The 114,245-nt window shown below is 42.9% G+C and carries 121 protein-coding genes and 2 tRNA genes (2 of these 123 cut by a window edge); 70 read left to right on the top strand and 53 right to left on the bottom strand.

Features of this window, described 5'->3' with window-relative positions; translation table 11 throughout:
• Together CWI32_RS05520 and CWI32_RS05515 are read left to right on the top strand one after the other, a co-directional pair.
• Window positions 1–280 carry the 3' portion of a YqfO family protein gene (locus tag CWI32_RS05520; protein ID WP_005097590.1) on the top strand. 38 nt of this gene lie to the left of the window's left edge, so 280 of the gene's 318 nt are visible here — the last part of the coding sequence; its start codon lies off the left edge, out of view; the stop codon is at window positions 278–280.
• A gap of 140 nt (window positions 281–420) precedes the next feature.
• Window positions 421–1,890: a carotenoid oxygenase family protein gene (locus CWI32_RS05515; protein WP_100534831.1), complete on the top strand. Its 1,470-nt coding sequence runs from the start codon at window positions 421–423 to the stop codon at window positions 1,888–1,890.
• Between the two features lie 226 nt (window positions 1,891–2,116).
• Here the strand turns inward: CWI32_RS05515 and CWI32_RS05510 are convergent, their stop codons facing one another.
• Together CWI32_RS05510 and CWI32_RS05505 are read right to left on the bottom strand one after the other, a co-directional pair.
• Window positions 2,117–2,920: a nitroreductase family protein gene (locus tag CWI32_RS05510; RefSeq protein ID WP_100534830.1), complete on the bottom strand. Its 804-nt coding sequence runs from the start codon at window positions 2,918–2,920 to the stop codon at window positions 2,117–2,119.
• A gap of 73 nt (window positions 2,921–2,993) precedes the next feature.
• On the bottom strand, window positions 2,994–3,794 hold the full coding sequence (locus CWI32_RS05505; RefSeq protein ID WP_005097587.1) for an enoyl-CoA hydratase-related protein: 801 nt from the start codon (window positions 3,792–3,794) through the stop codon (window positions 2,994–2,996).
• A 101-nt stretch (window positions 3,795–3,895) separates the two neighbouring features.
• On the opposite strand from CWI32_RS05505, the gene CWI32_RS05500 reads away from it, so the two are divergent.
• On the top strand, window positions 3,896–4,465 hold the full coding sequence (locus CWI32_RS05500; RefSeq protein WP_005097586.1) for a nicotinate-nicotinamide nucleotide adenylyltransferase: 570 nt from the start codon (window positions 3,896–3,898) through the stop codon (window positions 4,463–4,465).
• A 5-nt stretch (window positions 4,466–4,470) separates the two neighbouring features.
• Here the strand turns inward: CWI32_RS05500 and CWI32_RS05495 are convergent, their stop codons facing one another.
• Window positions 4,471–5,376: a LysR family transcriptional regulator ArgP gene (locus tag CWI32_RS05495; RefSeq protein WP_074383346.1), complete on the bottom strand. Its 906-nt coding sequence runs from the start codon at window positions 5,374–5,376 to the stop codon at window positions 4,471–4,473.
• Window positions 5,377–5,479: 103 nt separating this feature from the next.
• Between CWI32_RS05495 and CWI32_RS05490 the strand changes: the two genes are divergently transcribed.
• Both CWI32_RS05490 and CWI32_RS05485 read left to right on the top strand, forming a co-directional pair.
• Complete coding sequence (locus tag CWI32_RS05490; protein WP_100534829.1) at window positions 5,480–6,085, top strand: LysE/ArgO family amino acid transporter; 606 nt, start codon at window positions 5,480–5,482, stop codon at window positions 6,083–6,085.
• A 454-nt stretch (window positions 6,086–6,539) separates the two neighbouring features.
• Window positions 6,540–7,103, top strand: coding sequence for a YceI family protein (locus tag CWI32_RS05485; protein WP_051064995.1), 564 nt, complete (start codon window positions 6,540–6,542; stop codon window positions 7,101–7,103).
• Window positions 7,104–7,291: 188 nt separating this feature from the next.
• Here the strand turns inward: CWI32_RS05485 and CWI32_RS05480 are convergent, their stop codons facing one another.
• The 5 genes from CWI32_RS05480 to dapD all read right to left on the bottom strand — a co-directional run bounded on the left by CWI32_RS05480 (window position 7,292) and on the right by dapD (window position 10,628).
• Window positions 7,292–7,750: a peroxiredoxin gene (locus CWI32_RS05480; RefSeq protein WP_005170083.1), complete on the bottom strand. Its 459-nt coding sequence runs from the start codon at window positions 7,748–7,750 to the stop codon at window positions 7,292–7,294.
• A gap of 80 nt (window positions 7,751–7,830) precedes the next feature.
• Window positions 7,831–8,244 carry a hypothetical protein gene (locus CWI32_RS05475; RefSeq protein ID WP_005170085.1) on the bottom strand — a complete coding sequence of 138 codons (414 nt, stop codon included), beginning with the start codon at window positions 8,242–8,244 and terminating at the stop codon, window positions 7,831–7,833.
• A gap of 16 nt (window positions 8,245–8,260) precedes the next feature.
• On the bottom strand, window positions 8,261–8,929 hold the full coding sequence (gene queC, locus CWI32_RS05470; protein WP_005170088.1) for a 7-cyano-7-deazaguanine synthase QueC: 669 nt from the start codon (window positions 8,927–8,929) through the stop codon (window positions 8,261–8,263).
• 35 nt (window positions 8,930–8,964) lie between these two features.
• Window positions 8,965–9,675, bottom strand: coding sequence for a 7-carboxy-7-deazaguanine synthase QueE (queE, locus tag CWI32_RS05465; protein WP_100355703.1), 711 nt, complete (start codon window positions 9,673–9,675; stop codon window positions 8,965–8,967).
• A 131-nt stretch (window positions 9,676–9,806) separates the two neighbouring features.
• Window positions 9,807–10,628 (bottom strand): 2,3,4,5-tetrahydropyridine-2,6-dicarboxylate N-succinyltransferase, encoded by an 822-nt coding sequence (gene dapD / locus CWI32_RS05460; protein WP_005097576.1) that lies wholly within the window; start codon window positions 10,626–10,628, stop codon window positions 9,807–9,809.
• 318 nt (window positions 10,629–10,946) lie between these two features.
• On the opposite strand from dapD, the gene carO reads away from it, so the two are divergent.
• A complete protein-coding gene (gene carO / locus CWI32_RS05455) occupies window positions 10,947–11,669 on the top strand; it encodes an ornithine uptake porin CarO (protein ID WP_005170093.1) in 723 nt (240 codons plus the stop codon).
• Window positions 11,670–11,731: 62 nt separating this feature from the next.
• Here carO and CWI32_RS05450 read toward each other — a convergent pair whose 3' ends face one another.
• From CWI32_RS05450 to CWI32_RS05415, 8 genes are all read right to left on the bottom strand, one after another.
• A complete protein-coding gene (locus CWI32_RS05450; RefSeq protein ID WP_005170094.1) occupies window positions 11,732–12,934 on the bottom strand; it encodes an outer membrane protein transport protein in 1,203 nt (400 codons plus the stop codon).
• A 114-nt stretch (window positions 12,935–13,048) separates the two neighbouring features.
• Window positions 13,049–13,972, bottom strand: a complete 924-nt coding sequence (locus CWI32_RS05445; protein WP_005097573.1) for a CysB family HTH-type transcriptional regulator — start codon at window positions 13,970–13,972, stop codon at window positions 13,049–13,051.
• Between the two features lie 54 nt (window positions 13,973–14,026).
• Window positions 14,027–15,088: a sulfate/molybdate ABC transporter ATP-binding protein gene (locus tag CWI32_RS05440; RefSeq protein WP_100329043.1), complete on the bottom strand. Its 1,062-nt coding sequence runs from the start codon at window positions 15,086–15,088 to the stop codon at window positions 14,027–14,029.
• An 11-nt stretch (window positions 15,089–15,099) separates the two neighbouring features.
• Window positions 15,100–15,993, bottom strand: a complete 894-nt coding sequence (gene cysW, locus CWI32_RS05435; protein WP_100329042.1) for a sulfate ABC transporter permease subunit CysW — start codon at window positions 15,991–15,993, stop codon at window positions 15,100–15,102.
• On the bottom strand, window positions 15,990–16,823 hold the full coding sequence (gene cysT / locus CWI32_RS05430; protein ID WP_005097570.1) for a sulfate ABC transporter permease subunit CysT: 834 nt from the start codon (window positions 16,821–16,823) through the stop codon (window positions 15,990–15,992). Before cysT ends, cysW begins: the two co-directional genes overlap by 4 nt.
• An 87-nt stretch (window positions 16,824–16,910) precedes the next feature.
• Window positions 16,911–17,516, bottom strand: a complete 606-nt coding sequence (locus CWI32_RS05425; protein ID WP_100534828.1) for an RBBP9/YdeN family alpha/beta hydrolase — start codon at window positions 17,514–17,516, stop codon at window positions 16,911–16,913.
• Between the two features lie 29 nt (window positions 17,517–17,545).
• On the bottom strand, window positions 17,546–18,559 hold the full coding sequence (locus tag CWI32_RS05420) for a sulfate ABC transporter substrate-binding protein (protein WP_005170099.1): 1,014 nt from the start codon (window positions 18,557–18,559) through the stop codon (window positions 17,546–17,548).
• A gap of 178 nt (window positions 18,560–18,737) precedes the next feature.
• Complete coding sequence (locus CWI32_RS05415; protein WP_005170101.1) at window positions 18,738–19,745, bottom strand: sulfate ABC transporter substrate-binding protein; 1,008 nt, start codon at window positions 19,743–19,745, stop codon at window positions 18,738–18,740.
• Window positions 19,746–19,904: 159 nt separating this feature from the next.
• Between CWI32_RS05415 and pabC the strand changes: the two genes are divergently transcribed.
• The 4 genes from pabC to CWI32_RS05395 all read left to right on the top strand — a co-directional run bounded on the left by pabC (window position 19,905) and on the right by CWI32_RS05395 (window position 22,892).
• Window positions 19,905–20,717: an aminodeoxychorismate lyase gene (gene pabC / locus CWI32_RS05410; protein WP_100534827.1), complete on the top strand. Its 813-nt coding sequence runs from the start codon at window positions 19,905–19,907 to the stop codon at window positions 20,715–20,717.
• Between the two features lies 1 nt (window position 20,718).
• Window positions 20,719–21,777, top strand: coding sequence for an endolytic transglycosylase MltG (gene mltG, locus CWI32_RS05405; protein ID WP_100534826.1), 1,059 nt, complete (start codon window positions 20,719–20,721; stop codon window positions 21,775–21,777).
• A 2-nt stretch (window positions 21,778–21,779) separates the two neighbouring features.
• Entirely contained in the window at window positions 21,780–22,391 is a 612-nt protein-coding gene (gene tmk, locus CWI32_RS05400) for a dTMP kinase (protein ID WP_074383333.1), read from the top strand.
• Window positions 22,392–22,475: 84 nt separating this feature from the next.
• Window positions 22,476–22,892, top strand: coding sequence for a PaaI family thioesterase (locus CWI32_RS05395; protein WP_005097561.1), 417 nt, complete (start codon window positions 22,476–22,478; stop codon window positions 22,890–22,892).
• Between the two features lie 108 nt (window positions 22,893–23,000).
• On the opposite strand, the gene nadB is transcribed toward CWI32_RS05395, so the two are convergent.
• Window positions 23,001–24,629: an L-aspartate oxidase gene (gene nadB, locus CWI32_RS05390; RefSeq protein ID WP_005097560.1), complete on the bottom strand. Its 1,629-nt coding sequence runs from the start codon at window positions 24,627–24,629 to the stop codon at window positions 23,001–23,003.
• A gap of 236 nt (window positions 24,630–24,865) precedes the next feature.
• Here nadB and CWI32_RS05385 point away from each other — a divergent pair, with 236 nt between their 5' ends.
• The 12 genes from CWI32_RS05385 to CWI32_RS05330 all read left to right on the top strand — a co-directional run bounded on the left by CWI32_RS05385 (window position 24,866) and on the right by CWI32_RS05330 (window position 35,170).
• Window positions 24,866–26,248 carry a Do family serine endopeptidase gene (locus tag CWI32_RS05385; protein WP_005097559.1) on the top strand — a complete coding sequence of 461 codons (1,383 nt, stop codon included), beginning with the start codon at window positions 24,866–24,868 and terminating at the stop codon, window positions 26,246–26,248.
• A gap of 127 nt (window positions 26,249–26,375) precedes the next feature.
• Window positions 26,376–26,831 (top strand): acyl-CoA thioesterase, encoded by a 456-nt coding sequence (locus CWI32_RS05380; RefSeq protein ID WP_100355707.1) that lies wholly within the window; start codon window positions 26,376–26,378, stop codon window positions 26,829–26,831.
• Between the two features lie 249 nt (window positions 26,832–27,080).
• A complete protein-coding gene (gene lepA, locus CWI32_RS05375) occupies window positions 27,081–28,898 on the top strand; it encodes a translation elongation factor 4 (RefSeq protein WP_005097556.1) in 1,818 nt (605 codons plus the stop codon).
• 20 nt (window positions 28,899–28,918) lie between these two features.
• Window positions 28,919–29,746, top strand: a complete 828-nt coding sequence (gene lepB, locus CWI32_RS05370) for a signal peptidase I (RefSeq protein ID WP_005097555.1) — start codon at window positions 28,919–28,921, stop codon at window positions 29,744–29,746.
• 24 nt (window positions 29,747–29,770) lie between these two features.
• The gene (locus CWI32_RS05365) at window positions 29,771–30,142 is read left to right on the top strand and encodes a DUF4845 domain-containing protein (protein ID WP_005170117.1); all 372 of its coding nucleotides are present in this window, start codon (window positions 29,771–29,773) and stop codon (window positions 30,140–30,142) included.
• Window positions 30,114–30,812, top strand: a complete 699-nt coding sequence (gene rnc / locus CWI32_RS05360; protein WP_005097550.1) for a ribonuclease III — start codon at window positions 30,114–30,116, stop codon at window positions 30,810–30,812. Before CWI32_RS05365 ends, rnc begins: the two co-directional genes overlap by 29 nt.
• Window positions 30,812–31,840, top strand: a complete 1,029-nt coding sequence (gene era, locus CWI32_RS05355; RefSeq protein ID WP_005097549.1) for a GTPase Era — start codon at window positions 30,812–30,814, stop codon at window positions 31,838–31,840. Before rnc ends, era begins: the two co-directional genes overlap by 1 nt.
• A 37-nt stretch (window positions 31,841–31,877) precedes the next feature.
• Window positions 31,878–32,072, top strand: a complete 195-nt coding sequence (locus tag CWI32_RS05350) for an NF038104 family lipoprotein (protein WP_005097547.1) — start codon at window positions 31,878–31,880, stop codon at window positions 32,070–32,072.
• Between the two features lie 11 nt (window positions 32,073–32,083).
• Window positions 32,084–32,794: a DNA repair protein RecO gene (gene recO, locus CWI32_RS05345; RefSeq protein WP_005097545.1), complete on the top strand. Its 711-nt coding sequence runs from the start codon at window positions 32,084–32,086 to the stop codon at window positions 32,792–32,794.
• A 13-nt stretch (window positions 32,795–32,807) separates the two neighbouring features.
• Window positions 32,808–33,533, top strand: a complete 726-nt coding sequence (gene pdxJ, locus CWI32_RS05340; protein WP_005170127.1) for a pyridoxine 5'-phosphate synthase — start codon at window positions 32,808–32,810, stop codon at window positions 33,531–33,533.
• A 13-nt stretch (window positions 33,534–33,546) separates the two neighbouring features.
• Window positions 33,547–34,200: a MiaE family protein gene (locus tag CWI32_RS05335; RefSeq protein ID WP_005097541.1), complete on the top strand. Its 654-nt coding sequence runs from the start codon at window positions 33,547–33,549 to the stop codon at window positions 34,198–34,200.
• A 136-nt stretch (window positions 34,201–34,336) separates the two neighbouring features.
• The gene (locus CWI32_RS05330) at window positions 34,337–35,170 is read left to right on the top strand and encodes a DUF4198 domain-containing protein (protein ID WP_100534825.1); all 834 of its coding nucleotides are present in this window, start codon (window positions 34,337–34,339) and stop codon (window positions 35,168–35,170) included.
• 90 nt (window positions 35,171–35,260) lie between these two features.
• Here CWI32_RS05330 and CWI32_RS05325 read toward each other — a convergent pair.
• A tRNA-Asn gene (locus CWI32_RS05325) sits at window positions 35,261–35,336 on the bottom strand.
• Between the two features lie 236 nt (window positions 35,337–35,572).
• On the opposite strand from CWI32_RS05325, the gene CWI32_RS05320 reads away from it, so the two are divergent.
• Window positions 35,573–36,028 (top strand): hypothetical protein, encoded by a 456-nt coding sequence (locus CWI32_RS05320; RefSeq protein WP_005170144.1) that lies wholly within the window; start codon window positions 35,573–35,575, stop codon window positions 36,026–36,028.
• A 35-nt stretch (window positions 36,029–36,063) separates the two neighbouring features.
• Here CWI32_RS05320 and CWI32_RS05315 read toward each other — a convergent pair whose 3' ends face one another.
• The 3 genes from CWI32_RS05315 to map all read right to left on the bottom strand — a co-directional run bounded on the left by CWI32_RS05315 (window position 36,064) and on the right by map (window position 39,179).
• Entirely contained in the window at window positions 36,064–36,501 is a 438-nt protein-coding gene (locus tag CWI32_RS05315) for a PaaI family thioesterase (protein WP_100534824.1), read from the bottom strand.
• Between the two features lie 362 nt (window positions 36,502–36,863).
• Window positions 36,864–38,099, bottom strand: a complete 1,236-nt coding sequence (locus CWI32_RS05310) for a pyridoxal phosphate-dependent aminotransferase (RefSeq protein ID WP_005097537.1) — start codon at window positions 38,097–38,099, stop codon at window positions 36,864–36,866.
• Between the two features lie 252 nt (window positions 38,100–38,351).
• Window positions 38,352–39,179, bottom strand: a complete 828-nt coding sequence (gene map / locus CWI32_RS05305) for a type I methionyl aminopeptidase (RefSeq protein WP_005097535.1) — start codon at window positions 39,177–39,179, stop codon at window positions 38,352–38,354.
• Window positions 39,180–39,650: 471 nt separating this feature from the next.
• Here map and rpsB point away from each other — a divergent pair, with 471 nt between their 5' ends.
• From rpsB to CWI32_RS15535, 4 genes are all read left to right on the top strand, one after another.
• Complete coding sequence (rpsB, locus tag CWI32_RS05300) at window positions 39,651–40,397, top strand: 30S ribosomal protein S2 (protein WP_005097534.1); 747 nt, start codon at window positions 39,651–39,653, stop codon at window positions 40,395–40,397.
• 142 nt (window positions 40,398–40,539) lie between these two features.
• Complete coding sequence (tsf, locus tag CWI32_RS05295; RefSeq protein ID WP_005097533.1) at window positions 40,540–41,415, top strand: translation elongation factor Ts; 876 nt, start codon at window positions 40,540–40,542, stop codon at window positions 41,413–41,415.
• 410 nt (window positions 41,416–41,825) lie between these two features.
• Window positions 41,826–41,966, top strand: a complete 141-nt coding sequence (locus CWI32_RS15540; protein WP_347929327.1) for a DUF3465 domain-containing protein — start codon at window positions 41,826–41,828, stop codon at window positions 41,964–41,966.
• Window positions 41,932–42,075, top strand: a complete 144-nt coding sequence (locus tag CWI32_RS15535) for a DUF3465 domain-containing protein (RefSeq protein ID WP_347929744.1) — start codon at window positions 41,932–41,934, stop codon at window positions 42,073–42,075. The genes CWI32_RS15540 and CWI32_RS15535 overlap by 35 nt, the downstream gene beginning before the upstream one ends.
• Before the next feature lie 18 nt (window positions 42,076–42,093).
• Here CWI32_RS15535 and CWI32_RS05285 read toward each other — a convergent pair whose 3' ends face one another.
• The 7 genes from CWI32_RS05285 to CWI32_RS05255 all read right to left on the bottom strand — a co-directional run bounded on the left by CWI32_RS05285 (window position 42,094) and on the right by CWI32_RS05255 (window position 48,188).
• Window positions 42,094–42,549: an Mpo1 family 2-hydroxy fatty acid dioxygenase gene (locus tag CWI32_RS05285; RefSeq protein WP_100534823.1), complete on the bottom strand. Its 456-nt coding sequence runs from the start codon at window positions 42,547–42,549 to the stop codon at window positions 42,094–42,096.
• A 245-nt stretch (window positions 42,550–42,794) separates the two neighbouring features.
• Complete coding sequence (locus CWI32_RS05280; RefSeq protein WP_005097531.1) at window positions 42,795–43,409, bottom strand: septal ring lytic transglycosylase RlpA family protein; 615 nt, start codon at window positions 43,407–43,409, stop codon at window positions 42,795–42,797.
• Window positions 43,410–43,699: 290 nt separating this feature from the next.
• A complete protein-coding gene (gene mltB / locus CWI32_RS05275) occupies window positions 43,700–44,701 on the bottom strand; it encodes a lytic murein transglycosylase B (protein ID WP_074383547.1) in 1,002 nt (333 codons plus the stop codon).
• Window positions 44,702–44,995: 294 nt separating this feature from the next.
• Window positions 44,996–45,649, bottom strand: coding sequence for a hypothetical protein (locus tag CWI32_RS05270; RefSeq protein WP_005097528.1), 654 nt, complete (start codon window positions 45,647–45,649; stop codon window positions 44,996–44,998).
• Between the two features lie 18 nt (window positions 45,650–45,667).
• Window positions 45,668–46,483, bottom strand: coding sequence for an NADPH-dependent 7-cyano-7-deazaguanine reductase QueF (gene queF / locus CWI32_RS05265; RefSeq protein ID WP_100534822.1), 816 nt, complete (start codon window positions 46,481–46,483; stop codon window positions 45,668–45,670).
• A complete protein-coding gene (locus CWI32_RS05260) occupies window positions 46,483–47,256 on the bottom strand; it encodes an ABC transporter permease (RefSeq protein ID WP_005097525.1) in 774 nt (257 codons plus the stop codon). Before CWI32_RS05260 ends, queF begins: the two co-directional genes overlap by 1 nt.
• Entirely contained in the window at window positions 47,253–48,188 is a 936-nt protein-coding gene (locus CWI32_RS05255) for an ABC transporter ATP-binding protein (RefSeq protein ID WP_005170164.1), read from the bottom strand. The genes CWI32_RS05260 and CWI32_RS05255 overlap by 4 nt, the downstream gene beginning before the upstream one ends.
• 178 nt (window positions 48,189–48,366) lie before the next feature.
• Between CWI32_RS05255 and CWI32_RS05250 the strand changes: the two genes are divergently transcribed.
• Together CWI32_RS05250 and CWI32_RS05245 are read left to right on the top strand one after the other, a co-directional pair.
• A tRNA-Arg gene (locus tag CWI32_RS05250) sits at window positions 48,367–48,442 on the top strand.
• A 486-nt stretch (window positions 48,443–48,928) separates the two neighbouring features.
• Window positions 48,929–49,846, top strand: a complete 918-nt coding sequence (locus CWI32_RS05245; RefSeq protein WP_005097509.1) for a LysR family transcriptional regulator — start codon at window positions 48,929–48,931, stop codon at window positions 49,844–49,846.
• Between the two features lie 37 nt (window positions 49,847–49,883).
• Here the strand turns inward: CWI32_RS05245 and CWI32_RS15160 are convergent, their stop codons facing one another.
• Entirely contained in the window at window positions 49,884–50,057 is a 174-nt protein-coding gene (locus CWI32_RS15160; protein ID WP_167381264.1) for a hypothetical protein, read from the bottom strand.
• A gap of 874 nt (window positions 50,058–50,931) precedes the next feature.
• Here CWI32_RS15160 and CWI32_RS05240 point away from each other — a divergent pair.
• Window positions 50,932–51,150 (top strand): hypothetical protein, encoded by a 219-nt coding sequence (locus CWI32_RS05240; protein WP_005097507.1) that lies wholly within the window; start codon window positions 50,932–50,934, stop codon window positions 51,148–51,150.
• 161 nt (window positions 51,151–51,311) lie between these two features.
• Here CWI32_RS05240 and CWI32_RS05235 read toward each other — a convergent pair whose 3' ends face one another.
• From CWI32_RS05235 to CWI32_RS05225, 3 genes are all read right to left on the bottom strand, one after another.
• Window positions 51,312–51,662 carry a hypothetical protein gene (locus CWI32_RS05235; protein WP_100355694.1) on the bottom strand — a complete coding sequence of 117 codons (351 nt, stop codon included), beginning with the start codon at window positions 51,660–51,662 and terminating at the stop codon, window positions 51,312–51,314.
• A 198-nt stretch (window positions 51,663–51,860) separates the two neighbouring features.
• Complete coding sequence (locus CWI32_RS05230; RefSeq protein WP_100534821.1) at window positions 51,861–52,526, bottom strand: hypothetical protein; 666 nt, start codon at window positions 52,524–52,526, stop codon at window positions 51,861–51,863.
• Window positions 52,527–52,626: 100 nt separating this feature from the next.
• Complete coding sequence (locus tag CWI32_RS05225; protein WP_005097503.1) at window positions 52,627–53,325, bottom strand: DNA polymerase III subunit epsilon; 699 nt, start codon at window positions 53,323–53,325, stop codon at window positions 52,627–52,629.
• Window positions 53,326–53,863: 538 nt separating this feature from the next.
• Here CWI32_RS05225 and glyA point away from each other — a divergent pair.
• The 6 genes from glyA to ahpF all read left to right on the top strand — a co-directional run bounded on the left by glyA (window position 53,864) and on the right by ahpF (window position 60,979).
• Window positions 53,864–55,114: a serine hydroxymethyltransferase gene (gene glyA / locus CWI32_RS05220; protein WP_005097502.1), complete on the top strand. Its 1,251-nt coding sequence runs from the start codon at window positions 53,864–53,866 to the stop codon at window positions 55,112–55,114.
• A 503-nt stretch (window positions 55,115–55,617) separates the two neighbouring features.
• A complete protein-coding gene (gene rnk / locus CWI32_RS05215) occupies window positions 55,618–56,022 on the top strand; it encodes a nucleoside diphosphate kinase regulator (protein WP_005097501.1) in 405 nt (134 codons plus the stop codon).
• 291 nt (window positions 56,023–56,313) lie between these two features.
• Window positions 56,314–57,105, top strand: coding sequence for a hypothetical protein (locus tag CWI32_RS05210; protein ID WP_005097500.1), 792 nt, complete (start codon window positions 56,314–56,316; stop codon window positions 57,103–57,105).
• A 16-nt stretch (window positions 57,106–57,121) separates the two neighbouring features.
• Window positions 57,122–58,255 (top strand): toxic anion resistance protein, encoded by a 1,134-nt coding sequence (locus CWI32_RS05205; protein ID WP_005097499.1) that lies wholly within the window; start codon window positions 57,122–57,124, stop codon window positions 58,253–58,255.
• 33 nt (window positions 58,256–58,288) lie between these two features.
• Window positions 58,289–59,206, top strand: a complete 918-nt coding sequence (locus tag CWI32_RS05200) for a hypothetical protein (protein ID WP_100534820.1) — start codon at window positions 58,289–58,291, stop codon at window positions 59,204–59,206.
• Between the two features lie 207 nt (window positions 59,207–59,413).
• Entirely contained in the window at window positions 59,414–60,979 is a 1,566-nt protein-coding gene (gene ahpF / locus CWI32_RS05195; protein WP_005097496.1) for an alkyl hydroperoxide reductase subunit F, read from the top strand.
• A 265-nt stretch (window positions 60,980–61,244) separates the two neighbouring features.
• Here ahpF and CWI32_RS05190 read toward each other — a convergent pair whose 3' ends face one another.
• The 3 genes from CWI32_RS05190 to CWI32_RS05180 form a co-directional block, all read right to left on the bottom strand.
• Window positions 61,245–61,499: a YfhL family 4Fe-4S dicluster ferredoxin gene (locus CWI32_RS05190; RefSeq protein ID WP_100534819.1), complete on the bottom strand. Its 255-nt coding sequence runs from the start codon at window positions 61,497–61,499 to the stop codon at window positions 61,245–61,247.
• Window positions 61,500–61,501: 2 nt separating this feature from the next.
• Entirely contained in the window at window positions 61,502–62,911 is a 1,410-nt protein-coding gene (gene trhP, locus CWI32_RS05185) for a prephenate-dependent tRNA uridine(34) hydroxylase TrhP (protein WP_100534818.1), read from the bottom strand.
• Window positions 62,912–63,042: 131 nt separating this feature from the next.
• Window positions 63,043–63,453: a Cd(II)/Pb(II)-responsive transcriptional regulator gene (locus tag CWI32_RS05180; RefSeq protein WP_100534817.1), complete on the bottom strand. Its 411-nt coding sequence runs from the start codon at window positions 63,451–63,453 to the stop codon at window positions 63,043–63,045.
• Window positions 63,454–63,538: 85 nt separating this feature from the next.
• Between CWI32_RS05180 and CWI32_RS05175 the strand changes: the two genes are divergently transcribed.
• From CWI32_RS05175 to CWI32_RS15155, 3 genes are all read left to right on the top strand, one after another.
• On the top strand, window positions 63,539–64,162 hold the full coding sequence (locus tag CWI32_RS05175) for a cation efflux transmembrane domain-containing protein (RefSeq protein ID WP_100534816.1): 624 nt from the start codon (window positions 63,539–63,541) through the stop codon (window positions 64,160–64,162).
• 187 nt (window positions 64,163–64,349) lie between these two features.
• Complete coding sequence (locus CWI32_RS05170; protein ID WP_100534815.1) at window positions 64,350–64,601, top strand: hypothetical protein; 252 nt, start codon at window positions 64,350–64,352, stop codon at window positions 64,599–64,601.
• An 18-nt stretch (window positions 64,602–64,619) separates the two neighbouring features.
• Window positions 64,620–64,796: a hypothetical protein gene (locus tag CWI32_RS15155; RefSeq protein WP_005097486.1), complete on the top strand. Its 177-nt coding sequence runs from the start codon at window positions 64,620–64,622 to the stop codon at window positions 64,794–64,796.
• 78 nt (window positions 64,797–64,874) lie between these two features.
• Here CWI32_RS15155 and CWI32_RS05165 read toward each other — a convergent pair whose 3' ends face one another.
• Window positions 64,875–65,654, bottom strand: coding sequence for a ferredoxin--NADP reductase (locus tag CWI32_RS05165; RefSeq protein WP_100534814.1), 780 nt, complete (start codon window positions 65,652–65,654; stop codon window positions 64,875–64,877).
• 105 nt (window positions 65,655–65,759) lie between these two features.
• On the opposite strand from CWI32_RS05165, the gene tsaA reads away from it, so the two are divergent.
• Window positions 65,760–66,470 carry a tRNA (N6-threonylcarbamoyladenosine(37)-N6)-methyltransferase TrmO gene (gene tsaA, locus CWI32_RS05160; RefSeq protein WP_100534932.1) on the top strand — a complete coding sequence of 237 codons (711 nt, stop codon included), beginning with the start codon at window positions 65,760–65,762 and terminating at the stop codon, window positions 66,468–66,470.
• Between the two features lie 17 nt (window positions 66,471–66,487).
• Here tsaA and CWI32_RS15080 read toward each other — a convergent pair whose 3' ends face one another.
• Window positions 66,488–67,432: a hypothetical protein gene (locus CWI32_RS15080; RefSeq protein ID WP_157799536.1), complete on the bottom strand. Its 945-nt coding sequence runs from the start codon at window positions 67,430–67,432 to the stop codon at window positions 66,488–66,490.
• Window positions 67,433–67,561: 129 nt separating this feature from the next.
• Window positions 67,562–68,821, bottom strand: a complete 1,260-nt coding sequence (locus CWI32_RS05145; protein ID WP_100534811.1) for an MgtC/SapB family protein — start codon at window positions 68,819–68,821, stop codon at window positions 67,562–67,564.
• Window positions 68,822–69,036: 215 nt separating this feature from the next.
• On the opposite strand from CWI32_RS05145, the gene tfpB reads away from it, so the two are divergent.
• From tfpB to CWI32_RS05125, 4 genes are all read left to right on the top strand, one after another.
• Complete coding sequence (gene tfpB, locus CWI32_RS05140; protein ID WP_100534810.1) at window positions 69,037–70,794, top strand: type IV pilus assembly ATPase TfpB; 1,758 nt, start codon at window positions 69,037–69,039, stop codon at window positions 70,792–70,794.
• Window positions 70,795–70,890: 96 nt separating this feature from the next.
• Window positions 70,891–71,268 (top strand): NirD/YgiW/YdeI family stress tolerance protein, encoded by a 378-nt coding sequence (locus tag CWI32_RS05135; RefSeq protein WP_005170210.1) that lies wholly within the window; start codon window positions 70,891–70,893, stop codon window positions 71,266–71,268.
• A gap of 153 nt (window positions 71,269–71,421) precedes the next feature.
• Entirely contained in the window at window positions 71,422–72,087 is a 666-nt protein-coding gene (locus CWI32_RS05130; protein WP_100534809.1) for a response regulator transcription factor, read from the top strand.
• A gap of 2 nt (window positions 72,088–72,089) precedes the next feature.
• Complete coding sequence (locus CWI32_RS05125) at window positions 72,090–73,415, top strand: sensor histidine kinase (RefSeq protein ID WP_100534808.1); 1,326 nt, start codon at window positions 72,090–72,092, stop codon at window positions 73,413–73,415.
• A gap of 82 nt (window positions 73,416–73,497) precedes the next feature.
• On the opposite strand, the gene hemP is transcribed toward CWI32_RS05125, so the two are convergent.
• On the bottom strand, window positions 73,498–73,668 hold the full coding sequence (hemP, locus tag CWI32_RS05120; protein WP_004645578.1) for a hemin uptake protein HemP: 171 nt from the start codon (window positions 73,666–73,668) through the stop codon (window positions 73,498–73,500).
• 138 nt (window positions 73,669–73,806) lie between these two features.
• Here hemP and CWI32_RS05115 point away from each other — a divergent pair, with 138 nt between their 5' ends.
• Window positions 73,807–74,706, top strand: coding sequence for an NUDIX domain-containing protein (locus CWI32_RS05115; RefSeq protein ID WP_100534807.1), 900 nt, complete (start codon window positions 73,807–73,809; stop codon window positions 74,704–74,706).
• 58 nt (window positions 74,707–74,764) lie between these two features.
• Here CWI32_RS05115 and CWI32_RS05110 read toward each other — a convergent pair whose 3' ends face one another.
• Window positions 74,765–75,310, bottom strand: coding sequence for a hypothetical protein (locus tag CWI32_RS05110; RefSeq protein WP_100534806.1), 546 nt, complete (start codon window positions 75,308–75,310; stop codon window positions 74,765–74,767).
• A 14-nt stretch (window positions 75,311–75,324) separates the two neighbouring features.
• Entirely contained in the window at window positions 75,325–77,715 is a 2,391-nt protein-coding gene (gene mrcB / locus CWI32_RS05105) for a penicillin-binding protein 1B (RefSeq protein WP_100534805.1), read from the bottom strand.
• A gap of 192 nt (window positions 77,716–77,907) precedes the next feature.
• On the opposite strand from mrcB, the gene CWI32_RS05100 reads away from it, so the two are divergent.
• Together CWI32_RS05100 and CWI32_RS05095 are read left to right on the top strand one after the other, a co-directional pair.
• Window positions 77,908–78,846 (top strand): NAD(+) kinase, encoded by a 939-nt coding sequence (locus CWI32_RS05100; protein WP_005097467.1) that lies wholly within the window; start codon window positions 77,908–77,910, stop codon window positions 78,844–78,846.
• Between the two features lie 3 nt (window positions 78,847–78,849).
• Entirely contained in the window at window positions 78,850–79,122 is a 273-nt protein-coding gene (locus tag CWI32_RS05095; protein ID WP_100534804.1) for a YeaC family protein, read from the top strand.
• 82 nt (window positions 79,123–79,204) lie between these two features.
• On the opposite strand, the gene CWI32_RS05090 is transcribed toward CWI32_RS05095, so the two are convergent.
• Window positions 79,205–80,206, bottom strand: coding sequence for a glycosyl transferase family protein (locus CWI32_RS05090; RefSeq protein WP_100534803.1), 1,002 nt, complete (start codon window positions 80,204–80,206; stop codon window positions 79,205–79,207).
• Window positions 80,207–80,613: 407 nt separating this feature from the next.
• On the opposite strand from CWI32_RS05090, the gene CWI32_RS05085 reads away from it, so the two are divergent.
• Entirely contained in the window at window positions 80,614–81,957 is a 1,344-nt protein-coding gene (locus CWI32_RS05085) for a dicarboxylate/amino acid:cation symporter (protein ID WP_005097464.1), read from the top strand.
• A 152-nt stretch (window positions 81,958–82,109) separates the two neighbouring features.
• Window positions 82,110–83,252, top strand: coding sequence for an acyl-CoA dehydrogenase family protein (locus CWI32_RS05080; RefSeq protein ID WP_100534802.1), 1,143 nt, complete (start codon window positions 82,110–82,112; stop codon window positions 83,250–83,252).
• Between the two features lie 84 nt (window positions 83,253–83,336).
• On the opposite strand, the gene CWI32_RS05075 is transcribed toward CWI32_RS05080, so the two are convergent.
• Window positions 83,337–83,855: a DJ-1/PfpI family protein gene (locus CWI32_RS05075; protein WP_005097462.1), complete on the bottom strand. Its 519-nt coding sequence runs from the start codon at window positions 83,853–83,855 to the stop codon at window positions 83,337–83,339.
• Window positions 83,856–84,343: 488 nt separating this feature from the next.
• Here CWI32_RS05075 and pheA point away from each other — a divergent pair, with 488 nt between their 5' ends.
• From pheA to CWI32_RS15500, 6 genes are all read left to right on the top strand, one after another.
• Window positions 84,344–85,453 (top strand): prephenate dehydratase, encoded by a 1,110-nt coding sequence (gene pheA, locus CWI32_RS05070; RefSeq protein WP_100534801.1) that lies wholly within the window; start codon window positions 84,344–84,346, stop codon window positions 85,451–85,453.
• A gap of 66 nt (window positions 85,454–85,519) precedes the next feature.
• Window positions 85,520–86,611: a histidinol-phosphate transaminase gene (hisC, locus tag CWI32_RS05065; protein ID WP_100534800.1), complete on the top strand. Its 1,092-nt coding sequence runs from the start codon at window positions 85,520–85,522 to the stop codon at window positions 86,609–86,611.
• A gap of 3 nt (window positions 86,612–86,614) precedes the next feature.
• A complete protein-coding gene (locus CWI32_RS05060) occupies window positions 86,615–88,861 on the top strand; it encodes a bifunctional prephenate dehydrogenase/3-phosphoshikimate 1-carboxyvinyltransferase (protein ID WP_100534799.1) in 2,247 nt (748 codons plus the stop codon).
• Between the two features lie 99 nt (window positions 88,862–88,960).
• Window positions 88,961–89,323: a hypothetical protein gene (locus tag CWI32_RS05055; RefSeq protein WP_100534798.1), complete on the top strand. Its 363-nt coding sequence runs from the start codon at window positions 88,961–88,963 to the stop codon at window positions 89,321–89,323.
• Window positions 89,324–89,442: 119 nt separating this feature from the next.
• On the top strand, window positions 89,443–89,610 hold the full coding sequence (locus CWI32_RS15335; protein ID WP_252146095.1) for a hypothetical protein: 168 nt from the start codon (window positions 89,443–89,445) through the stop codon (window positions 89,608–89,610).
• A 6-nt stretch (window positions 89,611–89,616) separates the two neighbouring features.
• Window positions 89,617–89,742 (top strand): GNAT family protein, encoded by a 126-nt coding sequence (locus CWI32_RS15500; protein WP_345788758.1) that lies wholly within the window; start codon window positions 89,617–89,619, stop codon window positions 89,740–89,742.
• A gap of 143 nt (window positions 89,743–89,885) precedes the next feature.
• Here CWI32_RS15500 and CWI32_RS05045 read toward each other — a convergent pair whose 3' ends face one another.
• Window positions 89,886–90,518 carry an alpha/beta hydrolase gene (locus CWI32_RS05045; RefSeq protein ID WP_005097454.1) on the bottom strand — a complete coding sequence of 211 codons (633 nt, stop codon included), beginning with the start codon at window positions 90,516–90,518 and terminating at the stop codon, window positions 89,886–89,888.
• A gap of 123 nt (window positions 90,519–90,641) precedes the next feature.
• Here CWI32_RS05045 and yaaA point away from each other — a divergent pair, with 123 nt between their 5' ends.
• The 5 genes from yaaA (at window position 90,642) to CWI32_RS05025 (ending at window position 95,431) form a co-directional block, all read left to right on the top strand.
• Window positions 90,642–91,424, top strand: coding sequence for a peroxide stress protein YaaA (yaaA, locus tag CWI32_RS05040; protein WP_100534797.1), 783 nt, complete (start codon window positions 90,642–90,644; stop codon window positions 91,422–91,424).
• A gap of 611 nt (window positions 91,425–92,035) precedes the next feature.
• On the top strand, window positions 92,036–92,197 hold the full coding sequence (locus CWI32_RS15150; protein WP_005097451.1) for a hypothetical protein: 162 nt from the start codon (window positions 92,036–92,038) through the stop codon (window positions 92,195–92,197).
• 436 nt (window positions 92,198–92,633) lie between these two features.
• Complete coding sequence (locus CWI32_RS05035; RefSeq protein WP_005097450.1) at window positions 92,634–93,956, top strand: NCS2 family permease; 1,323 nt, start codon at window positions 92,634–92,636, stop codon at window positions 93,954–93,956.
• 76 nt (window positions 93,957–94,032) lie between these two features.
• Window positions 94,033–95,034 carry an adenosine deaminase gene (locus CWI32_RS05030; RefSeq protein WP_074383304.1) on the top strand — a complete coding sequence of 334 codons (1,002 nt, stop codon included), beginning with the start codon at window positions 94,033–94,035 and terminating at the stop codon, window positions 95,032–95,034.
• A gap of 52 nt (window positions 95,035–95,086) precedes the next feature.
• Window positions 95,087–95,431, top strand: a complete 345-nt coding sequence (locus tag CWI32_RS05025; protein WP_100534796.1) for a hypothetical protein — start codon at window positions 95,087–95,089, stop codon at window positions 95,429–95,431.
• A 57-nt stretch (window positions 95,432–95,488) separates the two neighbouring features.
• Here the strand turns inward: CWI32_RS05025 and CWI32_RS05020 are convergent, their stop codons facing one another.
• Entirely contained in the window at window positions 95,489–96,040 is a 552-nt protein-coding gene (locus CWI32_RS05020) for a cytochrome b (protein WP_005170241.1), read from the bottom strand.
• A 218-nt stretch (window positions 96,041–96,258) separates the two neighbouring features.
• Here CWI32_RS05020 and CWI32_RS05015 point away from each other — a divergent pair, with 218 nt between their 5' ends.
• Together CWI32_RS05015 and rnhB are read left to right on the top strand one after the other, a co-directional pair.
• The gene (locus tag CWI32_RS05015) at window positions 96,259–96,630 is read left to right on the top strand and encodes a hypothetical protein (protein WP_100329010.1); all 372 of its coding nucleotides are present in this window, start codon (window positions 96,259–96,261) and stop codon (window positions 96,628–96,630) included.
• 57 nt (window positions 96,631–96,687) lie between these two features.
• On the top strand, window positions 96,688–97,281 hold the full coding sequence (rnhB, locus tag CWI32_RS05010) for a ribonuclease HII (protein WP_005170243.1): 594 nt from the start codon (window positions 96,688–96,690) through the stop codon (window positions 97,279–97,281).
• Between the two features lie 101 nt (window positions 97,282–97,382).
• Here the strand turns inward: rnhB and csrA are convergent, their stop codons facing one another.
• The 3 genes from csrA to alaS all read right to left on the bottom strand — a co-directional run bounded on the left by csrA (window position 97,383) and on the right by alaS (window position 101,925).
• On the bottom strand, window positions 97,383–97,637 hold the full coding sequence (gene csrA / locus CWI32_RS05005; protein WP_005097444.1) for a carbon storage regulator CsrA: 255 nt from the start codon (window positions 97,635–97,637) through the stop codon (window positions 97,383–97,385).
• A gap of 249 nt (window positions 97,638–97,886) precedes the next feature.
• Window positions 97,887–99,167, bottom strand: coding sequence for an aspartate kinase (locus CWI32_RS05000; protein ID WP_005097443.1), 1,281 nt, complete (start codon window positions 99,165–99,167; stop codon window positions 97,887–97,889).
• A 64-nt stretch (window positions 99,168–99,231) separates the two neighbouring features.
• Complete coding sequence (gene alaS, locus CWI32_RS04995) at window positions 99,232–101,925, bottom strand: alanine--tRNA ligase (protein ID WP_171304331.1); 2,694 nt, start codon at window positions 101,923–101,925, stop codon at window positions 99,232–99,234.
• Between the two features lie 388 nt (window positions 101,926–102,313).
• Between alaS and gap the strand changes: the two genes are divergently transcribed.
• A complete protein-coding gene (gap, locus tag CWI32_RS04990; protein ID WP_005097441.1) occupies window positions 102,314–103,336 on the top strand; it encodes a type I glyceraldehyde-3-phosphate dehydrogenase in 1,023 nt (340 codons plus the stop codon).
• A gap of 191 nt (window positions 103,337–103,527) precedes the next feature.
• A complete protein-coding gene (locus tag CWI32_RS04985) occupies window positions 103,528–103,824 on the top strand; it encodes a hypothetical protein (RefSeq protein WP_005170248.1) in 297 nt (98 codons plus the stop codon).
• Window positions 103,825–103,867: 43 nt separating this feature from the next.
• Here the strand turns inward: CWI32_RS04985 and CWI32_RS04980 are convergent, their stop codons facing one another.
• Window positions 103,868–104,167, bottom strand: coding sequence for an AzlD family protein (locus CWI32_RS04980; protein WP_100534794.1), 300 nt, complete (start codon window positions 104,165–104,167; stop codon window positions 103,868–103,870).
• Window positions 104,164–104,913 (bottom strand): AzlC family ABC transporter permease, encoded by a 750-nt coding sequence (locus tag CWI32_RS04975; RefSeq protein ID WP_100534793.1) that lies wholly within the window; start codon window positions 104,911–104,913, stop codon window positions 104,164–104,166. Before CWI32_RS04975 ends, CWI32_RS04980 begins: the two co-directional genes overlap by 4 nt.
• Window positions 104,914–105,060: 147 nt before the next feature.
• Between CWI32_RS04975 and CWI32_RS04970 the strand changes: the two genes are divergently transcribed.
• The 5 genes from CWI32_RS04970 (at window position 105,061) to CWI32_RS04950 (ending at window position 109,635) form a co-directional block, all read left to right on the top strand.
• The gene (locus CWI32_RS04970) at window positions 105,061–105,516 is read left to right on the top strand and encodes an Lrp/AsnC family transcriptional regulator (protein WP_005097437.1); all 456 of its coding nucleotides are present in this window, start codon (window positions 105,061–105,063) and stop codon (window positions 105,514–105,516) included.
• Window positions 105,517–105,724: 208 nt separating this feature from the next.
• Entirely contained in the window at window positions 105,725–106,891 is a 1,167-nt protein-coding gene (locus CWI32_RS04965) for an ATP phosphoribosyltransferase regulatory subunit (RefSeq protein WP_100534792.1), read from the top strand.
• A gap of 70 nt (window positions 106,892–106,961) precedes the next feature.
• A complete protein-coding gene (locus CWI32_RS04960) occupies window positions 106,962–108,281 on the top strand; it encodes an adenylosuccinate synthase (RefSeq protein WP_100534791.1) in 1,320 nt (439 codons plus the stop codon).
• A gap of 159 nt (window positions 108,282–108,440) precedes the next feature.
• Window positions 108,441–108,749 carry a hypothetical protein gene (locus CWI32_RS04955; RefSeq protein WP_074383295.1) on the top strand — a complete coding sequence of 103 codons (309 nt, stop codon included), beginning with the start codon at window positions 108,441–108,443 and terminating at the stop codon, window positions 108,747–108,749.
• A gap of 112 nt (window positions 108,750–108,861) precedes the next feature.
• Window positions 108,862–109,635 (top strand): M48 family metallopeptidase, encoded by a 774-nt coding sequence (locus CWI32_RS04950; RefSeq protein ID WP_005097433.1) that lies wholly within the window; start codon window positions 108,862–108,864, stop codon window positions 109,633–109,635.
• 154 nt (window positions 109,636–109,789) lie between these two features.
• On the opposite strand, the gene slyD is transcribed toward CWI32_RS04950, so the two are convergent.
• The 3 genes from slyD to CWI32_RS04935 all read right to left on the bottom strand — a co-directional run bounded on the left by slyD (window position 109,790) and on the right by CWI32_RS04935 (window position 113,252).
• Window positions 109,790–110,272: a peptidylprolyl isomerase gene (gene slyD, locus CWI32_RS04945; protein WP_005097432.1), complete on the bottom strand. Its 483-nt coding sequence runs from the start codon at window positions 110,270–110,272 to the stop codon at window positions 109,790–109,792.
• A gap of 136 nt (window positions 110,273–110,408) precedes the next feature.
• The gene (locus CWI32_RS04940) at window positions 110,409–111,695 is read right to left on the bottom strand and encodes an NAD(P)/FAD-dependent oxidoreductase (protein ID WP_100534790.1); all 1,287 of its coding nucleotides are present in this window, start codon (window positions 111,693–111,695) and stop codon (window positions 110,409–110,411) included.
• A gap of 243 nt (window positions 111,696–111,938) precedes the next feature.
• Window positions 111,939–113,252 (bottom strand): D-alanyl-D-alanine carboxypeptidase PBP6B, encoded by a 1,314-nt coding sequence (locus CWI32_RS04935; RefSeq protein WP_005170266.1) that lies wholly within the window; start codon window positions 113,250–113,252, stop codon window positions 111,939–111,941.
• Between the two features lie 175 nt (window positions 113,253–113,427).
• Here CWI32_RS04935 and CWI32_RS04930 point away from each other — a divergent pair, with 175 nt between their 5' ends.
• Window positions 113,428–114,245: the 5' end (the start) of a M61 family metallopeptidase gene (locus CWI32_RS04930; protein ID WP_100357726.1), read on the top strand. 886 nt of this gene lie beyond the right edge of the window; the window shows 818 of its 1,704 coding nt (coding positions 1–818); the start codon lies at window positions 113,428–113,430; the stop codon falls past the right edge of the window.

Genomic DNA, 114,245 nt, shown 5'->3' with positions numbered 1-114,245 from the left:
TGAAGTGACTAAGGAAGCCTTATTTAAAGCGGGTGCAGGCGGCATCGGAGATTATACCCACTGTGCCTGGCAGGTACTGGGAACAGGACAGTTTAAAGCGCAGCAAGGTGCAGATCCTTATATTGGTGAAGTCGGGGAATTAGAGCAGGTTGAAGAGTGGCGAGTAGAAATGCTGGTTGCTGATGAAAAGGCGGTCGAGGTCGCCAAAGCTCTGAAAGCAAGCCATCCTTATGAAGAGCCTGCTTTTGAGTTTATTCAGCTCCTGGATATTAAAGTCTAAACGTGCAACCTTATTGCTGCTAGAAGTAATGGTGCGCATCGTGTTTTAGCGTACCATCAGCTTATCTGTTTAAAATGATTAACCTCCTTTTATGAGTATAAAATCAGTCATCATCATAAAAATAAAACAGGAAAATAATAATGCAGTGGTCAAAACAGCTCGGCAATATCCTCAAGAATACGCTCAGTAAAACTATCAAACATGGTGCGGGAATCCTGCATAGCCGCATTCCCTATTCTCATGACAATCCCTATCTGGATGGCATATTTGCGCCACAACGACAGGAGCATTTTGCTACTCAATTGATGGTAGATGGGCAAATTCCTGTAGAACTAGAAGGTGCGCTGATGCGGATTGGCCCGAATCCGATCACGGTAAAGAACCCACGAAATTATCACTGGTTCACCGGTGACGGCATGATTCACGCGCTGAAACTCAAAGCTGGTGAAGCACATTGCTATAAAAGTGCTTATGTCGGATCGGCCAGTGTGCAGAAAAAATTGCATAGACCCCAGATTTTAGGGAAAACGCGTGGAGTCGCGGATGCGGTCAATACCAATATCATCCACTTTGCCGGGAAAATCTGGGCACTGGTCGAAGCGGGGGCTTATCCGATCGAAGTAAATCGTGAACTGGAATCAAAACGGCATCAACTTTTTGAAAATGATCAGGATTTACCGTTTACGGCTCATCCGCATATCGACCCGGAAACAGGAGATATTCATGCGGTTTGTTATGATGCCTTGAATCATCATCAGGTTTTTTATTTACATATTGATGCTCAAGGCAAACTGCAACATCATGTCGAAATTCCAGTCAAACATGGCCCGATGGTGCATGACTGTGCCATTACTCAATCTCAGGTGCTGATTCTGGATTTGAATGTCAACTTTTCTATGCGTAGTGCCTTAAAAGGCTCACTATTACCCTATCAATGGAATCCTAAACATCAGGCTCGTATAGGTATGCTGCCTTTTGGTGGCAGTGCGGCAGACATCCGCTGGTATGAGATTGATCCCTGTTTTATTTTTCATACGGTCAATGCTTATGACCTGAACACAGGTGATGTAGTGATGGATGCAGTGGTACATTCCAAGGCACTGGTCAGTTCCATTCAAGGACCAATAGAAGATCAGGAGATTCGGCTGGAAAGATTTATCTTCGAGCAGCAAACAGGAAAAGTCACTCGAACTGTATTATCCAATATCAAGCAGGAATTTCCGCGGATCAATGAAGCCTATACAGGGCGGCCTTATCGCTATGCCTATAGTGTTTCCTTTGCCGGCTTTGATGATCCTTATCATGTTAGCAGTAATACACTCTTGTACCATGATCTGGAAACCGGCAGTACAGCAAGCTATTCCTTTGGAGCAAACTGGGTTACAGGTGAGGCAGTTTTTGTCGCCCGAGAAGGTGCTCAAACAGAAAATGATGGCTGGCTGATGTCTTATCTACACGCCTTGGATGGCAGTCCATCGAAAGTGGTGATTTTAGATGCGCAATATATTCAGAAGGGGCCTATTGCCACGATTCATTTACCGGTTCGTGTACCCGTCGGATTTCATTGTAACTGGATGGATGACCGGAAATTGAGAACTTATTATTCTTAGATTTTGATGATGCATAAGCACTTTGGGTGCTGGCACAGTCTCATATCGCGTGAAGATTTAAATCTTTATTTAATAGGTTGATGTTACTTTGAAGGATGAGAAGGGTAGGTCTAAATTAACCGAGATCCCAGGTTAGGCAGAAAATTCATTTCTGAATCTCTGCCTAAGAGTGGTATTCATATCGCCAAGAATATCAAATCAAAGATTTATTCTTCTATTGCTACTGTTAAACTTTCTGGATAAATAACTCACGATCAAAACGGTATTGCGGGAAGAACACGCCGTCTTTGGCGCGTTCACCTGCACCAATCACCATGACTGGATATTGCTGATCATTTAAGCCCAAGATATCGCGTACCATCGGTTCATCAAAACCTTCCATCATGCAGCTGTCAAAACCATAAGCACGTAAGGCCAAGACCAGATTTTCGCAAGCCAGTGCCGTTGTTTTGGTTGCCCAAAGTTTGGCATCATTTGGACTAAAGGCAGAAACAGGCATCTGTTTATCTAAAGTGCGGGCAACTTTGAAAGCCACTTTTTTAAAGTTGCCAAAGACATTTAAATAACCGGTTTTATAGTTATATGGAATGTATTTATAGTATTTTTTGATGGCAGCTGGCGCTTCCGGATATGGAAATTCATTGACATTCCGTTTGGCCATTTCATCAATACGGTCGGTACGTGCCACACAGATAATCAGCTCAGAAGCCGTTTTTGCTGCCAGTTGGCTCATGCAGGCTTTGACCAGTCGCTTTTTCTTCGCCGGGTTTTGTACCACATAAAATGTCCAGGGCTGCAAGTTTGACGAATTGGGAGCCAGCAACGCCAGATCCAGACAAGCATCAAGTACATCTTCTGGAATTGGTGTTTTGGTAAATTTACGCACTGAACGACGACTTTCGATCACTTTACGGAAATTATCGACATCAATATCCTGTGGAGCAGGTTCATAATAACGTTTTTTATCAGGATTGGCGCTATCAATGGTTTCAGGAGACTGGGCAATAATGGATGAATTTTCAGTAGACATATTCTTTATTCTTACAGGTAAAGGAATCAATGAGGCAGTCTAAACCAGCTCATTGAGATCCTAAGTTTGAAAATTAGTTGAATTGTGTGAAATCAGGTTTACGTTTTTGCATAAAAGCTTGTACGGCTTCCAGCATTTCCGGAGAGCCAACGCGCTGCATGAAAATTTCTGCTTCATGGTCGATGCAGGCCACAATTTCATCCAGATTATGTTTCATCAAGGCTTTGGTTTGCTTCAAAGACGCCAAAGGTAATGCTGCTAAAGTCTGCGCCTGTTTTTGTGCAGCCGCATAGGCATCTTCTTCAATACTATTCACCAGACCGGCACCGAGTGCTTTTTCGCTATTGAATTTTTGTGCAGTCAGCAATAATTCAGCCGCTTTATGATAGCCCGCCTGCTGAATCAGCAATTTGCTTGAAGCGCCTTCAGGCGATAGGCCCAGACTGACAAATGGAATCTGGAACAGGGCAGTATTGTCACTATAGACCAAGTCACAATGCAATAAGATGGTTACCCCAATCCCGATTGCAACGCCACGTACCGCTGCAATTAAAGGCTTGGAAAACTTGGCAGCCGCTTTGAGTAAAATAAAGGGCGGGCCTTCAGCCGCAGGGGCCTGACCTTTCTTGGCAGCAGATTTCATGAAATCCTGCATATCATTGCCCGCGCTAAAGTCCGTGTCCTGACCGCGTAACACCACCACACGCACCTGATTGTCCTGATCTGCTTCATCGAGCGCTTGAGCAATCCATAAATACAGCTCGCTGTATAAGGCATTTTTCGCTTCCGGGCGATTGATGGCTAAAGTGAGTACGCCATGTTCTAAATTCGCATGCAAATGCTCATGAGGTTGTTGAATACAGCTCAGTGTCATCGTACTATCCTTGCTTTAAAACTTAATTTGATTTTATGAGGTTGATTATGTCGCATATTTATTGGGGCGGCACAACTCATGAGTCATAAAAATGATCTGTTATGAACTATACATTTGATTATCTGGTTTTCATTGGCCGTTTTCAGCCTTTTCATCTGGCGCATATGCAAACCATTCAGATTGCTTTAGAACACAGTCAAAATGTGATTTTGGCCCTCGGTTCTGCGCAGAATGAACGCAATATCAAAAATCCATTTCTGGCTTCGGAACGTGAAGCCATGATCCTTGCAAATTTTAGTCCGGAAGATCAGGCGCGGATTCAATTTGTAGAAGTCATTGATGTTTATAATGATGAAAAATGGCAAAAACTGGTGAAATCGCTGATAAATCAGGCCATAGAACCGAATGCCAAAGTCGGACTGATTGGACATTTTAAAGATGATTCTTCATATTATTTAAAATTTTTCCCGGAATGGGAAATGGTCGAACTGGAAAGCCTGGAAGGTGCTTTATCCGCTACGCCGATGCGTGAAGCTTATTATCGCGGTGAAATTCAACGGGATAAATTTCCACAAGGCACGATTGAGTTTCTAGAGCAATTCCAGCATACCGAAACCTATCAGCAACTCAGTCAAAAATTTGTCCAGAAGGATAAAAGCAATCTGGCCTGACTCGATCAGATGGCTAGAGGCTGATTCATGGTGGTCTGAGCATGCTGTTTTAAACATTCACCCAGAATCGCCAGAGCAGGAGACTGCTGTTTCCAGTGATGCCAATACAAGGGGACTTCAATTCGCATTTCACCGGAAAGTTCAATCAATTGTCCTGATTCCAGCAAATGCCGGGTTTGATAATCCGGCAACCAGCCATAACCCAAGCCCATGACAATGGCATCAAAAAATGCATGCGTCGATGGAATAAAAAAGTGAGGATATTGTGCCGGACTCAGGCCAAATTCTTGCTGGATATACTGGGTATGCAACTGGTCTTTTTCATTAAACAGAATCGCCGGTGCGTGGCGTAAGGCATCACGATGTATTCCTTGTTGAAACCAGTTCCGGGCAAATTCAGGCGTGGCAACCAGACGGTAGTGCATTGGTCCAATCCGCTCGGCCAGACAGCCTTTCATGGCTTTGGCTTCAGTGCTTAAACAGGCATTGACCAGTCCGGCTTCCAGTAAATGATGGGTTTGTGATTGGTCATCCAGTTGAAAATGCAGCACAATTTTATGCTGGATCAGTTGGGCTTGTAAGGTCGGCAATAACCAGGTCGCAAGTGAATCGGCATTGGTGGCAACATTCAGGCAGTAAAAACCTTCCTGTTGTACCTGACCACCCAAATCCTGCATTAAATTTTGTTCTAGCAAACGTTGATGCTGTAAATAATGCAATAAAGTTTGTCCCGATTGAGTCACGCGACAAGGCCGGTCTCTCACCAGCAGCAAGTGTCCCAATTGTTTTTCCAGACTCTGAACACGAAGGGTCACTGCTGAGGCAGTAATATTGAGTTGTTCTGCGGCCAGATCAAAACTTCCGGTTTTTGCAACCGCGTAAAAAGCATCACATTGTTTCGCATTCAGCATCGCTACAATCTAAGAAAAATTTAGTTAAATTGATATTAACTTAGTTTTAATGAATAGCTTCCTTTTTGTTGAATAATTCATGTATTCAAAAAAGGGGAATGTGATGTTCAGTTATATGGTCAGTGGCTTTGCTGTAGGTATGAGCCTGATTGTCAGTATCGGGGCGCAAAATGCCTTTGTATTAAAACAGGGTTTAAAACAGCAGCATATCTTCTTGGTCTGTTTGACGTGTGCCTTGTCTGATACTATTTTGATATTATTAGGTGTTTTTGGTTTTGCTCACATCATTGAACATTATCCAAATGCGGTTATGTTTTCTAAATATATCGGCGCAGGATTCCTGTTTTATTATGGTCTGCAACATGCAATCAGTGCATTTAAATCAACAGAAGTTTTGGCTCCAAGTGATCAAGTTACAGCACATTTTTTACAAGTGTTGATGATCTGTCTGGCATTTACCTGGTTAAACTCGCATGTTTATTTAGAAACCGTCATCCTGATTGGTTCAATTTCAACGCAATATAGCCTAGGAAAATGGTGGTTTGCGCTTGGTGCTGTCTGTGCATCTTGGTTTTTCTTTTTTAGCTTGGGCTATGGGGCAAAGATATTGACACCCTGGTTTCAGCATCGCCATGCTTGGAAGGTTCTGGATGCTCTCATTGCTTGTACCATGTGGATCGTCGCAGGGTCATTAATTCTAAGCATTTAATTCAACTGGTAATATAAAAATCCTCAATTGAGGATTTTTATATTTTGAACAAGAGAATGCGAGTAAGGTCTGTAATTGATATTTGTCTAGACATTCTGTTTTAAACATTTTTCAAAGAGAATCACAATAGAAAATAGAGTTTGCAGTGCTCGCTGTGTAAACAAATTTTACTTCAGATTTTGTTGAAATATATGATCATATTTAGGAGATGAATTTTAAAATCAAAGTATTAACAGTCTCCATTCGATGAGCATACTTCGCTTAAGCCATTTCTTAAAAATAAATACTAACGATTATTTTTTCCATTAGTCACTAAGGGTTTTACAAAAACTTCAGTTAACTGGTATAAAAATAACGAAAACAAAAATTCTAAAACTGAAAAGAAAATTTAATTTCAGCTTGAAGCGTGTACCTAAATCCGATCAATAAGAAATTAAACAAGGTGGATTTAAAATTGAAAACAACAATAAAAACTGGACTGATTGGCCTGGCAATCTGTTTATTTTTCAGCAGTCAGACTTTTGCAAAATCATGGACGCTCACTCCTAAAAGTGATGTCGGCTTTGAGATCAAGTCAATGGGACTGACTGTGGTCAAAGCCAAGTTTAATCAGGTGCAATCCAGCATGCAGTTTGATGCCAAAGCACCGCAAAATGCTTCAACGCATCTGGTCATGGATGTGGAGAGTTTGAGTTTTAATAAACCGTTATTGAAACATATGATTTTGGGTGAAGACCTTTTTTATGTTGAAAAATACAAAACGGTAAGTTTTAAAAGTATCCAGTTTAAAGACCTGGGCAATGGTAAATACAATGTTTTAGGTAATTTGACTTTGCGTGGTGTGACCAAACCGGTGATTTTTGAAACAACCTTTAAGTCGAGTCTGTCTAATGACAACTTGCTCGAAGTCCAGGCATTTGCAGTGATTAACCGCAGTGATTTCGGCATGAGAAAGGGGATTGCAGGCGTAGGAGAGAAAGTGAATCTGCATCTTTCGGGTCATTGTGAAGTTAATTAAGGATGTCTTAAACAGTCTTTCAATAGATCTTTTATGTGGTCGCTTTTAGCTTAATAGACTGCTGCATGTCTGTTGCTTAGCTTTAAAAATTGAAGCATAGAAGACATATAAAATGCCTGATTGCGTAAAAGCGATCATAAAAAAAGCCCGATTTTTTTCGAGCTTTTATCCTTGCAGGAAATAGTCAATTAAGCACTTTGCAGAGCTTTTAAATCTTCCAGAACTTGTTCGGCATGACCTGCGGCTTTGACTTTACGATATTCTTTGACCAGTTCGCCGTTATGGAAAATAAAAGTCGAACGCTCGATCCCCATGACTTGTTTGCCATACATGTTCTTTTCTTTAATCACATCAAAGTGATTACACAGGATTTCTTCTTTATCACTGATCAGATTAATACTCAGATTCTGCTTTTCAGTAAAGTTTTGATGGGCTTTGACCGAATCACGAGATACGCCAATAATGGTGGTATTTAAAGCATCAAACTGGTCTTTTAAACAAGAAAATCCGACGGCTTGAGTGGTACAACCCGGAGTAGAATCTTTAGGATAAAAATAAATCACCAGCCATTCTGTATCCAGCTGGGTTAAATTGATTTCAGCTGTCGTTGCAGGGAAACTCTGGTCAAGCAAACTGATGGCAGTCATATTAACTCCTGTTTTATTTAAATTTTTCAAAAAAATAAGCCACATTATAGTGGCTTATTTCATCAAAGAATAATGAGATATTATTTCTTCGGCGCAGCTTGAGCTGATTTCATTGCTTCTTCAGTCAAAGTTTTCAGTTTGCCTGTTAACTGTGGACCAAAACATGCTTGCAGGTCTTTATTCTGCTTCTGTACAAAAGCTAAAGTTCCAGGACTTTTCTTCTGATTAATGGTGCTTTGGATTTCCCATTTTTGTGCATTGGTTAGTTTACCATCTGCTTCAACAGCGCAAGTACAATATTTACTGACTTCAGCAGCGGTCAGTTTTTTACCTTTGCCAGTTTCATCTTTACAAACATTGATCAATGCAGATTTTACATTGGTGCTTTTATAAGCTTGTTGTAATTTGTCATCAGCTGCCTGAGCCGTTGTTGCGAACATAGCAGCAGCTGAAACAATTGCTGAAAGCACGATGCTTGATTTTAAATTCTTCATAAACTCTACCTTGTTATTACGGTATATAACGTGTCGGGTCTTCAACACCTGCGTCCGCAAAACCCTGTTTACGTAAACGGCAACTGTCACATTTGCCACAGGCACGTCCTTGGTCATCTGCTTGATAGCATGACACCGTTTGACTGTAGTCTACGCCATGTTCAATACCTAAGCGAATAATATTTGCTTTGGATAAATGTAACAAAGGTGTTTCAAATTTGAGCGCCTGACCCTCTACGCCAACCTTGGTCGCAAGGCGTGCCATGTTGGCAAATGCGTCAATAAATTCCGGTCGGCAATCCGGATAGCCCGAGTAATCAACCGCATTAATTCCGATCACAATTGCTTCGGCTTTAAATACTTCCGCAGCGGCTAAAGCATAAGACAGGAAGATGGTATTACGTGCCGGAACATAGGTAATCGGGATACCGGCTTGTTCATGATCAGGCACCTCAATGCTATGATCGGTAAGGGCTGAGCCACCCAGATTGCCCAGATCAATATTAATCACACGATGTTCCACACCGGCAGCTTGAGTCAGTGCTTTGGCTGCATCCAGCTCTGTGGTTGAACGCTGACCATACTTAAAACTGATCGCGATACATTCGTAGCGTGCCTGTGCCCAAGCCAGACATGTAGTTGAGTCTAATCCGCCAGATAACAGAACAATGGCACGAGGGCGCATAAGCTGATTCTCCAAAAAAGTAACTTTACAAAAAATTAACGACCAGTTTCATCATTCCATAACAACTTGTGCAGCTGTAACTGGAAACGAACAGGGAGATGGTCTTCTAAAATCCACTGAGCCAAATCACGCGCCAGTTGCGGTAAACGAACCGCGCCTTTTTCAACCGCAAATGCAGGCGAGAACCAGACTGTACTGACTTTCTCTTGAAGCTGATACTGTTCAAGCTGCTGCTTTGACCATTCATAGTCTTCACGGTTGCAGATCACAAACTTGATTTGATCATGTGGCGTTAAATGATCCAGATTGGATAACAAATTTCGTGCAACTTCACCTGAAGTTGGGGTTTTTAAATCTAGAACTTTGGAAACGCGCGAGTCTACTTTAGCAACATCTAAAGCACCACTGGTCTCTAAAGAAACCTCACAACCTAAATCAGCAAGGCGCTGCATTAAAGGCAGGGCATTCGGTTGAGCCAGTGGTTCACCACCGGTCACACAGACATAGGGTGTTTTAAAATCGAGCGTGGTCTGAATAATTTCATCCAGAGACTGACGCTGACCACCTTCAAATGAATAGGTGGTGTCACAGTATGTACAGCGTAACGGGCAGCCGGTTAAGCGGATAAAAACCGTTGGCAAGCCCGCAGCATTGGCTTCACCTTGTAATGAATAGAAGATCTCCGTAATGCGTAAACCCGCAGACGGATCAGAAACTGGAATTGCGGAAGAACGAAGCGTATTCATAACAAAACTAACCACTGAGAAATAAATAACCGGGTATAAAAATAAAAATCCCTACGATCATGACTGATCGTAGAGACGGGGAGCGCTTGAAGCTCCGAGGAACACCAATGTGCCCTCTAAGTTAAGACATATTAGTCTTCGCGTAATAGATCGTTCAGGCTGGTTTTAGAACGAGTTTGCGCATCTACTTTTTTCACGATAATCGCAGCATAAAGGCTGTAAGTACCACATTTAGAAGGCAGACTACCTGCAACAACGACTGAACCTGCTGGTACGCGACCATAGTGAATTTCACCAGTGGCACGGTCATAAATCTTGGTCGATTGACCAATGAATACGCCCATTGAAATTACAGAACCTTCTTCAACGATCACGCCTTCAACGATTTCAGAACGTGCACCGATAAAGCAGTTATCTTCAATAATTGTCGGGTTGGCTTGAAGTGGTTCAAGTACACCACCAATACCAACACCACCAGACAAGTGAACATTTTTACCAATCTGTGCACATGAACCCACAGTTGCCCATGTGTCCACCATCGTACCTTCATCTACATAGGCACCGATGTTGACATAAGAAGGCATCAAGATCACGCCTTTAGCCTGGAATGAACCTTTACGCGCCACCGCAGGAGGAACTACACGTACGCCAGCCGCTTTGAATTGTTCTTCAGTCCAGTCTGAGAATTTAGTATCTACTTTGTCATAGAAACGAAGATCACAAGCTTGCATTGGTTTGTTGTCGTTTAATTTAAATGATAACAATACCGCTTTCTTAATCCATTGATGAACAATCCATTCACCATCGATTTTTTCAGCAACACGTAAAGTACCATTGTCTAGACCAGCAATTACGTCCTCAACTGCTTGACGGATTTCAGCAGGGCAATCTGCAGCTGTGAAATTCGCACGATCTTCAAACGCTTTTTCAATGATTGTTGAAAGCTGCGACATGATCTTCCTTCCAGAAAAAATTTTCTAGATTTTACACTATATTGCATTAAAAATAGTTGAGCAGACTGAAAATAGATGAAAAATAGCCAAAAGTGTGGGAAGTTTGAAATAATGAACGTGATAAGTGTTATTTTTCATTATTTTAAAATGTAGTAGAAGTGTTAGAAAAAGCCAGGTTATCAACAAGAAAAACTAATTTGTATCAAAAAATAACAAAAGATCAGCAAAACATGAATAAAAAATATTTTTTAAGTCCTTTATATTGAACCCATCACGAATAACTAATGATCAAAATAAGTTCTTTTGAGGAGAGAAATAATGAAGTCTTTACATAAAATTTTAGCAGTTTCCATTTTGGCTGCAGCAGCTGGCTCTGCTATGGCTGCTGATGAAACAATCGTAACAGATGAAGGTGTGGCATCTTTTTCTTTCTTTAAACCCGCAGCTGTTCGTGCTGAAGTCGGTACTACCGGTTATGGTGGTGCACTTTCATGGAACGTGAACCCATATGTCGGCGTGACTTTAGGTTATAATGGTGGTGACATTTCCTGGTCTGATGACTTGTCAATTAATGGCTCGAAATACGATCTAGATATGGACAATAACCTGACCTATTTAAATGCTGAAATTCGTCCTTGGGCGAACTGGTTCTATATGGCGGCCGGTGTAGGATATGTTGATAACGACTATGAAATTGAACGTAGAGTAAGCCCCGAGCGTGGTTTTACAGTAAATGGTCAAGATTTTACAGCTGGTGCGAATGGTGTTCGACTTAACGGTGATTTATCTTATAAAAACAATATTGCACCTTATGTAGGGATCGGTTTCTCACCAGCAATTACCAATCGTTGGGGAGTCTTTGGTGAAATTGGTGCCTACTATAATGGTAATCCGCGTGTTAATTTAGTAAGTGAAGGAACTGTAGAAGCGCGTCAAGCTGAATTTGAGCAGGCTGTAAGAGATGAGGCTAGTGAAATTCGTAACGACAATGAATACGAATGGCTACCAGTAGCGAAACTGGGTGTCAGCTTCCGCTTCTAAGCTATAGCTGCATAAAAAAAACGAGCTTCGGCTCGTTTTTTTTATGCGTTGTAATGAAAGTTTTAAAAGTGATAACCCAGTTTTAAGCCCATGATCCAGGCACTATTATCAGAAACAGCAGATAAACCCGCAATCTGAGGCGTAAATGACTCAGATGTTGAGACCTCAGGTTTTTGAAATTTTAGATAATAGAATCCTGTGGCAATATCCCAAGTATCTTGAATCTTGTAAAGATGAGCTAGTCCAATACCCCAATATCCATCACTCGGATTTAATGTCGAAGCCGGATTTCCTGTACCGGAATCCCATAAGAGTTCGATAGAATTTATGCCAAAGGAGGGCCATTGATGTGCCAGACCAATTTTGGCAGACCATTGATCCTCCCGATAATCAATCATCCTGAATGATTTTAATTCTGGAAATTCTAAGGCAGCATAGTCAATCACTGTACCGAATTTAGGCGGCTGAATGACAAAATTTTGCCAGTTTAACCAGCGTAATGTGCCATAAAAGGCATTTTGATAAGGCAATCCTGTTTGAAAATCCAGATGGATGGATTGAGGGGTTTGAATCTGGGTATAGGGGGAGGGATTGGTGCCTACGACAATCGATTCAGCAGTTTTATGATGGTGAGCAATGGCTGAACGGTAAGTCAGCGCAGTTCTAAAAAAATATTCGGGTAGTTGATAACTGAATCCTGCAAGCCAGCCCCAAGCGGGATCTTGTTCAAATGTAGCCCGATAACCATTAAATATATAAAAGGTTTGCCCGGATAAATATAAGCTTCCTTCCAGACTTTGATAACTTAGCCCTGTATAAAAATTCCAGTGATTATCCGGTTGGAAGCCGATTAATGATGTGAGATTGTGGCTATCAAACTTGATAGTCGCGGCCTCAACAGAAAGCGCTTCACCTGCAAAAACAGGATTATAACTATAAGCCACATCTACATGATAAGGCTGATCATAAATCAGTCCCCATGATAGTTGAGGGTGAAGCTGTAATTTTAAGGCAACATTAGAAATAAATTGCGTACTGGCAAGTTGGCCCGTAGAAAAGTCAGTAATACCCAGTTGTTGCAGCTGCTCGGTATGCTGTACCTGACCGCTAATATCAGGGCGAACCCAAGCCAATGAAATTTCAGCATAATGATTTTTTTCAAAAAAAGACTGAATACTTTGATTGGACTGTTCAAAAGCAGCGCTATAACCTGACCCAGAAAAAGCGCAGCCCATACAGAAAAGAGCAAATTTGCTGTCGATCATATTGGTATAATTCAATTTATTATTAATGTGATTATGCTTGATATTTATACAAATTATCCACTTGAAAATAATAAAGAGGCTCGCTGGCCTCTTTGACTGAAAACTTATATATTTTTATTCGTCTGGATAGGCGACTTTTTTAAGCGCTTTAATATCGGCATCCGGCGAGCACAGGGAAATAAACTCGTAGCCATAACCACGTAGTAAATGTCCTTTACGTACCGCAATCCAGGTGGTATTCATGCCAAAAATATCCGTTTTAATCTGCTTTAAACGGTAATCACGCTCCGGGTCATAAGCGACATCGTTGACAATGCCGACGCCCATATTCATTTCCACATAGGTTTTAATCACATCGGCATCGAGTGCGGACATGACGATATCGACATCAAAGCCGGCTTCTTCAAAGGCGGTATCAATCTTGGAGCGACCGGTAAAACCACCATGATAGGTAATAATCGGGTAATGGGCCAGATCTTCGATCCGGATCTGATCTTTAGTTGCAAGTGGATGATTTTGCGGCGTAATAATACTATGTTGCCAGTTATAATAAGGTACGCTGGCCAGATTGTCTTCAGTCGTCAGTGCTTCGGTTGCAATACCGATATCGGCTTGACCTTGCAGCAGCATTTCCGTGATTTCTACCGGGCTGGCCTGTTGCAGAATCAAATGTACTTTAGGAAATTCTTTTTTGAATTGGCTGACAATCGGCGGTAGCACATAGCGCGCCTGGGTATGCGTGGTGGCAATGGTCAAGGTACCTTCATCAACTTTATTAAAATCATCAGCCAGACGCTTAATATTATCGGCATCGACCAGCATGCGTTCTACAATTCCTAATAGTGCCTGACCCGGCTCGGTTAAACCCAGTAGACGCTTACCCTTACGGATAAACAGCTGCACGCCAAGCTCATCTTCCAGATCTTTAATATGCTTACTCACTCCAGACTGCGAAGTATAAAGTGCAGCTGAGGCTTCAGTTAAATTAAAGTTCTGTCTAACCGTTTCTCGTATAATTCTTAATTGTTGGAAATTCATAATTCTCTTTACCCTAGAAGAGGATGGGGCATTTCGAAGCCCCATCTTTTGGTCTTAAGCGACCTGATTTTCAAATAAATGCAAGTTCACTGCACTTAACCACACGGTTTGATTGGGGCGGAATTGGTGTGCTCTTGCTTCATCAGGTGTCAGTAAGATTTCAATCAAGTTACCCTGACGGTCATTCAGTTCTGCAACGACTTTACCCGCAATCCATAATTCACGTATGAAGGTGGCCTGAATGGCATTGTCTTGTGGCTGTGCATGAATGCGCAGTTCATCAGGACGTGCGAATAAAATCACTTCACCTTGAGCAGCATTTTTTGCGCCATCAAACTGAATACGATCTTGACCGAGCTGAATAATGCCGCCGTTGTTCTGGCCTTCAAAACGATTGGCTTGACCCAAGAAATCAAACACAAATGGGGTTGCCGGCGTTTCATAGACCTCACGTGGCGAACCGATCTGTTCGACATTACCTTTGTTCATCACCACAATCTGATCGGCCACTTCCAGCGCTTCTTCCTGATCGTGGGTCACAAAGATCGAGGTGATGTGCAACTCATCATGCAAGGTACGTAACCAGCGACGTAATTCCTTACGGACTTTGGCATCCAGTGCACCGAAAGGTTCATCTAGCAACAGCACACGCGGTTCAACGGCTAAGGCACGTGCCAATGCAATACGCTGACGCTGGCCACCTGAAAGCTGAGCAGGGTAACGGTCAGCCAGAAAACCCAGCTGAACCAAATCAAGTAAACGCGTAACACGTTTTTTAATTTCCGCTTCAGATGGACGGGTTTTACGTGGGCGAACACGCAGACCAAAAGCAATATTGTCAAATACCGTCATATGACGAAACAGGGCATAATGTTGAAACACGAAGCCGACTTCACGTTCACGTACATGAACATTGGTCGCATCCTGACCTTCCAGAATGACCTGACCGCCATCTGCAGATTCTAGACCTGCAATAATCCGTAGCAGCGTGGTTTTGCCGCAACCTGATGGGCCGAGCAGGGCCACCAGTTGACCATCTGGAAAATCCAGCGAGATATTTTTAAGTGCATGGAATGCACCAAAGTGTTTTTCAATATTTTGTACTTGAATACTCATGTTGGCATTCCTTAAGAAACTGTAGAATCTTGATTACGTTTGTCCTGTTTTTCCTGGCGCAGTTCCACCCATGTTTTTAAAATCAGGGTGACAATTGCGAGGAGAGCCAGAAGCGAAGACACGGCAAACGCAGCACTAAAGGTATATTCGTTATAAAGAATTTCGACGTGTAGCGGTAAAGTATTGGTTTCACCGCGGATATGACCGGATACAACCGATACCGCACCAAACTCACCCATGGCCCGCGCATTACACAGAATCACGCCGTAAATCAGACCCCATTTGATATTTGGCAGGGTCACTTTCCAGAAAGTTTGCCAGCCAGATGCACCGAGCACAATCGCAGCTTCTTCTTCTTCCGTGCCTTGTGCTTCCATTAATGGAATTAATTCACGAGCCACGAAAGGTACAGTAATAAAGATGGTCGCCAGGACAATGGCAGGCACTGCATAAAGGATCTTGATGTCATTGTCCATTAGCCAGGACCCCATCCAGCCTTGCGTACCGAAAATCAGTACCAGCATTAAACCGGCAATCACGGGAGAGACCGAAAATGGCATATCAATCAAGGTGGTCAAGAAGGATTTACCCCGAAAGTTAAACTTCGCCACTGACCATGCTGCAGCCACACCAAATACCACGTTCAGCGGTACGGCGATTGCAGCTGTGAGTAAGGTTAATTTCACTGCGGACAAGGTATCTGGATGCACCAGTGCCTGTGTATAGACACCAATTCCCTGTTTAAAGGCTTCCACAAAAACCAGAATCAAAGGCAGGATCAGGCAGCTCAAGAAAAAAATCAGTGCAATAGTGATCAGGATATAACGTACCCAGGTTGGCTCACGGGTTGCATCACGGGATTGCAGTTTTTCAGCCAGTGCATTGCTGTTGGTATTCAAACTCATCGTGCAGTTCTCCCGGTACGGCGGCTGGCCCAAGCTTGCAGTAAGTTAATCAGGAACAGCAGGACAAATGAAATCAGCAACATCACCACCGCAATTGTGGTTGCACCGGCATAATCATATTCTTCTAAACGGGAAATAATCATCAGTGGGGCAATTTCTGTTTCAAAGGGCTGATTCCCGGCAATGAAGATCACCGAACCATATTCACCAACACCGCGAGCGAAAGCTAACGCAAAGCCAGTGATAAGCGCAGGAAGTAAAATCGGGAAAATTACCTTGGTCACAATTTGCAAGCGATTTGCCCCGAGTGCAGATGCAGCTTCTTCCAGTTCAGTTTCCAGATCACTGAGTACCGGCTGTACGGTACGAACCACAAAAGGCAGGCCAATAAAGATTAGAGCCAGCGTAATACCAATCGGGGTATAAGCAACCTGAATACCAATCGGTTCAAGATACTGACCAATCCAGCCAGTCGGCGCATATAAAGAGGTCAAGGCAATACCGGCCACCGCTGTTGGCAGCGCAAAAGGCAAATCGACCAAGGCATCGACAATACGTTTGCCCGGGAAGCTATAACGTACCAGACACCAGGCCAATAACAGGCCAAACACCACATTCACCAGCGCAGCAATAATGGCTGCACTGAAACTGAGTTGTAGGGATTTTTGAATACGTTCAGAGCTCAGGATTTCCCACAAGCCTTCCCAGCCAATGCCCAGTGATTTAATAAAAACAGCAGACAGCGGGATTAAAACGATTAATGATAAATACGCTAGGGTAAAGCCTAGAGAAAGACCAAATCCTGGCAGCACTCGGGATCGCTGCGACATGATGACTCCTCAAAAGAGAGAAAGCTGGTTAAAACTAACCAGCGAAAATTAAAAAAAGAAATTGGACACAAGCATAATTTGCAACGACTAAAATGCAAATTTGAAATAATACTTGCTGTCATCAGTATTGCTGATATGTTGCATAGTCTTTTCTGAAATCAAATACTGGGCAAGTTCAGGAAAAGGGCCAAATCCTGAGGCGACATTGACATGCCCCACCTGTCCGAGATTAATCGGCTTGAGTTTCCACGCTTTGGCCAGAAACTGGGCGTCTGCATAGCTTAACCAGGGATCATTTTCACTGATTAATAACGTGGCCGGAACCTGAATCTGCACTTGCTGAAAATAATGGCTGTAATCGGTCTGGCTGTTAGGTGCAAAACCATTTTCCCCAAAACGTGCCGGATTGGCCGGTGCGACCAGAATCAGCTTTTTAACTTTAGCAGTCAATTCTGGATGTTGTGCCAGTGCCGCGACCGAGGTTAAACAGCCAAAGCTATGCGCTACAACCTGTACATCATCTTGAATATCTTGCAGGGCTTTGACAAATTCAGTGATCCATTCCTGCAAAACGGGATGATTCCAATCTTTTTGTTGCACACGAGAGCATCGACTGAGCTGATGTTGTAAGCATGTTTGCCAGTGATTGTATTCGCTACCACCTACACCTGGAACAATAAGCGTATGTATCATATCGATGCTCCTGTCAGATCAGCTGCGAATTACTTCGCGCTGTTTGCCTTCACAATCTGGTCGAAAATACCGCCATTCTCAAAATGCGCTTTTTGCACTTTTGCCCAGCCGCCAAATTCCTGATCAATCGTTACCAGTTTGAGTGGTTTGAATACATGATTATATTTCTTTAAAGCTACTTCACTGCGTGGACGATAATAATGTTTGCCTGCCAGGTCTTGACCCAGTGGCGAGTACAGGAAGTTTAAATAACCTTGAGCCAGATGCTTATTGCCTTTTCTCGCTGCATTTTTTTCTACAATCGCCACTGGCGGTTCAGCCAGAATAGACAGACTTGGCGTGATAATTTCAAACTTACCTGGTTGCTCACGAATCGCTAAGTACGCTTCATTTTCCCAGGCCAGCAAGACATCACCGATCCCGCGCTCGGCAAAGGTGGTAGTTGCACCACGCGCACCTGAATCCAGGACTTTGGTGTTTTTATAAATTTGGCGAACAAATTCTTGTGCAGTTGTGTCATTGCCACCGGCCTGATGTTTGGCCCATGCCCATGCCGCCAGATAGTTCCAGCGCGCGCCACCTGATGTTTTCGGATTCGGGGTAATAATACCGACACCCGGTTTCACCAGATCGCCCCAGTCTTTAATCCCTTTGGGGTTGCCTTTATGCACCAAAAATACGATTGTTGAGGTATACGGTGTCGAGTTTTGTGGCAGTTTCTTTTGCCAGTCTGCTGGCAACAATTTGGCTTTTTCTGCAAGCACATCAATATCGGCTGCGAGGGCCAAAGTCACCACATCTGCATTCAAGCCATCAATAACAGAGCGGGCCTGTTTACCAGAACCACCATGGGATTGCTTGAAGTTAATTTTTTGACCCGTACGGCTTTCCCAGTATTTGCCAAAACTCTTGTTGACATCTTCATACAATTCACGTGTCGGATCGTAGGAAACATTCAGAAAATCACGTGCTGAAGCACCTAATGAGGTTGCCGAAATCACAGCAGCCAGAACCCCAAGTTTTATTGTTTTTGAAATACTCATTAGAAACCTCAATTTCTTACACGTTTTGTAACATAGCTGCAGAATAAACCTATTCTTTATGCGTAAAAAATAAATAAAAACGAATTTTATATGAAAAAAAAAGATAAGACGGAGCTGAAGTTATTGAAATGAAAATGGCCTTATCAATAAAGGCCATTGTTTCTGCTGGACTGCCTCATTATTTCGTATGATTTGCCTTTACAATTTGATCAAAGATCCCGCCATTATCGAAATGTGCTTTTTGTACCTTGGTCCAGCCACCAAATTCTTTGTCGATGGTGACTAACTTTAAAGGTTTAAATACGCTGCTATATTTCTTTAATACTTCGCTATTACGTGGACGATAGAAGTTCTTCGCAGCCACAGTTTGCCCCGCAGGAGAATACAGATAATTCAAATAAGCTTTGGCCAGGTTTTCATTGCCATCTTTCCTGGCATTTTTCTCTACAATTGCCACCGGTGGCTCGGCCAAAATTGACAGACTTGGCGTGATGATTTCAAATTTACCCGGCTGTTCACGAGTAGCGAGATGGGCTTCATTTTCCCAAGCCAGTAATACATCACCGATCCCGCGCTCAGCAAAAGTGGTGGTGGCTCCACGTGCGCCTGAGTCCAGAACTTTGGTCTGTTTATAGATTTGACGCACAAAATCTTGTGCTTTGCTGTCATTGCCACCAGGTTGATGTTTGGCCCATGCCCATGCCGCCAGATAGTTCCAGCGTGCACCGCCAGAAGTTTTCGGGTTTGGCGTAATGATCTCTACTCCAGGCTTCACCAGATCGTCCCAATCTTTAATCCCTTTTGGATTGCCTTTTTTGACTAGAAAGACGATGGTGGAGGTATAGGGGGTCGAGTTTTGCGGGAATTGTTTCTGCCAGTCTTTAGGCAGCAGACCTCTCGCTGCAATTTCATCAATGTCGGCCGCCAGCGCGAGGGTCACGACGTCTGCATCCAGACCATCAATCACAGCACGGGCCTGTTTACCTGAACCGCCATGCGACTGTTTATAGTTCACGTCCTGACCCGTGGTTTTTTTCCAGTATGCGCTGAATTCCTTATTAAAATTGTCATATAATTCGCGGGTTGGGTCATAAGACACGTTCAGGAAATCTTTTGCAGACACACTGAAAGCAGTGGCCGAAACCAGTGCAGCCAATACCCCAATTTTTAATTTACCAATATTCATTTTTGCCTCAATTTTTTTAGCTTTTGTTGGACAAGGCAAGAATAGCTGGAGATATTTTGCATAAAAAATAATTAAAAATGCATTTGATGTGAGTAAAAGAGATAAATCGATGGAGCTTATCTCTCAGTACTCAATTGTTGATTTGAGAGGCAATAAAATATGCTCTGTTTGAAAAATGCGAACCATGTCAGTGAGATAGAAGTACTCGATCGGGCCTTTCATTATGGTGATGGCTGTTTTAGCACGGCCCGGATTCGACAGGACCGGGTGGAATTATATGATCGTCATCTGGCACGTTTGCAGCTCAGTAATCAAAAATTAAGTTTGCATGCTGATTTAGCTCTGATTGCAGAAAGTTTAGAACTTTTACGTGAATCAGAAAGTCAGCTGAATGGAACATTAAAGATCGTGCTGAGTCGTGGAGTCGGCGAGCGGGGCTATAGTTTGCCAGAGCATCCGGCGGATCTGTGGCTATTTTATTATCCTCAAGCCCTACATGATTTAAAGTATGAACAGATCCAAAGTGGGGTATTACAGCAGGCACTGGGATTGACCATGCCGGGTCTGGTCGGACTAAAAACCTTGAATCGCCTGGAGCAGGTTTTGCTCAAGCAGGAGGCGGATCAGCGCGGTTGGTCTGAGGCACTGGTGACAGATGTACAGGGCGGGGTTGTCGAAGGGGTGAGCAGTAATTGTTTCATTTGTATAAACAATACATGGATTACGCCGGAACTTCGTTATAATGGCGTCTTTGGGGTGATGCGTGCAGAAATTCTACAACGGATGCAAGATCAGGGAATTGCCTGTCAGCAACGTTACATCGATATGGAGGAAATAGCCCATATTCAGAGTCTGTTTTTTTGTAATGCGCTAAACCCGATGAAAATTGTCACTCAATTTGAGCAGCGATCTCTGGATGGCGATGCTTGTATTGAACTTTTTAACCGTCTTCGATTAAATCAGATGTCTTAATATGTCAGCTTCCAAGTCTAAAGCCAAAAAGAACAATACAGCCAAATTTTCGTCACTTTTCAAAGGAATTGCCTTCGTCCTGATTGGACTTGCCTTGATTTTGGCACTGGTCTTAAAAAGCAGTTTGTGGAAAGACTATCCTGTAGACGGACAAAAACAGCTGCTGGCGATTGGGTCAGGGGAAACCTATTCTGGTTTTATTGACCGTCTGGCCAAAGAAAAACAGGTCAGTTTCCCGATTATTCTCAAGCTTTATCAGCGCATCCTGATTCATGACACCATGAAAGCTGGCGTATATGAAGTGCGCCAGGGCATGAGTATTCGTCAGGTTCTGGATATGATCTCCAATGCTGAAAATGCCCAGATGAACCGGATTCTGGTGATTGAAGGAACCACATTCAAACAGCTGATTGATGCTTTGAAGAAAGATGATCTGGTGACCAAAGAAGTGTCACATTTGCCAACGGCACAACTCCTTAAAGAGCTCAATATTCCATTTTCACATCCTGAAGGTCTGTTTGCACCGGATACATACTTCTTTGCTAAAGGTGAAACTGACCGCAAGATTCTAACCAATCTGTATCAGCGTCAGATGAAGGCACTGGATCAGGCCTGGGAAAAGCGTGCGACTGATCTGCCCTATCAGAATAAATATGAAGCGCTGATCATGGCGTCGATCATTGAAAAAGAAACCAGTGTGGATAGTGAGCTAGAACAGGTTTCTGGAGTGTTCGTGCGCCGTTTAAAAATTGGCATGCGTTTACAGACCGATCCCACCGTGATTTACGGAATGGGCGATAGCTATAATGGCAATATTACCCGCAAGGATTTACGTACGCCGACGCCGTATAACACCTATACCATGTCTGGTTTGCCGCCAACGCCAATTGCACTGCCAAGTAAGAAAGCCATTGAAGCAGCCATGCATCCGGATAATTCTGACAACCTGTATTTTGTCGCCACGGGCAATGGCGGACATACGTTTACGACCAATCTGAATGATCACAATAAAGCAGTGCAGGAGTATCTGACCATTTTACGCTCGAAGAATAAGGAATGAGTATGTTTATTAGCTTTGAAGGCACAGAAGGTGTAGGTAAAACCACACTCATTCGTTCGATCTATGACGATTTTATGGCCCAAGGCAAAGATGTGATGCTTACGCGCGAGCCGGGTGGTACGCCGATGGCCGAGCAGATCCGTGCACTACTTCTGGCTGTGAATCATGAAGAAGCGATGGCGCATGATACCGAATTACTATTGATGTATGCGGCGCGTGCCCAGCATTTGGCACAAGTCATTCTGCCAGCCTTAGCAGCCGGAAAAATTGTACTCTGTGACCGTTTTACTGATGCCAGCTTTGCCTATCAATGTGCAGGTCGTGGACTCAGTGAAACAAAGCTGCAGTTATTAAATGATCACTTTGTGGCACGTATGCCGGACATCACCTTCTGGTTAGAAGCACCGATTGAACTGGGAATGAACCGGGCACGCGCGCGTGGCGCACTGGATCGCTTTGAACAAGAGAAAGTCACTTTCTTTGAGAAAGTAAGAGCCGGCTATGAAACGTTGTGGCAGCGTCATCCGGAACGGATCAAACGTCTGGATGCAACCCGTACACCGGAGCAGGTATTCGAGCAGGCTTTAAGTTATTTGAAGTCTGGTTTAAATTGAAATCCTGTTTATTTTAATTTTCACTAGGTAAATGTGTGAAAAATCTTCTATATTGAAGGCAATATAGAAGATTTTTTTAATAAGATGAAAACGACCAAAACCGAAATCCAACAATTTTTACAACAAGAATTTCCACAAAGCCTAGAAAAATGTAGGATCGAAGCCGTTGTTCCACGCGGCGCAACTTTGCTGTATCAGGTTAGCGCACAAGAGTTGCGTCCGGGTGGTACTGTTTCTGGCCCAACCATGATGACCTTGGCCGATCTTGCCTTATATGTCGCTATTCTGGGCGAAATTGGCCTGGTGGGTTTGGCTGTCACCACCAATCTGAATATCAATTTTCTCCGTAAACCTTCAGGTGGCACGGATTTGCGAGGAGAGTGCAAGCTTATTAAAGTCGGTAAAGTTCTGATTGTCGGGGAAGTCTGGATTTATTCAGTAGACCTTGATGAGCCAGTGGCGCATGTTACTGCGACTTATGCCATTCCACCTCAACACTAAACACCTGAAGAATAGAAGTTCAGTGATATAAATAGCCTAAGCTTAATTAAGTAGGTGAGCGCTAAAAGACAGGGAGATATGATTTAAAAATCATATCTCCCCAATAATCTAAATATTGACCAAGGGTGTTTCTACTTCAAAATTCACCGGATTTAGAATGGTCTTGCGTAATTCAGGCAATAATTCCGGATAGTCCAGCGTGAAATGCAGGCCACGAGATTCTTTACGCTGCATGGCACAGCGCACAATCATTTCTGAGACCAGCACCAGATTGCGAAGCTCGATCAGGTTTTTGCTGACCTGATAATCTTGGTAATACTCGGTGATTTCTTTTTTCAGCATTTCAATACGATGCAAGGCACGTTCCAGACGTTTGGTGCTGCGCACAATACCGACATAGTTCCACATGGTCTGACGTAGCTCATCCCAGTTTTGCAGAATCACCACATCTTCATCCGGATTGGTTACCTGTGAGTCATCCCAGATGGGTACGGGCGGAAAGGCATAGTCAGCATTGAAATGAGATTCGATATGCTTGGCTGCACTCATGCCATACACAAAGCATTCTAAAAGTGAGTTACTGGCCATTCGGTTAGCACCGTGCAGACCAGTATAAGAGGTTTCCCCAATTGCATATAGACCTGCGATATCAGTCTGGCTATGTTCATCGACCACAACGCCACCACAGGTGTAATGGGCTGCAGGTACCACTGGAATCATATCTTTGGTGATATCAATACCCAGTTCCAGCAGGCGGGCATAAAGCGTAGGAAAATGTTCTCTAACAAAGCTTTCATCCTTATGGGTAATATCCAGCCAGACATGCCGAATACCCAAGCGCTTAATTTCATAGTCGATTGCGCGTGCGACAATATCGCGTGGTGCAAGTTCGGCGCGCTCGTCAAAACGCAGCATAAAGCGTTCGCCATCGGGCAGACGCAGATAAGCCCCTTCGCCGCGCATTGCTTCAGTGATCAGGAAGGAGCGCGCTTGTGGATGATAGAGACAGGTCGGATGGAACTGGTTAAATTCCATGTTAGCCACCCGGCAGCCGGCACGATAGGCCATGGCAATGCCGTCACCCGTGGCAATATCCGGATTTGACGTATAAAGATAGGCTTTCATTGCACCGCCACAGGCAAGGGCGGTAAAGGGCGCTAAAAAAGTATGTACTTTTTCATTTTTTTCATCCAGCACATATAAACCTAGCGCGCGGTTTTCACCGTCTAGGCCAAGTTTATGTGAACAGATCAGATCAATCGCAATATAATTTTCAAAAATAGTGATATTTGATTTTTCTTGGGCGCGTTGTACCAAAGTAGTCGAAATTGCACGACCTGTGGCATCGGCAGCATGAATAATCCGGCGCTGTGAATGGCCGCCTTCACGGGTGAGATGCAACTGTTCCTGTTCATCCAGGGTAAATTGCACACCGTGTTTTAGCAGAAAGTCAACTGATGGTTTGCCCCCTTCTACCGTCTGTTTGACTGCGTCCATTTCACATAGCTGTGCACCTGCAATCATGGTGTCATCAATATGCTGTTCAATCGAATCCATTTCATCGAGTACTGCAGCAACACCGCCTTGCGCATAAAAGGTGCTGGCATCTGTCAGGGTGGATTTCGCTAAAACTGCAATATTAAAATGGTCCGGGAGCGATAAGGCTAAACTTAAACCGGCACCGCCACTGCCCACAATAATGACGTCAAATTGATGGGTAAGGGATGAATTAGACATGTCCATCAGCTAATTTTAAAAAAAGTTTGGTAATAACAGCGCTTTTTTGTGCAAAAGGCAAGCGTTGAAACGCTCATTTATTAATGAAAAAAATTAATCAAAGCCTTAACTTAGTGTTTTAATAATGAGATATTGTCCAGATTGAAGCATTGAAACATATTATTACTTAAACTTTACAATGTTTGTGATAAAACCTATTTACATAAATTTATCAACAATTTGAGTGAATAATTTATATGAAAATTCTAGACTTAAAAAAAGGATTATTTGCAGCGACCCTGACCATGAGTGCTGCACAGTTGCAGGCTGTCACACCGGTTGATTTTTCAAATCTGGTCGAGCAGGTCAGTCCTGCCGTGGTCAGTGTCAATGTCGTGAAAAAAATGAGCGAAGAAGAACTCTTACAACAACAAGTTCCGGAAATTCTGCGTCGCTTCTTTGGCAATCAGGTGATTATCCCGCAGCAGCGCATGCCACAGGAAAAAACCGGCTATGGCAGTGCATTTTTTATCAGTAAAGATGGCTATCTGCTGACCAACCATCATGTGGTTGAGGATGCATCTAAAGTCACCATTACCCTGAATGATCGCCGTGAAATTGATGCTACTGTGGTGGGAAGTGATGCACGTACCGACGTAGCTTTACTTAAGGTCACAGGTTCGAATTTTCCAGAATTGCGTACCGGGGATGTAGGCCGCTTACGTGTCGGTGAGCCTGTGCTTGCGATTGGTTCGCCATTTGGTTTTGATTATTCGGCCTCTGCCGGAATCGTCAGTGCCAAAATGCGCAACATGATGGGTGAAACAGCAGTGCCTTTTATCCAGACAGACGTGGCCCTTAACCCGGGTAACTCTGGTGGGCCTTTATTTAACCAGCATGGTGAAGTAGTCGGGGTGAACTCGCGGATCTTCAGTGGAACCGGCGGTTATATGGGGCTCTCCTTCTCGATTCCGATTGATGTGGCCATGGAAGTGGCAGAGCAGCTGAAAAAGAATGGTAAAGTGACCCGTTCCTATCTGGGGGTCAGCTTGCAGGATATCGACCGTAATCTGGCAGAGTCCTACAACCTTTCTAAGCCCGAAGGCTCCTTAATTACTCAGGTTGCACCAAATTCACCCGCTGCACGTGCCGGTCTACGTGTCAGCGACGTGATTTTAAAATATAACGGCACTGCGATTTCACGCACCAGTGAATTATTAAACTATCTCAACCGTACTGCACCTCAGCAACAGGTACAGCTGGAGGTTTTACGTGATGATAAGCGCCGTAATATTTCAGCAACCTTAAGTACCGCACCGGATGATACCCCTGCAAAAGCCGGAGCACAGGCGCAGCCGAGCAAAGGACCTGTAATTGGTGTGGCTATTCGTGATTTAAGTTCGCTAGAAAAGGATCGACTGGAGATCAAAGGCGGGGTCATGATTCAGGATGTTCGTTCAGGTGGCATTGCCGCACAGGCGCGTATCATGCCAAACGATGTGGTAACGCATATTAATAACAAGGCAGTATTGAACGCAGAGCAATTTGTACAAGAAGTTTCTGAGTTGAAGAAGGGCAATGTGGCACGCGTTACGCTCATGCGCCAAGGGCAGCGTGCGATTGTCGGAATGCGTATCTAATTCTATTCAGATTTTTAAATATAAAAAACCGCTTTTGATGGGCGGTTTTTTATTATTTGCAATTTACCCAGCCTATAAATTCGGTAGACTCTATTCAGTTGAAAATAATGGAAAGGATAAGAGAAAAGTGACAGCTATTTTTGATCTTGCGTTAAAGGTGCAAGCTGAACATATCGATGGCTTGGGCCATGTCAATAATGTGGTCTATGTACAGTGGATGCAGGAGGTCGCCACAGCCCATATTGAAAAATTGGGATTGGGGTTAAAGGAATATGTGGAACTGAAACATGCCATGGTGGCAGTTGAGCATCAGGTGCAATATCGCAAGGCTGCTTTCGAGGGCGATGAAATTATTTTGCGAACCTGGTTGAACGATATCAATGCACTGTATTCATTTCGCCAATATGCATTTTATCGACCACAGGATCAAAACCTGTTATTTACAGGTAGTACGCAGTGGGCCTGTATTGAAATGGCCACTGGGCGTCCTAAACGCATGTCGCCTACCTTTACCCAAGCCTATCAACCTCTTTCTGATCAGATCAATCCTTATGATTTTTCAATAGTGTATCTAGATCAATAAGCGCTCACTTCTTTGGCACAGAGTTAGATATTTCAATCAGGTTTAGCAAAAACATGGTGTGATTTTCAAATTTTCATTGCAGTGATTGAGCTTGAGATCGCTGGACAGGTATTTTGGCAGAGTGGACAAAGCTAAAAATATAATTCTTTTTCTAGATCACCATTCTGCTATAATCCTTCGCAATTTCTATTCGGCTTTTGTTATGTAATATTTTTAAATTACATAGCGCGTTTTTTCTCAAGGTAACCCATGGCGCAAGCTAAAAAATCTGTTGATATTAAAAACATTCGTAACTTCTCGATTATTGCGCATATTGACCACGGTAAATCGACCCTCGCAGATCGCTTTATTCAGACCTGTGGCGGTTTGCAAGATCGTGAAATGCAGGCTCAAGTCCTCGATTCTATGGAGCTTGAGCGCGAACGTGGGATTACCATTAAAGCCACTTCGGTGACGCTAAACTATACCCATCCAAATGGTGAAGTTTATCAGCTGAACTTTATTGATACGCCGGGACACGTTGACTTCTCGTATGAAGTGTCGCGCTCGCTCGCAGCCTGTGAAGGTGCTTTATTAGTCGTTGATGCGGCGCAAGGTGTGGAAGCACAGTCTGTCGCCAACTGCTATACCGCGATTGAGCAAGGTCTGGAAGTACTGCCCGTACTGAACAAGATCGATTTGCCGCAAGCTGAACCTGAGCGTGTGATTCACGAGATTGAAGAAATTATCGGCATTGAAGCGACAGAAGCACCGACATGTTCAGCCAAAACCGGTCTGGGCATTGAAAATGTTTTAGAAACCCTGGTGAATGTGATTCCGGCACCGGTCGGTGATCGCGAAGCGCCGTTGCAAGCCCTGATTGTAGATTCATGGTTTGACAACTACCTTGGGGTAGTTTCTCTGGTACGTGTAAAGCAGGGTCGTGTGCGTAAAGGCGACAAGATGTTGATGAAATCAACAGGTCAAACGCACATCATTACTTCTGTTGGGATCTTTAATCCGAAACATACTGAAACAGGCATGTTGGAAGCAGGCGAAGTCGGCTTCGTGATTGCCGGTATTAAAGATATTTTCGGTGCGCCGGTGGGTGATACCATTACCTTGGCAACCACACCTGAAGTTGCAACGCTACCGGGCTTTAAAAAAGTAAAACCGCAGGTTTATGCCGGTTTATTCCCGATTGATGCCAGTGACTTTGAACCGTTTCGTGAAGCTTTACATAAACTGCAAATTAATGACTCGGCCTTGTTCTTTGAACCGGAAAGTTCGGATGCACTCGGTTTTGGTTTCCGCTGTGGCTTCTTGGGCATGCTACACATGGAGATTGTACAAGAGCGTTTAGAGCGCGAGTATGATCTTGATCTGATTTCTTCTGCGCCCACCGTAATTTATGAAGCGGTGATGAAAAATGGCCAGACGATTTATATCGACAGCCCATCTAAAATGCCGGATGGTTCAACCGTAGAAGATTTACGTGAACCGATTGCCGAATGTCATATTTTAGTACCGCAAGAATATCTGGGTAATGTCATGACCTTGTGTATCGAGCGCCGTGGCATACAAAAAGACATGAAATTCCTCGGCAATCAGGTGTCGATTACTTTTGAAATTCCAATGGCAGAAGTGGTCATGGATTTCTTCGATAAATTGAAGTCTTGTTCACGTGGTTTTGCATCCCTCGACTATAACTTTGTCCGTTTTGAAAGTTCTTCATTGGTAAAAGTGGATGTGCTGATCAATGGGGAAAAAGTCGATGCTCTGGCGATGATCTGTCATCGTAATGACGCGCGTCATCGTGGCATTGCGCTGGTGGAAAAAATGAAAGACCTGATTCCACGTCAAATGTTTGATGTCGCAATTCAGGCGGCAATTGGTGCGCAAATCATTGCACGTTCTACTGTAAAAGCCATGCGTAAAAACGTATTGGCCAAATGTTATGGTGGTGACGTGTCACGTAAGAAAAAACTTCTGTCTAAACAGAAAGAAGGTAAGAAACGCATGAAGCAGGTGGGTAGTGTCGAAATCCCGCAAGAAGCGTTCCTCGCTGTGTTAAAAGTCGAACGCTAGAAGAATAAGGATATAAGCCCATGGATTTTGATTTTAATTTGATTCTTGTTCCTGCGACGCTGTTTTTTGTCGCACTGTGGTTGCTTGACAAGTTTGTCCTGAAACAAAGACAAACTCGCGGCAAGGGCAATGAAAATTTTATCATTACCTGGGCTTATGACTTTTGGCCAGTACTGACGATTGTACTGGTGCTGCGTTCGTTCTTGTTTGAACCGTTTAATATTCCATCGGATTCAATGGTGCCAACCCTGGAAACTGGGGACTTTATTCTGGTGAATAAATTTGACTATGGGGTGAAACTGCCTATGGTCAACACTAAAATTATTGATACTGGCAGTCCAGAGCGTGGCGATGTGGCAGTATTCCGTTATCCACCACAACCGACCATCAGCTATATCAAGCGTATTATTGGTTTACCCGGTGATCATATTGTCTATGATCATGGTCAGTTGAGCATCAATGGTGAACAAGTAGCGAAAGTTCCAGTGGAATTTAGCCGTGAAAAAGATCGTCTGGATACACCCAATGCCATTTATCATAAAGAAACTTTAGGTCAGCATAGCTTTACCATGCGTGAGCTGGAAGGGGTCAATGTCGCGCGTCAGGCGCCTTATATTAACTTTGTGGAAAATGGTAAATATTCAAGTGAAAATGGTTTATATTGGGAAGTAAAGGTGCCAGAAGGTCATTACTTTGCGATGGGGGATAATCGCGATCAGAGTGCTGACAGCCGTTTCTGGGGGCTTGTTCCGGAAGAAAACTTAACAGGTCGTGCATTCTATATCTGGATGCATAAAGAACCTGGCTTTAAATTGCCATCGTTTGGTCGCAACGGGACAATCGATTAATTGTTTCAATCAGGAAAATAAAAAATGAGACATCAACAAGGTGCTTCGTATATTGGGATTTTATTTGCAATCGTGGGGTTTGCATTTCTAGCCAAAGTAGCGATTGCAGTGTGGGGACCCTACTTTGATGATCGTATGGTCGATGGTGAGATTGAGGCGCTGTTAAAAAGTGCGCCAGCCAATATAACACCAGAAAAATTCCGTCAGCAGATGGATCAGCGTTTATCAATGAATAATATTCGCGATCTGAAGTTTGATGAAATTGCCAAAGTTATCCATACCGATGGTTTGCAGATACACAAGAATTATGAAATTCGTAAAAATTTCATAATGAATATCGATTTAGTGATGAAGTTTGAGAAAAATTTTGATCAAAGCGCAGTCAAAACTCAATGATGAACGTCTTGCCAGACGGATCGGTTATCAGTTTAAACAAGCTGAACTGCTCAAGCTGGCACTGACCCATCGTTCAGTCAGTCATAAACAAAACTATGAACGCCTAGAATTTCTAGGCGATTCTCTTTTAGGGATGATCATTGCGAATTATCTCTTCACTGCCTACCCAAGCGAAAACGAAGGCCGGCTGACGCGTATGCGTGCCACCTTGGTTCGACAGGAAGCATTGGGGAAAATCGCCAATGATTTAAAACTCAGTCAGAGTTTAATTCTCAGTACCGGTGAGTTGAAATCTGGCGGTCATCATCGCGAGTCTATACTGGCAGATACTGTAGAAGCCATTATTGGCGCAATCTATGTGGATTGCGCTGATCTCACTGTGTTAGAGCCGATTGTGTTAAAATGGTATGAACCGTATTTGGATCATATTGAGCCGACCGATCAGCTTAAAGACCCTAAATCACGTTTACAAGAGTATCTACAAGCACGTAAGAAACCTCTCCCAGTTTACGAGGTTGTAGATATTCAAGGTGATGCCCCTAATCAGCATTTTAAAGTGGAATGTGAGATTGAGGGATTACCGACCATGCAAGGTGAAGGCGCCAGCCGACGTTTTGCTGAACAAGCCGTTGCGGCAGATATTTTAAAACTTTTGGAGCATAAGTCTTAATGACTACTCATTCCGATCACATTGATGCTGATCACGAGTCGCAAAGCGACAGTCACGACCTGGTAAATCAATTTTTTAGCGCACAAGGCACCGAAATTCCGTCGGATTATCGCAGTGGTTTTGTCGCTATTGTAGGTCGCCCGAATGTGGGTAAATCTACCTTAATGAACCATATTTTGGGTCAGAAACTCTCAATTACCTCACGTAAACCGCAAACTACACGGCATAAAATTGTCGGGATTGATTCGCGTGAAAAGTCTCAGGCGGTATTCGTGGATACGCCGGGGATGCATAAAAAGGAAGTACGTGCCATCAATAAAATGATGAACCGTGCTGCCCATTCGGCTTTACGTGATGTGAATCTGGTTTTGTTTGTGGTGGATGCACAGAAGTGGACGCCGAATGATGATCTGGTACTGGAAAAGCTGAAAAATGCTGAAATGCCGGTGATTCTGGTGATCAACAAATTAGATACTTTTGAGAACAAGAACGAAGCTTTACCACTGATTCGTGAGCGCGAAAAGCTGATGAACTTTGCGGAAATCGTACCTGTTTCTGCACTTCGTGGTGCCAATCTTGAGCATTTACGTGACACGATTGCCAAGTATCTGCCGTTCCAGCCGCCATTGTACTCCCTGGATCAACTAACTGACCGTTCAGAGCGTTTCCTGGCTTCTGAAATTATTCGTGAAAAGATCATGCGTCAGCTGGGTGAAGAACTGCCATATGATTTAACCGTGCAGATTGAATCATTCAAAACTGAACAGCCAGTGATGAATGAAAAGACTGGTCGTATGAAGCCAGCCTGTACCTATATTGATGCTACGATTTTTGTCGATCGTCCAAGCCAAAAAGCCATTGTGATTGGTGAGAAAGGCGTTAAGCTGAAAAAAATCGGTATGGATGCACGTCTCGACATGGAAAAAATGTTCGAACAGAAAATCATGCTGACCCTTTGGGTGAAAGTCAAAGGCGGCTGGTCTGATGATGAACGTGCATTGAAAAGCTTAGGTTATAGCGATATCTAAGTTATAAAATTAATAAGCCCCTTTAAGGAATTTCGTGATGATGAAAGTGTTGGCAGTGCTTGCATGTGTTTTATTCTTGCAAGGCTGTATCCATAAAGTGGTCACGGTTCCTGTCAAGGTGGCTTATAAAACCACAAAAGTCGCAGTCAAAGGCACTGCGGCTGTTGTGGGCGCAGTCATCCCGGATGGAGATGACGACGATGATAAAAAATCAAAAAAAGATAAGGATTAAAGTGTCCGCTTATGCGTAACGAAGTACTGCATGGTTATCTGATTCATCATCGTAAGTACCGTGAGCGCAGCCATATTGTGCATTTATTTACTCAGGAATACGGTCGTATGGATGGCATTCTCCGGCAAACACCGCCGCCGCAATATCAGCCCATCAGTTTGCAAGCCACCGGAAAATCAGAACTCAAAAACTTTACCAAGCTGGAAATTGTCAATCAGCCGATTTTCTTTTTTGGCGATGCCTTTTTTTCAGGCTTTTACCTGAATGAAGTTCTGTTACGTTTGTGCCCTCTAGAAGTGGAAATGCCGCAAACCTTTGCCAAATATGCAGAGACATTAACTGCATTGCAGCAATTATCAGAACAATCTAATCCTAATTTATACTTAAAACAGATTTTGCGGCAATTTGAACATATCTTGCTGGAAGAACTCGGTTATGGTCTGGATTTTTCCCTAGATGCTCATCAGGTAAAAATCGATCCGTTACAACACTATTATTTTCAGCTCAATGCCGGTTTTATGCCATCGGCCAAAGCATTACGCTCTACCATGTCAGGTCAGCAGATTTTAAGTATGCTAGATCATGAAAATGGTGGGGATTTTAATCCGGAACAGTTACAATTGTTGACGAAACTGTATCGACAGGTGATCACGGCCTTATTGGGTGATCGACCATTAAAAAGTCGGCAACTCTGGATTCAAAACTCTCAATCTCAAACGTAGTTAGGAAAAGATTATGGCTGCATTACTTGGTGTCAATATTGACCATGTCGCAACATTAAGACAAGCACGTGGTACAACGTACCCAGACCCAGTCAATGCTGCATTGATCTGTGAGCAGGCCGGGGCAGAGGGCATTACCTTGCACTTGCGTGAAGACCGTCGTCACATTCAGGATGAAGATGTGCGTCGTATGCGTCCTGCACTGAAAACCCGTATGAACCTCGAGCTGGCGGTGACAGATGAGATGGTTGCTTTTGCCAAGGAAATTAAACCGCATCATGTCTGTTTTGTCCCTGAAAAACGTCAGGAAGTCACCACTGAAGGTGGTCTGGATGTGGTGACTCATTTCGAATCAGTCAAAGCAGCTACGCAAGAACTGGCAGCGATTGGTTGTGATGTGTCTTTGTTTATTGATGCTGATTTTGCCCAAATTGATGCAGCAGTTGCTTGTGGTGCACCGACCATCGAGATTCATACCGGTGCTTATGCCGATGCAGAAACGCCTGAAGCCCAGCAGGCTGAGCTTGAGCGCATTATTAAAGGCGCTGAATATGCCGCATCGAAAGGTCTGGTAGTGAATGCAGGCCATGGTTTGAACCTGGATAATGTAACGCCAATTGCGGCGATTCCACAAATTCATGAACTTAATATTGGTCACTCATTAATTGCAGATGCTGTATTTGTAGGTCTGGCACAAGCCGTTCAGCAAATGAAAGCTGTGATTAAGTCAGCACGTTAAGATCAGAATCGTTATGTCGAATATTAATTATGATGAACTGATGCAGCCGGTGATTGCTTTCTTGGGGTGTGAAACGCCCAAGGCATGGCTGGATGTGGCGGTCGAAAATCTTGAAATCTTGATGCAAGATCATGCCAACTGTGAAAAAAAAGCAGCCAGCACGGCCATGAATCTGATGTTTCGCTATAGTTACTTTGTTGATTTACAGGTGAAGCTTGCGCAGTTAGTGCGTGAAGAAATGCTGCATTATGAACAAGTGCTTGAACTGATGAACAAACGTGGACAGGCCTGGCAGAACTTAAGTGCGGGACGTTATGCCGGTGGCTTGCGCAAAGAAATCCGAACTTTTGAACCTGAAGCCTTGATTGATGTCTTGGTGATTGGTGCTTTTGTGGAAGCACGCTCTTGTGAGCGTTTCTACGCGCTGGCTTCGCGTGTGGATGATGAGTTGGCACGTTATTACCGTTACTTGCTTAAGTCTGAATCTCGTCACTTTGAGGACTATCTGGCTTTGGCGATGGATGTGGCGACCACGGCAAAATTGAAAAATCCGCAAGAGGATATTCAAAGCCGGATTGATCATATTCGTAACGTTGAAAAGCAGCTGATTCTGACACCAGATGACACTTTCCGTTTCCATAGCGGTGTTCCGGCTCAAGCGGCTTAATTGCAGTGAACATTTAAAAATCCTCCGTTCATGGGGGATTTTTTATATCCAGAGTAAATATATAAATGAGAATTATTTACATCTACAGACTTAATCCATAAAATACAGCAGATTTCTTAATAACGATGATGAAATAATGAATAAGCTGGTAAAAGTCATGCCTTTTTTGATCTTTGGAGTGATCAGCAGTACAGCCTTTGCACACTATCCTTATGTTGCCCCACTAAGTTATCAAACTTTTAACAATCACACTGCGATTGTATCTGGCTTTTATGACAATCCATTTGCCTCGGAAGTGGCGATTAAAAACTTTAAGTTTCATTATCATACGCCTACAGGCCAAAAGATTTATCTTGCAGATGATGCATGGACCAAAACACAAACCCTAAGTAGTTATAGTCTGGAAAATAAACAAGAGGGTACCTATCGGATTCGTGGCGAGAAACAGGGGAATAGCCTAAAGTATGCACAGGTTGCTCAAAAATGGAAAATGGTTCTAAGTGCTGTTCCAAAAGCCAATCAAGCCGCCAATCAAAATGTGATTTATCAGCAAGCGCTGAAGAAAAACATGCCACAGAAAACTGTGCAGACTATCGATATTATTGAAACCTTTGTCTCACGGCGTGTGACGTCGAATCAGGTCATTCAGCATATCCATGCTGGCTTTGATGTTCAATTTATCACGCATCCAAATGCATTTAAAAAATCTCAAGCGATTCAATTGAAAGTACTGGATGATAAAAAAGGAGTTGCGAATTTAAACGTTGAGATTTTGGCACAAACGACAGATTTTAGTCGTGATAAAAAAATCTATAAAGCGCTCACAACAGATGCGCAAGGGTTACTCAACTTTAATATGCAGGAAAAAGGCCAGTACTTAATGAAAATTGATTATCAGCAGCCTTTCGAAATAAAAAAGAATGATTTAAAGCGTTATAAATATACCTTGGCTTTTAATGTAATGGATTAAGCTAAAACGAGCCTGAAATCATTCAGGCTTGTTTTATAAAATATTAAACGAAAAAAAGCCCACTTCGTTATGAGTGGGCTTTTTAGTATTTGGCTCTCCAACCTGGGCTCGAACCAGGGACCTGCGGATTAACAGTCCGTCGCTCTACCGACTGAGCTATTGGAGAATCTGAAAGCGATTATAGAGGGATTTTGACAGGGGTCAAGCAAAAACTGTCATATTTATAACAAATTCAGCCTGTCTGTTTTTAATTTAGACAATTGCATAAATTTTACGAAAAATACTTGTCAGAATAAATTTCACTTGCTAGATTAAAACCATAAAGTCGTTTGACCAAATGGTCAAACAGTGTGGATTTAAACCTACTTGCCAGCACAAAAATGGCTAAACCGGAGACAGCGAATGAATACGCTCAGCATCCCTCAAATTTTCTCTCAACTCACTTATTATCAAGAAAACTATCTGCAGATTATTGCAGATCCAGCACAGTATTATATTCCTGTTACAGATGCTCATATCAAGCTATGGCCCTTGGCGCAACAGTCCTTGTATCTAGGTGATTTGCTGCAATTGTGGTTTGCAGAAAAATGGTTGGTAGAAACTGAACGTCAATTTAGCTTTGAAGTGTTTTTGAATGCCGATTATCTGAAAGAGCAAAGCAAAGAATTATATATCTATGCCATTTCAGGTAATCTTTTGACCGGTACCAATCAATCCAAAGCTTGGCAGGCATCGACAGCGCAAATACAAGATGTAGAGCTGGCCAATGTGTCCAAGCATTATTTTGAGTTTCAGGGCTTAAGCCGACCACAGATCGCTTGTGTTCAAGCCGGACAGACGAAGGGCAATATTGCTTAGGTCATCGATTGAATGCTGGCCATAGGTTCTCCTGGTTATTCAGGGCGAATAATCATACAGGTCGCAGTGGCATGGGCATATAAACGGCCTTCTTCATCCAGAATCCGACCTTCAGCAATACCCAGATTTTTACTGAGGTTAATTGATTGTCCGGTCGCTTTAAGCTGCTGATCTCGAGGAATTGGTCGGCACATTTTAACATTCAGATCAATCGTGCCATAACCGACCCCTGCTTCGAGTAAAGTATGAATCGCACAGCCTGTCACCGTGTCTAAAACAGTTGCTGCAAAACCACCATGCACGCCACCAAGCGGATTTAAATGCCGGTGATCGGCTTTGACTTTAAATTCTACGTATCCGCTTTGGATAACGGCAGGTTGCATCGACAAGGTTTCGCTAATGCTTGGAGCGGGAATTTTCCCATCTCGCATCGCTTGTAATAAGGCCAAACCATTCATTTCTTTTGGATTCATTCTGCTTTTCCTGTGATTATTCTTTAGCTGTTTCGATTTTATTTAAAAGTGAAACATCAATAATAGCAAGTGACATATTTTTTAATGAGATGTTGCCGAAGGTAATTGTTATCTTGGAGGGTTAAAAGTTATTGTGGTTAAAATATTTATTTTTTTAATGCTATTGCAGATAGCAGGAGAGTGCTATTTCTACCGGAAATAGAGATACTTTAGATATTCAGGAATTTCGATCAATGCTATGTGTGGTATACACTTTGGCTGCGATCATTTGTTTGATCTGCTTAAAATACGTTATCAAAAGCATCTTGGAATGGCATAAAAAAACCCGCGATCAACGCGGGTTTTTAAATCAAGCGAATTGATTATTGTGCCGCTTTTTCAGCTTCGATAGAAGCAATCGCAGCGTCAACGCCTTCGATTGAATCAGCAGCTTTCTTGATGCGCGCAAGTGCATCAACCAACACTTCATCTGCAGTTGCATAAGAAATACGCATGAAACCGCCCAGACCGAATGCATCGCCAGGAACAACGGCAACGCCAGTTTCTTCCAGTAACCAAGCAGAGAATTCTGTGCAAGATTTCAAACCTTTGGCACGAATCAACGGCTTGATGTTTGCGTATGCATAGAATGCACCATCCGCAGGTAAGCAAGAAATACCATTGATGTCATTCAAGCCTTTCACAACCAGGTCATGACGACGTTTGAATGCTTCAATCATTGGCTCAAGAACATCTTGAGGACCATTCAATGCAGCTTCGGCAGCAACTTGTGAAATTGAAGTTGGGTTAGAAGTAGATTGTGACTGGATTTTTTTCATCGCACCGATCAGTTTAGCAGGGCCCGCTGCATAGCCAATACGCCAGCCAGTCATTGCATAGGCTTTAGACACACCGTTTAACACGATCGTACGGTCATACAGGTCTGGTGCAACAGTGGCGATGTTATAGAACTCATCTTCCCAACGAATCGGTTCATACATGTCATCAGACGCGATGAATACTTCAGGGTATTTACGCAGTACCTCGGCCAAAGCAAGAAGTTCTTCTTTGGTGTAGATCATGCCAGTCGGGTTAGAGGGACTGTTCAATACCACTAAACGCGTTTTGTCGGTGATGGCAGCTTCTAGTTGTTCAGGTGTGATTTTGAAACGCTGTTCTTCACCACATTTCACAATCACAGGTACGCCTTCAGCGATGATCACCATATCCGGGTAGCTGACCCAGAAAGGTGCAGGGATGATAACTTCATCACCTTTGTTCAACAGAGCCAAAGACAGGTTAAAGAATGATTGTTTACCACCACAAGAAACCAGGATTTGGTTTGCTGCATAGTCTAGGTGATTGTCACGTTTCAATTTAGCAATAATGGCTTTTTTAAGACCTGGCGTACCGTCAACAGCGGTGTATTTGGTGAAACCGTTGTTAATCGCTGCAATTGCTGCATCTTTGATGTGTTGCGGTGTATCAAAATCTGGCTCACCTGCGCCCAAACCAATAACATTATGACCTGCAGCTTTTAATTCAGCAGCTTTGTTGGTCACAGCAAGCGTTGGGGACGGTTTGATGGCATTTACACGATCAGAGAGACGTACGTCCACGGCAGTATTCCTTCTTATAGGGATTAAAAAATAAAAAGCACATTATCTTAGCTTAAAATGCGAGGCATGGGGCAAAAGAATTTGGAAAACTTTGAGGAAAAAATGGTGTACTTGCAGAGCTTTATCTTGAACTCCGATGCCAAGGGACAACAGTTAAAAGGCTTGAGTTATCAAGTAAACCCCCATAAGCCAGTCAATATAAACTAAAAATGGCCACTTTATAGTGACCATTTTGTGGTGTTGTCTTGGTACTTATTTATTAAAGCGTGACAGATCTTCATCCGGACGCGCGGTTAAGATTTCAACCCCTGTTTTAGTGACGAGCAGGGTATGTTCATACTGTGCTGACAATGAATGGTCTTTGGTGACCACCGTCCATTTATCACCCAGTAATTTGGTTTTCCAGTCGCCACCATTCACCATAGGCTCAATGGTAAAAGTCATGCCTTCTTCTAAAATCATCCCGGTATCTGGCTGGCCATAATGCAATACTTGTGGTTCGTCATGGAAAGTCGTGCCAATTCCATGACCACAATATTCACGTACCACACCAAAACGTTCAGATTCGACATATTTTTGAATCACGTGGCCAATATCACCAATGGTTGACCCTGGTTTTACAGTTTCAATACCCCGATACATGGCTTCTTGCGCTACTTTACATAGACGGTTAGCAAGAATAGACGTTTCACCACCGACGATGTACATCATGTTGGTATCACCATGATAGCCATCTTTAATCACAGTGACATCGATATTCAGAATGTCACCTTTTTTCAATTTTTTGCTATCCGATGGAATGCCGTGACACACCACATGATTCACAGAAGTGCAAATCACATGCTGGAAAGCAGGCCGACCTGGTGCTGCACCATAACCTAAGCAGGCTGGAATGGCTTGTTGTTGGTTAACAATATAGTCATGACAAATCGTATCAAGTTCTAGCGTAGTAACACCTGGAACAATATGCGGTTTGATCATATCCAATACTTCTGCCGCCAGTCGCCCTGCCACACGCATTTTTTCAATTTCGTCAGGGGTTTTGATAAGTCGACGTGGCGCTTGGTAAGTGTTGTTCATGATCTCTAAAAACTTTTGGAAATTTGTGTGTGACTATGGTATAAATAGCCGCCCATTTTATCAAATGCTTTTTCGTGAATAAATTTCACGGGCTTTGTGCGATGGGACAAAAAATCCGCACATATATCGACACATTACTCTGGGTGCTTCTAGGGATTGTTGTCACTTTATATGTGAGTTGCGTTGTCAGCTAAAATTTCGTCATGCGAGGCATGAAACGATGGTAATGGTATTCCCTTATCGAGTTTCATAACGAAGTATGAGGGGATTTTAGCTACAACCCTTCGGGACAGGGACGTTTTTTGACGCTACTGCGTTATGAATAGTTTATTTAGAATGTTAAATCTCACTATTCATGCCTTGTATCGCTAAAAAATGTCCTCTGTCGCAACCACTGATAAAATGACAGCAATCCCTTGGGTGGAGAATGCGGGTATATGGAGGCCTAACCCAAACTTTAAGGTAAAGAAAATGGCAGATTACAACGTAGGCATGCGCGACCTTCTACAAGCAGGCGCACACTTTGGTCACCAAACACGTTTTTGGAACCCAAAAATGCGCGATTACATCTTTGGTGCGCGTAACAAAATTCACATCATCAACCTTGAGCACACTGTTCCTGCGTTAAATGATGCTTTGAACTTTGCTAACAACTTGGCGAGCAAAAAGAACAAAGTTTTGTTTGTTGGTACTAAGCGCGCAGCTTCTGCAATCATCCGTGAACAAGCGCAACGTGCTGGTCAACCATATGTTGATCACCGCTGGTTAGGTGGTATGTTGACGAACTGGAAAACACTTCGCCAATCTATCAACCGTCTAAAAGACCTTCAAACTCAATCTCAAGACGGTACTTTCCTTAAGCTAACTAAACGTGAAGCTTTAGAACGTACTCGTGAGATGGAAAAACTTGAACGCGGTCTTGGCGGCGTGAAAAACATGGGTGGTTTACCTGACGCATTATTCGTAATCGACGTTGATCACGAAGCAATTGCAATCAAAGAAGCGAAGAACCTTGGTATTCCTGTAATCGGTATCGTTGATACAAACTCTAACCCAGACAACGTAGATTACGTTATTCCGGGTAACGATGATGCGATCCGTGCAGTAACACTGTATGCTTCTGCTATGGCTGATGCGATTCTTGCTGGTAAAGAATATGCTCAATCACAAGCGAATGCACAAGCTAAAGCAGAAGAAGCTCCAGCTTCTGAGGCTTAATGCGTTTGACGCAAGCTTGTCATTTTTGCGACATGTGATGGTGGCAAAGTAAGCGTTATGTATGCAGGCGGCCCATGAGAACTCCTCTGGGCCGTTTCTGTTCTAAAAAGAATTCATTTTCTACCGAATTTAGGAGATAAACATGACTGCAGTTACAGCAAGCATGGTTAAAGAATTGCGCGATCGTACTGGTCTTGCAATGATGGAATGTAAAAAAGCTTTGACAGAGGCGGGCGGCGACGTTGAATTAGCGATCGATAACCTACGTAAATCTGGTCAAGCGAAAGCTGCTAAAAAAGCGGGTAACATCGCTGCTGATGGCGCGATCACGATTGCTCAAGAAGGCAACAAAGCACTTCTTTTAGAAGTAAACTGCCAGACTGACTTCGTTGCGAAAGATGAAAACTTTGCTGGTTTCTCTGCGAAAGTTGCGGCTGCTGCACTTGCTGCAAACGTAACTGATCCTGCTCAAATCGCTGAATTGAAACTAGAAGATGGTGCAACTGTAGAAGAAGCGCGTATCGCTCTTGTTCAAAAAATCGGTGAAAACATCCAAGTACGTCGTGCGAAAATTGTTGAAGGTGCTAACCTTGCAGTTTACAAACACGGTCTTCGTATCGGTGTTGTTGTTTCTTATACTGGTGATGAAGCAACTGGTAAAGGCTTGGCAATGCACGTTGCTGCGTTCAACCCAGTCGCTGTAAATGCTGAAGGCGTTTCTGCTGAGCTTATCGCGAAAGAGAAAGAAATTGCTGAAGCGAAAGCACTTGAATCTGGCAAGCCAGCAAACATCGTTGAGAAGATGGTTGTGGGTTCTGTTGAGAAATACTTGAACGAAGTTGTTCTTGAGCGTCAAATGTACGTAATCGACAACGACAAGAAAGTTGCTGACGTTCTTAAAGCAACAGGTACTACTGTAGCTGAATTCGTTCGTTTCGAAGTTGGTGAAGGTATCGAGAAGAAAGCTGAAATGAGTTTCGCAGAAGAAGTTGCTGCTGCTCAGGCTGCTGCTCAATAATTCGGTAACGAATTATAAAGAAGCTCCACTTTGTGGGGCTTTTTTTATATCTGCATAAAAATACAATAAGTCGAAAGCGGTAGTTTTTCTTGGAAAATGCGAGTTTGCTTAGAAAGTACGCGTGATAAAATCAACGAAATTTAAAGAATTGAAAATCATTAATAGCGCATATAAAACCGACATGGGTATTGGGGCGATGATTGCTTATTGATTGCTGTATATCTGTGTTGATACCTAGCAAAACCAGTTTGAGTGGAGCTCCTTAACACAAAGTCAGCCAAGTCGCCACACCGACACTCATTTTGAAGCTATGTCTCAAGATGATCTCAATAAAATTTAGACTGCTTTTCAACATCATCAGGGTGCTATTGGGGTTTGATCTTATCGAGCAAGGATTGCAACATTAGGTGATGATTATAAAGGATCACGCTATTAAGAGTTCATGCTTGAATGATCAAATTGTATTGGTGACATATAATATCGATTCCGCACCCGGCATTGGTTCGATTCAAAAAGATGATATTGTCGAATTTTATAGTGAATATAAATAGCGAGAAGGGGGATGTGGCGCACTGGATGCATCATGATTGTGCCCGAAAACATGTGTATGGCCGGTTAAAACATCAAGGAAGAACCTATCAAGAAGGTTCTTCTCATTAGAAAAAATGAAGAATGCTGCTAAATGCTCTTCATGTCTCGTATCTGGCGACTTTTCCAGGAAGGTGCTACTTTAGCTAAATAAGCATCCATGCACCAAATCGGGCCAATAAGAAGGAATTGAAGGTCTTTAAAGAAAGATGGCTTTTTGCCTTCCACTTTGTGGCCATAAAACTGACCAATCCAGGCAAAAACAAATAGGCCAATATAAAAACCGGCACCGACTGGCAGAATCCAGATTAGCCAGGCCATGATCAATGTTAAAGCAGCCATTGCAAATGCCAAAACAATATCTAGTCGGGCATAGAAAATAAAAGCCAGAGCCAGCAGAAGGGCGGTCAGTAAAGCACTAAAGTGCGCAATAATGCCAATAATCGAAAAATAGATAGTCGGTACGCAGACCCAGTGAATCAGCTTATTGGTTTTGTTTTGATGACTGTCACTATATTCATCCAGCCATTCAGATATTGTTTTCATTATTCGCTCCATTCCATGAATACGTTGTGCTTGCCTGAAAATATAAAGCAGAATCTAGGTTTGGTCAAAAGTTAATCGTGCCAAAACGTGAATTTTACTTGGCGAATTTGCAACATTCAAGCTGTAATGGACAGGTAGCCGGAGATAAGAGGAACTATAGATTGATTGTCATTTTTCTATAACTTGAAGTTAATAAAAAAGCCACATTACTGTGGCTTTTGGTTAAATGTATTGCAAGCTAAATCTTAAGAATTTGGACCAGCGACACGCTCAATACTGACATTGCCAACACCGGCATTGGTAATGCCGAGTTTCTTAGCTGCGCCATAAGATAAATCGACGACACGGTTACCATGGAATGGGCCGCGGTCATTGACTTTAACCACTACGCTTTTACCATTATTTCTATTGGTCACACGAATATAACAGTTCAATGGTAGGCTACGATGAGCAGCAGTCATTGCATTCATGTCAAAGGTTTCACCGCTTGCAGTTTTACGGCCGTGGAACTGGCGACCATACCAAGAGGCTGTACCTGTCTGACTGAACTTGCGTACAGTATTAGAAGCCACGGTATTCAGTTTTTCAATCACTGAAGGCTCTTCTGCAGGAATTTCAATTTTCGCTGCAATGGTTTCACGGCGAACTTTATCGCCAGAACGCTCAGTGATTGAAAGGCTGTTCAAATTGGTGAAATTTGAATTGAAGCTTTGAGCTTCTTTATTTAATACACGCGTTGCAAGGCGCGAATTGTCATTTTCGTGATTAAACGAAGATGACGGAACCATATCTGCCTGCGATTGCGTCAGTGTGACTATCGTGGCAATAGCCATAAAATACTTCAAAATTGAAGAATGCATCGAATCAACTCCTAACAGCATATCGCATGGATTTGTTCATAAGTAACTGAAAAACCATGTAAACACGCCTGATATTCAACTTATGCAACTACATTTAACGAAATGGATAATATTCATGCCTGCAATATCCTGTCTAGTGTTTAATTAAAATAGTTTAAAAAAGAACTTAAAATAAACAATGAGTGATTAAAATATGATCAATATTGTAACACAATATTAAAATTGATCAATATTTGCTCATAATCACTCATAAAAATGTTGACTTTAATAATTTGTATTAAATTCTCATGTTAACGGCTAGTAATTTCTGTACCTAATAACCACAATGCAGTGGCATACATTCGGCTGCGATTATAAGTAGTAATCACTTGAAAATTTGGATAAGTAATATAGTAAATATGCCCATAATTTTCTTGTAATTGAATTACATTGACCAAGTCTAGATCGTCAATTTGAACAATAGGATTCATTGGGCTAATCCCTTGTGTTTTTAACACACCATATGGGCTAGGTTGAGTCAGATCTTTGGCAATTACCGCATCCGGGTTCGAGCCACTATAACGGGCCGGAAAAGCAATCGGTTGATTACGCTGCCAGCCATGCTGGGCTAAATAGTTGGCAATCGAGCCAATCGCATCTACTGCTGAATTACGCAGGTCAATATGTCCGTTACCATCGTAGTCCACGCCGAATTTTGGAATATTACTTGGCATGAATTGTGGATAACCGACCGCACCTGCATAAGAGCCGACGATAGAAGAAGCTGAAACGCCATCTTTATAAGACCAGGCAATTAATGCCGCCAGTTCATCTTGAAAATACTGGGCACGACGCTCATAACCAAAACCTAAGGTGGCCAGCGCATCACGGGTGACAAAAGAACCCTTATTGGTACCAAAGCCGGTTTCTACCCCTAAAATCCCGAGAATGATTGACTGTGGTACACCAAACTGCTGTTCAGCGCGATTCAGCGTTTCCGCATATTGCTGTTTAAAGCGCACACCGCGTTGAATGGTCGACTCAGCCAGAAAGTTGGTTTTATAAGAATACCAAGGCTTGCTTTCACCTGGACGATTCATAATATTGATGATATTGGGCAGGTTGCGCGCCCCGTTCATGGCTGAATCGACTTGCTGGGCACTCAGCCCATAATTTTGCATGGCAGTCTGTTTAAAACTGGCATAAGAGGGATGAGATTGGAAATCGTTGGCCAGACTGAAACTGCTGAGACCGAATGCGGTCAATGCGATTGAAAGCTGTTTAAATTTTTTATAAAAATTCGATTTCAACATCTTGGTACGATTTCCAATTTTTGATAAGTTGCGGGCAATGTTATTTGAATCATGCCATGAAAAAGATTGAGAAATTTTTTCAATCATGAGGCTGTAAAAACCAGATTAAAGATAACATTCGGATGATTAAGAGACCTAGATGCATATACAAAAATAGTGAAAGACTGGCTATTTTTACGTCAGTTTGCCTTGTGGAGCTGCTTATCTGTAACAAGCTATTTCATTGAACATAAAAAAGCCTGACCGAAGTCAGGCTAATTTTAAAAAATCACTCTTAGATGATTCTATGCAGACCTATTCCGTATAGAACAAGGTGTCATGATATTCAGCCATAGCGCGAAGCTCATCCTTGTTCAGATTGAGAATGATTTTATCTGCAGCCATATTGATGGCCTTAATTACTGCAGAAGCACCAATATCTGCTGCCTTGCGTTTGATCATGCCGAGATCCAAGGTTTTATTAAAATCGACCATAAAGTGACGTACCGTCGCTTCACCAAACTGCTTATACAGGTTGCTAAACATTTGTTTGTCGATACTCTGACCGGCTTTTAGTTCCGCATAATGATGTTTTAAATTGGTCACCAGATTGGCATCCAGCGACTCACCAATACGGATTTGTCCTTCAGGGTCTTTAAACAGACTACGTTCAGAGAAAGCAATAGATTGCTTCACCACATCATTCGGCGCTTTACTCAATAACTGTTTCAGCAATACCGCCACAGTTGACTTGATATAGCCCGCCAGTTTTTCCGCAGTATCGCGCTTATCACTTGCAGGAAAACGACGCACCAGTTCCGTGAGAATCGCATCAATAATTTCATCATTAATCATCAATGCGGTTTTATCACGGAGTGGGTAAAGCGGCTCATTTGAATTTTTATTTTGTTGTGCAGTCTGAATTGTATTTAAAAGCTCTGCAGAAGGAATAAAACCAAAAAATGGCATTGTTAAACCTCAATGTTTTTATTGTCGCGCTAATCGAATAGGGCGAGGCATCCATGTTAAATCCGATACACGGCAAGGGTTGATATCCAATCCACCACGGCGTGTATAGGTTGCGTAGACCATCAGCTTTTCCGGTTTCAGTTGTTGCCAGAGATCGGCAAACATCTGCTCCACGCATTGTTCGTGAAAACCGTTATGCTGACGATAAGAAATAATATAAGCCAAAATACTCTTATAACAAGGTTTTTTGCCCTGATAGCGTATAAATACTGTACCCCAATCCGGTTGTCCAGTGACTGGGCAGTTACTTCTTAATAAATGTGAATACAGCTGGATTTCAACTTCTTCGGTATGGTTCGCATCCAGAGCCAAAAGACTCGCATCAGGATGATTTTCCAGACGTTCCGGAATTAGTTCATCAATGCAGATGCCTTCAGGCTTGGTAACTTCCAAGTCATCAACCTGAAATAAATCTAACGTAATCTCTGCGCCAGCCGCAGCAGATAAATCTTTTTCCACCGTGGCGATAAAGTCAGCTTGAGATTCAAATTTGGCAAAATTCAAACTATTAAAGTAGAGCTTGAGTGATTTGGATTCAATCAGATTCGGCGAAGAAGCAGGCAGGCTGATCCGTCCAATTGCGACTTGCGGCACACCGGCTGAATTTAACCAGGAAATTTCAAAAACATGCCACCAGTCGGCACCTTGCTGAATCGCTTCAACATGTGCGTATTGTTCACGGGCAGGCGCGCGCGAAATTGGAAACAGAACATCAGGCTGATATTCTGTCGGGTAATTGGTGTCTTTACCAAGGAGAGATTGTTCTACACTCATTATTCACGCATTCCTGAACCACGGGAGAGTAAATGATAGGCCAATGCATAGAGCAGGCCGCAACATAAGGTGACCACTGCAAGTGAAACAGTTACATTGACATCGCTATGTCCTAAAATGCCATAGCGGAAGGCATTGACCATATACACCACAGGGTTGATCAAAGATAAATTTTGCCAGAATGGACTTAAGGCAGAAATTGCATAAAACACACCGCCTAAATAAGTCAGTGGCGTTAAAACAAAGGTCGGGATAATCGAAATATCATCAAAAGATTTGGCATAGACGGCATTGATAAAACCACCCAAAGAAAACAGCAGGGAGGTAATCAATACGGTATAAATCGTCACAAACCAGTTGGTAATGTATAGATCTGCAAAAAACAAACTCACGGCACTAACAATAATCGCCACCAGTACTCCACGAATCACACCGCCCAGCACATGTCCCCAAAGAATGGCATGCATCGGTACCGGACTCATGACCAGCTCTTCAATACTCTTTTGAAATTTTGAACTGAAAAAACTGGAAGAGACGTTGGCATAGCTGTTGGTAATCACGGCCATCATGATCAGACCGGGCACAATGAACTCCATATAGCTATAGCCGCCCATGTCTCCAATCCGCGAACCGATCAGATTGCCGAAAATCACGAAATACAAGCTCATGGTGATGGCAGGTGGTAACAAGGTTTGCGGCCAGATCCGCATAAAACGGCGGACTTCTTTATATACAATGGTATATAAAGCTACGCTGAGTTGATTAATGTTCATTGCGCAGCTCCATCCAGATTTTTTTCGACCATTTTGACAAAAAGCTCTTCCAGACGATTGGATTTGTTACGCATACTGCGTACCTGAATATTCTGTGACTCCAATAGCTGGAACAGATCATTCATGCTATGTGCCTTGTCCATGGTAATTTCTAAGGTCATCGGGTCGATTAAATTAAAACGTACCCCGATAATCTCCAGATGCAAAGGTTCAATCGGTGCTGCAAGATCAAAAATAAAGGATTCTTCATTCAGCTGACTTAGGAAGCTCTTCATGCTGGTGTCTTCTTTAATCACACCACGATCAATAATCGCAATGCGGCGACACAGCATTTCGGCTTCTTCTAAATAGTGGGTGGTGAGAATGATGGATGTCCCTTGCTCATTCATCTCGTTCAAAAACTCCCACATTGAACGACGTAATTCGATGTCGACACCCGCAGTTGGCTCATCCAGAATCAAAAGTTTCGGTTCATGCATCATGGCACGTGCAATCATCAAGCGACGTTTCATACCGCCCGACAGCATACGCGCCTGCGTTGCACGTTTTTCCCATAGGCCCAGCTTGGTCAGATAGAGTTCAGCCCGTTGCTGTGCAATTTTTTTAGGAATCCCGTAATAGCCGGCTTGCGTCACCAGAATGTCGAAAGTTTTTTCAAACTGGGCGAAGTTAAATTCCTGAGGAACCACACCTAAACACTGTTTGGCTTGGGAGGGGTGGGTATCCAGGTTGTGACCGAAAATTTCGACTGTGCCGGCGGTTTTTTTTGTTAATGAACTGATAATACCGATGGTGGTGGATTTTCCGGCGCCATTTGGCCCCAGAAGTGCATAAAACTCACCTTCTGGTACATTTAAGTTGATTCCTTTTAATGCCTGAAAGCCATTGCGATAGGTCTTTGACACATCTCTTAAGATCAGTGCATCAGTCATGAATATCTCAAATGGTGAAAAGTTGAGATATTGTGAGTGATCTTGGAAAATAAGCCAAGTGATTCACATGGAATTCTGTGTTGCTGTTTTGGAACATTGTATAAAGTCTAAGCATAAAATGACGAAGTTATAGATAGTTGCTTTACCTTATGATTTTTTTTGTTATGATGTGCATCGCGCGCTCATAGCTCAACTGGATAGAGTACAGGTCTCCGAAGCCTGTGGCGTGGGTTCGAGTCCCGCTGAGCGCACCATTTTCTTATTTCTTACAACATAAAAATCTCTTTAAATTAAATCTTTATACCAGATCGCTTTTCATAAAACTTTTTATTCAGTGCCACCATATAGATTGCATTGCTTAAATCGAATCTCAAACTCTGTCTTTTCACTTTATTTGATACTGCTCAAAAATAATCTTAAAAGTTTTCAGACAAACAAATGACATGCTCATTTTCTTTTACTTATTCTGATTCTATATTTTGAGTTGATACGCTAATTCACAACAGCTTTAGGTGTTTTAAATACGAGAACTGATTGCAATGCAGAGTACGATTCTTGAATATCTTGAGGATGAAATAACTCAAATGTTTTTAATAAACCGATTTTTGAACAGATTATTTGTTGAGTAAAATTCATTAAAATAATTTAAAAGTGAAAATATTGAAGTGAGCATCCTGAAATAGATTATGCTATTCACCAAGCTTGAGTAGCTGATTTCTGTATTTTTTTGGGTAAGCCATATGATAGAACTACGACATTTAAAAACACTGACAGCGCTAAGAGAACATGGATCACTGGTTGCAGCGGCAGGAGATCTCTGTTTAACACCTTCAGCTTTGTCTCACCAATTGCGCGAACTCGATCAATGGTTCGGGGTTGAAGTGGTCAATCGCCGTAGTCGCCCTGTGAGTTTTTCTAATGTAGGTTTACGTTTGTTGAAACTGGCTGATGATGTGCTACCACAAGTACAGATAGCGCAAAGTGATATCACACGTATTGTGCATGGACAGACAGGCCGTATTATATTCTCGTCAGAGTGTCATAGTTGTTTTGACTGGCTAATGCCACTTTTGAATCAGTATCGTATCCAATATCCAGATGTTGATTTGGATTTTGCTTCGGGCTTTGAAGCCAATCCGCATGAATTGTTACAAACGGGCGAGTTTGACTTACTGATTACTGCCGATCCGATTGCACTCAAAGGTGTGGAATATTTCCCGGTATTTGAATATGAATCACGTTTGGTGTTGTCTAATACACATCCTTTAGTACGTGCCCAAGAGATTACGGTGCAGGAACTGGCAGAAGAAACATTAGTAACTTATCCGGTAGATAAGCATCGTCTGGATATCATGTCACGCTTGTTTATTCCTGCGAATATTTTGCCAAAACAGATTCGGACGACCGATTTGACTCAAATGCTGATTCAGCTTGTTGCCAGTGGTCGTGGGATTGCGGCATTGCCAGATTGGGTGGTAAATGAATATGAACAGAAGGGCTGGGTGACTTCGCGCCGTCTGGATTGTGTAGCCCCTGAAGGCTTACGCCGTACTTTATATGCAGGTTATCGAACTGAAGAAAAACAGAAAGATTACTTTGAGGGATTCTTAAAGCAGCTTGACCGATTTTCTAAAAAGCGGGCACAGTATTACACTTGATCCTAATCTCAAAGGAGCAGACTCAATAATATGAATATTAAGGATTCTGTTCCTCTTCATCCTGATGTTGTTGACGGATTTGGTCTCTTTTTACCTGAGGGTCTTTATCTACGCCCAGCTGACCGCGCTGCATCTCTCGATCCTGTTTTTCTTGTGGATCCAATTCCTCTTCTGGAAATTCTTCATTAATTTTTTCATCTGAATGAGTCATCGCAATATACCTTTTTTTAAAATATAGATTTTTTTTTGATCGATTTAAGATCGGGTTTGAGTACATTTGTTTATTGTATATGAGCGACTTTATTACACTGTTGTTTTATAACTGATTTGATTTTATAAATTGTGATGCTTGTAAGTGTGTTTATACAGTACATTTTAAATAAAAATTAGTGCTTTATGTTCAAAATAACAATGGATTATATCTATAAGAAAATTACTTTTAATTCGGCTAATTACAGCGGTTCCTGTAGAGGTTTGCTAATTTTTGAGTAGCGCTTATTATTCTCAATAATTTAAAAAAATAAATTTTAAAAAACTGAATAAATTAATAAAGGATGATGTGAACACATATTGAGCTAAATTAACTTAAATTAAAATTTTATAGAAATCATATATTTATTCTAAAAATATTTCCTTCTAAAAAATAATAATATTGGAAATTAATAAGCCTGAAATATCATAATTTAGTTTTGAAAAATGACAATTTAAATCTTGTATGAGTCTTCTTTTAGAAGTGTAAAGAGGGCTTGTAGGTCTGAAAAATGTTGCTATATTGAATTCATGGTAGGTCGTAAAACCAATAAGACGCTACCGATAAGTTGGACGGATCAATGACAGTTAGTTGAGTTTGATGTTGATCACCAAACAATAAATCTAGCACTAGCCATCCAACACAGAGCTCGCAGCAATGCGAGCTTTTTTAATGTCTGTTATAAAGCTTTGTTTAATGATTCCAGATAATTTCTTTTCTAATTGATTCATATAAAAAAGTTTACATTGCCAAATTCGCTAACATCTTGACGTTAAATAAGCGATTTAAGTGTGATATAAAAAATGGAAACTTAGAAAATAGAAAGGAGAGGAAAATGTCAAAGATTATTGATATAAAGGTGAAAGACCAATTTAGCAAGGTCATTGAGGCGAAAGCTTTATTACGTTCATTTGCAGAGCAACATCAGCATGATGCAATTGATCTGGTAAAAAAAATTGAACATATCGTGGTAGATGGCGAAACTATTTTACCGAGTATTGAACTGTTATTTGAAAGTCAAAAGTCTTCAAATATTTATAAAGTCGTAGAATAACTGGATCAATACGTTATACAAAGGTGAAAAAATTGAGTCCATCTATCCGATATTACAGGTTTAGCCATTAAAAACTCACCTTCCTGGTGAGTTTTTAATGAATGCAGAAAAGCAAAATTTATCCCCTATTAATAAAAAAGCCCACCGAGGTGAGCCAGAAATTAGATGTACTTAAGTTGTACATTCACATCATATTTTTCAAATTCTTGCAGAATCTGTTTTAAGGTTTTCTGAGCGGTGATATGTTCGGGGCTTAAAGAAATTTCCTGACGAGTATTACTGTCAAAACATTCAATGGCTTGAATCAGCCAATGGTGTTCGATAGAGCTTTTTTGAATCACTACACGTCGCGGTTGTAAACTGTCACTGAGCTGGCGGGGCAGTACATAGGTAATTGCCAGTTGCACAAGTTCCAGTTCTTCAGCCGGACTTAAAAAGGTAATGACCCAATTGCCCACCTTGCTCAGTTGCATGGGGTTATCAAACGCATCGAATTCTAAATAATGTGACATATAGCAACCAAGCGGATTTTAATGATCACTATATGGCGAGATTTTCAGGTTTTTTCTATCCCGCTTAAGTCTGATATTTCAGGCTTTAAATTTAGAGATAATATAAATATAGTGTAAAATCAATTGCTTATATTTGAAATCTAAATCTGCTTGATTGCTAAAGTCACTCATTTAAGAGTTTAAAAGACTAAGACATGCTTATTCATGAGCTTGATTTTGCTGTAATTGTGCCAAAGAAAAATTGATCTGTTTTAGAATGTGATTCAATTCTTGCGGAGGAAGTCGGCTTTCCTGCAGTGAGGTGATCCACTGTATTTGGCACATTTTTAAACTGCGCACATCCTGTACCTGTAAAATATGCTGAATTTGCTGTTTGGCCATCAAGCCACAATATTTTTGTAAGCTTTCCATCATCAGATATTTGAGGTCTTCAAAAGATAAAGCTTGCGGTTCTGGTAGATGGGGTTGATTGTCTGGATTTGTTTCAATAGATGAATTTTCTTGCAGCTCTTCGATAGGAACTAGGAGGTTTTTGCGGTTCTCGGTTACACAAGGGACGGGCAGAGGTGAATTTAAGGGACGGTAAATCTCGGAATGCGCCAAATTGATTTTGGTATCGACTTCTATGCCGGTCTGATGTGGACTGTTTGATATTATGCTGGTGTGAGCCGGAACAATTAAATCCATTTCACAAAGTTGCTCTAAAAGCTCGGCGGGAGCTAGTTGCTGCTTTAATCTCTCATGTAACAGATCAAAATCTTTGCTGCCGATTAGCACCAATAAGCGGCGTTGGCGTGCGGTCAAGGGGATAGAGCGATTCTGTAGCACCTCGACCCCACGTGGAGTTTTATAAAAATGCATCATAGCTGAATGAGTTGTTCACTAAATTCAGCTAGAGCATAGTCTGGGATAATTACAATAATATGAAGAATATATTAAAAAACAGATACTTGTTTTAAGGATTTTAAAGCGTGCTAATCGCGGTATTTTCGAGAGCCTTGCGCAAATAAGGATCCAGTTCATCTTGCCGCAATAGCCATTGCACATAGTCGGCAGGAAGCTCTGCAATTGCGCTACCACGATGTTTACCAAAGTTAATCGTACGTGGAATTCGGGCATCTTCAGAAGCATCGAACAGTTCCTGCATACTGTTAATTTTCAGGTGATGTACGATATGCATCAGGATGTTGGCAGTTAAAATAATATCCATATCGGCACGATGCGCTTTACGGATCATTTCACGTGCTCGTTCACTGCCTTTGGTAATCATATAAATCAGTGCAGAAATATTATGTGCTTCTGCATCGGGCCAGACCCGACGTGCTAAAGCCAGTGTACAAATCGCTTTAATTTTCGAGGTATCTACCCCACATTTTTCGACAGCACGAACGTCATAATCAATATTATGACCAATCATATAAATCGTTTCATCTGGCAGGCGAAAGGTACTGTAATGTGGCTGACCTTCCAGATCAGATTCCAGAATATGATGCACCGCCATGGCGGCAAAAGAAATGGGTTCGTCACATGAATAGAGCTGATCAAACAGGCGGCTTTTATCCATACTGATTTTATGGTCTACAATTGCGACAGGCGCATAGGCAATTTCAATGGGTTGACCATTTAAAGTATGCGTTTCGGTATCAAGAATAATGGCCTGCATGCGTTGAGCACCATAAAAGAAGAGACAGACTCATATTAACGATAAATTGGGAAAAAGATTAGGCTGAATATTAAAAAATATACTTTTTAGCGCAAAGAATGCTGTCAATAAATCCAATCTTGCTGCAGGTTAAGGTTCAGAACTCTCATGCAGGAAAAGATTTAGTGGTACACCTGAAATATTCTAAGGGTTAACACGAAGTCGCTGCTCTAGGTTTATAGGGGATAAAAAGGTAAGCGGAACTTAGCTTGAATCTCATTTTAAAATGCTTGCAAAGCGCTCGAGAAAACCAGTCTTTTCACATTTCAAGCAAGACTAGATGGTGAAGGAATAAAAAATGCTCAAAATTTTAAAAGTTAAAAACTTTAACGCCAATTCAATAATTTGATTTTACTTAAATTGGTCATGATTTCTAAAGGCTGGAGCAATATTTATAAAAAACTGCAGAAAGTTCATGATCGAAAATGCAAAACTTCATGCTACAATACGCGCCAATCTTAGCACGGCTTAAAAGCCCTAAATCAATAGGACCTCGCTAATGTTTGCCAATATCTCTATTGCTGAATTTGATCCAGAATTAGCTCAAGCAATCTCGAATGAAGATGCTCGTCAAGAAGCTCATATTGAGCTAATCGCTTCTGAAAACTACTGCTCACCAGCAGTCATGGAAGCTCAAGGTTCAAAACTCACTAACAAATATGCGGAAGGCTACCCAGGTAAACGCTACTATGGCGGTTGCGAATACGTAGACGTGATCGAACAATTGGCGATTGACCGTGCTAAAGAACTCTTTGGTGCTGATTATGCTAACGTTCAGCCACATGCTGGTTCACAAGCAAACTCAGCGGTTTACTTAGCGCTTCTTAACCCTGGCGATACAGTTTTGGGTATGAGCCTTGCTCACGGTGGTCACTTGACTCACGGTGCAAAAGTAAGCTTCTCTGGTAAAACATATAACGCGATTCAATATGGTTTAAACCCAGAAACTGGCGAAATCGACTATGAAGAAGTTGAACGTTTAGCGGTGGAACACAAGCCACGTATGATCGTTGCAGGTTTCTCTGCATACAGCCAAATCGTAGACTGGCAGCGTTTCCGTGACATCGCGGACAAAGTGGGTGCTTACCTGTTTGTTGATATGGCGCACGTTGCAGGTCTGGTTGCTGCTGGCGTTTACCCAAGCCCAGTGCAAATTGCTGACGTAACAACGACAACGACTCACAAAACACTTCGTGGTCCACGTTCTGGTTTAATCCTTGCGAAAGCAAACGAAGAAATCGAGAAAAAATTACAGTCTGCTGTATTCCCGGGTAACCAAGGTGGTCCTTTGGTTCACGCGATTGCAGCGAAAGCGATCTGCTTTAAAGAAGCGATGGCGCCTGAATACAAAGAATATCAAAAGCAAGTTGTGGTGAATGCAAAAGCCATGGCTGAAGTGCTAATCGCTCGTGGTTATGATATTGTGTCTGGCGGTACTGAGAACCACTTGTTCTTGTTGTCGTTAATCAAACAAGATATCACAGGTAAAGAAGCGGATGCCTGGTTAGGTGCTGCGCACATTACTGTGAACAAAAACTCTGTACCAAACGATCCACGTTCTCCGTTCGTAACTTCAGGTATCCGTATCGGCACACCTGCAGTAACAACCCGTGGTTTCGGTGAAGCTGAAGTACGTGACCTTGCAGGCTGGATTGCTGACATTCTGGATGCGAAAGGTGATGAAACGGTCATTAACGCGGTGAAAGCGAAGGTTGAAACTGTATGTGCTAAATTCCCAGTTTATGCATAATCGGTTTTAATCGGAAAGGAGCTCCCAACCGGGAGCTTTTTTTATAGCTGTTAAAATGACGAGAAAAAATCAGGATTTGGTTTAGCGCAATTCGAGTTAAACTATATCTATATCGCACCATGATTCAGGCCTAATATTTAATAGCTGATGTTGATAGGACAAGAAAATGAGTCATCAACAAAATCATATTGCGTTTTTCTGAATCTGGCTTAAAGTCTTTTATAGACCAATCTCATTTTTAAATATTTAAAAGAACTGATTTATTCATTGCCAGCTTTTTAGATCCACCCTGTACATTCTGCTTAGTACCTGAAAATTTTTATGCAAATTTTAGACGAGCTCAGGTGTTGGTGCAATAAGCGCTGTGAGTGAGATCATTTTCTTTAAATCTGAACATTGTATTTATAGGAATCATTCAAATATGGGCACAACCTGTATTTGGTGTTCCTGTTGGCTGTTGATTCATTAATTTTTTATTTAGGTATCTAACAAAGGTAATCAGGATGAATAAAACCACTATTATTTTATCTCAGCAGGATTTAGATCGTCTGGAAACCATGCTTGAGCATCAGACCAAGCTGAGCGAAACCATGATTCGTCTGGAAGATGAACTGGCACGTGCTGAAATAGTTGGCCCCGCGGAGATCGCAAGTAATATTGTCACCATGCATTCGCGTGTGTTACTGACTATTGCACCGTCTCCAGAGCCTGTGGAAGTCACACTGGTTTACCCACATGAGTTTAAAGGTGATAAAGGTCAGGTAAATGTGATTGCACCGATAGGCGCAGCCATTCTGGGCTTAGCCGAAGGTCAAACCATTGAATGGCCACAACCAGATGGCCACACCATGAAAGTGACCATTGAAAAAGTGCTTTATCAGCCAGAGAGTACCGGGGATTATCTCTGATATTGTCTTGAACGCATGCTCAAAAGCCATAGTAATATGGCTTTTTTCATCTATGATTTATGATTGATGTTCAAGAGTTTCATCAGACTAAGCTAGCAGTACAGCAAAATTTATCAAACACATTTGCTTTCATTGCAAAAAATATAATTAAAATAAAGATAAAACATGGATTTAGTTAAAGTGATGTAACGAATTTCTGGATAAATATACACAACGTGGTCTGTTTTTTTGCTACATTCGAGGATATTCAAGATTTTTATTTAATCTCTCTAAAAGGATACAGTCTTCGTCATGTCGCGATTTGAAGCTTTACCCGCCTTGACTGACATGTCTTTTGATCGTGAAGAAATACTGGCGATCAAACGTAATGAACTTGTGCCTGTACTGAGCCATCAATATGGACTGAATCATTATGCGGATTCTCTGATTCAGGCACAATCGGTGTTATTAAATGGGGTCGATCCGCATTTGACCCAACAGCTGAGCCAGACCATTGAGCAATTGATTCAGGCTTTGGCAGAATCTAAAAAATATCTGAAAAAACGTAAATTTAATGCACTACAAAAATGGCTTGGGATCGATCTGGATTATGGTTCGAGTCAGGTTGAATATTATCAGCGACTGGACCGTTTACTCGATCAAGCAGATCACCTAAGTCGTAAGTTACAGATTGAAATCCAGAAATCTCAGGCCCGTTTTCAGCAGCTTTTGGGTCTACGTGAGCAGATGGCCAAGCATATTGTCGCGGCAGACGAGTTTTTATCAGAATATCCGCTGTTCATCAAAAACCAGCATCCACTAGATAATTTTTCCGAGCGGCTTTCCAAGAAAATCAATACACTGCGTACCTTGCAAAGCAGTAATGACATTGCCATTACCCAGATGCAGCTTTCACAGCAGCTGTCCTTTAGCTTATTGGACCGCTTTAAAGAAGCGCAACAGGTCTTGATTCCGGCTTGGCAATATCATGTCCAACAAAGCCAGAGCAAGCACTCGACAAGTGATCTGGAAAAACTTGATAATAGCCGTGAAAGTCTGATTAAAACGTTAAAAAAATCCCTCGAGAAACCCTCGAAAACATAACAATATAAGGTGAACCATGACCAAATCTGATTTAGTAAATTTACCTGTTGAAAGCTCGAATGAACTGGTCGAACAAAAATTTCAGCAAATGGATCTGAAAGAACTGGGCTTGCAACCTGCTGACTTTCAGGAAGTACTGGCAGCACGTAAAGAATTGCAGGATATGAGTCATAACAGCGTGGCTGAGTATGGTAAAAATATTGCGACCAAAACCTCGACCTATACTGATGAATTACTGAATCTGGTCCAAAATAGAGATCTGGATGCAACAGGGCAGAAACTGAATCAGGTGGTGCAGGTGGCCCAGCAACTGAATACCAGCAGCATTTTAAGTCAAAAGAAAAGTTCAGGTTTTTTTGGCAATATCATCAGCAAGTTCAAAGGCGCAAAAGGCAACTTTGATGCACATTTCAATACCACCAAAGAGCAGCTCGATGTGCTGGTCAAAGAAATTGAAACCTCGCAGTCCGGTTTGAAAGCGCGTGTAGATACCCTGGATAAAATGTTTGACGGGGTACAGGATGAATATAAACAGTTAGGCGTACATATTGCAGCCGGCCGTTTACGTGAGCAGGAGCTACAGCAGGAAATCTCCGCTTTAACCGCTTTGCCACAAGATCAAACCACAACACAGAAAATTTATGATCTGAACCATCTGGCCAATAATCTGGAAAAACGGGTCAGCGATTTGCAGGTTTTGCAGCAATCTGCCATGCAAACCTTGCCGATGATCCGGATTATCCAGTCCAACAACCTGATGCTGGTCGACAAGTTTTATGCGATTAAAAATATTACTTTACCGGCATGGAAAAACCAGATCAGTCTGGCCATTTCTCTGAGTGAACAAAAGAACAGTGTCCAGCTGGCCAATACCATTGATGATGCCACCAATGAACTGCTGCGCCGTAATGCAGATCTATTGCATCAGAACTCTGTCGATACCGCAAAAGCCAATCAGCGCTCCGTAATTGATATCGAAACGCTTGAACATGTGCAAAACACCCTCATTAAAACAGTCAATGATGTGATACAGATTCAGAAAGAAGGTGTACAAAAACGCACAGAAGCAACCGTGCGTTTAAAGGCTTTACAGGATAATCTGAATCACTTGGTGATTGAATCAAGTACGAGCGGATCAAAGCCCAACTAAATATTGTGGTTGAAGATCTAAAAGGAGTAAAGATTGCCTCCCTTAGATGAATATGCGGTGTCTCCTGGTGAGATCAAGCAAGGCGTGGTTGCGCTCAAGAAACGTCAACGCAATTTGATGTTATTGGGTATCACCAGTTCTACGGTATTTATTGCCTCCATCATTGGTCTGTTTTTTCAGCAGGAACTGGTCTATGGCTTTTTTGGCCTGAGTACCGAAGTGCAGCAGTTACATTTACCGGTCAGTGTAGATGCCACGCTGGCCAGCATTGGTGATAGTCCGGATTATTTTTTTAGTTTGCTGAGCTGGTTTGGCTGGCTGATTATTAAAATTTTTGCTTCTTTTATCGGTGCATTTTTTATCATTGGCCTATTAAAGAAACTGCATTTCTTTTATGTGCGCTTTCAGTCTTTTGTGCTGAAATTTGTCGCTTGGCTAATTGCCTTTATCGTGATCTGGTCGGGATTAACTTACTGGCAGCATGATTTACGGAATGACCGGCATGATGCTTATCAGCAGGTGGTGTATTACGATAGCAATATCAATGACAGTGAAATTGCACGATACCTCGCCGATTCAGAGATTGCTGCACCGGTAAAATCTTATTTACTGGCACAAACAGCACTTTTGCATAAACCGCAAGATTTATCGGCTGCAAAACCTTATGTATTCAATCTGGTAGAAGCAGAAAAGCAGGATGCAAAATTTGAGCAATATGGCTTTAAGCCGGAACAACTCTGGACCATGCAGCAACAGATCTATGGTCAAGCCATGACACCGGTTGCCAAGAGTGTAAATACGCAAGTACAACAGGCAAACCAGTTGAGTCAGATCACTTATCTGGTGATTATTGGAGTGGCCATTTTATCGGCATTTCTGAGTTTGGTTCTGTTCTTCTTGGCCAATTCAATCAAAGGCCGATCCTTGCGTATCGAGCAACGGATAAATTAATGTTTTAGAAATGCTCCTGTTTAGGAGCATTTTTTATCTGCTGATGAAACAGTATAAAAATTAAAAGCTGAAATACCAAAAATAATTATTAAACTAGTGATCTGAAAAAACGATTTATAATATAAAAACAAACTGTTTTACCTATTTTGATTTATGCACTAATATCGCTTTATCAAATAAATATTTATTCCTTTGGAGACGTTAGCCATGTTAGACCAAAATACTTCAGCTCAATTAAAAACACTACTCGAACGTCTGGAAAGCCCGATTGAACTGGTTGCGACTTTAAATGATTCCGACAAATCTGCAAAAATCAAAGAACTGGTTGAGGAAATCGCTGCATTATCTGATTTAGTGACTGCACGTTTTGATGGCCAGAACCAACGTGCACCAAGCTTTGGTATTGCCAAAGCAGGTGAAGAACCACGTGTCTACTTCGCAGGTCTGCCAATGGGGCATGAATTCACCTCACTGATTCTGGCTTTACTACAAAGCTCTGGTTATGCACCGAAAGTATCTGCTGAAGTTTTAGAGTCGATTAAAGGCTTAGGAATCAAATCTGATTTTGATGTATTTGTATCACTCAGCTGCCATAACTGTCCGGATGTGGTTCAAGCCTTAAACCTGATTGCAATTTACAACCCGGGCACAACAGCCACCATGATTGATGGGGCATTCTTCCAGGATGAAGTGGAAGAACGCAAAATCATGGCAGTTCCAATGGTGTTCCAGGACAACCAGCATATCGGTCAAGGTCGTATGACTTTGGAAGAAATCGTGGCAAAACTGGACACCAACTCTGCAGCAAAAGAGGCTGAAAAGCTCAATGCTAAAGACGCTTTTGATGTACTGGTGATTGGTGGTGGCCCTGCAGGGAATACCTCTGCGATCTATGCTGCACGTAAAGGCATTAAAACCGGTATCGTAGCTGAGCGCATGGGCGGTCAGGTCATGGACACCATGGACATCGAAAACTATACCTCGATTCAAAAAACCCAAGGTCCCAAGTTTGCTGCTGAAATGGAAGCACATGTACGTGAATACGGTGTCGACATCATGAACCTGCAACGTGTATCCAACATCAAAGGTGCTTCTGAGACTGCAAATGGCTTGGTTGAAGTCACTTTAGAGAATGGTGCCAAACTGGAATCGAAAACGGTCATCCTGTCTACAGGTGCACGTTGGAGAGAAATGAACGTTCCGGGTGAGCAGGAATACAAAACCCGTGGTGTGGCCTACTGCCCACACTGTGATGGTCCATTGTTTAAAGGCAAACGTGTTGCGGTAATCGGCGGAGGTAACTCTGGTGTAGAAGCTGCAATTGATCTTGCAGGGATTGTAGAGCATGTGACTTTGGTTGAGTTTGATAGCAAGCTTCGTGCGGATCAGGTGTTGCAAGACAAGTTAACAAGCCTGCCAAATACCACGGTGATTAAAAATGCCTTGTCGACTGAAGTGGTGGGTGACGGTTCACAAGTGACTGCACTGAAATACAAAGACCGTGTAACAGATGAAGAGCACACTGTTGAATTGGCTGGTATCTTCGTACAGATTGGTTTGTTGCCGAATACCGATTTCTTAAAAGCAACAGCGGTTGAATTGTCAAATCGTGGTGAGATCCTGATTAACGAACGCAACGAAACCAATGTGAAAGGTGTATTTGCTGCCGGTGACTGTACTACTGTTCCATATAAGCAGATCATCATTGCCACAGGTGAAGGTGCGAAAGCATCACTGTCTGCATTTGATTACATCATCCGTTCAGGTCAGTAAAAAATAACACCAAGGTTCCCCAAAACCTTGGTGTTCGATCTCGATTATCTTTGTTATACCTTTTTATAGGAACTCCGGACGCTAACACCAGAGTTCCTTTTTTTATTGTTATATTTGCTTCCTTTTTTAGATCAGCCAGAAGCATCCCCAATTGCTTCTGGCTGTTTCTTTCCTCTGTACTGTTTTTGTTTTGACTCTTATTATTCAGCCTTCCCCAAGGTTGTCTTTATTCAATGCAATATTTATTCCAATGTTTGATCAGTACTTAAGACAGGAACAAATTCAAGACTTTAAATTTTTCTAACAGTTGCTCTTGCGTCTCTACATGCTCAGGATGTGGCACAATGCACTCAATTGGGCATACATCTACACAGGTTTGGCGCTCATAAAAGCCGACACATTCCGTACAACGGTTCACATCAATCTCATAGACTTTCGCACCCTCATAAATCGCATCATTTGGACATTCTGCTAAACACATATCGCAATTGATGCATTTGTCGGTAATCAGCAGCGCCATGTTTAACTCGCCTGATAAGCCAGTGACGATGCCGAAACATCTATAGTCGATGTCGGCAGATTGCGGATGAGCAGTGCATATTGCATATCTACATCTGCCGGAACCGGAATCTCGACGATATGACCTGAGCCTTTAGCCTCAGAAATCAGATTGCCTTTTTTGTCTTTCATTTCGGTTAAAACAAAGCTGATATTGCCTTGCGTCGTCATCAGCTCTAAGGAATCACCCACGACAAAACGGTTTTTTACATCAATTTTGATGGAGTTACCGTTACGTTCTAAGACTTCACCGCAGAACTGTTGATGGTCAAAACTTGAAGAGCCATTTTCATAATTGTGATATTCACTGTGCACATGACGGCGCAGGAAACCTTCGGTATACCCACGATTGGCCAGACCTTCTAATTGCGTCATCAATGCTGGGTCAAATGGTTGGCCCGCAAGCGCATCATCAATGGCCTTACGATAGATTTGTGCGGTACGGGCACAGTAAAAATAGGATTTGGTCCGGCCTTCAATCTTCAAGGAATGTACCCCGACCTTGATCAGACGCTCGATATGTTGTACCGCACGTAAGTCTTTAGAATTCATGAAATAAGTGCCGTGTTCATCTTCTTCGGCAGCAAACATGTCTTCATCATTACGCTGTAATAATATCGGTTCATCAAATTGATGCTGTGCTTGCATATGTGCTTCGTCGGCATCTTGAGAGCAGCAGCCTGAATCCAGATTTTTCACTGGAATCACATCACCAGTTTCATCTTCCTTCGCATCCAGAACTTTGTATTCCCAGCGGCAGGCATTGGTACACGCACCCTGATTGGCATCACGTTTATTCATATAACCAGACAGCATGCAACGGCCGGAATAAGCCATGCACAGCGCACCATGTACGAAAACCTCAATCTCCATATCCGGTACTTGCTGTTTAATCTCAGCAATTTCTTCAATCGATAATTCACGTGACAGAATCACGCGCGTGAGTCCCATATTTTTCCAGAATTTTACCGTTGCCCAATTCACTGCATTGGCTTGCACAGACAGATGAATATCCATTTCTGGAAAATGTTCACGCACCATCATGATCAGGCCCGGATCAGACATGATCAGCGCATCCGGCTGCATCGCCACCACAGGTTCCAGATCACGAATAAAATTTTTCAGTTTGGAATTATGCGGCTGGATATTGACGACCACATAGAACTTTTTACCTAGCTCATGGGCTTCTTGAATGCCAATCGCCAGATTGTCATGATCAAATTCATTATTACGAACGCGCAAACTATAACGCGGCTGACCTGCATAGACTGCATCTGCACCATAGGCGAAGGCATAGCGCATATTTTTCAGTGAACCGGCAGGTGAGAGGAGTTCAGTAACGGTCGTCAGGCTCATGATGGAATCGAAAGACATATAAAAAGTACGGCTTTATTCTAACCATCTAAAATTTGGATTCAACCCAGTAAATTACTCGGAAATAAGCAATTTAGAATAAAAAGAATGTTTTATTTTGAGTGAAATGAAGCACTAAAATTATTCAATATTCAATTATTTTCAGTCTGTTCGAGCATTTTTAAAATCTGGCAATGATCAATGGTGGTCGGGACATTACAACTTTTGCGAAGTGCAATCAGCTGTTGTTCGAATAGCTGTAATTCCCTAATTTTTTTGGAGATATCTTCTAAATGCTGGTCGATGAGCTGATTCACTACACCGCATTCCTGCTGCGGATTCTGTTCGAGTTTAATCAGGGCTTCAATCTCTTTTAAGGACATGTCCAAAGCACGACAGCGTTTGATAAAAAGCAGCCTTTTCAGGGCTTCTTCACCATAATAACGATAGCGATTACTTGCTCGAAAATTCGGCTGTATCAAGCCTTTCTTCTCATAAAAGCGAATGCTATCTGTGCTTAAAGCAGTCTTTTTGGCTATTTCTGAAATTAAATAAACTGACATTGCTCGCTCCTGCTTGACCTTGGAGTTAGTCCATAGTTTCTAATTATTTTAACTCATTTTTTGCACGAAAGTATGGAAGATCAACATGGCCTGTAGCTGTAGTCATGAACCTGCTCCACCCAAACCTGACAGTAAGTTTAGAACGGCGTTATGGATTGCCTTGGTGGTGAACCTGACTTTATTTGTGGTAGAACTGATTGGTGGGGCCTATGCACATTCATCGGCTTTGTGGGCAGATGCCTTGGACTTCTTTGGTGATGCCGTCAATTATGGCGTCTCTTTGGCGGTCATCGGTGCAAGTCTGTACTGGCGCGCAACAGTCGCTTTACTCAAGGGAATGACCATGGCCTTATTTGGCCTGGTGATCATGGGAAAAGTCATTTATGCCTATCTGCAAGGCATTCCGCCAGAGGCACTGACCATGGGCTTGATTGGTGTGCTGGCATTGCTGGCAAATGTATTTACGGCAGTCATTCTTTATGCCTTTCGTGAAGGTGATTCCAATATGCGGTCAGTCTGGCTGTGTAGCCGAAATGATGCCATTGGCAATGCTGCCGTGATTCTGGCAGCAGTCGGGGTTTTTGGTACAGGCAGTCTGTGGCCAGATATAATAGTGGCGATGATTATGGCGAGTCTTGGTTTAACTGCGGGCTATCAGATTATGAAGCAGGCACTGGCAGAACGGGCATTAGGACATGAGTCAGCCTGATTCTGAATATTTAAGTTTAATCCTAAAGAAGCTGCTTAACGGGCAGCTTCTTTATGGCCTGGATATTTTAAATAGATGAAAAATAAAGCTTTACAAATCCACTAATTTTAGAAAGAATCATCCGCGAAATTTGTAGAATAGCGATATAACTTAACCATTTAATTTTTATTGTTTTTGAGGGGGGGCAATGAATTTCATAAAACTACTTTCACTTGCGGCCATGGTGCTGATGACGGGCTGTAGCTCTATGGTCATCACTTATGATGCCACCGGTCAGGTGATTGGATCATGTAAAGCAACCCGCGGTCTGCTTTCAACCACAAGTGCCCATTGTGGTGGTTCAGGTAATGCGATGGGTGTGAATTACAATAGCGTGGATGCCAAGACGGGTTTGTTGCCAGCACTGCCAAGTCAAAACCAGATTAATTTAAAGCCATAAAGAATACAGGGGAATATCATGAAATTATCAGCACTTATTGCACTGGCACTGGTATTAACAGGCTGTGCATCGACAGTGACTACATTTGACTCGCATGGCCGTATGATCGGTTCATGTAAGGCAGAAAGCGGTTTTATCATTGGTGGTGGCGCAGGCTGTTCTGGTTCTGCCAATCAGGAAGGCCGTGATCGTTAATTTTTTAACGCCGATTCAAATAAAAAACCGAAGCTTCAAGCTTCGGTTTTTTTAATTCTGATCATCTAAAATCAGATTTTATTTTTCCACGAATGCACGTTCAATCACGTAATCGCCTAGAACACCCATTTTAGGTGACTCTTTTAGACCGTGTTGGTCTAGAAGTGCAGCAACATCGTCGAGGAAGGCCGGGCTACCACACAGCATAGCGCGATCCGTTTCCGGGTTAAAACGTGGCAGACCAATTTTTTCAAACAGTTCGCCGGTTTCAATTGCAGTCGTAACGCGACCTTGGTTCGGATATTCTTCACGGGTTACGGTTGGGTAGTATACCAATTTTTCTTTCGCGCCGAGTTCAGAGAAGAATTCGTGATTTGGTACTTCATTCAAAATTAAATCTTGATAAGCCAGTTCAGAAATGAAACGGGTACCATGCACGATAATGATTTTTTCAAAACGTTCATAAGTTTCAGGATCACGGATGGTCGCCAAGAATGGTGCAAGGCCAGTGCCTGAAGACAGAAGATACAAGTTTTTACCTGGGTTCAGGTCATCTAGCACCAAAGTACCTGTCGGTTTTTTAGAAACCAAGATTTCATCGCCGACTTTTACTTTCTGTAAAATCGAAGTCAGTGGACCATCAGGCACTTTAATCGAGAAAAACTCTAACTCTTCTTCGTAGTTGGCGCTTGCAATTGAATATGCGCGCATTAACGGCTTGCCATTGACTTCAAGGCCGATCATTACAAACTGACCGTTTTTAAAACGCAAAGCAGTGTCGCGAGTCGTTTTAAAAGAGAATAAAGTATCATTCCAGTGGTGGACGTGAGTAATCTTTTCGACGTTAAAAGCAGCCATTAAAGGTCTCAATAAATTATCAAATTAGAACAGCTTGCTATTCTAAACTAAATCCATTCTCTATAAACTGAATATATTTAATTGAGCTTATCAAAAAAAGTGATGATGAATGAACTCACACTGCCGATAATTGGCTATATGCATTCTCCCTACCAAGAAAAATTTGGCATTCCTCGTCAGCCCAATCTGGTTCAGGTTGAAAGCTATATTGAAATGGTCGGTCCCTATAATGACCTGTTGGCATTTGAAGGAATTGAGGCCTTTAGTCATCTCTGGTTGATCTGGCAATTTCATGAAAATAAACATCAGGATACGAATAAATTCCGTCCTCAGGTACGTCCACCACGTTTAGGCGGTAACCAGAAGATCGGCGTATTTGCCACCCGAAGCATGTATCGCCCGTCGCCCATAGGTCTCTCCGTGGTGCAACTTAAAGAAGTTAAAAAGGTCGGCAAGAACGTACGGGTTTATCTGAATGGAAGTGATTTGCTGGATGGAACGCCGATTGTAGATATCAAGCCTTATATTCAATATTCAGATGCCATAATTGATGCACAGAGTGCCTATGCGCAGGATGAGCCTGATCGTAAGAGCGTCATCTGGACCGAACAGGCAGAGCAGCAGAAACAGCAGTTACTGTTAAATGGGAAAATTTCTGTACAGCTTGTTCAAGAACTTGAACAGGTTTTGTCTTTAGATCCAAGACCGGCTTATCAGGATGATGAGGGGCGGATTTATGGAATGAAATTTGCGGATTTAGATGTGAGGTTTTTGGTAGTCAATAATGTAGTTGAAATCAGAGAGCTAGCTTTTTAGCTCTCTGATATTTTTACTTATTGTGCTAATACATGATCAATTGTTTTACTTGCTTTAGGGTTAAACAGTGAACATTCATCATCTAAGTCAGGGTTTAATTCATACCAATTATAATTTTCACCTTTGCGATAATAGTCTGCATAGAAATAAACACCATTTTCTTCAACTAAAGCACCTTCATCTTCAGTATCGCTATCGAGAAGATGAACATTGAAGCCTGCAAAGTTAACTAATTTTGTTGGCATATCGTCAAAATAATCAATAACTGACTGATAAGCACCAAGATGGTAGAATGGTGTTACTACATAATCTTCAGAGGCATTCTCGGTTTCTAACATCAGGCAAGATGAACCTTGAGGAAAGGTAGAGTCTCCAAATTTTGCAAGATATTGGCTATCGTATTTATACTTAAATTTATCATTATCGAGATATTCAGCGAGTTTCTTTCCGCTTAAATCGATAGATTTATAGGTATTGGTGATTTGTAATTGAGTATTACCTGTCGAAGAGAATGGAATAATTTTCCATTGATTGTTCATTTGAGTAACTGTGGCTATCTTATAACCATACGAGGTTTGTGTTTTCGAAAGATCATAGTGATGAGCTCGAGTTAGATACTGAACTTTATAAAAAGGGGCTGTACTTTGTCGATTGGTATAATCGCTATATAAAGTGTCACCTACCACAGTTAACGTTTCTTTAACGAATCCTGATGTATCCCCTATATGATCTACATAGCTTGCCCATGTGATACTGTCACCTGTAGAACCACCTGTAGAACCACCTGTAGAACCACCTGTAGAACCACCTGTAGAACCACCTGTAGAACCACCTGTAGAACCACCTGTAGAGCCACCTGTAGAACCACCTGTAGAACCACCTGTAGAATCTGAACTACCCCCACCACAAGCACTTAGCATGAATGCACTAAAAACTGCGAGTGATAAATTCTTAAATTTCATAAAAATCCCTATAAAAAATCGTAGTAATAAAATTGTTTTTTAAAATAAAGCAGACTAATTATAGCGAATAAATATCAAAATTAAATTTGCAAAATATATAAAAATTAACTATTTAAATATACTTAACAATCAAAATATCATCCACCACAAAATACCAATCAACACCGCCATATGCAAAATCTGTACTGGCGCAAAGTACAGGGAAAATTTGAAACCACCTGTTACAGCAGCATTGACTGACTTGGCTACAGCATGTGCGCCCAGCCCCAAAAGCAGGGCATAGATCAGCCGGGTATTGGATGGATCTCCTTGAATGACCACGCTTGCCATTGCGGCATGAATTTCAAATAAAGATGCGAACAAGGTACCTGCCAGCAAACCCGCATCTCCTAGTAATAGCTCTAGCCCATAAATTCCAGCCTGAATCAATGTCAAGGTGACTGCAATAATTACCGCCTCCTTCAGGCTAAACATCTGACTATCTTCTTCCTTTGCACAGTTCTCCGCTGGCTTGGCTTTACGTAATAGCAGAAATGCACAAGCAGCCAAAATGGCCATCGCAACCAGAGAGGGTAAAATCAGAATTTTCAACCAGCTCCACGACACCCCTCCAACGACAATAAATAACAGTATCAGGGTCGAAATACAGGACATGAGTGCTGCGCCTGCATTGGATTTAGCATCGACCTCACCTTTGCGCACCTGTAGACCTAAATGGGCAATGGTCGCGGTACTGGAGACAAAACCTGAAGCGAGGGAGGATAGCATGAGGGCATTTTTACTGGATAAAAGCCGTTTGGCCACGTGAGCAAGTGCCTGTACCACCAGAATCAGAGTGAGTAGTCTCAAGATCAGATGCGGGTTGAGGACTTCTCCCCATAAAGGCGTATCGGGTGTTAGTGGCAGGCCGATCAGAATCAGGGCAAGTAATAATAGCCCATCTCTAAACTCTGCTTCGGTAATCCATTGTCCGGCAATATTATGCAGGGAGTGTTTGGCCATCAGAATAGTCGTCAGCATGACCGCGAGCCCTGCGGCCAAGGGGATATTCCAAAGACAGATTGCCCCAATAAAATACGTCATGAGAAAGGCGAGTTCTGTGGTAATGCCAGGATCTTCAGGCTGATTTCGGATTGAAAAAATCACCATGCCACCCACAATCAGCGCACCAGCAAGTCCAATACTCATACCGAACAGGAAGCATAGCGCACCCAATAAGGCACAGATGGCAAAAGAGCGTAAACCGGCAAAACTGGGTTGATGTTCACGTTGTTTATGACGCTCTCGTTCCAGTCCAATTAACAAGCCACAGCCTAAAGCCGCCGTCAGGATGGCCAGAAGCTCCTGAAAAGAGCTACTGCTATTCAGGGGTACCGCGCTAAAATCCAAGTTTCACCTCAGCCACCTAACAAAACATGCTGTTTGAAATATAGGCGATTCTTCTAGAGCGCGGCAAGCTGGAAATACAGTAAAGATTGAATAACGGTCGAGGCATCTCAGTATTTTTAAATCCATTCAGCAAAAGTCACTGACATTGCTAACTGGGTAATGCGAAAAATAACAAAAACTTGTTATAGTGAAGGCAGATTTGGGGATTGATAACAATGAAATTTGACTTTGAAATTGATACTGCCTGGTGTTTAGACCAACTGTTTAAAGATGGCAAAATCAGTGAACGTGACCGGATGCTGGTACAGACCACCCATCGTCAACGTGAACAATTAAAATGGCATCCTTTACAGTGGCTGGCCAACTTCAATCTTATTGATCAATCCCATCCGCAAACCACATTGACCTTGAACCGCTTATGTCAGTGGCTGGCCGAAAAAACCGGATTAATGTTCTATATCATCGATCCTTTAAAAGCGGACGTACAGGCATTGACCCAGGTCATGTCACAGGAATATGCACTACGCAACCATATTCTGGCCGTTGAGATTCAGGCCGATAAAGTCCTGATCGCGACCGATCAGCCGTATAAGACTGAATGGGTCTCTAATCTTGAACAGAATATTTCCCCGAAAAAAATCCAACGGGTGCTGCTGAATCCAGAACAGTTACAACGATATATTGTCGAATATTATCAGGTTAGCCGTGCCGTCAGTGGCTCACAAAAATCCTCGGCCTATGACCGGGAAAATAAAGGCGTCGAAGCCTTGCTACAACTGGGCGATTCGCAAAATCCGGATGCCAATGACCAGCATATTGTCAAACTGGTGGACTGGGTGCTGCAATTTGCCTTTGAACAGGGTGCAAGTGATATTCATATGGAACCGCGCAAAGGTACGGGCAAGATTCGCTTTCGAATCGATGGGGTGTTGCATACCATTTATAACATGCCGGCCAATACGCTGACAGCGGTGATTTCCCGGATCAAGATTCTGGGCCGGATGAATGTGGCAGAAAAGCGTAAACCACAAGATGGCCGTCTGAAAACCCGAACGCCGAAAGGACAGGAAACCGAACTCCGTCTATCGACCTTGCCGACCGCATTTGGCGAAAAGCTGGTGATGCGTATTTTTGATCCGGAAGTTCTGGTCAGAAGTTTTCAGCAACTCGGTTTTGAAGGGCATTTACTGAATGACTGGAATAATCTGACCAGTCACAGTCACGGCATCATTCTGGTCACCGGGCCAACTGGTTCTGGTAAAACCACAACGCTGTATTCGACCTTGAAGCAGCTGGCGACGGAACAGGTCAATGTCTGTACCATTGAAGATCCGATCGAGATGCTGGAACCGAGTTTCAACCAGATGCAGGTCAATAATGGTATTGAACTGGGCTTCGCCGATGGCGTGCGCGCGCTGATGCGTCAGGATCCGGACATTATCATGGTCGGTGAGATTCGTGATCAGGATACTGCCAATATGGCGATCCAGGCGGCACTTACCGGGCATCTGGTCTTATCTACGCTACATACCAATGATGCGCCGTCGAGTTTGACCCGTTTGCATGATCTGGGCGTGCAACCTTTTCTGACTGCAGCCACCATTCTCGGAGTATTGGCCCAGCGTCTGGTGCGTAAACTCTGCCCACACTGCAAGCAGGAAAGTTTCCTGAATGAACAGGAATGGCAGCATCTGGCGGCAGACTATCCTTTACCGCGTCCGGAATTTGTTTTTAAAGCCGTAGGTTGTGAGGAATGCCGTCATACCGGTTATAAAGGCCGGATTGGTATTTACGAATTTATGCCCCTGAGTCTGGAAACCAAGCAGCTGATTGGGGCCGACGCTAACTTAAACCAGCTACGCCAGCAGGCAAAAAAAGAAGGGGTAGAACCGCTGCGTATCGCGGGTGCGCGTAAGGTCGTAGAAGGAATGACCACACTGGAAGAAGTATTGAGAGTGGTTCCTTTAAATTAATTTTTAAAGATGAAGCAATCTTAAGTTTCAATTCATCTTCGGCTGTTTTAATAGCATTATCGAAACAAAGCACAGATACACAAAGAGGTATACGCCATGAAAATGATGATGAATACAGTTTTAGCAGCCGCACTGATGGGTTCAATTGCGACAGCCGCAGTTGCAAGTAATGAAGCCGTGAATCAACCCGTGGTAAATCAGGCTGCTTTTGCGAAAACGATGACAGTGCAACAGGCCCTAGGCATGAAAGATGATAGCAAGGTTCAGCTTAAAGGCTATGTGGTTAAAGCGGTTGGTGATGAAAAATATCAGTTCCGTGACAGCACAGGCAGCATTACCGTAGAAATTGATGATGAACTGTGGCAAGGCAAACCGATTTCAGCCAAAACGCCAGTGACCATTATCGGTGAAGTGGATATTGACTATAAACCGGCAAAACGTGTTGAAATTGATGTCGAGCAGCTTCGTTTCTAATTCTAATATGAGCAGATGAATTGAATCTGAAGCTTACTCTGGATTCAAAAACTGTAAAAAACCACATGCAAATCATACAAAAAAGCATGTGGTTTTTTTGAGTCTGGAGATTTTTCAGGGCAAGATAGAGAGATTGGCAAAGCGGAGCACAGCATGCGTATTCTTTTGGCAGAAGATGATCAGTCTCAGGCAGAAAGTATTCAGACCTGGCTGGAAATGGACGGCTATGTGATTGACTGGGTCGAGCGTGGCGATCATGCCATTTTGGCCATCGAACAGCATCAATATGACTGCGTATTACTGGATCGCGGACTACCACATGCGACTGGAGATGACATTCTAAAAAGCTTACGCAGCACACAGAAAGATACACCGGTGATTTTTATTACTGCCCGGGACAGTATTGATGACCGGGTTGAAGGTCTGGATTTGGGTGCCAATGATTATCTGGTCAAACCTTTTAGTCTGGAAGAGCTTTCTGCCAGGGTGCGCGCGCAGTTAAGACTGAAACAGCAAACGCCAAATCATATTCTGAAATGGCAGGATTTAAGTCTGGATACCCAGGCCAAGGCCCTGAACAAGGCTGGACAGCCGATTGATCTGACTGCGAAAGAATTTCAGATTTTATATAAACTGATGCAGCAGCCGGAACATGTCATTACCCGCGAGCAACTGGAGGAATCGCTATATGCCTGGGGGGATGAAATTGAAAGTAATGCCATTGAAGTGTTTATTTACCAGTTACGTAAAAAAATTGGCAGCCAGATGATTAAAACCATCCGTGGTTTGGGTTATCGTATGCATAAACCCGAGGCATAAATATGTCTGCACCAGTCTCCCTGCAAACTCGCCTGATCAAGAATGCCATGCTGAGCTCCATGCTGGCAGGATTGTTGGCGTGGTTGCTGTTACTCGGGGTTTCAAGTTATCAAGCCATTCAGCTGCATGATGATTTGATGGAACAGATTTCCGAGCTCTTACTTGGTGATATCAGACAGGCCAAAGGTGATCAGGTCGATGAAATCAGCGAGCAATTCGATATTCAATATGCGCTATTGCTCAATCAGGATATTTTGACCACGTCCATCGATGATGATTTGATTAACAGTGTGCGGGTTAATGAACACAGTGGCTTTCAGTTTGCTTATGAAAATGGCCGTTTTATCCGGATTTTAACTGCTAAAGAGGATGGCTTGCAGGCCAAAGTACTGCAGCCTTTATCGGTACGTTTTAACGAGTTATGGCAAACCACCTTCAGTTTTGCCGGAATTTTACTGATACTCTGGTTATTGCAATGGCTGATTTTGCGTGTTGCGATCAGACGCCAGTTACAGCCATTAAACAAGATTTCCCGGGAAATCGGTTCTAAAACTGCTCAGGATCTAAGTCCTATTAAAACACCTGACCCTGAAATCACTGAACTGCAACCGATTGTACGTCAACTGAATGCCATGCTCGGCCGGCTGGAAAAGTCACTGGCTGCCGAACAGCGTTTTACTGCAGATGCTTCACATGAGCTGCGTTCGCCACTGTCTGCGATTCAAATGCGTCTACAGGTTCTAAAACGCAAATATCAAGATGATGCACAGCTTCCTCAGGCATTGCAGTTGATCCAGAATGATGTCAACCGCGGTACGCAGGTGCTGGAAAATTTACTCTTGCTGGCACGACTCGATCCGGAGCGCACAGAGCAATTACCAACGCAAACGATTAATCTTAAAAATCTGGTTCAGGAGGCTTTGCAGGCATTGCAGCCTTTTGCAGAAGAAAAAGATATTCATTGGAACCTAAACCTTGAGGGTGCTGTGATTGAAGCGAATCCAGAACTGATTTTTAGTTGTATTCGCAATCTGGTCGACAATGCTATTCGTTATACGCCGCCGCAGGGACAGGTCGAGATCCGAACGGTTGTTGAGCAGCATCAGATACAGTTACTGATTGAAAACTCAGGAGAGGGGATTGCTAATGATGTACTGGAACGTTTAGGTGAACGTTTTTATCGGGCTTTGGGTACGCGAACTCAGGGTTCAGGTTTAGGCTTGTCCATTTGCCAGAAAATTATGGCACTGCATGCAGCTAAAATTGATTATGCGCCGTCAGATTTGGGGGGGCTTAAAGTATCATTGAGTTTTAAACATGAATCCTAATCAGAGATTAAAAAACTAAAAAGCAGTATGCGCTGATTCATACTGCTGCTTCCCACGTTTGTTATTATTAGAACTGATTTAATTATTTGGTCAGAATGAGACGGTTGTTGCGGGTCAGGCGCAAGCGGTATTCTTCACCGGCATGCATGATCCGGATTTCACGACCCAGTGCAAACAGATTGTTGGAGTGCAGCATTGGCAAGGCATGGTGAGTATCATTGTTACGAGTAAATAGGCTAAATGGGGCGTTCATTCCGTCGACTCCGTGGTGTGTTTTGGATTGATTTAAATGATAATCATTATCGAATAGGTCTGTCAACGAAATATTGAGCAATTTATAAAAAACTCTAATTTGCTTACAATCTGTAAAACTTTAACGGTTCTGTACATCATGACTAAAGCTACGATTCATGTCGCAATTGCGCTTTTATTTTATCAAAATCAGGTTCTAGTCGGCTGGCGTGAAGCCAAGCAGCATCAGGGCAATAAATATGAATTTCCAGGCGGAAAAGTTGAACAGGGCGAATTACCAGTCGAAGCCTGCCGCCGTGAAGTAATTGAAGAGGTCGGTGTGGATATTGAACGCTGGCATGCTTCTGATTTTATCTCCCATGAATATGAAGATCTCATCGTCAATTTGCATATTTTCCATGCTTCAATACAGCCTGCTCAATTGGCTGAAATTAAACAGCCTTGGCGCTGGTACAGCCGGGAAGAACTTAGTCAGCTGAATTTTCCGAAAGCCAATCAGTCAATGATTCAAAAGCTACAATGGCCGCAGCGCATCAAGATTGCTGAAGATCTGGATATCTTATCAAGTCTGGATACAGATCAAATGTTGTATTGGCGCGTGGAAGCGACGCCTGAGCGGATCATGCAATTACAGCAATATCCGGTAGATCAGCTCTCCAAGTTAATCATTAATCAGCAGCTTTGGTCCCAACTGAATGAATTGCAGCAGCAGACGATTCGCACGATTCATCTAAAACAGAATCAACTGATGAACCTGAAACAAGGTGAATTGAAATCTGGTTATCGCTATCTGGCAGCTTGCCATGACCTGAGCGCTTTAATGCATGCAGAACAAATCGGTTGTGAAGCCGCTTTACTGAGTCCGGTACTGACGACTACAACGCATCCGGACACACCTGCGCTAGGCTGGGAGCAATTCAAGCAAATGGCAGAGCAGGTACAGATTCCGGTTTTTGCTTTGGGCGGAATGAAAGCTGAAGAACTCGATTATGCAAAAAGCCAGCATGCTTATGGCATTGCCGGCATTCGCTATATCTAAACGCTATATCTAGAAAATAAGCTTTCTATTAGTAAGTGTGTTTCTGTAGGGAATGACTTTAAAGCTTTTTCAGTGCCTGTTGAGCTTGCTGAATCGCTTTAGCATTTTTCCGCAACTGAGCAGATTTAAGGCGCACTTGCCAAAGCTGTTTTTTCATGGCATTGGATTGGGCATAGCTCAGGCCGCGTAAGGCAAAAGCATCGGCGCTTGCTGGCTGATTTTTACGGTTGGCAATCATGCCCAGGTATAAATAGGTTTCCGGTGCCTGAGGTGCCAGTCGCTGTGCCTGAGTTGCAGAAGCTTCAGCTTGAGCAAACTGCTGCTTGGTATAGGCCTGCTGGGTTTGCTGCATCAGACTCTTGAAAGCCGGCAGATTACGTCCATCATCAAACTTTTGGCTTTTCGGCTTCTGTTCAGGAATGACAATTTTCTGACGTTTGATGTCAGGCCGGTCATAAGGCGTAACCACTACGCCGTCTGGTGTTTTTGCCTTAGGTTTTTCCGTCGCAGGCTTGGCAGGGGTAACTGGCTTTTCTGGCTCAGATATACTTTGGCAGCCCACCAGACTGAGGATGAGCAAACCAGGGAGGATTTTTCTTAACATAAACATAGACTCAATTAATGGCTATAACTTCCACTGGCGATAATACGGGTTTCGCTCTCAAGATCACGTTCTATTTCTGTTTCACTTTCTTGTATGTAGCGACTCATATCATCCTGTTCAGCATCAGATTGCGCAGGTTCTGAATCAATATCATAAGGTTCTGTCACATAATGCGAGATGCCGCAGGCAGTTGCCTGATTTGGCAGGGCATGACGTGAAATCGGAATATACATGGCACCTTCACAACCTTGGGCAGATAAATGACCGGTATAACGATCCAGCCAATGCCATTGAATTTCATTGGGTTGTGGCAGATTGACAGGTTTCTGGCGGAGCTGTTTCATGACATTGATCCAGACCGGAAGAGCACCCGAGGAACCGGTTAGGCCAGTGACTTTATTGTCATCCAGACCGAGCCAGACCACCGTCATATAGTTACCTGAATAACCGGCAAACCATGAATCACGGCTATCATTGGTGGTGCCTGATTTACCTGCAAGATTCAGATTACTCGGCAGACTGTTATAAGCTGCGCGGCCTGTACCACTCGACATGACCTGTTGCAGGCCATAATTCAGGGCATAGGCTGAAGCCGGGTCAATGGTCGGTTGTACGCTTAAGCTATAACGGTCGAGTATCCGTCCATTGGCATCGACCACAGAACGAATTGACTTGGTTGGATATTTAAAGCCACCTGTGGCGAAGTTACCATAAATATTCATCACCTCCATTGGCGACATATCCACCGCACCTAAATAAATAGACGGATAGGATGGAATATCGGAAGTGACGCCAAATTTTTTCAGATGATTAATAAAGGTAGACAGACCAAATTCTTGTCCTAAACGTACAGTAGACAGGTTATAGGATTGTGACAGCGCTTGTGACATCGGTACGACACCATGTCCACGGCCACTGTAGTTTTTCGGCGTCCAGGTCTTACCATCACTTTGTACACTAATTTCACTGTCTTCAATCGGACTGGCCCAATGGTAACGATTTGATTCCAGTGCACTCAGGTAAATCACAGGCTTTAATAATGAACCCACCTGACGTTTGGCATCTACTGTACGGTTAAAACCGGTAAAGTCTTGAGTCGAGCCGACTGCTGCAACCAGTTCACCATTTTCCGGATGCGATACCAAAACTGCACCCTGCAAGTCTTTTAAACGGCCCGGATTAGATTTGGTTAAACGTGCGACTGTCTGCTTAAAACTGTCCTGAATTCGGGTTTGAGCCAAAGGATCCAGCGTGGTGAAAATACGCAGACCCTGATTGGTCAGGTCAGTTTCCTGATAGTCAGTGCGTAATTGACGACGCACAATATCCAGGAAGTCCGGGAAACGTGCAGGGCCCAAGGTTGGTTTTGAAATCACGTTCAATGGACGTGCGGTTTCTTTTTCATATTGTTCTTGGCTTAGATAGCCCATCACCAGCATATTATTCAGGACGATATCACGGCGTTTTTTCGCACTTTCAGGATTACGCCATGGGTTATATAGACTCGGGCCTTGTACCAGACCGACTAAAAAAGCCTGCTGGGAAATATTCAGTTCACGCAGTGGCAGACCAAAATAAAACTGAGAAGCCAAGCCATAACCATTAATTGAATAGTTACCATTTTGGCCGAGATTCACTTCATTTAGATAAGCTTCCAGAATTTCATTCTTGTCATAATGTAATTCAACCAGCATGGCCATAAAGGCTTCATTGACTTTACGCTTTAAGGTACGCTCAGGCGTTAAATAGAAATTTTTCACCAGTTGCTGGGTTAAAGTCGAGCCACCCTGACGTTTGCCACCGGTAATATTACTGACAACAGCACGTGCAATACCGCGTGGAGATACGCCATGGTGTTCATAGAATTTACGGTCTTCAGTTGCGATGAGCGCTTCGATCAATGGTTTAGGCACTTTATTCAGTTTGATCAGTACCCGGTCTTCGTTATGCTGTGGATAAATTCCACCAATCAATAAGGGTTCCAGTCGGGCAATACCGCTAGAAGATGGCTTGGTGGCGCTGACCTCAGTCACTTGGTTAGCATTAAAACTCACTTTCAGAACTTGTTCCGGTTCAACCCGATCACCAAAATCAAAGCCACGGGTATGTACATATAAAGTATTTCCCGTAGTGACAAAATTGCCCGACTTGGCATAACTATCCGAGTTTTTATAACCGAGTAATTTTAATTCTTGTTGGAAATCCTGCTGACTGACTGGGGCATTGACGTACACTTCCATTGGACGTGCGAAAACTTTCGCCGGAATATCCCAGCGTTGACCTTCAAATTTTTCGCGTACAATATTATCTAATTTAATCAGGTAAATACTAAATACGACAAAGATGGAAATGACTAAAATCGAGAAAATTAAGGCAAAAAACCCCATGCCACGTTCAGATTTCATAAATACTTATAAGATCCTGTGAAATTGTGCTAATCATGCGAAGCTTTTAATCATTTTGCAATATTTAATCAATAAATGCGCTTAAAATTAAAATCAAAGCCCACAATTTCTCCTTAATTCAAATATATTTCAAATAATTTGCGACGAGCTAGCATCCTGTTATAAATTATCATCCAGGTATAGCTTAATGCTATGATATGCAAGATCCGTAGCGGAGCGACGACACTGGTGCAAATTTCCCATAAAACCTTTCGAAATATCGGGTTAATAGGACGTCCTGATAAATCATCGGTGGTTGAAACCTTATGTCTTATTCATGATCATCTTCTGAATTTAGGCTTACATCCTGTTTTTGATGCAGCGACAGCTGAACTCGTTCCATATAACAATACCCAAACTGTCAGTCGTGCTTTACTTGGTGAAGTCGTTGATCTGGTCATTGTGGTAGGAGGGGATGGTTCGCTTTTGCATGCAGCACGCGCACTGGTCAAGTACAATACTCCTGTGATCGGCGTTAACCGGGGGCGTCTGGGATTCTTAACCGACATTAAGCCAACCGAAGTCATCTTTAAGTTGGATCAGGTGTTAAAAGGTGATTTTCAGACTGAGCGACGTTTTTTACTCGAAGTCGAAATTCGCTCCAAAGGCGAAGTGATTTACGATGCGATTGCACTGAACGATGTGGTACTGCATTCAGGAAAATCGGTGCATATGATCGATTTTGAACTGAATATTGACGGACAGTATGTCTATCGTCAGCACAGTGATGGCCTGATTGTATCGACGCCGACCGGCTCTACGGCTTATGCACTTTCTGGGGGCGGGCCAATTGTCCATCCGAGTATGGATGCGATTGCGCTGGTGCCGATGCATCCGCATACCTTGTCTTCACGCCCGATTGTGGTCGGTGGACACAGCGAAATTAAATTACTGATTCGTGAAAATCGCGTACTGCCGATGGTCAGTGCGGATGGACAACACAGTGTGTCTTTGAATGTTGGCGATAGCGTCCATATTCGCAAGCATCCCTTTAAACTGAATCTTCTGCATCCACCGGGCTATGACTTTTATAATGCCTGTCGAACCAAACTGGGGTGGAATCAGGACTTTGATTATTTTAAGCAGGATTAAATCATGAATATTGAACAAATGCTTGCCGTACTCAATCCTGAGATTGTTGAACGCCTAAGAACAGCAATTGAAATTGGAAAGTGGCCAAATGGTGTAGCCCTAACTCAGGAACAACGCCAGACTTGTATGCAGGCAGTCTATGCCTGGGAAATGAAAAACCTGCCTGAAACTGAACGCAGCGGATATATCGATCGCGGCACGAAAGAAGAAGGTGAGGAATGTGATGATGATCATCACAAAAATGAACCTGAATTCAAGCCAATCCGTTTTGTTTAAGCACTGACGTCGTGTCAGTCGTTTGGCATTTAAAAAAAGCATTGTTCAGTGCCTGAACAATGCTTTTTTTGTGCTCAAAAGATTAAACCGTGTGGCGATTTGCCCATAATGTTTTAGCTTTTTGCATCGCAGCCTCAAAGCTGTCATACACGCCCATAGTGTAAAGTGCAATCCCCATGGTTTCTATTACTGCAATTTCACCATACTCATGACTTTGCTGACCCTCCCAGACGGCTTTAAATCGCGCGAGATCCAGTTCTTCTTCAATTGGACTGCGGTTATCCGTCAGTTTTGGCAGTTCATGCTCATACAGCTCGCCATCTTTAATGCCACAAATTAAGGTTTTGGCATCCGGATTACGTTCAAATTCGCCACCTTCACCTTTAATCACAGCGCTATTTTTATAGCCTAAACGAAAAGCGGCTTGCTGGTGCGAACCACGATACGCTGGATGGAAAATTGCTTGCAGGGTCGCTTTGGCATTAAAGGGATTGATCAGACGCGCCAGGGTATGAATCGGTGAGCGTAGACCCATGACATTTCGCAGCGCAATCAGGTCCGCCAGAATTGGAGAAATCACGTCGAGCGGGATATAAGCAAAATGCTGTTGCTGCAGTTGCTGTTCCACCTCGGCATCATTCTGACAGATTGGATAGCCTAAGTAAGTGAGCACCTGTTCGGTGTAAACGCGGTTCATGGTATGACCCGAGGCACCATGCATCACAATATTATAGCCATGCTTGGCCAGCGTCAGTGCCGCCAGAATAAACCATGGATAATGCTTGCGCTTGCCCGCATAGGAAGACCAGTCCAGATCAACATCCAGTGTTTTGAAATTAAGCTGGTCACGTGTCGCCTGAACAAAACCGGCCAATTCATCTACCGATTCTTCCTTGACCCGCAATAACATCAAGAAAGCACCGAGCTGCACATCGAGCACTTCATTCTTCAAAATCATGCCGAAGGCTTGATAGGCTTCATCATAGCTGAGGGAGCGGGCGCCATTTTTCCCCTTACCCACGATGCGTACATATTGGGCAAAGGGATGTTCGAAATCTCTATAAATATTTCTTTTGGTATTCATAACTTATACAGCTTGCAGCAAATATTGGGATCAATGAGGAGGGTCTAAAATTAACAAAGCTTTCAGTATACGGAAAACAGGCATTTAAATCTGATTATCGACTAATGTCTAATTCAATGCGAGCAAAAAGCAGGCAATTGCATAAGACTTTATGCACATTTAATGGGATTTTTCAGTAAAATTCAGACAATTTTTAGAGTTTGTTTAAGTTTTCTTAATCTCTTTCTCCCATTTAATACTTTGGTCTGATGCTGCGCGTCAGATTGAATGCGTGGCTGATTTTCATTTTGAACATTCTCTTGAGCCTATTGAGATTTGATCCAGTTCATCTTCAGAGCAGATGAACAGATCAGTGCATTTCTCAAAATGGTCTTTTTATTTTCAGATATCGTTCAAGTAGATTTATTATGGCGAAAAAACCGATTTATAAGTCACTGTATTTTCAGGTGATTGTGGCTATTATTGCAGGTATTCTGGTCGGGCATTTCTCGCCGAGTGGTACGCAAATTATCAATGGTGTAGAACAGTATGTTCCTGGCTTGGGTGAACAGCTTAAACCGCTGGGTGATGCATTTATCCGCCTGATCAAAATGATCATCGCACCGGTGATTTTCTGTACCGTGGTCAGCGGTATTGCGGGTATGGAAAGCATGAAATCAGTGGGTAAAACTGGTGGTGTTGCTTTACTTTACTTCGAAATCGTCTCCACGATTGCGTTAGTCATCGGTCTGGTGGTGATTAACATCGTCAAGCCAGGTGTAGGCATGAACGTTGATCCTGCATCACTGGATACCACGGGCATCAGCAAATATGTCGCTACAGGTGAGTCACAGTCGACGATCGACTTCCTGATGAATATCATTCCAAATACGGTGGTAGGCGCATTTGCGGAAGGCGAAATTCTACAGGTTCTGTTGTTCGCGATCATTTTTGGTTTCGCGCTGCATAAGCTGGGTGATCAAGGCAAGCCAGTCCTGAAACTCATCGACCAGATTTCACATGTATTCTTCAATATTGTGAACATGATAATGAAACTGGCGCCAATCGGTGCATTTGGTGCGATGGCCTTTACCATTGGTAAATATGGTATTGGTTCGCTTGCTCAGCTGGCACAGTTGATCATTTGTTTCTATATCACCTGCGTACTGTTTATTTTCATCGTACTGGGTTCAATTGCGCGTTTTGCGGGTTTCAGTATCATGAAGATGATTCGCCTGATCCGTGAAGAACTGCTGATTGTACTGGGTACTTCTTCTTCAGAATCAGTATTGCCACGTATGTTGAAAAAACTGGAACTTGCTGGTGCTGAAAAATCAGTGGTAGGTCTGGTGATTCCAACCGGTTATTCATTTAACCTAGATGGAACTTCAATCTATTTGACCATGGCTGCGATCTTTATTGCGCAGGCGACCAATACACAACTTGATTTGTCTCATCAGATTACCCTTCTTCTGGTACTGTTGATTTCATCTAAAGGTGCGGCAGGTGTCACGGGTTCTGGCTTTATTGTGATGGCAGCAACCTTGGCTGCTGTGGGTAATATTCCTGTTGCAGGTCTGGCCTTGATTCTCGGTATTGACCGTTTCATGTCTGAAGCGCGTGCCTTGACCAATCTGGTGGGTAACTCTTTGGCGACTTTGGTTGTTGCAAAATGGGTAGGCCAGCTCGATATGGACAAGCTGAACTATGCATTGGCAAATCCATCAGAAATTGATGAAAAAATGGCGCAAGAAGGCAATAACGCCCATTAATTCTAATGTTTGAAAGAAAAAGGAAGCTTCGGCTTCCTTTTTTATTGACTGCAAAGTTAGTAAAAGATAGATGCCAGTACATGACAGTAAAGCTGAAAGTAGATAGTCTGTAAAACAGGAAATAAAACGATAAACAGTATAAGGACAACCGAATGCTTGCCTACGATGCCGATCTAGAATTATTCCGCGACAATTTTAAACGCTTTATGAATGAACATGTCGCACCGTATTATCAACAATGGGAGCACGAAGGCCTGATGCCACGTTCAGTCTGGAATGCACTTGGTGAAAATGGTTTCTTGTGTGTCGATGTTCCGGAGGAATATGGCGGCTATGGGGTGCCAACCGATTATTCATTGATGCTGATTGAAGAGTCTGCACGTGCCGGATACAGTGCCATTTCTACAGGATTGTCCTGTCATTCGGATATTGCTGCACCCTATATCTTGCACATTGGAACTGAAGAGCAGAAGAAACACTGGTTGCCGAAAATGGTGAGCGGTGAAGTGGTCGGTGCGATTGGTATGACCGAGCCAGGTGCCGGCTCAGACTTGCAAGCCATGCGTACCAGTGCCATCTTGCAGGATGATTACTATGTATTAAATGGCTCAAAAACCTTTATTTCCAATGGTCAGCATGCAGACCTGGTGGTACTGGCAGTCAAAACCGATCCGCAAGCGCGTGCCAAAGGCGTTTCTTTGTTACTGGCCGACACGCATCTGGAAGGCTTTAAAAAAGGCACTAATCTGGACAAGATTGGCCTGCATGCGCAAGATACTTCGGAACTGTTCTTTGACAATGTCAAGGTGCCGAAAAACCAGTTGCTCGGTCAACCGGGGCAGGGTTTTGCTTATTTGATGCAGGAATTACCGCGTGAGCGTACCGCCATCGCAGCAACAGCCTTGGGTGCAATTCGTGGTTCTATTGATGTGACCACGCAATATGTGAAAGAGCGTCAGGCTTTTGGTCAGGCCATCGGTCAATTCCAGAATACTCGTTTTGTTTTGGCACAAGCGAAAATTGATGAATTGGCGACCGCAGCTTTTTATAACCAGAATCTTGAGCTTTATATGCAAGGGAAACTGGATGTCGAAACTGCAGCGGCATTGAAAAGTTTTTCTACCGATATGCAGATGAAGATTGCTGACAATCTGCTTCAGCTCTTTGGTGGTTATGGCTACATGACTGAATATCCAATTTCACGCTTCTTTGTCGATGCCCGTATTCAACGGATTTATGGCGGTACCAATGAAATCATGAAAGAAATTGTAGCGCGTGGTCTGTTAGGACGTTAATTTATTAATGAAAAAAGAGTCCTTTTTAAGGACTCTTTTTTTACAGGCAAGCTATAGCAAAGAGCCGTGACTCTGTTTTAAATTTTATGATTTCAAGACATTCAAACATTCATGAATAAAAATGGGCAGATCATTGGGCAGGCGCGATGAGATCAACTGGTTATTATCATTCACCAGTTCTACATCATAATAGGTTCCACCCGCATGCTGTACGCGACTCGCATGCGCCCGGATACTGGTAATAATCCGATTTTTCAGCACATCTGCTTCACACAGTAATAAGGATGCATCACATAAACTGAAAATAGCTTTTTTGGCCTGATTGAAGGCATGGATGAACTGTAGCACCCGAACATCGGTAGAGAGAGAAACCGCAGATTCGCCCCCTGGAATCAGCAAGGCATCAAAGTCATCAATACTGATTTGTTCGATGCCACGGTCGATGGTCACGGCAGAACAGCCATGCAGCCCATAGACCACTTTGCCTGCGTTAAGTTCGATATTGCAGACGCTATGATGGGCAGCCAGCAAGGCAGCCACTGGCTCTAGGTATTCTTGGTCTTCAAAATTATTTGTTATAAGTACTGCTATTCTTTTTGGCATGATTGATCCCCCCAACTCATGATTTAAATTAGACTAGCTGTTAAAGGTTGAAAAAACGTCTCTACTTTGTAACAGAGTAGTAATTTCATGTAAAAAATTTAGGAAAATCAATATTAAATAAGAGAGATGAGCGTGAGGAGCGTGCATTTTATTGTGAAAGATATCTCAGATTTTAATAGGTCAAAAAAGACAAGTACAAAGCTATTATTTTAATTTTCTTATGCTTAAAACCGCTATATAGATTAAGAAATAGTGATATTTCATATTCATTAAAATCAGTTAAGATGGAGAGGCTAAGTTTACAATTTGATAATGTAAATCAAGCCAAAATGCTGAACTAAATGTTACCAGATATGACTAAAAGCGATGAGTGGTTAAAACCAACTGTCTGTTTTTAAGACTTAATCTAGCAATGTCATATTGCGTAACATTTTAAAGCTCACTATTGTTATACTGAACAGATAAGGTTTATGAAGGGCGACATAACAATGATCAACGACGATCAAAACACCACGACTTCTCTTGATTTGGCAAAAATTCGTGAGGATATCGATTCTGTTGATCAGCAAATCCAGCAATTGATTAACCGCCGGGCACGTTTGGCTGAAGCAGTTGCAAAAGCAAAGTTTGCTTCAGAAGAAAGTCCGCTGTTTTACCGCCCAGAACGTGAAGCACAGGTGTTGCGCAATGTCATGGAGCGTAATGAAGGGCCATTGTCCGACACCACCATGGCACGTCTGTTCCGTGAAATCATGTCCGCTTGTCTTGCGCTTGAAGCTCCGCAAAGTATTGCGTTTCTAGGGCCAGTCGGAACCTATACCCATTCTGCGGTACTCAAGCACTTTGGTCATGATGCGGTGGTTCGACCTTTACCGACAATTGATGAAGTCTTCCGTGAAGTCGAGGCGGGCAGTGCCCATTATGGTTTGGTGCCGGTGGAAAATTCCTCTGAAGGTGTAGTCAATCATACCCTGGACTGTTTTAAAACTTCGAACCTGAATGTGATTGGCGAAGTTGAATTGCCGATTCATCATCAATTTCTGATTTCTGAAAATACCCGTAAAGACAGTATTAAACAGATTTATGCACATCAGCAGACTTTGGCGCAATGTCGTAAATGGCTAGACGCGCATTATCCGGGTGTAGAACGTGTGGCTTTAAATTCTAATGCTGAGGCTGCGCGCCGTATTCAAAATGAATGGCATTCTGCTGCGATTGCTTCTGAAATTGCATCAAGTATTTATAATCTTGAAATTATGCATGGCAATATTGAGGACAATCCGGAAAATACCACACGTTTCTTGGTGATTGGCCGTGAAAAAGTGCCTCAAAGTGGCAATGATAAAACCTCATTACTGATTTCTGCACATGACCGTGCTGGTGCATTGCTGGAAATTCTGGCGCCATTTGCCAAGCACAATATCAGTCTGACCAGTATTGAAACCCGTCCTGCACTTCCTGAAAAATGGGCTTATGTGTTCTTCATTGATCTTGAAGGCCATATTGAGCAGGAACACGTGAAAGCAGCCATTGAAGAAATTCGTCCTTTGGTCAAAGAAGTTCGCGTACTCGGTTCATATCCTGCAGCTGTACTTTAAGTCAGCTATCCGTGGTCAGGGCGAGGGTGCTGACCACTGTTTTATACTTAAAATTGGAAGTCTAAAATGTCGTTTGTTCCAGCCAATTCAGGCATCTCAAAATTAAAGCCATATCAACCGGGTAAGCCGATCAGTGAACTTGAGCGCGAGTTGGGGCTTACCGATATCGTCAAACTGGCTTCAAATGAAAACCCGCTGGGTTGTTCAGATAAAGTCAAAGAAGCAGTAGCTGCAGAAATTGCTGAAATTGGCCGTTATCCGGACGGTGGTGGTTTTATCCTGAAAGATCAGATTAAGGCCCAGTTTGGTTTTAATCACGATCAAATTACCTTGGGGAATGGTTCAAACGACTTACTGGAAATGTTTGCCCGCGCATTCGTTTCAGAAAATGATTCGGTGGTGTATAGCCAGCATGCCTTTGCAGTTTATGCATTGGTGACTCAAGCCATTAATGCACAAGCGATCGAAGTACCAGCAAAAGGCTTCTCGCATGACTTGGAAGCAATGGCGGCTGCCATTCAGGACAATACCAAACTCGTCTTCATTGCAAACCCGAACAATCCAACCGGAACCTGGTTCGAAGAAGCTGAATTTGAAGCTTTCATGCAAAAAGTTCCTGCAAATGTAATTGTGGTGCTAGACGAAGCGTATGTGGAATATTTCCCGGAAAATTTCAATAGCCTGAAATTCCTGCAACAATATCCAAATCTGATTGTCAGCCGTACTTTATCGAAGTGCTATGGTCTGGCTGCACTGCGTGTCGGTTTTGCCTTGGCATCGGTTGAAGTGACCGATTATTTAAACCGTATTCGTCAGCCATTTAACGTCAATCATTTGGCCATGGTCGCTGCGGTGGCTGCACTGAAAGATGAAGACTTTATCGCGCGTTCTCGCGAAGTAAATAAAGCCGGTATGGCGCAACTTGAAGCAGGTTTTAAGGCTTTGGGTCTGAACTATGTGCCTTCTCGTGCTAACTTTATTCTGGTTGATGTACAGGCAGACCCAGCAGCAACCTTCAACGGTTTGCTGAAACAAGGGGTGATTGTACGTCCGGTCGGTATTTCCAGCCACATTCGTGTATCGATTGGTACTGAAGCAGAAAACGCGAAATTCTTAAGCGCGCTTGCTACAGTATTGGGTTTAGAGGCAAAAGCTTAATTCATGTCGCAGCCATTGTTTGAAAAAGTTGCATTTATCGGGCTTGGACTGATTGGTTCAAGCCTGGCGCGTGTCATTCAAGCCGAGCACTTGGCCAATGACATTGTGGCATCGACACGTTCGTCCAAGACTTTGGAAGATGCCAAGGCACTTGGTCTGATTTCTGAAGGCTATGCCGATCCTGTAGATGCAATCAAAGGTGCAGATCTGATTGTTCTGGCTTTGCCGGTACGTGCCACACAAAAAGTACTTGAGCTGATTCAGCCGTATTTGACGGAAAATGTCATTATTACTGATGTGGGAAGTACCAAAGGTAATGTGGTCGATGCGGCTAAAGCGGTCTTTGGTGACCAGCTTCCAGCAGGTTTTGTGCCGGGTCATCCGATTGCAGGTGCAGAGCATACCGGTGTACATGCAGGAAAAGTCGATCTATTTGCCAATCACAAGGTAATTTTGACGCCACTGCCAAGCAGTAGCGATTGGGCCGTGGAGAAGCTGATTCAACTGTGGCAAGCGGCCAAAGCCGAAGTGATTTGCATGGATGTGGACAAGCACGATGAAGTGCTGGCACATACCAGTCATCTTCCGCATTTAATGGCATTTAATCTGGTCGAACAACTGGCCAAACGTGAAGACAACTTAGACATATTTCGTTATGCTGCCGGTGGCTTCCGTGATTTCTCGCGGATTGCCGCCAGTGATCCACAAATGTGGCATGACATCTTTTTTGCCAACAAAAAAGCAGTTCTGAATGCCGTAGATGGCTTTGAACAGCAGCTCGCGATGATTCGCAAATTGATCGAAGATGAAGATTCCCAAGCATTGATGGGCTTATTGGGTCATGCGCAGGCAGCTCGCCAGCATTTCAACCATATGCTCGCCAAGAAACCTTTCATGGAGAAAAATAAAGTGACACAACAATTTACCATTCAGCCGGGTGCCAAGACATTTCAAGGTAAATTTACCGTGCCAGGTGACAAATCTGTGTCACATCGCTCGATCATGTTTGGTGCCATCGCTGAAGGTACAACACATGTGACTGGTTTCCTTGAAGGTGAAGATGCACTGGCAACTTTGCAGGCTTTTCGTGATATGGGCGTCAGCATCGAAGGCCCTAAAAATGGTGAAGTCACCATTCATGGCGTCGGTATGCATGGTCTTAAAGCGCCACAGTCTGCCATTTATATGGGCAACTCAGGTACTTCAATGCGTTTGCTGTCCGGTATGCTGGCAGCGCAGAAATTTGATTCAGTGATGACCGGTGATGCATCCCTATCTAAACGCCCAATGGAACGTATTGCCAAGCCTTTACGTGAAATGGGTGCACTGATTCAGACCACGGGTGAACGTGGAACTCCGCCTGTCTCGATTACAGGCAACCAGCAACTACAAGGCATTCAGTACGATTTGCCAATGGCATCAGCGCAGGTAAAATCAGGTATTTTGCTGGCGGGCCTATGGGCAAATGGCGAAACCGCAGTGACTGAACCTGAACCAACCCGTGACCATACTGAGCGTATGTTGCGTGCATTTGGTTATGAGGTGAAAACCGAAGGCAATCGTATTTCATTACAAGGTGGTGGAAAGCTGGTCGGAACCAATATCCAGGTGCCATCTGATATTTCTTCTGCGGCCTTCTTTATGGTCGGCGCTGCGATTACTGAAAATTCGGATGTGACCTTAGAGGCTGTTGGTATCAACCCGACCCGTACTGGCGTGATCGAAATCCTGAAACAGATGGGTGCGGACATTACCGTTGAAAATGAACGCATTGCTGGCGGTGAACCGATTGCAGATATCCGTATTCGTGGTACGCGTACGCTTAAAGGCATTCATATGCCTGAAGATCAGGTGCCATTGGCGATTGATGAATTCCCGGCGCTGTTTATTGCTGCTGCCTGTGCCGAAGGTCAGACGATTTTGACCGGTGCTGCCGAGCTTCGCGTAAAAGAATCGGACCGTATTCAGGTGATGGCAGATGGCCTGCAAACCATGGGCATTGACTGTACCCCAACTGAAGATGGCATTATTATCGAAGGGAAGGGCAAATCAGGTGACTGGTCGCCAATCTTTACCGGTGGTGAAATTGAATCGCATCATGATCATCGCATTGCAATGAGTTTTTCGATTGCCGGTTTACGTAATTCGGAGCAGATCAAGATTGTCGGTACGGAAACGGTAGCCACCAGTTTCCCGACCTTTACAGAACTGACCTCAATTGCAGGTTTGCCTATTCAAGTTTCAGAATAATTTTTAAAATTATGTGAAACAGCCAAGCTTTTGCTTGGCTGTTTTGTTTATATTGCTTATGCTAAACCCATACAAGAAAAAAGCCATTAGGATGTAGCGATGCGAAAATTAAAATTCATGGCCAATACACAAAGCCAGCAACCCCGGGATGGTCAGGAAACCCAGGAATATGTAGCGCATTTTCTTGCCGAAACATTAGGTAAACATGGCTTTCAGACCTTAAGTCAAAGTGGTGCTCAGGTTGCGGTGAGCGTGGATGAACATGCATTGCCCTTATCTGTGAGTTGTGAAACCAGAGATGAGCAGGGGCATCTGGTCTGTGAAATTGCCTCATATCCTGAAGAAGAACAAGATTGGCTCGATCGTATTGCCGAACGAAGTCTGCTCAATCAGCTTGCACAAGCAGTAGAAAGCTCGCTCAAAGAGCAGGAAAGCTTTAGCGAGTTTGAATGGAAGAACTAATTCATAACTCCACTATAATTTGATCTCAACGCCAAAGTGAGTGTCTGATACTCAGCTAGTTTCGTGCATCAGATGCATGAGAAGCTTATGCCGCGATTATCCCAAGTTTGACGCGTTTTATGACATGGGGTCTGCCAGAATCTGAACAAGAATTTGCAACAATATGGCAAAAATGGCTAGAGAATATGGCAGCTCATGAAGAATATGTGTTTGTGATACGCCATGCGGAAAGTCTGAAATTTATGGGGCTTTGTGGTTTAGATCGTTTAAAGGATGAAGTGCTATAGCTTGGAATTTGGATCAAGGAAAGCCCGCATGGTCATAAATATGGTTGTGAAACGGTTGATGCTCTGGTTGGTTATGCCCTTGATGACTTAAATCGTCAGCGATTAATTTATCCTGTAGCCGAAGAAAATTGAGCGAGCCGAAAAGTCGTTGAACGTTTGGGTGGAAAGATTGTTGATATAGTACAACAAGCTAAATGTCGGGCAGTGATTTATCACTTAGCTGAAAAACTGCTGTGAAAAGCATAAAAAACCCATCATCTGATGGGTTGTATTATCTAGCCAAGCGCTAAGTAGCGAGTCATTGCAATCCGCAATTGCTTTAAATAGCCGGTAAAGAAATGATTGGCACCAGGCAATACGGTCACTAAATGACGCTGTGGTTTTGCCCATTCAATCATATCCGACAGCAGGGTTACTTCATCACCCTCACCATGAATGAACAGAATATCACCTTTAATTGCTGGCGTAACATAATGGCGAATACCGGCAACGGTTGCAGTTGGCAGGCCACATAAAATAGTTTGTTTGGGTTGCAGTTCTACAGGTAAGGCTGCATAGCTCTTTGCCATGACATGCGCACCAAAACTAAAACCGCCCGCATAAAAAGACAGCCCAATATGCTGACTGCGAGCAAACCGAATGATTTCTAATACATCATCCGTCTCACCGAAGCCCTCGTCGTGTATACCTTCACTCTGACCAGAACCGCGAAAACTCGGACGATACACAACACAGCCACGTTCCATATACATTTGTGCCAATAGAACGGGAACCTTGTGTTGGGGCGTACCACCTTGCAAGGGATGGGGGTGACAAACTACCGCGAATCCTTTCACTTCACCCTGAGGATAATCCACAAAAACTTCAATCTGACCCGCAGGTCCTTGAAGGAAAATTTGCTCGGACATATAAATACCGATGATTAACAGGAGAATCGCGCATTTTAACGATTATGGTGAATAAAAACATGAATTGGAATTAAAATAAGCAGACTGATATAGTTTGATTAATCATTTTTTGACCAGGTTGCCATGCTCGCTTTAATTTCTCCAGCCAAAACGCTCGATTACGATACCCCATTACCCACTGACCAATTTACTCAAGCCAGATTATTAGAACATTCGCAGGATTTGATCAAAGCTTGTCGCACACTTTCTGCAACAGAAATTTCCAGTTTGATGAGTGTCAGTGAAAAAATTGCCAATTTAAATACAGCACGTTTCCAGGACTGGCAACCAGATTTTAATTTAGCCAATGCACGTCAGGCTATTTTTGCCTTTAAAGGAGATGTCTATACCGGTCTGGATGCTTATAGCTTCAAGCAGGAAGATCTGCACTTTGCACAACAGCATTTGCGTATGTTGTCTGGTTTATATGGGCTTTTGCGTCCCTTGGATCTGATGATGCCATATCGTCTGGAAATGGGAACCAAATTGGCCAATTCTCGCGGGCATAACTTATACGAGTTCTGGGCACATCACATCACTGATCTGATCAATCAAGATTTAGCCGCAGCCCAGTCTGAGATCTTGGTGAATATTGCTTCTGATGAATATTATAAATCGGTGAACGAGCGCAAAATTCAGGCAGAGATTATCAAGCCAGTATTTCTGGATCAGAAAAATGGTAAATATAAAGTGATTAGTTTCTATGCTAAAAAAGCACGTGGTTTGATGGCACGTTTTATTGTTGAAAATAGAATTGAACGTGCCGAAGAACTCAAAGCATTCAATACCGATGGCTATTATTTTGATGCCGATAGTTCACTTAAAGGTGAATTGGTATTTAAACGTGATGAACAAATCAGTGCATAAATAACGTTATTCCGCTACCGCATAGAATAATTGGTTTCTAGGCGGTATTGGGAGCTATGAGTATTGGAAATGTTATTTATCCAGCTTTAATCGTTTTTTAAATATTGAGTGTCACGGGGGAGTTGATTGGCTGCACTTCGGTACAAATGTGATTTTTAGCGTCTTTCGCAAATTTTAAGTTAGATAAAAAATTAGAATTATCGCTGAACTCATTGAAATAATGCGTAAAATCTCATCTATTGAATTTTTTTTACAGAAAATTGAAACTGATATTTCTGGGAAAAGCTGAATAAAATAGCTCAAGTTAATATATTTTAAATCAGGGAATTTTCATTAATTTTTATATTTTTATTTTCAATAGAAATTTTTATTTAAACAAATAAGTATTTAATATTCAAATATTTAATTTATTAACTTTGGGGAGCATTTAGCGCAATAGATTTTTGAGAAAGAATGAAAAATTAATTAAGTAATAATAAATAAAGCGATAGAAAAATATCGCTAAACGGTTCAAGAAGTGCATTCTATCGGGTTAAATGTAAAGTAAGTCACAAGTTTATTAGGTTTTTTGTTAGCATAATTGCACAGTGTTACAAAGCAGAATAATAAAAATGAAAATACATGCTATTCCTGTTTTTGTGTTAATGGTCAGTGTATTAGGATTCTGCGTGCATAAACAGGCAGAAATCAGAAAATACGAAAAAATCCGTCATGTCTTGAATGAAGCGCGTGACTCCAGCAAATTGTTAGACTCTAATCGGCATCGACATTAACACATACATCAATTTTCTTTTTTTCAATTTAGCGTAATTAATAAAATTAACTCAATAATAAGTATAATAAAATATTAAAAATATTCGAATTAAATAGATTGATTTTAAATAAAGTATAAAATCAAAGAAGCAATCAGAAATCAATGTGTTATAATTTGCCACCTATAAAGATGAAGCAAACTTCATCTTTCTAAGCATTTGATTTATATCATTAAATAGAGCTGCATAAAAGTTATGCAGCTTTTTTGTTTAGATTTTTTGGGGTTTTTATAGCATAGCCCTGGGGCTGTAAGCTGTTCAAACATTTGAACCCGTCAAATGGCTATACTGGCATATTCGTTGCTAACACATCCTCAAAATAAATGAATTTTTTGTGAAATTTCATTTATTTGACGGCGTGCTTGAAGCATAAAGTTTACTCAATAGGGGCTAGGTCATGACGACTCCTAATCCATCTTCAGAAAATATGCTTGAACGTCTGTTTAAACTGAGTGAAAACAAAACCAGTTTCCGTACAGAAGTTCTGGCTGGTGTAACTACATTCTTAACCATGTGTTACATCATTATTGTCAATCCAATGATCTTGTCCGAAACAGGGATGGATCATGGGGCTGTCTTTGTAGCAACCTGTCTTGCAGCTGCGATTGGCTGTTTAGTCATGGGCCTGATTGCGAATTATCCAATTGCGCTGGCGCCAGGCATGGGCTTAAATGCCTTCTTTACCTATTCTGTATGTCTGGGAATGGGGGTGCCTTGGCAAACCGCCTTGGGTGCAGTTTTTGTTTCAGGTCTGGTCTTTATTGCCATTAGCCTGTTTAAAATACGTGAAGCCATTGTCAATGCAATTCCAATGTCGCTCAAGCTCGCGATTGGTGGTGGTATTGGCTTGTTCCTGGCATTGGTGGCACTGAAAAATGCCGGAATTATTGTGGATAATCCAGCCACACTGGTGGGCTTGGGTGATCTGAAACAACCTTCTGTATTATTAGCACTTTTTGGCTTTTTGTTGGTTGTGGTAATGCACCAGTTTAAAGTCCGTGGTGCGATTATCATCAGTATTCTGGTGGTGACTGCCATTGCAACGGCACTAGGTTATAACGAATTCCAAGGTGTAGTGGGTCATATTCCATCGCTGGCTCCAACATTCATGCAAATGGATTTTGAAGGCCTCTTTACTGCCAGTTTAATTGGGGTGATTTTTGTTTTCTTCCTGGTCGATCTGTTTGACTCTACCGGGACGTTGGTCGGTGTTTCGCATCGTGCAGGTCTGTTAAAAGACGGGAAATTACCACGTTTGAAGAAAGCCTTATTTGCTGACTCATCAGCGATTGTTGCTGGTGCGGCACTGGGTACTTCTTCAACTACGCCTTATATTGAATCTTCTGCGGGTGTGGCAGCAGGTGGTCGTACCGGTCTAACCGCCGTGGTGGTTGGATTACTATTTATTGCCTGTTTATTCCTGGCACCGCTTGCACAATCAGTTCCGAGTTTTGCCACTGCGCCAGCATTGTTATTTGTTGGTGTGTTGATGATTCAGGGTATCGTCCATATTGACTGGGAAGATATTACTGAGGCAGTACCGGCATTTTTAACCATCGTATTTATGCCATTTACCTATTCGATTGCGGATGGTATTGCGATGGGCTTTATCAGCTATGCACTGATCAAGTTGTTGACTGGTAAGGCTGCGACTGTACCGTATATGGTCTGGATTATTGCTGTTCTATGGACGCTTAAATTCGCACTGTTTGGTGGCTAATTTTTCTACATTCAGAAAGGGTGTAAACTGAGTTTGCGCCCTTTTTTATTATTTAAAGGTTTCACGAGGAGAAGTGATGAACCGTCTTGAGTTGATTCGCGCTTTGCCAAAAGCCGAGCTTCATGTTCATATTGAAGGCACTTTTGAGCCTGAGCTAATGTTTGCAATCGCTCAGCGTAATCAGATTGCCATCCCGTATAAATCTGTCGAGGAAGTTAAGCAGGCTTATAATTTCCATAATCTTCAGTCCTTCCTGGATATTTATTATGCCGGGGCCAATGTACTGATCCATGAACAGGACTTTTATGACCTGGCTTGGGCCTATTTTGAAAAATGTGCCGAAGACAATGTGGTGCATACAGAAATGTTCTTCGATCCGCAAACGCATACCGACCGTGGAATTGCTTTTGCGACCGTCATCAATGGCCTGCAAAAAGCCTGCGATGATGCCAAGGCCAAGCTTGGAATCAGCTCACATTTGATCATGTGTTTCCTGCGTCATTTAAGTGAAGAGGCGGCCTTTGAAACGCTGGAGCAGGCATTGCCCTATAAAGACCAGATTATTGCGATTGGTCTGGATTCAAGTGAAGTCGGGCATCCACCTTCTAAATTTGAACGTGTCTTTGCCAAAGCGCGTGAAGTAGGGTTTTTGGTCGTAGCACATGCGGGCGAAGAAGGCCCGGCAGAATATGTCTGGGAAGCTCTGGATTTACTGAAAGTTAATCGTATTGATCATGGGGTGCGTTCAGAAGAAGATTCTGAGTTAATGCAACGGTTGATTCGCGAAAAAATGCCCTTAACGGTGTGCCCGCTGTCAAATCTGAAGCTTTGTGTGGTCGAGGATATGCAGCAGCATAATATCCGTCGTCTCTTGCAGCAGGGTGTCCATGTTACAGTCAACTCAGATGATCCATCCTATTTTGGTGGCTATATGAATGACAACTTTATTGCCATTGCTGAAGCGCTAGACTTGAGTAACGAGGAATTAAAGCAGTTGGCAACGCACTCCTTTGAAGCGTCGTTTATTCCAGAGGCTGAAAAAGAGAAATGGATCAACCAGATCCGTGCCTTGATTTAAGTTTTTACAAAAGGCAGAGTTCGCTCTGCCTTTATCATTTTTATAGGCCAATATGAAATTGAAAAGTTTAATTCTGCTCCTCAGCATATTGTTGATTTCTGCCTGTTCTAGTGCGGATATGACATTGACACAACGTACTTTAAAACCTTTGATTGAATATCAATGCAGTAAAGAGCTGCAAAATTCCAAAGTTTGGAAAGTTTCGACCTACTTAATGCAGGACACCAGTAAAGTTGAACTTGAGAAAAATGTGTGTTCATGTGTAGGTGAGCATGCGTTAAAAGATGTGCCTGCCAAAACTTTGTTAAAAGCCACAGTTGATGAAACAGCCAAAAAAGAACTGACGCAAAAAGCGATTGCAAACAGTCTCAGAAGTTGTCTCAAGGAATTTATTTAATGAAACAGCCTGCAAGCACAGACTGAGAACATTATTTAGCCCATATTAATGGTCTAATTATTTATCCTGTTGGGTCATACTTTTTAATACATGATCTTTATCGATAAAATGATGTTTAAAGGCTGCGGCAATATGGCCAACCAGTAGAACGCCGACTGCCCAGGAAAGCCAGATATGCAAGGGCTTAACAATAGCGGTCACAGCCGAGTTTTCGGCAATGAGGGGTGGCAGGTTAAATAAATACAGCACCGGTGCTGGATAACCCAAACTCCAACTATACAAACAACCTGTAAGGGGTAGGGCAATCAGCATGAAATACAGCGCCAGATGACCAGCATGTGCCAACGTTTTCATCCGCGGTGACATACTCTCAGGCAGTGACGGCGCCGGATGGGTATAGCGCCAGAAAATTCGAACAACGAGCAGGAAAATAATGGTGGTTGCAATATTTTTATGCAGTGAAATCACATCACCCTTAAAGCTGCCATCAACCTCATAACTTAAAAAATTACCACTATAAAAACCGATGAGCCAGGCCGCAATAAAAATAACCGCCATGATCCAATGCAGCCATTGCGCTGTTCGTGTGTAATACAGTGATTTATTCATCTAGATATTCCGTTGCTCTTCAATAAGGCCGAACCTTAGCAAAGGGTGAATCAATTCAGCAATTCCAAATCTGCAACGCTATGGTGGCTTTCATGCAACATCTATTAAATTGGTTGGCTGTAGATTAAACATGCTTAGTGATTTTTAGATTTCTTATTCAGGTGAATTTCGGCACAATAGCGACAGTCTTCATCTATGAATGAATAAGGAATATATCTGTGAAAAAATTATTGGCTGTACTTGCACCACTGACTCTGGTTTTATCAGCGTGTACAGCGACAGGCACTTCTGAGGCGCCAAGTACCACTCAACAACTGGGCGGCACTGCGCTTAAAATCGCGATCAATGCAAAATGCACCACTGAACTGAATAATATTCTAGCGTGGCAAACGGCAACACGTTTAATGACCACAACACAAAAGCAAAATATCCAGTCTGAAATTTGTGGCTGTGTCAGCGAAAAAGCACCGCAAAATGTGACAGCGGTTGATTTGGCGACTGCTGCGATTGATCCGGTGGCACGTACCACAATCGTGGGCAATGTGGTTGCAAAAACCATTAACGCTTGTGTGGCTGAAGCTGTAAACTAAGCCAAGATTAAATTGAAATAGGCTGACAGGTTCAGCCTATTTTTTATGGGAAATGACATGAAAATTGCTGGTGTAGATGAAGCAGGGCGTGGACCGCTGGTCGGTTCAGTGGTGGCGGCCGCGGTAATTTTAGATCCAAATAACCCGATTGAAGGTTTAAATGACTCTAAAAAACTGACTGAAAAGAAACGTGAAAAACTTTTTATCGAAATTCAGGAAAAAGCGCTGGCTTGGGCAATTGCTGAGGCGTCAGCAGCAGAAATTGATGAGCATAATATTCTGCAGGCATCCTTACTGGCAATGCGCCGTGCTGTAGAAGCTTTAGCGATTCAACCTGAGCATGTGCTGGTCGATGGCAATAAAGTCCCTCAGGGGCTAACGATGAGCTGTGACGCGATCATTGGTGGCGATGCTTTGCATGCAGAAATTTCTGCTGCTAGTATTCTGGCCAAAGTTACCCGTGATCATCAAATGATTGAGATGGATCTAAAGCATCCACAATTTGGTTTTGCCAAGCACAAGGGCTATCCAACCAAAGCACATTTTGAAGCGATTGCCTTGCATGGGGTGATTGATGAGCACCGTCGTAGTTTTGGGCCGGTAAAAAAGGTAGTTGCAGCATTGCTGGAACAGCAGGGCGCAGAACTTTAATTCTTATTTAATTTAAAGGTTCTGAATATTGAAATGTGTATTCATTAAAGTATAGATCAATTAAAAGCGGCTTCAAAGCCGCTTTATGATTTACACAAAAATTAACGGTTAAAGTTATTTTGTGTTTGGTTTTCATCTTCATACGAAGGTTGGAAATCCTGATCGATATGCTGAAGATGTTCATGCATTGCACGTTCATGCTGGATACGCTGGTAAATCTCTTCACGGTGCACAGAGACTTCTTTCGGAGCATTGACCCCAATACGAACCTGATTACCTTTTACACCAAGCACAGTCACGCTGACTTGGTCTCCAATCATTAAAGTTTCCCCGACACGTCGAGTCAAAATCAGCATGTTTCTCTCCTTGCAAAATGCAAAACCTGCAATCTATTGAATATAAAACAAAAACACAACCAAAAATTAAAAAATAAAATCTGGATAGAAATTCTGTCATCTGGGTGAAAGATTTTAATCTATCTCAGTTTTTTAAAAATCCTCAGGCTTAATATAACAGAGCCACTATAAAAAAAACTATAGTGGCTCTGAATTTTTGTAGAGATTTATAGAATACTGTCAAACAATGACAATATTTTGTCATTCCTCTTAAGCGCGTACGCTTGATTCACCTTGTTCGCGGTCTAGACCGAAGGCGGTATGCAGTGAACGAACTGCAAGTTCCAGATAGTTTTCTTCAATAATCACTGAAATTTTGATTTCAGAAGTAGAGATCATCAGGATGTTAATACCTTCAGCTGCCAGTGCGGTAAACATTTTGCTTGCAACACCTGCATGTGAACGCATGCCTACACCGACGATAGAAACTTTGACGATATCTGAACGGGTAGCGACTTCACGTGCACCAATTTCCTGAGCGGTTGCTTCGAGAATGGCTTTGGCCTTGTTCAATTCGCTGCGGTTGACTGTAAAAGTAAAATCAGTCGTACCATCTTCTTCAACGTTCTGGATAATCATATCCACTTCAACATTGGCATCACCAATCGGGCACAAAATTTTAGAGGCGATGCCCGGTTCATCAGGTACACCTAAAATCGTTAATTTTGCTTCGTCACGGTTAAATGCGATACCGGAGATAATTGGCTGTTCCATATTGTCTTCCAATTCAGTCGTAATAAGTGTACCCACGTTTTGCTTAAATTCTTCGTCGAATGCGCCATCATTGTCATTGTCGAAGCTGGATAATACGCGTAAAGGTACTTGATATTTACCGGCAAATTCAACTGCACGAATTTGCAGGACTTTTGAACCCAGTGACGCCATTTCAAGCATTTCTTCAAAGGAAATACGATCAACTTTCTTGGCTTTGGGTGCAACACGTGGATCAGTGGTATACACGCCATCAACGTCTGTATAAATCTGGCATTCATCGGCTTTTAGTGCAGCAGCAATCGCGACACCTGAAGTATCAGAACCGCCGCGGCCTAAAGTGGTGGTATTGCCATGCTCGTCAAAACCCTGAAAACCTGCAACTACAAGTACACGGCCAGCATCCAGATTCGAGTTCAGGACTTCAGTATCAATTGATTCGATACGTGCCTTATTGAATGAGCTGTCGGTTTTCATGCCAACCTGGCGACCTGTCAGTGATTTTGCTTCAACGCCAATAGAGTTGAGCGCCATCGCTAACATAGAAATCGTAACCTGCTCACCCGTAGAGACCATCTGGTCTAGTTCACGTGGGTCAGGGGTTTCGGTAATGGCTTTCGCGAGAGCAAGCAGACGATTGGTTTCGCCACTCATCGCTGATACAACCACAACCACCTTGTGGCCATGGTCATGCCAGCGTTTCACACGACGAGCAACATTTAAAATGCGCTCGGGAGTACCCATAGAGGTACCGCCATATTTTTGAACGATTAGTGCCATAGTTGTTCCATATAAGCCATGACCCTGATAGTCCTATCAGGGTCAGTTACACAAAATTGAAGTTTTATTTTGCTGCCAGCCAGGCAGTTAAATCTGCCATCACCGGAGCAAACTTCTCGTTAAGTGGCGCGCCACCTTGTGCCAAGTCAGGTTTACCACCACCTTTACCACCCAGCTCAGTTGCCAGATGTTTGATGATGTCACCCGCTTTTATAGATGCAGTAAAGTCTTTTGCTACAGATGCGATCAAGCTCACCTTGTCACCCTCTACACCTGCAAGCACAATGACTGCATTTTCTAATTTTGATTTCACACCGTCATGCAGGTTGCGTAGTGCTTTCGCATCCATATTTTCAACGGTTGTAATCAAGGTTGCACGACCTGCAATGGTTTGAACTTGGCTTAGAAGTTCACCGGCTTGCAGGCTAGCAAGTTTCTGATTCAGTTGTTCGATCTGTTTTTGCAAGCCAGAGGCAGTATCAACTAACGCTTCAACTTTTTCTAAAGTCTGGTCTTTTTGCGCTTTGAGCAAACCGTTAATCGTATTGATGTCACGATCGGCTTTTTGTGCAACTTCAACTGCTTTGGTGCCTGTCACTGCTTCAATACGACGTATACCTGCTGCAACACCACCTTCAGAAGTGATCTTGAACAGACCGATGTCACCGGTACGTTTTACGTGAATACCACCGCAAAGCTCGATGGAGAAATTTTTCTCTTCAATCACTGAACCCATCGACAATACACGGACTTCGTCACCGTATTTTTCGCCGAACAGCATCATCGCGCCTTTGGCTTTGGCAGATTCAATATCCAGCAGTTCAGTAGACACCGCAGTATTGGCAATTACTTCAGCATTGACCAGACGTTCAATTTCTTGCAGCTGTTCAAAGCTAACCGGTTGATCATTGGCAAAGTCAAAACGTAACACATCAGATGCGACCAATGAACCCTTTTGTTGTACATGTGAGCCCAGAATTTGACGCAGCGCAGCATGTAGTAGGTGAGTTGCAGAGTGGTTGCGTGCAGTTGCTGCACGAATCTCGGCTTGCACTGTTGCTTCTACATTTTGAGTAACTTTCAAGTTACCCATGGTCACGATGCCTTGGTGTACAAATGCACCACCAGATTTTTTCGTGTCCTGAACTTCGAAAATCCCGGTATAGTTTTTGAAAATACCTGTATCACCGATTTGACCACCGCTTTCTGCATAGAAAGGAGTCTGGTTGAGTACGATTAAAGCTTCGTCGCCTTCAACGACTTCATCTACTTGCTCGCCATCTTTATAGATTGCGATGATTTGGCCTTCGCCTGCAGTTGCATCATAACCATCAAATTGAGTTTCGCCTTCAACTTTGACAACACTGTTGTAATCGATCGCGAATTTACCTGCATCACGCGCACGTTGACGCTGTGCTGCCATTTCAACTTCAAAGCCAGCTTCGTCAATGCTTAAGTCACGTTCACGTGCGATATCCGCAGTTAAGTCCGTCGGGAAACCGTAAGTGTCGTAAAGTTTGAAAACCACTTCACCCGGAATCACAGAACCTTTTAATTGTGCCAATTCGCCTTCAAGCAATTTCAAACCTTGCTCAAGTGTTTTGGCAAATTGTTCTTCTTCTTTGAGCAGTTGAGCTTCGATACGTGCTTGTTGTGCTGCAAGTTCTGGATATGCTTCGCCCATCACTTCAATAAGCGGCTGCAACATTTTATGGAAGAATGAACCGGTCGCACCCAGTTTGTTACCGTGACGCACTGCACGGCGGATGATACGACGCAGTACATAACCACGACCTTCATTTGATGGATTTACGCCATCAGCAATCAGGAATGAACATGAACGTGCATGGTCAGCAACCACTTTAAGTGAAGCAGGGTATTGTACAGGTGTGCCTTTTTCAGCCGCTTCAGCTTCAAGTGCAGTAGTATCCAGACCAATGATCTCAGCCGCAGATTTGAGTAAGTGCTGGAACAAATCGATTTCGTAGTTTGAGTTGACATGCTGTAAAACTGCAGAAATACGCTCAAGACCCATACCAGTATCTACAGAAGGCGCTGGAAGCGGATGAAGTACGCCATCACTCGTGCGGTTAAACTGCATGAAAACGTTGTTCCAGATTTCAATGAAACGGTCGCCATCTTCTTCAGGTGTGCCCGGCAGGCCACCCCAGATGTGATCGCCATGGTCAAAGAAAATTTCAGAACATGGGCCGCAAGGACCTGTGTCGCCCATCGCCCAGAAGTTATCTGATGCGTATTGACCACCTTTGTTGTCACCAATACGGATAATGCGAGATGCATCTAGGCCGATTTCTTTGTTCCAGATGTCGAATGCTTCGTCATCGGTATGATAAACAGTGGCATAAAGCTTATCTTTAGGTAGCGCTAACCAGTCATCGCCCGTCAAAAAATCCCAGGCAAATTTGATCGCATCACGTTTGAAGTAATCACCAAATGAAAAGTTACCTAACATTTCAAAGAAGGTATGGTGACGCGCGGTATAACCGACATTATCCAAGTCGTTGTGTTTACCACCTGCACGTACGCATTTTTGTGATGATACGGCACGGACATAATCGCGTTTTTCTAGACCTAAGAAGCAATCTTTAAACTGGTTCATACCCGCATTGGTGAACAGTAAAGTTGGATCATTGGCGGGTACTAGTGAACTCGACGCGACACGTGTATGCCCTTGCGATTCAAAGTAACGCAAAAATGCTTCACGAATTTCAGCTGATGTCATAAAACGAGTACTCACAACCAAGTCACTCCATAATTTCCGATTTGGCTAAAACACCACAGTCTGACAAGCACATGAGAGCTCTGCTGCAATGCGGGGCTTAAAAATTTAAAACGCCAAATTATAACGGAAAAAGCGGTATGCACCAATCATTTTAAAACCAATTGCCAAGGAATTATTGACTCGGGTTTAGTGCTGAATTCATAAAATGAATTTTCTATTCAGAACAATTCGGTTATATCCATCTATTTACACAGCATCAGAATTTTAAAAGATCTGAATACTGGGCGATGTATCAGAAATAAAATAATCGAAAATCAATATTTTCACTGAAGTTTTTCATGTACTGCGCAAGAAATCCTTTAACATAGAGGAGTTTTAAAATAGGCATATAAAAGGTTGAGTCATGCAACGAGTGGCAATCAATGGATTTGGGCGTATTGGACGTAATGTATTGCGTGCCTGGTTTGAAAATCCGAAAGATTTTAAATTTGAAATCGTTGCCATTAACGATATTGCTGATGTTGAAACCTTAATTCATCTGTTTAAATATGACTCAACCCATGGCCGTTTTCCGGGACAGGTAGACGTCAGCTATGATGCCGAACATATTTATCTGCATCTCAGCTATCAGGATGCCAGCTTAAAAGTTCAGGTTTTGTGTGAAGCCAACCCGGCGCAGCTTCCCTGGCAAAAACTTGAAGTAGATGTAGTGCTGGAATGTACCGGGCTGTTCCGTTCCCGTGCAGCTGCGACCCAGCATATTGAGGCAGGGGCGAAACGGGTGATTATTGGAGCAGCACCCTTTGATACTGTCGATGCTGCGATTGTGTATGGTATCAATCATCACGAAGTTAAAGCCACCGACCAGATCATTTCCAGTGTGTCCTGTACCACTCAGGCCCTAGTACCGCTGGTCAAAATCCTCGATGATGCTTTTGGCATCAGCAGTGCGTTAATGACCGAAATCCATGCGGTGACCGCAGATCAATCTGTGCTGGATCAGGCGCATCGCGATCTGCGTCGTGCACGGGCAGCAGGACACAATATTATTCCCACCACATCCAGTGCGCTGGGTGCATTAAAGCGGGTTATGCCAAAAATGGAAGATCGGATTGACGGTTATTCAATTCGGGTGCCGACCATTAATGTCGCAGCAATTGACCTGACCTTTGTTTCCCAGTCACCGATTACCGATCATAAACTGAATGAAGTGTTAATTAAGGCGGCGCGACAGGATTTTGCCGAAATCATGTCAGTGACGGATGAACCTTTGGTGTCGAGTGATTTTAATCATTCCCCTTATTCCTTGATCGTTGACCTGACCCAAACCCTAGTGGTGGGACAACAGGCCAAGGTCTTTGCCTGGTATGACAATGAATGGGGTTATGCCAACCGCTTGCTGGATTTATGTGAATCTTTTCATTAAGTTTGACTTTGCTAAGCCTGAAAAGTGCCGATATACGGTGCTTTTTTTGCTTTAAACATTCTTGATATGCGTTGTTTTAATAGAATTTGCGCGTAATTGATCGAAAAGCAGCGTGAGTGCTTGAATTATTTGCATCATCTGCATGATTTTTCGTTAAGATAAAGCCAATAAAATGAAATAAGAGCAAGCATATGATGTTGGTTTGGGGATTTATTATACTGCTCACATTGGCAGTGATTTTTCTAATCTGGCTGCAGTTCAATCAGAATGATGGTTCAGGTGTCGTGGAGGGCGTGCCGGTAGAAGAGAAAGTCGCGCATCTGGAAGAAAATTTAAAAAAGACCCTGGAAATTATGCAGGACTTGGCTAAAAAAATGCATGTACAGCAGGAAGTGCTGGATCAGACCACAACCAAACTGCAGCAGGTCGAGTTGCAAAATGCAGAGCTGGTCAGCCTGCTCACCAAGGTCGTAGACCCACAGAAATAAACAGAATCCCTTTAGAAATCATATAAAGAATTCTGTTTGAGGGCTAGACGAGAAGAGTTCTTAAGACGGCTGCAGACACCATGCTGATGGCAACTGTGGGGAGCAAGCCAAAACGCGTAGCGGCAAACAGAGTTAAAGCCAAAGCGATCAGATCTGCAGGGTTGTCGCGTACAAAATACGGTGCAATGACTGAAATCAGGACACAGCCGGGTACAACGTCCATGATTTTACGCTGACGTTGTGTCAGCGGTTTGTTTTTTAATAAGACATAGCCCAAGATCCGGGTTAAATAGGTGGTCGCAGCAATCAGGATAATAGCCACCAAGGTGCTCATCTGGATCATGTTTGATCCTCTTGAATCAGGAAAAATGCCGAAGCGATTCCAGACAAGGCGCCAATCGGCACATACCAGCCAGCAGGCAAATATAAATAAGCCAGAGCAGCACAGATCAGGCTTACTAGCCATGGCCGGGCTGCACTCAAGCCTTTCCACATGCTTTGCATCAACACCAGAAATACAGCAGGAAAGGCCATATCAAAGCCCCAGCGGTTGATATCGCCTAAAACAGGTCCAAGCATCGCGCCCAGTGTGGTAAAACCGACCCACATCAGATAAAGACAGAAACATAAACCGGCATAGTAGGGCATGCTAAAAGCAGCCCGATAGCCCTGCTGGGCCTGCTTTCTTTGCGCATCCGCCAGACTTAAGGCCCAGCTTTCATCAACCATAAAAAACAGGGCCGGCAATACTTTGCGATTCGGGAGATGTTTTAAATACGGAACTAGGCTTGCACCCATCAGCAAATGCCGGCTATTCACCAAAAAGGTAATAAACAGCAGCATGAACAAATTGGGTGGACTGGTCCAGACTTCCAGAATGGCAAATTCAGAACCGCCGGCAAAATTGAGTCCAGTCAGCAAAGGCACTTCCAGCACACTGAAATTTTTCTGAATCGCAGTCGCACCTAGCACCAAAGCAAAGGGAATAATTCCTAAAAGCATAGGAATAGAATCTTTCATGCCGCGCTGAAATTCGCTGAAATCTGTATGTGCGAGCGCGGGCGTACTGCTTTGTCTGAGCAAAAGCATGTCAGTGACCTGAGGACTTTAATATTGAGCCGTATTTTATAGCGATAATCAGGCTATTTGCTGTTGTAGTGCATGCAATTTAAATTTGATTTGGAATTAAATTGCGCTAAATTGGCTCCAAGGGGTTTTAAATACTAAAGTAACAAGATGGATCAAATTGATAAACGCATTTTGCATGAACTGCAAAAGAACGGAAAATTGCAAAATAATGAACTGGCACAACTGATTGGCCTGTCTGCATCTCCATGTTTAAGAAGAGTCAAGCAACTGGAAGATGATGGGGTCATTGAACAGTATGTCGCCTTACTCAATCCGCAAAAAGTCAATCTGGCAATGAGTGTATTTGCACGGGTTTGGCTTAAATCTCAAGAAGCCGCCGTGGTCGATCAATTTGTTGAAGCCATCAAGGAGATGCCGGAAGTGGTGGAATGCCAGTTAATGGCGGGAGATTGTGATTTCTTTTTAAGAATTGTGGTGGCTGATCTGGATGCCTACCGTAAATTTCAGATTCATCATTTGACTCAAATTCCCTGCATCCAAAGTGTAAAAACTGAAATTCCATTGCAAACGGTAAAAAGCACCACCGCATTGCCATTGGTCTAAAATGATTTTTTGTTTATAGCGCGTGCTGGTCATACACGATAAAACGCTGATAGTTGACGCAATTGTGGCTCATTGCATAAGAGAGTAAAAATTATAAAATTTTGCGATGCACAGCCAAAACTATCGTGTTAGACTAGGAGAAATCGGGTGTGCTCCCGATTTTTTTATGCGGATTCGTTCCGCGCTGACAAGAATTTAGGTTTACAACATGCCCATTTCAGAGACATGGTTATTACCTGATGGTGTAGCTGATGTATTACCAGAACAAGCGCAAGTCATTGAAAGTTTGCGCCGTAAATCACTGGATTTCCTTGCATCTCGAGGTTATCAGTTGGTGTACACGCCATTCATTGAATACATCGAATCTCTCTCTTCTCTCTCAGAATCGAATCAAGATTTAGACTTAGCCACTTTTAAAGTCATCGATCAGCTTTCTGGTCGTTTGCTTGGTGTGCGTGCCGATATGACACCACAAGTGGCGCGTATTGATGCACATGTACATCCAGTGGAAGGTGTGGCGCGTTACTGCTATGCAGGTACCGTTCTGCATACCAAACCACGCGGTTTTAATACCTCGCGTGCGCCTTTGCAGTTAGGCGCCGAACTGTTTGGTTCAGACAGCATCGATGCCGATGTAGAAATGGTCGATTTAATGATCAGTCTGATTCAGGAAACAGGTCTGGCAGACGGAATCCATCTGGACTTGGGTCATGTCGGCTTATTTCGCAGTCTGGTGGCTCAAGCAGGTTTGAACAAAGTTGCTGAACGTAAACTGTCTGATTTATATCAACGTAAGGCCTTGCCAGAGTTGGAAGAATTTACGGCAGAACTGAAATTTGGTCAGGACTTTTATGCATTGGGCCGCTATGCCAGCGATCTGGACGCATTACAGGCAAATTTAAGTGCTGAAGTGTTGACGAATCCAGCCTTCAAGCAAGCTTTTGATGCCTTACAAATTACCAAAGATCAGGTTCAAGCCCGTTGGCCAAACTTGAGTATTGGGATTGATGTGGTTGAATTGCGTTCATACCATTATCATACTGGTCTGATGTATGCAGTCTATGCACCGAATCGTGCAGCAGCACTGGCACAAGGCGGTCGTTATGATGGCATTGGTGAACATTTCGGTCGTGCGCGTCCTGCCACAGGTTTCTCTTGTGACTTATATGCGTTAAGCGCAGGTCAGTTTGACGCTGTACACGTGGTAGTTGCACCTAAAGGCACTGATGCAGAACTTCTGAAGGCGATTCAGAATATTCGCGCACAAGGCTTAAGTGTAATTCAGTTACTGGGTAATGATGATTTAAACTCGATTCCATATGCGACGCACCAGCTGGTGAATGCGAATGGTGAGTGGACAGTCAAAACGATTTAACTGCTTGGCTCAGTGTTCATGTCGCTGAGCGGGGCTTTCAACTTTAACAGCATGATGTAATGAGGCTATTATGGGCAAGAATGTTGTGGTACTTGGTACCCAATGGGGCGACGAAGGTAAAGGTAAAATCGTCGACCTGCTCACAGATCAAGCGGCAGCGGTCGTTCGTTATCAAGGCGGACATAACGCAGGTCACACTCTTGTGGTGGGTGGTAAGAAAACTGTCTTACACCTCATTCCATCAGGTATTTTACGTGAAAACGTATTGTGCTTAATTGGTAACGGTGTTGTTCTTTCTCCTGAAGCGCTCATCAAAGAGATGGACATTCTTGAAAAAGAAGGCGTTCCTGTTAAAGAACGTTTACGTATTTCTCCAAACTGTCCATTGATTCTCCCGAACCACATCGCACTTGACCAGGCGCGTGAGAAAAAACGTGGTAATGCGAAGATTGGTACGACAGGTCGTGGTATCGGTCCTGCATACGAAGACAAAGTAGCGCGTCGCGCAGTACGTGTTGCTGACCTGGTACGTGGTGGTGAACATCTTACTGCTCAGTTAACTGAACTTCTGGACTACCATAACTTCCAGCTGACTGAATACTACGGTGTTGAAGCAGTTAAACTAGAAGACGTTTTGGCACTTTGTGACGAATGGCGTAAAGTTGTTGCGCCACTGGTTGTGGACGTAACTACTGAATTGCATAACTACCGTAAAAACGGTGACAACATCATGTTTGAAGGCGCGCAAGGTTCACTTCTTGACGTTGACCACGGTACATATCCGTATGTAACTTCTTCGAATACAACTGCTGGTGGCGTAAGCTCTGGTTCAGGTCTGGGTCCTTTGCATCTTGACTATGTACTGGGTATTACCAAAGCGTACACTACGCGTGTAGGTGCTGGCCCATTCCCAACTGAGTTGGTGTATGACGCTGCAAATGACACGGGTGATGCAATTGGTAAACACCTGGGTACGATTGGTAATGAGTTTGGTGCGTCTACTGGCCGTCAACGTCGTTGTGGCTGGTTCGATGCTGAAATTCTACGTCGTTCAGTAGATGTAAACTCACTGTCTGGTATTTGCCTGACTAAACTTGATGTTCTTGATGGTTTAGAAGAAGTGAAAATCTGTGTCGGTTATGAAGCTGCAGATTCTGGTTGTGTCGGTTCTTCTGATGCGCTTGCATTCGAAACTTTAAAACCAATTTACGAAACAATGCCAGGCTGGTCTGAGTCAACTTTCGGTGCAAAATCGCTGGATCAGTTGCCACAAGCTGCATTGAACTATGTAAAACGTCTTGAGCAACTGATTGAATGTCCAATCGACATCATTTCAACCGGTCCAGACCGTGAAGAAACTATCGTTCTTCGCCACCCGTTTGATGCTTGATCTTCATTTGATTAAAGCTTGAATGATAAAACCCATCTCCGGATGGGTTTTTTATATCCAAAAACTATAAATTTGGCTCAAGACTAAAGTTGCATCGGTGCTGTGACAAAATGTGCTTTAACATAGCCGTATATAAAGAAAGAAAAAATGAGCGAAAGGATGCAAAAAAATATATCGGCGACCATGTTTTATTCATTGTTGTTCGCCATGGGCGGGGCACCCACCATCGCTATGATGATTATTCGCGCACAAACTCAAAATCCTGAGATTATTTATAATGCACTGGTCGGCCTGAGTGTCATTATTGCCTGTGTGCTGGTGCCTGTTATTTTGTTGCAAAACGCCTATTTATTTTTTAAACGTAAAGATGAAATTCTGGAACAAAAAATAAAACCCTTAAGTCAGGTTTATCTGGGCTTGAACATTATCTGTCTGATTTATTGGCTGGCGATACAGTACTTGGCTTAAAAATTACAGAATTTATAAGAAGATGGAGTAATTAAGCGTTTAGCTCCTGTATGCTTTCACTTATAATTTTTACAATGTAAATTAAGCTTGGGCTAAGGTAGAGTTGATTATAATGAAGAATAAATTTTTATTGGGTATGGCGGCTGCCGCAGCCGTGACATTGTCGGGTTGTACCACTATTGCGGATATTGCCGGGGCTGATTCTGCGACCTTAAATGCATCTGCGACACAAAGCTATAATGCCATGGTCACTGATGCCAGAAATAAAGGTCAACTGGACACCAGTTCAGCGACCTATAAACGTATTAATACCGTATTTAACCGTTTAAAGCCGATTGCGAACCAAATGAACCAGACTGGTACAGCATTCCAGTGGCAATTGGCTGTGCTCAAGTCCGATCAGGTTAATGCCTTTGTTGCACCGGGTGGTAAAGTGGTATTTTATACCGGTATTGTGAATAAGCTGAATCTGACCGATGCTGAAATTGCAGCAATTATGGGTCATGAAATGGTACATGCCTTAGAAGAGCATTCTAAGCAGAAAATTGGTGCTCAGGCGCTCACCGACCTGGCTTTAGGCATTGGTCTGAATGCAGCTGGTGTGGGCCAGGGTGGCGCAGCAGCAGCGCAATTAGGAAGTCAGATCGGGATTGGCCTGCCATACTCGCGTAATCTGGAAAGCCGTGCTGACCAGGGGGGCTTGATGCTGATGGCACGCGCAGGTTATAACCCGAATGCAGCGATTACCTTGTGGGAAAAAATGAACAAACTTGGTGGCAGTAATGGCGCAACCTTCCTGTCTACGCATCCATCGAACAGCCAGCGTATTGGACAAATGCGTCAACAGTTACCAGCAGCCATGCAGATTTATAATCAACGCAAATAATCCAGCGATTATTCTCTAAAGGGATCTCTTGATCGGATTTAAACAGCAGGGCCATGGTCCTGCTTTTTTATTCTCCATTTTAAAATGAATATTTTGGCGGCAATAAAAAAGGCAAAGTTTTCACTTTGCCTTTTTTACACTCGATCAGAAGATCTTAGTGCTGGTGACCACCTGCACCGTGTACATGACCGTGATCTAATTCTTCTTGAGAAGCTTCACGAATCGATACAATTTCAACTTCGAAAGTCAGGTCTTGACCAGCAAGCGGGAAGTTCGCATCTACAACAACATTGTCGCCTTCAACTGCTTTAACAGTTACGATTTGCACGCCGTCATCAGTTTGAGCTTGGAACTGCATACCTGCTTGAATGTTGTCTACGCCTTGGAACATTTGCGCAGGAACTTCTTGTACGAGGTCAGGGTTATATTCGCCATAACCTTCAGCAGCAGGAACATTAACAGTGAATTTTTCACCCACAGTTTTGCCTTCTAACGCGTTTTCTAAACCTGGGATGATGTTACCTGCACCGTGCAAATAGGCAAGTGGTTCACCTTGAGATTGGTCGAGAGTTTCACCCTCTGCGTTAGTCAATGTGTAGTGGAAAGAAACCACGAGGTTATTTGCAATAGCAGTCATGTGAATTGATCCATTCAATTTTTTAAGGGTACATCATAAAGTGAAATTGCATTTTTGTAGACTAAAATTAGCAAAAAAACGCAATTTGACAATTTTATTGACGATTTTTTCATTGATTGGGCCAAATTCTGGAATTTCAATGCAATTTCAGCTTTGGAGAGATTTTTCGTGTAACTAAATCTTTTGCAGTCAAAATACCGGCATGGGCATAACCATGAATGGCCGCCTGATGAATCCGGTATAAAGAGACATACATTGTTTTGGCGACAAAGCCTTGCACATTGACCTGACCCAGCAATTCCCCCACAGCTTTATTCTGACTTAAGGAAATCAGGGAGCCCTTGTCAGAAAATTTAAACATCGGCAAATAGCTATCTCCATTGACATGGGCTTTTAAAGCATTGGCTAGAAAGCTTGCTTGCTGGCTGGCCACTTGAGCACGCGGCCCTAATACCGGTTGATCTGCCGCAGGCTGGCAATGCGCACAATCACCAAATGCAAAAATACTTGGATCAGATTTGGTTTGCAGCGTGGCATAAACTTTGAGCCGATGAATATGGTCTTTTTCTATATCGTCGAGTTGTGCCAAGACTTCCGGTGCTTTGATCCCTGCAGCCCAGACTTTGATTTCAGCATCCAGACTGGAACCATCGGCAAAATAAATCTTGTCTTCGTCGACCTTGGCCACTCGATGACTGGTCAAGACTTCAATACCGAACTGTTCTAACTGTTTCATGGTATTTGCAGCAACGTTAGGCGAGAGTGCAGTCAGAATACGATCTGCGGCTTCAATCAAGGTGATTTTGACTTTGTTGGGATCGACCTTGTTTAAGCCATATTGAAAGAAATTCTGTTTGGCTTCTACCAGCTCCGCTGCCAGTTCTACCCCAGTCGCACCAGCACCAATAATGGCAATATTCAGCTCACGGCTTGAAGTCTCATGTTGAGCATTTAAATACAGGTGCAGCAGATCCTGCTGAAAGATATCTGCCTGCTGACGGCTGTCGAGAAAATGACAGAACTGTTTGACCCCTTCGGTATTAAAGTCATTTGAGGTTGAACCTAAAGCCAGTACCAGTGTGTCATAGCCAATGCGCTGATTTTTCTTGGGCTCACTCTTTTTAGAGAAATATTCTGTTTCGACGATGATCTGTTTCGCTTCGCGATCCAGACTGGTGAATGTCCCCAAAACAAACTCATAATGATGCGCGGCAGAATGGGCAAAATAATTGGTTTCTTGCTGATGTGGATTTAAGGTACCTGCGGCGACTTCATGTAGCAGCGGTTTCCAGAGATGTGTCAGTTTTTGATCAATCAAAATAATTTGGGCTTTGCCGTTTTTACCCAGGCTATCACCCAGTTGTGTCGCCAGTTCCAGACCACCAGCGCCACCACCCACAATCACGATTTTATGTACTGTCATGCGTTCTTAACCTGTTTATTTTTTTAATAAAAATAAGAGAAATAGAGAGAAAATATACTATGGCATGTGCTAAATCGCGTCTTGATTAAAATTGTTATACACATTACAAAACGTAGCAATTCTGTGAGAGCGGGTAATAATTGCTGCGTTCCGGGCAGGGTGCCTCATTTGGGATAGATCATGAATCAGCTAGAAGGTTATATCAATGCTTCTAGCTTGAAGAATTACTTGATATTGAGAGGATTATTGATCTAGAGGATACAGTTTTACGCCGGGTGTTGAGTCTGAAAAGAAACTGAATAAACCTTGCAGCCAGCTAAAGAACTTCTGCAACGGGTTGGCTTCTTCAATTTCGACATGATCTTCAATTTGAATGGTGCGAATTAACTGATTATTTTGATAAATCTGAATCGTGGCCAAAGGCATCATGCTGGCTAAAGGCGCAATGAGTTCAGATGCCTTCATTTCAACATTGATATGGGTCTGGGTTTCCTGAAGTGGCTCGATACTTTTTAAAGCGCCATCACCTGTATTTAGCATGACACGCTGATGCGCCTGATCAAACTGATTCAGGTCAATGCTATAGCTCTGATCATAAAGCGAGGTAGTAATAATCTGCGGCTGCTTGGTTTGCACTTTAAACATTTTTAAAGTGGATTTAATCACAGGCAACTCAGCCAACAGTTGCTGATCTTTGATCGCGACTTCATTGCGGGTATAGGTATAAGCCAGATTCATCAGTTTATGCGATATCTCAGCGCGCTTTGTGGCGCTTTTAGTGCCTAGCACTACCACAATCAGACGGCGCTTCGGCATTTCAAAGTCTGCTGTAACACGATTGGCTGTCAGCGCCAGGTTATAACCGGCCGCACGGGTAAAACCGGTTTTTAAACCATCTACGCTTGGGTCGACCTGAAGTACACGGTTGGTGGCACGATGAAAATGCTGGTTATAAGTGAAACTTGGCTGTTTGGAATAATACAGATAATCCGGGGTTTCATTCACCACCGCCATAGAGAGTCGGGCCAAATCGGCAGCAGTCGAATAATGCTCGGGCATGGTAATGCCGGCCGGATTCTGGAAATTGCTATGCTGCATGCCCAGTGCTTTGGCTTCCTGATTCATCCGTTCAACAAACTGGGGAACACTCCCCGAGATTTTCTCAGCCAGCGTCAACGCTGCATCATTGGCAGACATGATAATCAAACCCGCCAGAAGCTGATCGACTGTAATCAGATCACCTTCTTTCAGATACATCTGTGATTCATCCCACATGACATTTTTAACCACAGATGTGGCAGTTAAAACTTCATTTTTATCTAATTTTCCGGCCTCAATTTCCTTTAAGGCAATATAAGCCACCATCATTTTGGTCAGCGAAGCCGGCGCACGTTGCACATCGGCATTGTGTTCTGCAATGACTTGACCAGACTGTGAATCCAGAATAGTCCAGGCTTCAGCTTCAACGCTTTCAGGCAGAATGTTGAGTAAGGCAGCATGTGAAAATGCAGAAATAAATAAGCTGAATACCGCAATCAGTGAGATGATGTATTTCAAGGATGTTCCTTAATAACCCGTCGGGCGTTGAACGATTAAATTTTCAGGCATGCTATGCCTTTTTTATACAGATAGCTAGTCGTAAATGTAGACAAATAAGACAGCTAAACCATCTTGGCTTAAAAAATGCTAAGCTAAGCTATACCTCATTTATTTTCATTTTATATCGCCCATTATGTTGCATTATCAAATCGAATTTGACGATTATCGTCAGCACCTTATTCACGTGACTGTTCGCTTTCTGGCAGACCCGACGCAGATCTTATCATTACCGACCTGGATTCCGGGAAGTTATTTGATTCGAGAGTTTTCCAAACACATTGAGGCGGTCAAAGCTTATGATGAAGATGGACGTCAACTGCAAATCCAGAAATTTGAAAAGAACAAATGGCGTTTATTCAATACCGATCATGAGCTGATTACGGTTGAATATGATGTCTATGCCTACGACCTGTCTGTTCGTGGTGCATATGTGGATCAAAACCGTCTCTATGTCAACCCGGCCTGTGCATGCTTGGGGCTAGAAGGTCAGGAAAATAAAGAGATTGAATTAGAAATCTTCCTGCCAGATGAGTTAAAGCATTTCCAACTGGCAACCGGCATGCAATCCAAAAGTCTGGTCAAGGGCCGTTTCACCCTGAAAGCCAAAAACTATGCTGAATTGATTGATGCACCGTTTGAACTGGCAGAGCAAACCCGTTTCAGTTTTGAAGCGAATGGTATTCCGCATGAGTTTGTGGTGTCCGGCAAGCATGCGATGAATGCAGCACGTATGCAGCAGGACATTGAGAAAATCTGTAGCACAGAAATCTCCATGTTCGGTTCAGCGCCATTTGCTGACTATACTTTTATGACCATGGCAACCGGAAATAGTTATGGTGGTCTGGAACATCCAAACTCGACCAGCCTGATTTCACCGCGCGATGACTTGCCGAAGGCCAATGAGCCTGAAGAACCTTCCAAAGATTATCAGCGTTTCCTCGGCCTATGTAG

The organism is Acinetobacter pseudolwoffii, from assembly GCF_002803605.1.
Taxonomy (GTDB): domain Bacteria; phylum Pseudomonadota; class Gammaproteobacteria; order Pseudomonadales; family Moraxellaceae; genus Acinetobacter; species Acinetobacter pseudolwoffii.
Note: the sequence above shows the minus strand (reverse complement) of the source record. Positions and strands in the feature narration are given on the sequence as shown.

Excerpts from the sequence above, each read along its gene's own strand:
- CWI32_RS05515 (WP_100534831.1), top strand. The coding sequence starts at position 421 with ATGCAGTGGTCAAAACAGCTCGGCAATATCCTCAAGAATACGCTCAGT.
- CWI32_RS05510 (WP_100534830.1), bottom strand. The coding sequence starts at position 2,920 with ATGTCTACTGAAAATTCATCCATTATTGCCCAGTCTCCTGAAACCATT.
- CWI32_RS05505 (WP_005097587.1), bottom strand. The coding sequence starts at position 3,794 with ATGACACTGAGCTGTATTCAACAACCTCATGAGCATTTGCATGCGAAT.
- CWI32_RS05500 (WP_005097586.1), top strand. The coding sequence starts at position 3,896 with ATGAACTATACATTTGATTATCTGGTTTTCATTGGCCGTTTTCAGCCT.
- CWI32_RS05495 (WP_074383346.1), bottom strand. The coding sequence starts at position 5,376 with ATGCTGAATGCGAAACAATGTGATGCTTTTTACGCGGTTGCAAAAACC.
- CWI32_RS05490 (WP_100534829.1), top strand. The coding sequence starts at position 5,480 with ATGTTCAGTTATATGGTCAGTGGCTTTGCTGTAGGTATGAGCCTGATT.
- CWI32_RS05480 (WP_005170083.1), bottom strand. The coding sequence starts at position 7,750 with ATGACTGCCATCAGTTTGCTTGACCAGAGTTTCCCTGCAACGACAGCT.
- CWI32_RS05475 (WP_005170085.1), bottom strand. The coding sequence starts at position 8,244 with ATGAAGAATTTAAAATCAAGCATCGTGCTTTCAGCAATTGTTTCAGCT.
- queC (WP_005170088.1), bottom strand. The coding sequence starts at position 8,929 with ATGCGCCCTCGTGCCATTGTTCTGTTATCTGGCGGATTAGACTCAACT.
- queE (WP_100355703.1), bottom strand. The coding sequence starts at position 9,675 with ATGAATACGCTTCGTTCTTCCGCAATTCCAGTTTCTGATCCGTCTGCG.
- dapD (WP_005097576.1), bottom strand. The coding sequence starts at position 10,628 with ATGTCGCAGCTTTCAACAATCATTGAAAAAGCGTTTGAAGATCGTGCG.
- carO (WP_005170093.1), top strand. The coding sequence starts at position 10,947 with ATGAAGTCTTTACATAAAATTTTAGCAGTTTCCATTTTGGCTGCAGCA.
- CWI32_RS05450 (WP_005170094.1), bottom strand. The coding sequence starts at position 12,934 with ATGATCGACAGCAAATTTGCTCTTTTCTGTATGGGCTGCGCTTTTTCT.
- CWI32_RS05445 (WP_005097573.1), bottom strand. The coding sequence starts at position 13,972 with ATGAATTTCCAACAATTAAGAATTATACGAGAAACGGTTAGACAGAAC.
- CWI32_RS05440 (WP_100329043.1), bottom strand. The coding sequence starts at position 15,088 with ATGAGTATTCAAGTACAAAATATTGAAAAACACTTTGGTGCATTCCAT.
- cysW (WP_100329042.1), bottom strand. The coding sequence starts at position 15,993 with ATGAGTTTGAATACCAACAGCAATGCACTGGCTGAAAAACTGCAATCC.
- cysT (WP_005097570.1), bottom strand. The coding sequence starts at position 16,823 with ATGTCGCAGCGATCCCGAGTGCTGCCAGGATTTGGTCTTTCTCTAGGC.
- CWI32_RS05425 (WP_100534828.1), bottom strand. The coding sequence starts at position 17,516 with ATGATACATACGCTTATTGTTCCAGGTGTAGGTGGTAGCGAATACAAT.
- CWI32_RS05420 (WP_005170099.1), bottom strand. The coding sequence starts at position 18,559 with ATGAGTATTTCAAAAACAATAAAACTTGGGGTTCTGGCTGCTGTGATT.
- CWI32_RS05415 (WP_005170101.1), bottom strand. The coding sequence starts at position 19,745 with ATGAATATTGGTAAATTAAAAATTGGGGTATTGGCTGCACTGGTTTCG.
- pabC (WP_100534827.1), top strand. The coding sequence starts at position 19,905 with ATGCTCTGTTTGAAAAATGCGAACCATGTCAGTGAGATAGAAGTACTC.
- mltG (WP_100534826.1), top strand. The coding sequence starts at position 20,719 with ATGTCAGCTTCCAAGTCTAAAGCCAAAAAGAACAATACAGCCAAATTT.
- tmk (WP_074383333.1), top strand. The coding sequence starts at position 21,780 with ATGTTTATTAGCTTTGAAGGCACAGAAGGTGTAGGTAAAACCACACTC.
- CWI32_RS05395 (WP_005097561.1), top strand. The coding sequence starts at position 22,476 with ATGAAAACGACCAAAACCGAAATCCAACAATTTTTACAACAAGAATTT.
- nadB (WP_005097560.1), bottom strand. The coding sequence starts at position 24,629 with ATGTCTAATTCATCCCTTACCCATCAATTTGACGTCATTATTGTGGGC.
- CWI32_RS05385 (WP_005097559.1), top strand. The coding sequence starts at position 24,866 with ATGAAAATTCTAGACTTAAAAAAAGGATTATTTGCAGCGACCCTGACC.
- lepA (WP_005097556.1), top strand. The coding sequence starts at position 27,081 with ATGGCGCAAGCTAAAAAATCTGTTGATATTAAAAACATTCGTAACTTC.
- lepB (WP_005097555.1), top strand. The coding sequence starts at position 28,919 with ATGGATTTTGATTTTAATTTGATTCTTGTTCCTGCGACGCTGTTTTTT.
- CWI32_RS05365 (WP_005170117.1), top strand. The coding sequence starts at position 29,771 with ATGAGACATCAACAAGGTGCTTCGTATATTGGGATTTTATTTGCAATC.
- era (WP_005097549.1), top strand. The coding sequence starts at position 30,812 with ATGACTACTCATTCCGATCACATTGATGCTGATCACGAGTCGCAAAGC.
- CWI32_RS05350 (WP_005097547.1), top strand. The coding sequence starts at position 31,878 with ATGATGAAAGTGTTGGCAGTGCTTGCATGTGTTTTATTCTTGCAAGGC.
- recO (WP_005097545.1), top strand. The coding sequence starts at position 32,084 with ATGCGTAACGAAGTACTGCATGGTTATCTGATTCATCATCGTAAGTAC.
- pdxJ (WP_005170127.1), top strand. The coding sequence starts at position 32,808 with ATGGCTGCATTACTTGGTGTCAATATTGACCATGTCGCAACATTAAGA.
- CWI32_RS05335 (WP_005097541.1), top strand. The coding sequence starts at position 33,547 with ATGTCGAATATTAATTATGATGAACTGATGCAGCCGGTGATTGCTTTC.
- CWI32_RS05330 (WP_100534825.1), top strand. The coding sequence starts at position 34,337 with ATGAATAAGCTGGTAAAAGTCATGCCTTTTTTGATCTTTGGAGTGATC.
- CWI32_RS05320 (WP_005170144.1), top strand. The coding sequence starts at position 35,573 with ATGAATACGCTCAGCATCCCTCAAATTTTCTCTCAACTCACTTATTAT.
- CWI32_RS05315 (WP_100534824.1), bottom strand. The coding sequence starts at position 36,501 with ATGAATCCAAAAGAAATGAATGGTTTGGCCTTATTACAAGCGATGCGA.
- map (WP_005097535.1), bottom strand. The coding sequence starts at position 39,179 with ATGAACAACACTTACCAAGCGCCACGTCGACTTATCAAAACCCCTGAC.
- rpsB (WP_005097534.1), top strand. The coding sequence starts at position 39,651 with ATGGCAGATTACAACGTAGGCATGCGCGACCTTCTACAAGCAGGCGCA.
- tsf (WP_005097533.1), top strand. The coding sequence starts at position 40,540 with ATGACTGCAGTTACAGCAAGCATGGTTAAAGAATTGCGCGATCGTACT.
- CWI32_RS15540 (WP_347929327.1), top strand. The coding sequence starts at position 41,826 with ATGATTATAAAGGATCACGCTATTAAGAGTTCATGCTTGAATGATCAA.
- CWI32_RS15535 (WP_347929744.1), top strand. The coding sequence starts at position 41,932 with ATGATATTGTCGAATTTTATAGTGAATATAAATAGCGAGAAGGGGGAT.
- CWI32_RS05285 (WP_100534823.1), bottom strand. The coding sequence starts at position 42,549 with ATGAAAACAATATCTGAATGGCTGGATGAATATAGTGACAGTCATCAA.
- CWI32_RS05280 (WP_005097531.1), bottom strand. The coding sequence starts at position 43,409 with ATGCATTCTTCAATTTTGAAGTATTTTATGGCTATTGCCACGATAGTC.
- mltB (WP_074383547.1), bottom strand. The coding sequence starts at position 44,701 with ATGTTGAAATCGAATTTTTATAAAAAATTTAAACAGCTTTCAATCGCA.
- CWI32_RS05270 (WP_005097528.1), bottom strand. The coding sequence starts at position 45,649 with ATGCCATTTTTTGGTTTTATTCCTTCTGCAGAGCTTTTAAATACAATT.
- queF (WP_100534822.1), bottom strand. The coding sequence starts at position 46,483 with ATGAGTGTAGAACAATCTCTCCTTGGTAAAGACACCAATTACCCGACA.
- CWI32_RS05260 (WP_005097525.1), bottom strand. The coding sequence starts at position 47,256 with ATGAACATTAATCAACTCAGCGTAGCTTTATATACCATTGTATATAAA.
- CWI32_RS05255 (WP_005170164.1), bottom strand. The coding sequence starts at position 48,188 with ATGACTGATGCACTGATCTTAAGAGATGTGTCAAAGACCTATCGCAAT.
- CWI32_RS05245 (WP_005097509.1), top strand. The coding sequence starts at position 48,929 with ATGATAGAACTACGACATTTAAAAACACTGACAGCGCTAAGAGAACAT.
- CWI32_RS15160 (WP_167381264.1), bottom strand. The coding sequence starts at position 50,057 with ATGACTCATTCAGATGAAAAAATTAATGAAGAATTTCCAGAAGAGGAA.
- CWI32_RS05240 (WP_005097507.1), top strand. The coding sequence starts at position 50,932 with ATGTCAAAGATTATTGATATAAAGGTGAAAGACCAATTTAGCAAGGTC.
- CWI32_RS05235 (WP_100355694.1), bottom strand. The coding sequence starts at position 51,662 with ATGTCACATTATTTAGAATTCGATGCGTTTGATAACCCCATGCAACTG.
- CWI32_RS05230 (WP_100534821.1), bottom strand. The coding sequence starts at position 52,526 with ATGATGCATTTTTATAAAACTCCACGTGGGGTCGAGGTGCTACAGAAT.
- CWI32_RS05225 (WP_005097503.1), bottom strand. The coding sequence starts at position 53,325 with ATGCAGGCCATTATTCTTGATACCGAAACGCATACTTTAAATGGTCAA.
- glyA (WP_005097502.1), top strand. The coding sequence starts at position 53,864 with ATGTTTGCCAATATCTCTATTGCTGAATTTGATCCAGAATTAGCTCAA.
- rnk (WP_005097501.1), top strand. The coding sequence starts at position 55,618 with ATGAATAAAACCACTATTATTTTATCTCAGCAGGATTTAGATCGTCTG.
- CWI32_RS05210 (WP_005097500.1), top strand. The coding sequence starts at position 56,314 with ATGTCGCGATTTGAAGCTTTACCCGCCTTGACTGACATGTCTTTTGAT.
- CWI32_RS05205 (WP_005097499.1), top strand. The coding sequence starts at position 57,122 with ATGACCAAATCTGATTTAGTAAATTTACCTGTTGAAAGCTCGAATGAA.
- ahpF (WP_005097496.1), top strand. The coding sequence starts at position 59,414 with ATGTTAGACCAAAATACTTCAGCTCAATTAAAAACACTACTCGAACGT.
- CWI32_RS05190 (WP_100534819.1), bottom strand. The coding sequence starts at position 61,499 with ATGGCGCTGCTGATTACCGACAAATGCATCAATTGCGATATGTGTTTA.
- trhP (WP_100534818.1), bottom strand. The coding sequence starts at position 62,911 with ATGTCTTTCGATTCCATCATGAGCCTGACGACCGTTACTGAACTCCTC.
- CWI32_RS05180 (WP_100534817.1), bottom strand. The coding sequence starts at position 63,453 with ATGTCAGTTTATTTAATTTCAGAAATAGCCAAAAAGACTGCTTTAAGC.
- CWI32_RS05175 (WP_100534816.1), top strand. The coding sequence starts at position 63,539 with ATGGCCTGTAGCTGTAGTCATGAACCTGCTCCACCCAAACCTGACAGT.
- CWI32_RS05170 (WP_100534815.1), top strand. The coding sequence starts at position 64,350 with ATGAATTTCATAAAACTACTTTCACTTGCGGCCATGGTGCTGATGACG.
- CWI32_RS15155 (WP_005097486.1), top strand. The coding sequence starts at position 64,620 with ATGAAATTATCAGCACTTATTGCACTGGCACTGGTATTAACAGGCTGT.
- CWI32_RS05165 (WP_100534814.1), bottom strand. The coding sequence starts at position 65,654 with ATGGCTGCTTTTAACGTCGAAAAGATTACTCACGTCCACCACTGGAAT.
- tsaA (WP_100534932.1), top strand. The coding sequence starts at position 65,760 with ATGAATGAACTCACACTGCCGATAATTGGCTATATGCATTCTCCCTAC.
- CWI32_RS15080 (WP_157799536.1), bottom strand. The coding sequence starts at position 67,432 with ATGAAATTTAAGAATTTATCACTCGCAGTTTTTAGTGCATTCATGCTA.
- tfpB (WP_100534810.1), top strand. The coding sequence starts at position 69,037 with ATGAAATTTGACTTTGAAATTGATACTGCCTGGTGTTTAGACCAACTG.
- CWI32_RS05135 (WP_005170210.1), top strand. The coding sequence starts at position 70,891 with ATGAAAATGATGATGAATACAGTTTTAGCAGCCGCACTGATGGGTTCA.
- CWI32_RS05130 (WP_100534809.1), top strand. The coding sequence starts at position 71,422 with ATGCGTATTCTTTTGGCAGAAGATGATCAGTCTCAGGCAGAAAGTATT.
- CWI32_RS05125 (WP_100534808.1), top strand. The coding sequence starts at position 72,090 with ATGTCTGCACCAGTCTCCCTGCAAACTCGCCTGATCAAGAATGCCATG.
- hemP (WP_004645578.1), bottom strand. The coding sequence starts at position 73,668 with ATGAACGCCCCATTTAGCCTATTTACTCGTAACAATGATACTCACCAT.
- CWI32_RS05115 (WP_100534807.1), top strand. The coding sequence starts at position 73,807 with ATGACTAAAGCTACGATTCATGTCGCAATTGCGCTTTTATTTTATCAA.
- CWI32_RS05110 (WP_100534806.1), bottom strand. The coding sequence starts at position 75,310 with ATGTTAAGAAAAATCCTCCCTGGTTTGCTCATCCTCAGTCTGGTGGGC.
- mrcB (WP_100534805.1), bottom strand. The coding sequence starts at position 77,715 with ATGAAATCTGAACGTGGCATGGGGTTTTTTGCCTTAATTTTCTCGATT.
- CWI32_RS05100 (WP_005097467.1), top strand. The coding sequence starts at position 77,908 with ATGATATGCAAGATCCGTAGCGGAGCGACGACACTGGTGCAAATTTCC.
- CWI32_RS05095 (WP_100534804.1), top strand. The coding sequence starts at position 78,850 with ATGAATATTGAACAAATGCTTGCCGTACTCAATCCTGAGATTGTTGAA.
- CWI32_RS05090 (WP_100534803.1), bottom strand. The coding sequence starts at position 80,206 with ATGAATACCAAAAGAAATATTTATAGAGATTTCGAACATCCCTTTGCC.
- CWI32_RS05085 (WP_005097464.1), top strand. The coding sequence starts at position 80,614 with ATGGCGAAAAAACCGATTTATAAGTCACTGTATTTTCAGGTGATTGTG.
- CWI32_RS05080 (WP_100534802.1), top strand. The coding sequence starts at position 82,110 with ATGCTTGCCTACGATGCCGATCTAGAATTATTCCGCGACAATTTTAAA.
- CWI32_RS05075 (WP_005097462.1), bottom strand. The coding sequence starts at position 83,855 with ATGCCAAAAAGAATAGCAGTACTTATAACAAATAATTTTGAAGACCAA.
- pheA (WP_100534801.1), top strand. The coding sequence starts at position 84,344 with ATGATCAACGACGATCAAAACACCACGACTTCTCTTGATTTGGCAAAA.
- hisC (WP_100534800.1), top strand. The coding sequence starts at position 85,520 with ATGTCGTTTGTTCCAGCCAATTCAGGCATCTCAAAATTAAAGCCATAT.
- CWI32_RS05060 (WP_100534799.1), top strand. The coding sequence starts at position 86,615 with ATGTCGCAGCCATTGTTTGAAAAAGTTGCATTTATCGGGCTTGGACTG.
- CWI32_RS05055 (WP_100534798.1), top strand. The coding sequence starts at position 88,961 with ATGCGAAAATTAAAATTCATGGCCAATACACAAAGCCAGCAACCCCGG.
- CWI32_RS15335 (WP_252146095.1), top strand. The coding sequence starts at position 89,443 with ATGACATGGGGTCTGCCAGAATCTGAACAAGAATTTGCAACAATATGG.
- CWI32_RS05045 (WP_005097454.1), bottom strand. The coding sequence starts at position 90,518 with ATGTCCGAGCAAATTTTCCTTCAAGGACCTGCGGGTCAGATTGAAGTT.
- yaaA (WP_100534797.1), top strand. The coding sequence starts at position 90,642 with ATGCTCGCTTTAATTTCTCCAGCCAAAACGCTCGATTACGATACCCCA.
- CWI32_RS15150 (WP_005097451.1), top strand. The coding sequence starts at position 92,036 with ATGAAAATACATGCTATTCCTGTTTTTGTGTTAATGGTCAGTGTATTA.
- CWI32_RS05035 (WP_005097450.1), top strand. The coding sequence starts at position 92,634 with ATGACGACTCCTAATCCATCTTCAGAAAATATGCTTGAACGTCTGTTT.
- CWI32_RS05030 (WP_074383304.1), top strand. The coding sequence starts at position 94,033 with ATGAACCGTCTTGAGTTGATTCGCGCTTTGCCAAAAGCCGAGCTTCAT.
- CWI32_RS05025 (WP_100534796.1), top strand. The coding sequence starts at position 95,087 with ATGAAATTGAAAAGTTTAATTCTGCTCCTCAGCATATTGTTGATTTCT.
- CWI32_RS05020 (WP_005170241.1), bottom strand. The coding sequence starts at position 96,040 with ATGAATAAATCACTGTATTACACACGAACAGCGCAATGGCTGCATTGG.
- rnhB (WP_005170243.1), top strand. The coding sequence starts at position 96,688 with ATGAAAATTGCTGGTGTAGATGAAGCAGGGCGTGGACCGCTGGTCGGT.
- csrA (WP_005097444.1), bottom strand. The coding sequence starts at position 97,637 with ATGCTGATTTTGACTCGACGTGTCGGGGAAACTTTAATGATTGGAGAC.
- CWI32_RS05000 (WP_005097443.1), bottom strand. The coding sequence starts at position 99,167 with ATGGCACTAATCGTTCAAAAATATGGCGGTACCTCTATGGGTACTCCC.
- gap (WP_005097441.1), top strand. The coding sequence starts at position 102,314 with ATGCAACGAGTGGCAATCAATGGATTTGGGCGTATTGGACGTAATGTA.
- CWI32_RS04985 (WP_005170248.1), top strand. The coding sequence starts at position 103,528 with ATGATGTTGGTTTGGGGATTTATTATACTGCTCACATTGGCAGTGATT.
- CWI32_RS04980 (WP_100534794.1), bottom strand. The coding sequence starts at position 104,167 with ATGATCCAGATGAGCACCTTGGTGGCTATTATCCTGATTGCTGCGACC.
- CWI32_RS04975 (WP_100534793.1), bottom strand. The coding sequence starts at position 104,913 with ATGCTTTTGCTCAGACAAAGCAGTACGCCCGCGCTCGCACATACAGAT.
- CWI32_RS04970 (WP_005097437.1), top strand. The coding sequence starts at position 105,061 with ATGGATCAAATTGATAAACGCATTTTGCATGAACTGCAAAAGAACGGA.
- CWI32_RS04965 (WP_100534792.1), top strand. The coding sequence starts at position 105,725 with ATGCCCATTTCAGAGACATGGTTATTACCTGATGGTGTAGCTGATGTA.
- CWI32_RS04960 (WP_100534791.1), top strand. The coding sequence starts at position 106,962 with ATGGGCAAGAATGTTGTGGTACTTGGTACCCAATGGGGCGACGAAGGT.
- CWI32_RS04955 (WP_074383295.1), top strand. The coding sequence starts at position 108,441 with ATGCAAAAAAATATATCGGCGACCATGTTTTATTCATTGTTGTTCGCC.
- CWI32_RS04950 (WP_005097433.1), top strand. The coding sequence starts at position 108,862 with ATGAAGAATAAATTTTTATTGGGTATGGCGGCTGCCGCAGCCGTGACA.
- slyD (WP_005097432.1), bottom strand. The coding sequence starts at position 110,272 with ATGACTGCTATTGCAAATAACCTCGTGGTTTCTTTCCACTACACATTG.
- CWI32_RS04940 (WP_100534790.1), bottom strand. The coding sequence starts at position 111,695 with ATGACAGTACATAAAATCGTGATTGTGGGTGGTGGCGCTGGTGGTCTG.